122 protein-coding genes, 1 tRNA gene, 1 pseudogene and 2 riboswitches (2 of these 126 only partly in view) are annotated in these 112,877 nt (G+C 43.5%); of the genes and pseudogenes, 47 read left to right on the forward strand and 77 right to left on the reverse strand.

The genetic code is table 11. From position 1 onward, the window contains the following. Window positions 1–121: the 3' portion of an AraC family transcriptional regulator gene (locus ACVS9P_RS02175; RefSeq protein WP_452104660.1), read on the forward strand. Its footprint begins 332 nt before the window's first position; only the last 121 of its 453 coding nucleotides appear in the window; its start codon lies off the left edge, out of view; it ends in the stop codon at window positions 119–121. Here ACVS9P_RS02175 and ACVS9P_RS02180 read toward each other — a convergent pair. The 6 genes from ACVS9P_RS02180 to ACVS9P_RS02205 form a co-directional block, all read right to left on the reverse strand. Beyond that, window positions 118–831 carry an antirestriction protein ArdA gene (locus tag ACVS9P_RS02180; protein ID WP_452104010.1) on the reverse strand — a complete coding sequence of 238 codons (714 nt, stop codon included), beginning with the start codon at window positions 829–831 and terminating at the stop codon, window positions 118–120. The two genes, ACVS9P_RS02175 and ACVS9P_RS02180, sit on opposite strands and share 4 nt — an antisense overlap. Beyond that, window positions 818–1,180, reverse strand: a complete 363-nt coding sequence (locus ACVS9P_RS02185; RefSeq protein WP_452104011.1) for a DUF7768 domain-containing protein — start codon at window positions 1,178–1,180, stop codon at window positions 818–820. Before ACVS9P_RS02185 ends, ACVS9P_RS02180 begins: the two co-directional genes overlap by 14 nt. A 297-nt stretch (window positions 1,181–1,477) precedes the next feature. Continuing rightward, window positions 1,478–2,869, reverse strand: a complete 1,392-nt coding sequence (locus tag ACVS9P_RS02190) for a ParB/RepB/Spo0J family partition protein (protein WP_452104012.1) — start codon at window positions 2,867–2,869, stop codon at window positions 1,478–1,480. Between the two features lie 94 nt (window positions 2,870–2,963). Then, window positions 2,964–4,826 (reverse strand): DUF5057 domain-containing protein, encoded by a 1,863-nt coding sequence (locus ACVS9P_RS02195; RefSeq protein ID WP_452104013.1) that lies wholly within the window; start codon window positions 4,824–4,826, stop codon window positions 2,964–2,966. A 66-nt stretch (window positions 4,827–4,892) separates the two neighbouring features. After that, window positions 4,893–5,426, reverse strand: coding sequence for a hypothetical protein (locus ACVS9P_RS02200; RefSeq protein ID WP_452104014.1), 534 nt, complete (start codon window positions 5,424–5,426; stop codon window positions 4,893–4,895). 46 nt (window positions 5,427–5,472) lie between these two features. After that, window positions 5,473–6,048: a hypothetical protein gene (locus ACVS9P_RS02205; protein ID WP_452104015.1), complete on the reverse strand. Its 576-nt coding sequence runs from the start codon at window positions 6,046–6,048 to the stop codon at window positions 5,473–5,475. Between the two features lie 270 nt (window positions 6,049–6,318). Between ACVS9P_RS02205 and ACVS9P_RS02210 the strand changes: the two genes are divergently transcribed. Beyond that, window positions 6,319–7,203 (forward strand): FRG domain-containing protein, encoded by an 885-nt coding sequence (locus tag ACVS9P_RS02210; RefSeq protein ID WP_452104016.1) that lies wholly within the window; start codon window positions 6,319–6,321, stop codon window positions 7,201–7,203. A 19-nt stretch (window positions 7,204–7,222) separates the two neighbouring features. Then, on the forward strand, window positions 7,223–8,482 hold the full coding sequence (locus ACVS9P_RS02215; RefSeq protein ID WP_452104017.1) for a HEPN/Toprim-associated domain-containing protein: 1,260 nt from the start codon (window positions 7,223–7,225) through the stop codon (window positions 8,480–8,482). 460 nt (window positions 8,483–8,942) lie between these two features. On the opposite strand, the gene ACVS9P_RS02220 is transcribed toward ACVS9P_RS02215, so the two are convergent. Further along, window positions 8,943–9,848 carry a response regulator transcription factor gene (locus tag ACVS9P_RS02220; protein WP_452104018.1) on the reverse strand — a complete coding sequence of 302 codons (906 nt, stop codon included), beginning with the start codon at window positions 9,846–9,848 and terminating at the stop codon, window positions 8,943–8,945. A gap of 205 nt (window positions 9,849–10,053) precedes the next feature. On the opposite strand from ACVS9P_RS02220, the gene ACVS9P_RS02225 reads away from it, so the two are divergent. The 12 genes from ACVS9P_RS02225 to ACVS9P_RS02280 all read left to right on the forward strand — a co-directional run bounded on the left by ACVS9P_RS02225 (window position 10,054) and on the right by ACVS9P_RS02280 (window position 20,209). Then, complete coding sequence (locus ACVS9P_RS02225) at window positions 10,054–10,719, forward strand: flavodoxin family protein (protein WP_452104019.1); 666 nt, start codon at window positions 10,054–10,056, stop codon at window positions 10,717–10,719. After that, window positions 10,704–11,330 (forward strand): CDP-alcohol phosphatidyltransferase family protein, encoded by a 627-nt coding sequence (locus ACVS9P_RS02230; RefSeq protein WP_452104020.1) that lies wholly within the window; start codon window positions 10,704–10,706, stop codon window positions 11,328–11,330. The genes ACVS9P_RS02225 and ACVS9P_RS02230 overlap by 16 nt, the downstream gene beginning before the upstream one ends. Window positions 11,331–11,680: 350 nt before the next feature. Then, window positions 11,681–11,827, forward strand: a complete 147-nt coding sequence (locus tag ACVS9P_RS02235; protein WP_452104021.1) for a helix-turn-helix domain-containing protein — start codon at window positions 11,681–11,683, stop codon at window positions 11,825–11,827. Then, window positions 11,824–12,024, forward strand: coding sequence for a hypothetical protein (locus ACVS9P_RS02240; protein ID WP_452104022.1), 201 nt, complete (start codon window positions 11,824–11,826; stop codon window positions 12,022–12,024). The genes ACVS9P_RS02235 and ACVS9P_RS02240 overlap by 4 nt, the downstream gene beginning before the upstream one ends. Window positions 12,025–12,142: 118 nt before the next feature. Then, window positions 12,143–12,502 (forward strand): GIY-YIG nuclease family protein, encoded by a 360-nt coding sequence (locus tag ACVS9P_RS02245; protein ID WP_452104023.1) that lies wholly within the window; start codon window positions 12,143–12,145, stop codon window positions 12,500–12,502. After that, entirely contained in the window at window positions 12,486–12,788 is a 303-nt protein-coding gene (locus ACVS9P_RS02250) for a DUF2087 domain-containing protein (RefSeq protein ID WP_452104024.1), read from the forward strand. The genes ACVS9P_RS02245 and ACVS9P_RS02250 overlap by 17 nt, the downstream gene beginning before the upstream one ends. Next, window positions 12,778–13,440 carry a CatA-like O-acetyltransferase gene (locus tag ACVS9P_RS02255; RefSeq protein ID WP_452104025.1) on the forward strand — a complete coding sequence of 221 codons (663 nt, stop codon included), beginning with the start codon at window positions 12,778–12,780 and terminating at the stop codon, window positions 13,438–13,440. The genes ACVS9P_RS02250 and ACVS9P_RS02255 overlap by 11 nt, the downstream gene beginning before the upstream one ends. Window positions 13,441–13,711: 271 nt before the next feature. Next, a complete protein-coding gene (locus ACVS9P_RS02260; protein ID WP_452104026.1) occupies window positions 13,712–14,767 on the forward strand; it encodes a hypothetical protein in 1,056 nt (351 codons plus the stop codon). 401 nt (window positions 14,768–15,168) lie between these two features. After that, a complete protein-coding gene (locus ACVS9P_RS02265; RefSeq protein ID WP_452104027.1) occupies window positions 15,169–16,359 on the forward strand; it encodes a mandelate racemase/muconate lactonizing enzyme family protein in 1,191 nt (396 codons plus the stop codon). A 158-nt stretch (window positions 16,360–16,517) separates the two neighbouring features. Next, window positions 16,518–17,945 carry an APC family permease gene (locus ACVS9P_RS02270; protein WP_452104028.1) on the forward strand — a complete coding sequence of 476 codons (1,428 nt, stop codon included), beginning with the start codon at window positions 16,518–16,520 and terminating at the stop codon, window positions 17,943–17,945. A 61-nt stretch (window positions 17,946–18,006) separates the two neighbouring features. Then, window positions 18,007–19,212, forward strand: coding sequence for a mandelate racemase/muconate lactonizing enzyme family protein (locus tag ACVS9P_RS02275; protein ID WP_452104029.1), 1,206 nt, complete (start codon window positions 18,007–18,009; stop codon window positions 19,210–19,212). 217 nt (window positions 19,213–19,429) lie between these two features. Next, a complete protein-coding gene (locus tag ACVS9P_RS02280; RefSeq protein WP_452104030.1) occupies window positions 19,430–20,209 on the forward strand; it encodes a FadR/GntR family transcriptional regulator in 780 nt (259 codons plus the stop codon). 237 nt (window positions 20,210–20,446) lie between these two features. Here ACVS9P_RS02280 and ACVS9P_RS02285 read toward each other — a convergent pair whose 3' ends face one another. The 5 genes from ACVS9P_RS02285 to ACVS9P_RS02305 all read right to left on the reverse strand — a co-directional run bounded on the left by ACVS9P_RS02285 (window position 20,447) and on the right by ACVS9P_RS02305 (window position 26,028). Further along, window positions 20,447–21,271: a hypothetical protein gene (locus ACVS9P_RS02285; protein WP_452104031.1), complete on the reverse strand. Its 825-nt coding sequence runs from the start codon at window positions 21,269–21,271 to the stop codon at window positions 20,447–20,449. Window positions 21,272–21,342: 71 nt separating this feature from the next. Next, complete coding sequence (locus ACVS9P_RS02290) at window positions 21,343–21,765, reverse strand: hypothetical protein (protein WP_452104032.1); 423 nt, start codon at window positions 21,763–21,765, stop codon at window positions 21,343–21,345. A gap of 200 nt (window positions 21,766–21,965) precedes the next feature. Beyond that, window positions 21,966–23,138, reverse strand: a complete 1,173-nt coding sequence (locus ACVS9P_RS02295; protein WP_452104033.1) for a M20 metallopeptidase family protein — start codon at window positions 23,136–23,138, stop codon at window positions 21,966–21,968. 48 nt (window positions 23,139–23,186) lie between these two features. Continuing rightward, complete coding sequence (locus ACVS9P_RS02300; RefSeq protein ID WP_452104034.1) at window positions 23,187–24,602, reverse strand: M20 family metallopeptidase; 1,416 nt, start codon at window positions 24,600–24,602, stop codon at window positions 23,187–23,189. A gap of 28 nt (window positions 24,603–24,630) precedes the next feature. Then, window positions 24,631–26,028: a sodium/glutamate symporter gene (locus ACVS9P_RS02305; RefSeq protein WP_452104035.1), complete on the reverse strand. Its 1,398-nt coding sequence runs from the start codon at window positions 26,026–26,028 to the stop codon at window positions 24,631–24,633. 204 nt (window positions 26,029–26,232) lie between these two features. On the opposite strand from ACVS9P_RS02305, the gene ACVS9P_RS02310 reads away from it, so the two are divergent. After that, window positions 26,233–27,543: a hypothetical protein gene (locus ACVS9P_RS02310; protein ID WP_452104036.1), complete on the forward strand. Its 1,311-nt coding sequence runs from the start codon at window positions 26,233–26,235 to the stop codon at window positions 27,541–27,543. 69 nt (window positions 27,544–27,612) lie between these two features. Here ACVS9P_RS02310 and ACVS9P_RS02315 read toward each other — a convergent pair whose 3' ends face one another. Further along, on the reverse strand, window positions 27,613–28,107 hold the full coding sequence (locus ACVS9P_RS02315; RefSeq protein WP_452104037.1) for a metal-dependent transcriptional regulator: 495 nt from the start codon (window positions 28,105–28,107) through the stop codon (window positions 27,613–27,615). 119 nt (window positions 28,108–28,226) lie between these two features. Between ACVS9P_RS02315 and ACVS9P_RS02320 the strand changes: the two genes are divergently transcribed. Beyond that, window positions 28,227–28,460: a FeoA family protein gene (locus ACVS9P_RS02320; protein WP_180341370.1), complete on the forward strand. Its 234-nt coding sequence runs from the start codon at window positions 28,227–28,229 to the stop codon at window positions 28,458–28,460. A 19-nt stretch (window positions 28,461–28,479) separates the two neighbouring features. Beyond that, window positions 28,480–30,000: a FeoB small GTPase domain-containing protein gene (locus ACVS9P_RS02325; protein WP_452104038.1), complete on the forward strand. Its 1,521-nt coding sequence runs from the start codon at window positions 28,480–28,482 to the stop codon at window positions 29,998–30,000. Here ACVS9P_RS02325 and ACVS9P_RS02330 read toward each other — a convergent pair. The 3 genes from ACVS9P_RS02330 to ACVS9P_RS02340 all read right to left on the reverse strand — a co-directional run bounded on the left by ACVS9P_RS02330 (window position 29,930) and on the right by ACVS9P_RS02340 (window position 31,553). Further along, window positions 29,930–30,310: a hypothetical protein gene (locus ACVS9P_RS02330; protein ID WP_452104039.1), complete on the reverse strand. Its 381-nt coding sequence runs from the start codon at window positions 30,308–30,310 to the stop codon at window positions 29,930–29,932. The genes ACVS9P_RS02325 and ACVS9P_RS02330 overlap by 71 nt on opposite strands. Window positions 30,311–30,504: 194 nt before the next feature. After that, on the reverse strand, window positions 30,505–31,095 hold the full coding sequence (locus ACVS9P_RS02335) for a hypothetical protein (RefSeq protein WP_452104040.1): 591 nt from the start codon (window positions 31,093–31,095) through the stop codon (window positions 30,505–30,507). Between the two features lie 38 nt (window positions 31,096–31,133). Further along, window positions 31,134–31,553, reverse strand: a complete 420-nt coding sequence (locus ACVS9P_RS02340; protein WP_452104041.1) for a GIY-YIG nuclease family protein — start codon at window positions 31,551–31,553, stop codon at window positions 31,134–31,136. Window positions 31,554–32,083: 530 nt separating this feature from the next. On the opposite strand from ACVS9P_RS02340, the gene ACVS9P_RS02345 reads away from it, so the two are divergent. From ACVS9P_RS02345 to ACVS9P_RS02360, 4 genes are all read left to right on the forward strand, one after another. After that, window positions 32,084–33,190 carry an AAA family ATPase gene (locus ACVS9P_RS02345; RefSeq protein ID WP_452104042.1) on the forward strand — a complete coding sequence of 369 codons (1,107 nt, stop codon included), beginning with the start codon at window positions 32,084–32,086 and terminating at the stop codon, window positions 33,188–33,190. A 3-nt stretch (window positions 33,191–33,193) separates the two neighbouring features. Then, entirely contained in the window at window positions 33,194–35,545 is a 2,352-nt protein-coding gene (locus tag ACVS9P_RS02350; protein WP_452104043.1) for a S8 family peptidase, read from the forward strand. 568 nt (window positions 35,546–36,113) lie between these two features. Continuing rightward, complete coding sequence (locus tag ACVS9P_RS02355) at window positions 36,114–38,132, forward strand: DEAD/DEAH box helicase (protein ID WP_452104044.1); 2,019 nt, start codon at window positions 36,114–36,116, stop codon at window positions 38,130–38,132. A gap of 11 nt (window positions 38,133–38,143) precedes the next feature. Continuing rightward, window positions 38,144–38,800, forward strand: coding sequence for a hypothetical protein (locus ACVS9P_RS02360; protein WP_452104045.1), 657 nt, complete (start codon window positions 38,144–38,146; stop codon window positions 38,798–38,800). A gap of 330 nt (window positions 38,801–39,130) precedes the next feature. Here ACVS9P_RS02360 and ACVS9P_RS02365 read toward each other — a convergent pair whose 3' ends face one another. Beyond that, the gene (locus tag ACVS9P_RS02365) at window positions 39,131–39,337 is read right to left on the reverse strand and encodes an IS3 family transposase (protein ID WP_452104046.1); all 207 of its coding nucleotides are present in this window, start codon (window positions 39,335–39,337) and stop codon (window positions 39,131–39,133) included. A gap of 437 nt (window positions 39,338–39,774) precedes the next feature. Continuing rightward, on the reverse strand, window positions 39,775–40,677 hold the full coding sequence (locus ACVS9P_RS02370; RefSeq protein ID WP_452104047.1) for a LysR substrate-binding domain-containing protein: 903 nt from the start codon (window positions 40,675–40,677) through the stop codon (window positions 39,775–39,777). Window positions 40,678–40,829: 152 nt separating this feature from the next. Between ACVS9P_RS02370 and ACVS9P_RS02375 the strand changes: the two genes are divergently transcribed. Beyond that, window positions 40,830–43,259, forward strand: coding sequence for a plasma-membrane proton-efflux P-type ATPase (locus ACVS9P_RS02375; RefSeq protein ID WP_452104048.1), 2,430 nt, complete (start codon window positions 40,830–40,832; stop codon window positions 43,257–43,259). 355 nt (window positions 43,260–43,614) lie between these two features. Here the strand turns inward: ACVS9P_RS02375 and ACVS9P_RS02380 are convergent, their stop codons facing one another. From ACVS9P_RS02380 to ACVS9P_RS02420, 9 genes are all read right to left on the reverse strand, one after another. Continuing rightward, entirely contained in the window at window positions 43,615–45,069 is a 1,455-nt protein-coding gene (locus ACVS9P_RS02380) for a sodium/proline symporter (RefSeq protein ID WP_452104049.1), read from the reverse strand. 5 nt (window positions 45,070–45,074) lie between these two features. Next, window positions 45,075–45,248, reverse strand: coding sequence for a hypothetical protein (locus tag ACVS9P_RS02385; protein ID WP_452104050.1), 174 nt, complete (start codon window positions 45,246–45,248; stop codon window positions 45,075–45,077). A gap of 27 nt (window positions 45,249–45,275) precedes the next feature. Further along, on the reverse strand, window positions 45,276–46,013 hold the full coding sequence (locus ACVS9P_RS02390; protein WP_452104051.1) for an MBL fold metallo-hydrolase: 738 nt from the start codon (window positions 46,011–46,013) through the stop codon (window positions 45,276–45,278). Window positions 46,014–46,391: 378 nt separating this feature from the next. Further along, window positions 46,392–46,856, reverse strand: a complete 465-nt coding sequence (locus tag ACVS9P_RS02395) for a phage holin family protein (RefSeq protein ID WP_452104052.1) — start codon at window positions 46,854–46,856, stop codon at window positions 46,392–46,394. A 15-nt stretch (window positions 46,857–46,871) separates the two neighbouring features. After that, window positions 46,872–47,927, reverse strand: coding sequence for a GH25 family lysozyme (locus ACVS9P_RS02400; protein ID WP_452104053.1), 1,056 nt, complete (start codon window positions 47,925–47,927; stop codon window positions 46,872–46,874). Window positions 47,928–47,932: 5 nt separating this feature from the next. After that, window positions 47,933–48,781: a hypothetical protein gene (locus ACVS9P_RS02405; RefSeq protein ID WP_452104054.1), complete on the reverse strand. Its 849-nt coding sequence runs from the start codon at window positions 48,779–48,781 to the stop codon at window positions 47,933–47,935. 5 nt (window positions 48,782–48,786) lie between these two features. Continuing rightward, a complete protein-coding gene (locus tag ACVS9P_RS02410; RefSeq protein ID WP_452104055.1) occupies window positions 48,787–49,842 on the reverse strand; it encodes a hypothetical protein in 1,056 nt (351 codons plus the stop codon). Beyond that, the gene (locus tag ACVS9P_RS02415; RefSeq protein ID WP_452104056.1) at window positions 49,842–50,645 is read right to left on the reverse strand and encodes a hypothetical protein; all 804 of its coding nucleotides are present in this window, start codon (window positions 50,643–50,645) and stop codon (window positions 49,842–49,844) included. Before ACVS9P_RS02415 ends, ACVS9P_RS02410 begins: the two co-directional genes overlap by 1 nt. Before the next feature lie 2 nt (window positions 50,646–50,647). Then, window positions 50,648–53,257, reverse strand: coding sequence for a phage tail length tape measure family protein (locus ACVS9P_RS02420; protein ID WP_452104057.1), 2,610 nt, complete (start codon window positions 53,255–53,257; stop codon window positions 50,648–50,650). Window positions 53,258–53,324: 67 nt separating this feature from the next. On the opposite strand from ACVS9P_RS02420, the gene ACVS9P_RS02425 reads away from it, so the two are divergent. Continuing rightward, a complete protein-coding gene (locus tag ACVS9P_RS02425; RefSeq protein ID WP_452104058.1) occupies window positions 53,325–53,852 on the forward strand; it encodes an SHOCT domain-containing protein in 528 nt (175 codons plus the stop codon). Window positions 53,853–54,075: 223 nt separating this feature from the next. Here the strand turns inward: ACVS9P_RS02425 and ACVS9P_RS02430 are convergent, their stop codons facing one another. Continuing rightward, window positions 54,076–54,483, reverse strand: a complete 408-nt coding sequence (locus tag ACVS9P_RS02430; RefSeq protein WP_452104059.1) for a hypothetical protein — start codon at window positions 54,481–54,483, stop codon at window positions 54,076–54,078. 145 nt (window positions 54,484–54,628) lie between these two features. On the opposite strand from ACVS9P_RS02430, the gene ACVS9P_RS02435 reads away from it, so the two are divergent. Further along, complete coding sequence (locus ACVS9P_RS02435) at window positions 54,629–55,036, forward strand: DUF2513 domain-containing protein (protein WP_452104060.1); 408 nt, start codon at window positions 54,629–54,631, stop codon at window positions 55,034–55,036. Here ACVS9P_RS02435 and ACVS9P_RS02440 read toward each other — a convergent pair. The 21 genes from ACVS9P_RS02440 to ACVS9P_RS02540 form a co-directional block, all read right to left on the reverse strand. Then, a complete protein-coding gene (locus tag ACVS9P_RS02440; protein WP_452104061.1) occupies window positions 55,033–55,215 on the reverse strand; it encodes a Thoeris anti-defense Tad2 family protein in 183 nt (60 codons plus the stop codon). The genes ACVS9P_RS02435 and ACVS9P_RS02440 overlap by 4 nt on opposite strands. A 20-nt stretch (window positions 55,216–55,235) precedes the next feature. Further along, window positions 55,236–56,147, reverse strand: coding sequence for a major tail protein (locus ACVS9P_RS02445; protein WP_452104062.1), 912 nt, complete (start codon window positions 56,145–56,147; stop codon window positions 55,236–55,238). 3 nt (window positions 56,148–56,150) lie between these two features. Next, on the reverse strand, window positions 56,151–56,531 hold the full coding sequence (locus ACVS9P_RS02450; protein WP_452104063.1) for a hypothetical protein: 381 nt from the start codon (window positions 56,529–56,531) through the stop codon (window positions 56,151–56,153). Then, window positions 56,528–56,959 carry a hypothetical protein gene (locus tag ACVS9P_RS02455; RefSeq protein WP_452104064.1) on the reverse strand — a complete coding sequence of 144 codons (432 nt, stop codon included), beginning with the start codon at window positions 56,957–56,959 and terminating at the stop codon, window positions 56,528–56,530. The genes ACVS9P_RS02450 and ACVS9P_RS02455 overlap by 4 nt, the downstream gene beginning before the upstream one ends. After that, window positions 56,952–57,320: a phage head closure protein gene (locus ACVS9P_RS02460; RefSeq protein WP_452104065.1), complete on the reverse strand. Its 369-nt coding sequence runs from the start codon at window positions 57,318–57,320 to the stop codon at window positions 56,952–56,954. Before ACVS9P_RS02460 ends, ACVS9P_RS02455 begins: the two co-directional genes overlap by 8 nt. Continuing rightward, window positions 57,320–57,829: a hypothetical protein gene (locus tag ACVS9P_RS02465; protein ID WP_452104066.1), complete on the reverse strand. Its 510-nt coding sequence runs from the start codon at window positions 57,827–57,829 to the stop codon at window positions 57,320–57,322. Before ACVS9P_RS02465 ends, ACVS9P_RS02460 begins: the two co-directional genes overlap by 1 nt. 13 nt (window positions 57,830–57,842) lie before the next feature. After that, window positions 57,843–59,102 (reverse strand): phage major capsid protein, encoded by a 1,260-nt coding sequence (locus ACVS9P_RS02470; RefSeq protein WP_452104067.1) that lies wholly within the window; start codon window positions 59,100–59,102, stop codon window positions 57,843–57,845. Between the two features lie 3 nt (window positions 59,103–59,105). Then, window positions 59,106–60,026 carry a hypothetical protein gene (locus ACVS9P_RS02475; protein WP_452104068.1) on the reverse strand — a complete coding sequence of 307 codons (921 nt, stop codon included), beginning with the start codon at window positions 60,024–60,026 and terminating at the stop codon, window positions 59,106–59,108. After that, window positions 59,998–61,275 (reverse strand): phage portal protein, encoded by a 1,278-nt coding sequence (locus tag ACVS9P_RS02480; protein ID WP_452104069.1) that lies wholly within the window; start codon window positions 61,273–61,275, stop codon window positions 59,998–60,000. Before ACVS9P_RS02480 ends, ACVS9P_RS02475 begins: the two co-directional genes overlap by 29 nt. 6 nt (window positions 61,276–61,281) lie before the next feature. After that, complete coding sequence (locus ACVS9P_RS02485) at window positions 61,282–61,494, reverse strand: hypothetical protein (RefSeq protein ID WP_452104070.1); 213 nt, start codon at window positions 61,492–61,494, stop codon at window positions 61,282–61,284. Beyond that, window positions 61,494–61,748, reverse strand: a complete 255-nt coding sequence (locus tag ACVS9P_RS02490; RefSeq protein WP_452104071.1) for a hypothetical protein — start codon at window positions 61,746–61,748, stop codon at window positions 61,494–61,496. Before ACVS9P_RS02490 ends, ACVS9P_RS02485 begins: the two co-directional genes overlap by 1 nt. A gap of 9 nt (window positions 61,749–61,757) precedes the next feature. Next, window positions 61,758–63,581 carry a terminase large subunit gene (locus ACVS9P_RS02495; RefSeq protein ID WP_452104072.1) on the reverse strand — a complete coding sequence of 608 codons (1,824 nt, stop codon included), beginning with the start codon at window positions 63,579–63,581 and terminating at the stop codon, window positions 61,758–61,760. Further along, window positions 63,553–64,134: a hypothetical protein gene (locus ACVS9P_RS02500; protein ID WP_452104073.1), complete on the reverse strand. Its 582-nt coding sequence runs from the start codon at window positions 64,132–64,134 to the stop codon at window positions 63,553–63,555. Before ACVS9P_RS02500 ends, ACVS9P_RS02495 begins: the two co-directional genes overlap by 29 nt. 159 nt (window positions 64,135–64,293) lie before the next feature. Next, entirely contained in the window at window positions 64,294–64,554 is a 261-nt protein-coding gene (locus ACVS9P_RS02505; RefSeq protein ID WP_452104074.1) for a hypothetical protein, read from the reverse strand. A gap of 5 nt (window positions 64,555–64,559) precedes the next feature. Next, window positions 64,560–64,937 carry an HNH endonuclease gene (locus ACVS9P_RS02510; RefSeq protein ID WP_452104075.1) on the reverse strand — a complete coding sequence of 126 codons (378 nt, stop codon included), beginning with the start codon at window positions 64,935–64,937 and terminating at the stop codon, window positions 64,560–64,562. 304 nt (window positions 64,938–65,241) lie between these two features. Continuing rightward, complete coding sequence (locus ACVS9P_RS02515) at window positions 65,242–65,766, reverse strand: YfbU family protein (protein ID WP_452104076.1); 525 nt, start codon at window positions 65,764–65,766, stop codon at window positions 65,242–65,244. 180 nt (window positions 65,767–65,946) lie between these two features. Continuing rightward, window positions 65,947–66,378 (reverse strand): hypothetical protein, encoded by a 432-nt coding sequence (locus ACVS9P_RS02520; protein ID WP_452104077.1) that lies wholly within the window; start codon window positions 66,376–66,378, stop codon window positions 65,947–65,949. Then, entirely contained in the window at window positions 66,369–66,839 is a 471-nt protein-coding gene (locus tag ACVS9P_RS02525) for a type II toxin-antitoxin system HicB family antitoxin (protein ID WP_452104078.1), read from the reverse strand. The genes ACVS9P_RS02520 and ACVS9P_RS02525 overlap by 10 nt, the downstream gene beginning before the upstream one ends. 22 nt (window positions 66,840–66,861) lie before the next feature. Then, on the reverse strand, window positions 66,862–67,125 hold the full coding sequence (locus ACVS9P_RS02530; RefSeq protein WP_452104079.1) for a type II toxin-antitoxin system HicA family toxin: 264 nt from the start codon (window positions 67,123–67,125) through the stop codon (window positions 66,862–66,864). A 397-nt stretch (window positions 67,126–67,522) separates the two neighbouring features. Continuing rightward, window positions 67,523–68,257 carry a DNA-methyltransferase gene (locus tag ACVS9P_RS02535; RefSeq protein WP_452104080.1) on the reverse strand — a complete coding sequence of 245 codons (735 nt, stop codon included), beginning with the start codon at window positions 68,255–68,257 and terminating at the stop codon, window positions 67,523–67,525. A 175-nt stretch (window positions 68,258–68,432) separates the two neighbouring features. Beyond that, complete coding sequence (locus tag ACVS9P_RS02540; RefSeq protein WP_452104081.1) at window positions 68,433–68,948, reverse strand: hypothetical protein; 516 nt, start codon at window positions 68,946–68,948, stop codon at window positions 68,433–68,435. A gap of 113 nt (window positions 68,949–69,061) precedes the next feature. On the opposite strand from ACVS9P_RS02540, the gene ACVS9P_RS02545 reads away from it, so the two are divergent. Continuing rightward, the gene (locus ACVS9P_RS02545; RefSeq protein WP_452104082.1) at window positions 69,062–69,604 is read left to right on the forward strand and encodes an acetylglutamate kinase; all 543 of its coding nucleotides are present in this window, start codon (window positions 69,062–69,064) and stop codon (window positions 69,602–69,604) included. Between the two features lie 217 nt (window positions 69,605–69,821). Here ACVS9P_RS02545 and ACVS9P_RS02550 read toward each other — a convergent pair whose 3' ends face one another. The 8 genes from ACVS9P_RS02550 to ACVS9P_RS02585 are packed head-to-tail and all read right to left on the reverse strand — an operon-like array spanning window position 69,822 to window position 73,832. Further along, on the reverse strand, window positions 69,822–70,262 hold the full coding sequence (locus tag ACVS9P_RS02550) for a DUF1064 domain-containing protein (protein ID WP_452104083.1): 441 nt from the start codon (window positions 70,260–70,262) through the stop codon (window positions 69,822–69,824). Then, window positions 70,259–70,456, reverse strand: coding sequence for a hypothetical protein (locus ACVS9P_RS02555; RefSeq protein WP_266162756.1), 198 nt, complete (start codon window positions 70,454–70,456; stop codon window positions 70,259–70,261). The genes ACVS9P_RS02550 and ACVS9P_RS02555 overlap by 4 nt, the downstream gene beginning before the upstream one ends. After that, a complete protein-coding gene (locus ACVS9P_RS02560) occupies window positions 70,446–70,664 on the reverse strand; it encodes a hypothetical protein (RefSeq protein WP_266163008.1) in 219 nt (72 codons plus the stop codon). Before ACVS9P_RS02560 ends, ACVS9P_RS02555 begins: the two co-directional genes overlap by 11 nt. Next, a complete protein-coding gene (locus ACVS9P_RS02565) occupies window positions 70,651–71,586 on the reverse strand; it encodes a DUF4373 domain-containing protein (RefSeq protein WP_452104084.1) in 936 nt (311 codons plus the stop codon). The genes ACVS9P_RS02560 and ACVS9P_RS02565 overlap by 14 nt, the downstream gene beginning before the upstream one ends. Window positions 71,587–71,622: 36 nt before the next feature. Next, window positions 71,623–72,429 carry a recombinase RecT gene (locus tag ACVS9P_RS02570; RefSeq protein ID WP_452104085.1) on the reverse strand — a complete coding sequence of 269 codons (807 nt, stop codon included), beginning with the start codon at window positions 72,427–72,429 and terminating at the stop codon, window positions 71,623–71,625. Next, window positions 72,426–73,346 (reverse strand): YqaJ viral recombinase family nuclease, encoded by a 921-nt coding sequence (locus tag ACVS9P_RS02575; protein WP_452104086.1) that lies wholly within the window; start codon window positions 73,344–73,346, stop codon window positions 72,426–72,428. The genes ACVS9P_RS02570 and ACVS9P_RS02575 overlap by 4 nt, the downstream gene beginning before the upstream one ends. After that, on the reverse strand, window positions 73,343–73,660 hold the full coding sequence (locus ACVS9P_RS02580) for a hypothetical protein (RefSeq protein WP_452104087.1): 318 nt from the start codon (window positions 73,658–73,660) through the stop codon (window positions 73,343–73,345). Before ACVS9P_RS02580 ends, ACVS9P_RS02575 begins: the two co-directional genes overlap by 4 nt. Further along, window positions 73,653–73,832 carry a hypothetical protein gene (locus ACVS9P_RS02585; protein ID WP_452104088.1) on the reverse strand — a complete coding sequence of 60 codons (180 nt, stop codon included), beginning with the start codon at window positions 73,830–73,832 and terminating at the stop codon, window positions 73,653–73,655. The genes ACVS9P_RS02580 and ACVS9P_RS02585 overlap by 8 nt, the downstream gene beginning before the upstream one ends. A gap of 74 nt (window positions 73,833–73,906) precedes the next feature. Between ACVS9P_RS02585 and ACVS9P_RS02590 the strand changes: the two genes are divergently transcribed. Beyond that, on the forward strand, window positions 73,907–74,431 hold the full coding sequence (locus tag ACVS9P_RS02590; protein ID WP_452104089.1) for a hypothetical protein: 525 nt from the start codon (window positions 73,907–73,909) through the stop codon (window positions 74,429–74,431). Window positions 74,432–74,543: 112 nt separating this feature from the next. On the opposite strand, the gene ACVS9P_RS02595 is transcribed toward ACVS9P_RS02590, so the two are convergent. From ACVS9P_RS02595 to ACVS9P_RS02605, 3 genes are all read right to left on the reverse strand, one after another. Next, window positions 74,544–74,720, reverse strand: a complete 177-nt coding sequence (locus ACVS9P_RS02595; protein ID WP_452104090.1) for a BOW99_gp33 family protein — start codon at window positions 74,718–74,720, stop codon at window positions 74,544–74,546. Window positions 74,721–75,068: 348 nt separating this feature from the next. Next, entirely contained in the window at window positions 75,069–75,215 is a 147-nt protein-coding gene (locus ACVS9P_RS02600) for a hypothetical protein (RefSeq protein ID WP_452104091.1), read from the reverse strand. 72 nt (window positions 75,216–75,287) lie between these two features. Next, on the reverse strand, window positions 75,288–75,428 hold the full coding sequence (locus tag ACVS9P_RS02605; protein ID WP_266162766.1) for a hypothetical protein: 141 nt from the start codon (window positions 75,426–75,428) through the stop codon (window positions 75,288–75,290). 145 nt (window positions 75,429–75,573) lie between these two features. Here ACVS9P_RS02605 and ACVS9P_RS02610 point away from each other — a divergent pair, with 145 nt between their 5' ends. The 6 genes and pseudogenes from ACVS9P_RS02610 to alr all read left to right on the forward strand — a co-directional run bounded on the left by ACVS9P_RS02610 (window position 75,574) and on the right by alr (window position 84,563). Next, window positions 75,574–75,948, forward strand: a complete 375-nt coding sequence (locus ACVS9P_RS02610) for a helix-turn-helix domain-containing protein (RefSeq protein ID WP_452104092.1) — start codon at window positions 75,574–75,576, stop codon at window positions 75,946–75,948. 347 nt (window positions 75,949–76,295) lie between these two features. After that, window positions 76,296–76,859 (forward strand): DUF5067 domain-containing protein, encoded by a 564-nt coding sequence (locus ACVS9P_RS02615; protein ID WP_452104093.1) that lies wholly within the window; start codon window positions 76,296–76,298, stop codon window positions 76,857–76,859. A 179-nt stretch (window positions 76,860–77,038) separates the two neighbouring features. Next, a complete protein-coding gene (locus ACVS9P_RS02620) occupies window positions 77,039–78,400 on the forward strand; it encodes a recombinase family protein (RefSeq protein WP_452104094.1) in 1,362 nt (453 codons plus the stop codon). Window positions 78,401–78,403: 3 nt separating this feature from the next. Then, a pseudogene (locus tag ACVS9P_RS02625) lies at window positions 78,404–79,264 on the forward strand (nucleoside recognition domain-containing protein); the annotation flags it as partial. A gap of 336 nt (window positions 79,265–79,600) precedes the next feature. After that, complete coding sequence (locus ACVS9P_RS02630; RefSeq protein ID WP_452104095.1) at window positions 79,601–83,386, forward strand: phosphoribosylformylglycinamidine synthase; 3,786 nt, start codon at window positions 79,601–79,603, stop codon at window positions 83,384–83,386. Further along, on the forward strand, window positions 83,379–84,563 hold the full coding sequence (alr, locus tag ACVS9P_RS02635; RefSeq protein WP_452104096.1) for an alanine racemase: 1,185 nt from the start codon (window positions 83,379–83,381) through the stop codon (window positions 84,561–84,563). The genes ACVS9P_RS02630 and alr overlap by 8 nt, the downstream gene beginning before the upstream one ends. 68 nt (window positions 84,564–84,631) lie before the next feature. Here the strand turns inward: alr and ACVS9P_RS02640 are convergent, their stop codons facing one another. The 3 genes from ACVS9P_RS02640 to ACVS9P_RS02650 all read right to left on the reverse strand — a co-directional run bounded on the left by ACVS9P_RS02640 (window position 84,632) and on the right by ACVS9P_RS02650 (window position 87,562). Then, complete coding sequence (locus tag ACVS9P_RS02640; protein WP_452104097.1) at window positions 84,632–85,426, reverse strand: ABC transporter ATP-binding protein; 795 nt, start codon at window positions 85,424–85,426, stop codon at window positions 84,632–84,634. Window positions 85,427–85,439: 13 nt separating this feature from the next. Continuing rightward, window positions 85,440–86,444 carry an ABC transporter permease gene (locus ACVS9P_RS02645; RefSeq protein ID WP_452104098.1) on the reverse strand — a complete coding sequence of 335 codons (1,005 nt, stop codon included), beginning with the start codon at window positions 86,442–86,444 and terminating at the stop codon, window positions 85,440–85,442. 89 nt (window positions 86,445–86,533) lie between these two features. Further along, the gene (locus ACVS9P_RS02650; protein ID WP_452104099.1) at window positions 86,534–87,562 is read right to left on the reverse strand and encodes an ABC transporter substrate-binding protein; all 1,029 of its coding nucleotides are present in this window, start codon (window positions 87,560–87,562) and stop codon (window positions 86,534–86,536) included. A gap of 192 nt (window positions 87,563–87,754) precedes the next feature. Here ACVS9P_RS02650 and ACVS9P_RS02655 point away from each other — a divergent pair, with 192 nt between their 5' ends. Beyond that, window positions 87,755–88,171: a helix-turn-helix domain-containing protein gene (locus ACVS9P_RS02655; RefSeq protein WP_452104100.1), complete on the forward strand. Its 417-nt coding sequence runs from the start codon at window positions 87,755–87,757 to the stop codon at window positions 88,169–88,171. 76 nt (window positions 88,172–88,247) lie between these two features. On the opposite strand, the gene ACVS9P_RS02660 is transcribed toward ACVS9P_RS02655, so the two are convergent. From ACVS9P_RS02660 to ACVS9P_RS02670, 3 genes are all read right to left on the reverse strand, one after another. Further along, window positions 88,248–89,000 carry an amino acid ABC transporter ATP-binding protein gene (locus ACVS9P_RS02660; protein ID WP_452104101.1) on the reverse strand — a complete coding sequence of 251 codons (753 nt, stop codon included), beginning with the start codon at window positions 88,998–89,000 and terminating at the stop codon, window positions 88,248–88,250. Between the two features lie 13 nt (window positions 89,001–89,013). Beyond that, window positions 89,014–89,664 (reverse strand): amino acid ABC transporter permease, encoded by a 651-nt coding sequence (locus ACVS9P_RS02665; protein WP_452104102.1) that lies wholly within the window; start codon window positions 89,662–89,664, stop codon window positions 89,014–89,016. Between the two features lie 79 nt (window positions 89,665–89,743). Then, entirely contained in the window at window positions 89,744–90,556 is an 813-nt protein-coding gene (locus ACVS9P_RS02670) for an amino acid ABC transporter substrate-binding protein (protein WP_266162777.1), read from the reverse strand. A 265-nt stretch (window positions 90,557–90,821) separates the two neighbouring features. Between ACVS9P_RS02670 and ACVS9P_RS02675 the strand changes: the two genes are divergently transcribed. Then, on the forward strand, window positions 90,822–91,976 hold the full coding sequence (locus tag ACVS9P_RS02675; RefSeq protein ID WP_452104103.1) for a phosphopentomutase: 1,155 nt from the start codon (window positions 90,822–90,824) through the stop codon (window positions 91,974–91,976). 48 nt (window positions 91,977–92,024) lie between these two features. On the opposite strand, the gene ACVS9P_RS02680 is transcribed toward ACVS9P_RS02675, so the two are convergent. Next, complete coding sequence (locus ACVS9P_RS02680; RefSeq protein WP_452104104.1) at window positions 92,025–92,732, reverse strand: hypothetical protein; 708 nt, start codon at window positions 92,730–92,732, stop codon at window positions 92,025–92,027. Window positions 92,733–92,780: 48 nt separating this feature from the next. Between ACVS9P_RS02680 and ACVS9P_RS02685 the strand changes: the two genes are divergently transcribed. After that, the gene (locus ACVS9P_RS02685; RefSeq protein ID WP_452104105.1) at window positions 92,781–94,175 is read left to right on the forward strand and encodes an MATE family efflux transporter; all 1,395 of its coding nucleotides are present in this window, start codon (window positions 92,781–92,783) and stop codon (window positions 94,173–94,175) included. A gap of 6 nt (window positions 94,176–94,181) precedes the next feature. Here the strand turns inward: ACVS9P_RS02685 and ACVS9P_RS02690 are convergent, their stop codons facing one another. Further along, window positions 94,182–94,865: a class II aldolase/adducin family protein gene (locus ACVS9P_RS02690; protein ID WP_452104106.1), complete on the reverse strand. Its 684-nt coding sequence runs from the start codon at window positions 94,863–94,865 to the stop codon at window positions 94,182–94,184. A 112-nt stretch (window positions 94,866–94,977) separates the two neighbouring features. Here ACVS9P_RS02690 and ACVS9P_RS02695 point away from each other — a divergent pair, with 112 nt between their 5' ends. Genes ACVS9P_RS02695 through ACVS9P_RS02705 form a run of 3 tightly spaced genes read left to right on the forward strand, consistent with a single transcriptional unit; the run spans window position 94,978 to window position 98,223 of the window. After that, window positions 94,978–95,817: a purine-nucleoside phosphorylase gene (locus tag ACVS9P_RS02695; RefSeq protein WP_452104107.1), complete on the forward strand. Its 840-nt coding sequence runs from the start codon at window positions 94,978–94,980 to the stop codon at window positions 95,815–95,817. Between the two features lie 14 nt (window positions 95,818–95,831). Next, complete coding sequence (gene mtnA, locus ACVS9P_RS02700; protein ID WP_452104108.1) at window positions 95,832–96,911, forward strand: S-methyl-5-thioribose-1-phosphate isomerase; 1,080 nt, start codon at window positions 95,832–95,834, stop codon at window positions 96,909–96,911. 13 nt (window positions 96,912–96,924) lie between these two features. Next, complete coding sequence (locus tag ACVS9P_RS02705; RefSeq protein ID WP_452104109.1) at window positions 96,925–98,223, forward strand: amidohydrolase family protein; 1,299 nt, start codon at window positions 96,925–96,927, stop codon at window positions 98,221–98,223. A gap of 52 nt (window positions 98,224–98,275) precedes the next feature. Here the strand turns inward: ACVS9P_RS02705 and ACVS9P_RS02710 are convergent, their stop codons facing one another. Both ACVS9P_RS02710 and ACVS9P_RS02715 read right to left on the reverse strand, forming a co-directional pair. Beyond that, the gene (locus ACVS9P_RS02710; protein ID WP_452104110.1) at window positions 98,276–98,788 is read right to left on the reverse strand and encodes a folate family ECF transporter S component; all 513 of its coding nucleotides are present in this window, start codon (window positions 98,786–98,788) and stop codon (window positions 98,276–98,278) included. A gap of 53 nt (window positions 98,789–98,841) precedes the next feature. After that, window positions 98,842–98,942, reverse strand: a riboswitch (THF riboswitch). Window positions 98,943–99,594: 652 nt separating this feature from the next. Further along, entirely contained in the window at window positions 99,595–100,476 is an 882-nt protein-coding gene (locus ACVS9P_RS02715; protein ID WP_452104111.1) for a type IV pilus twitching motility protein PilT, read from the reverse strand. A gap of 563 nt (window positions 100,477–101,039) precedes the next feature. Here ACVS9P_RS02715 and ACVS9P_RS02720 point away from each other — a divergent pair. Beyond that, complete coding sequence (locus tag ACVS9P_RS02720; RefSeq protein ID WP_452104112.1) at window positions 101,040–102,608, forward strand: sensor domain-containing diguanylate cyclase; 1,569 nt, start codon at window positions 101,040–101,042, stop codon at window positions 102,606–102,608. A gap of 137 nt (window positions 102,609–102,745) precedes the next feature. On the opposite strand, the gene ACVS9P_RS02725 is transcribed toward ACVS9P_RS02720, so the two are convergent. Together ACVS9P_RS02725 and ACVS9P_RS02730 are read right to left on the reverse strand one after the other, a co-directional pair. Next, window positions 102,746–103,213: a VOC family protein gene (locus ACVS9P_RS02725; protein ID WP_452104113.1), complete on the reverse strand. Its 468-nt coding sequence runs from the start codon at window positions 103,211–103,213 to the stop codon at window positions 102,746–102,748. A gap of 112 nt (window positions 103,214–103,325) precedes the next feature. Further along, a tRNA-Arg gene (locus ACVS9P_RS02730) sits at window positions 103,326–103,402 on the reverse strand. A 123-nt stretch (window positions 103,403–103,525) separates the two neighbouring features. Beyond that, a riboswitch (ZMP/ZTP riboswitch) is annotated at window positions 103,526–103,604 on the forward strand. A gap of 55 nt (window positions 103,605–103,659) precedes the next feature. Between ACVS9P_RS02730 and pflA the strand changes: the two genes are divergently transcribed. From pflA to ACVS9P_RS02745, 3 genes are all read left to right on the forward strand, one after another. After that, a complete protein-coding gene (gene pflA / locus ACVS9P_RS02735; RefSeq protein WP_452104114.1) occupies window positions 103,660–104,388 on the forward strand; it encodes a pyruvate formate-lyase-activating protein in 729 nt (242 codons plus the stop codon). Between the two features lies 1 nt (window position 104,389). Continuing rightward, entirely contained in the window at window positions 104,390–106,621 is a 2,232-nt protein-coding gene (pflB, locus tag ACVS9P_RS02740) for a formate C-acetyltransferase (protein WP_452104115.1), read from the forward strand. Between the two features lie 168 nt (window positions 106,622–106,789). Beyond that, window positions 106,790–107,209 carry a YjdF family protein gene (locus tag ACVS9P_RS02745; RefSeq protein ID WP_452104116.1) on the forward strand — a complete coding sequence of 140 codons (420 nt, stop codon included), beginning with the start codon at window positions 106,790–106,792 and terminating at the stop codon, window positions 107,207–107,209. Window positions 107,210–107,254: 45 nt separating this feature from the next. Here the strand turns inward: ACVS9P_RS02745 and ACVS9P_RS02750 are convergent, their stop codons facing one another. From ACVS9P_RS02750 to ACVS9P_RS02770, 5 genes are all read right to left on the reverse strand, one after another. After that, window positions 107,255–107,833 (reverse strand): hypothetical protein, encoded by a 579-nt coding sequence (locus ACVS9P_RS02750; protein WP_452104117.1) that lies wholly within the window; start codon window positions 107,831–107,833, stop codon window positions 107,255–107,257. A gap of 117 nt (window positions 107,834–107,950) precedes the next feature. Further along, on the reverse strand, window positions 107,951–108,472 hold the full coding sequence (locus ACVS9P_RS02755) for a 3H domain-containing protein (RefSeq protein ID WP_452104118.1): 522 nt from the start codon (window positions 108,470–108,472) through the stop codon (window positions 107,951–107,953). 19 nt (window positions 108,473–108,491) lie between these two features. Then, window positions 108,492–108,707 carry a hypothetical protein gene (locus tag ACVS9P_RS02760; protein WP_452104119.1) on the reverse strand — a complete coding sequence of 72 codons (216 nt, stop codon included), beginning with the start codon at window positions 108,705–108,707 and terminating at the stop codon, window positions 108,492–108,494. 35 nt (window positions 108,708–108,742) lie between these two features. After that, window positions 108,743–108,958: a DUF6774 domain-containing protein gene (locus ACVS9P_RS02765; protein ID WP_452104120.1), complete on the reverse strand. Its 216-nt coding sequence runs from the start codon at window positions 108,956–108,958 to the stop codon at window positions 108,743–108,745. A gap of 18 nt (window positions 108,959–108,976) precedes the next feature. Next, complete coding sequence (locus tag ACVS9P_RS02770) at window positions 108,977–110,023, reverse strand: nucleoside recognition domain-containing protein (RefSeq protein WP_452104121.1); 1,047 nt, start codon at window positions 110,021–110,023, stop codon at window positions 108,977–108,979. A 95-nt stretch (window positions 110,024–110,118) separates the two neighbouring features. Here ACVS9P_RS02770 and ACVS9P_RS02775 point away from each other — a divergent pair, with 95 nt between their 5' ends. The 4 genes from ACVS9P_RS02775 to ybeY all read left to right on the forward strand — a co-directional run. Beyond that, the gene (locus ACVS9P_RS02775; protein ID WP_452104122.1) at window positions 110,119–110,385 is read left to right on the forward strand and encodes a YabP/YqfC family sporulation protein; all 267 of its coding nucleotides are present in this window, start codon (window positions 110,119–110,121) and stop codon (window positions 110,383–110,385) included. Between the two features lie 12 nt (window positions 110,386–110,397). Next, window positions 110,398–111,573, forward strand: coding sequence for a sporulation protein YqfD (locus tag ACVS9P_RS02780; protein ID WP_452104123.1), 1,176 nt, complete (start codon window positions 110,398–110,400; stop codon window positions 111,571–111,573). Window positions 111,574–111,665: 92 nt separating this feature from the next. Beyond that, window positions 111,666–112,634 (forward strand): PhoH family protein, encoded by a 969-nt coding sequence (locus tag ACVS9P_RS02785; RefSeq protein ID WP_452104124.1) that lies wholly within the window; start codon window positions 111,666–111,668, stop codon window positions 112,632–112,634. Window positions 112,635–112,636: 2 nt separating this feature from the next. After that, window positions 112,637–112,877, forward strand: the 5' portion of a protein-coding gene (gene ybeY, locus ACVS9P_RS02790) for an rRNA maturation RNase YbeY (RefSeq protein WP_452104125.1). The gene runs 269 nt beyond the window's last position; 241 of the gene's 510 nt are visible here — the first part of the coding sequence; the start codon lies at window positions 112,637–112,639; the stop codon falls past the right edge of the window.

The following is a 112,877-nucleotide window of genomic DNA, read 5'->3' on the forward strand; positions in this document are numbered from 1 at the left end:
CGAAATCTTCGTTCAGCTATCAGCTCAGGGCCAACAACCCGACGTTTCCCATCCTATCCTTGAACGGTATATCTCCACCATGATCGACAAACACCTGTGTGAAATCTGCGTTCCTGTTTAAGTTCGTTCTTCTGCTTTGACGGGCCGGTCTTTTTGGGAAACCGGCGCGGCGTCGATCATTTGTTGATACTGTTTGAGCGTGTCGCGGATGGATTTTTCCGGCGCGGGGTACGCGAAAATCTTGCATTCATCCGGCAGATCGTCCCTGCCGCTGTAAAGCTCCACGAAACGGTCACCGGTGTCCACAATATAGCCGCTTTCGGTGAACGTGCCGCCGTCCTCCAATGACACATCCCGCCCGTATGCCTCGTAGTCGATGTAGTTTTCCAGGTATTCCGGCACTTCCAGCGCGCCCATTTCGTCGATCATATAGCGGCCCAAATCGTCCTCGTCGCAGATTCCGGGGTAATATTCGTAGCAGTCGAGGTTTTGCGCAAGGTTGATCAACTCTTTCAGGCTGCTTGAATGGTCGCCGCAGGAAAGGGTGGCCTCAAACTTTTCCCGGTCGCCCTCGTTAAGATCGTCCAACAGGGCGGCGAGATAATTCAGTTCATCCAGATCGGCGTATTCGGGCAGGCAGTCGTACAGGCCGGAAACATTGGTTTCGTAGTCCGTGATGAAAATTTCCTCGTATTGAACGCCGTCCACATGGATTCGTTGAAAAAGTGCCTGCACTTCCTCGGTTGTGGCGGGGAGCTTCAAAAACTCCCCATCCAAAAGCCCTTCGTTGTAGCGCCCGAGATTGGTGACAAAGGCTTCAATCGCGCTCATTACCGGCCTCCCCGCGGCCCTGCCCCTTGACCGTCAGAATGCCGTCCAGCGTGGTCGCCGTGATGTTCAGCCGTCCAGCCGTGGCAATGTCGTTTTTCATATCCTCGTTCACGCCGTCGCCGCAAACGACCAGCACATGGGAACGACGCAGAAGGTCGCGCCCGATGTCGATGCCGCTTTTATGTTCCTCCGGGATAGCGTCGTTGAGAATGAGGGGCAGGTAAAGCAGGGGGCAGACTGGGGAAAACCCGGCCTCGTATACATTTCTGCAATACCGCGCCGCCTGTTTCGCGTCCGCGTCCTGATCGCCGCTCCACGCGGCTGTGATGTATGCCAATGGCCTTTTCATAGAAATAGAAAGCACCTCCGTTTCCGTTGCGTTGAATATGTCAACCTATCCTCCCGTCCTTTCCACGTTTGGAAAGGAAGCGGTTCAAGGGAATAATCCCCGTCGCATGGCCGCAGGGAAGCACAGCCGGAGCCCGCCGTCAAGAGCAAGGCCGCTTCGCGGTGGCGCTATGCGCCACTCTTGACGGCGAACATCCGGTTGTGCTACAAAAATTGCGGCGACGGGGAATAAATCCTTTGAGCATCGAGGTACGGGGCGGCGCCCCGCATACGGACTTCGAGCCAACTTGACCCGAAGTTATTTCTCCTGCTCGGCCTGCTTTTCCCGCTTCGCAAGCTCCGGCTGCTTTTCCTTCCACTCGTCAAGCAGTTTGATAATCTGGTCTTTCATCTCACGCGGGGTCTTTTCCTTTCCAAAATACTGGCTCAATTCCTGACTTGAAATAATCACTTTGTCTACCTCCTTCTTTTCTTCGAGCATGATTCCGTCGATCACGTCGCCGTTAAGCATTCCTTTCTGGTCAAGCTCCCGCATCCGCTGTGCCTGCGACAGCGAAGGGGCCGACTGCTGGCCCTCAATGGCGACGGCGATATACCGCTGATTTTTTGGTTTGATGAACGACATTTCCACGGCGGGGGTGAATGAAATCTTCCTATCGTCCACCATTTTCATGAGGTCGGGAACAAGGTCGTTGAGCTTGATATACCGCTGAACCTGTTTGACCGTCATTTTGTTGCGTTCGGCCACAACCGCGTTGGAACGCTGCCCGTTTTCCGACTTCGGGCCAAGCTGGCCCGAAGTGGACAGGTCACCCCGTGCGCCCTGCCGCTTAATGGCTTCCAACTGCATTTTCAGAGCCTTGGCCCGTTCGCTCGGCAGGATATTTTCACGCTGATTGATGTTGTCCTCCACCATCTGCGTGATTGCCTCGTCGTCGGAAAGGTTGCGGACGATACAGGGCATGTCCGCGTATCCGGCCAATTCGCTGGCTTTCTGGCGGCGGTGGCCGGATATGATTTCATACCCGCCGTCCTCGCGGGGCCGGACAATGGCGGGGTTGGTCACGCCCTTGTCCCTGACGCTCTCCACCATCGCCCGCATTTCATCATCGTCCCGGACTTGAAACGGATGATTTTGGAAAGCGTGAAGCTCGGACAGGTTGAGGAAAACGATCTGCTCCGTTTCGCCCTTGCGCGGAGGCTCTTTCGGCTCCTGCGGCGGTTCCGGCTCCGGGGCCGGAATTTCCTCTTTCGCCGGGGCCTTTTTCACAGAAGTAAGTTTCTGCTTTTCCGCGCGGGCCTTGCGCTCCTTTTTGGGAGCCGGATTCGATTTTTCCGCTTCCGCTTTTTCGGGAGCCGGGGCCTGTTCGGCCCTGTCGGCCTTTGGGAACCTGCCTCTGCGTCCGGGTTTCTTTTCCGACATAAGCTCGTTGATTTTGTCGGACGGGGCAACCACGTCGCCGGGGGTGGGGATGTGTTCGTCACCGATGTCTGACGGCGCGGGCGGCTCATGTGGTTCTTTGTCCTCATGGGTCAGCGCCGCCTTTTCCTCGGCGGTTTGTTCAGGGACCGGAGCTTCGCCGCCGACTTCCGGCGGCGGGATGGCAGGAGCGGCTTTTTCCTCTGCCGGGGCTTCAATAACCGGCCCGGTTGCCGTTTCCTCCGGCATATTGGGTTTGTCTTTTGCCATACGTTTTTCCTCCTTGCTGATTTTTGCAGTAAAAAAGGGCCGAGAAAAAATCTCTGCCCGTTCTGCCTGTTTGGATATTTTCAAAATGACCGGCTCAGTCCGCAATCGTGAAATCCAGCGTCAGTTCATGGGAAACGGTTTTCGCGTTTGCCCACGCCAGGCCGAATTTAGCGGTAAGCGCCAGATTCCCCGATGATCCGTTTGCGTCGAGCGTTCCCAACGGGACTTCCGACGCGAGATCGCCCGTGTAAACGGGAGATTCACGGTCAACCGCTGTCCAGCCCGAACCGGCTGCTTTGCTGATTCCAACGCCGAGCGCGATTCCGCTTCCGGTCTGCGCCGCCGTCAGACTGTTCCAGTCCGAATAGGATGTGGGGGCGGCGTCACCGATGCCGGATGTCGCTTTCAGCCCCGTGACGGAAACTTGGACGGGAAAAGTGGAATGGTTGGTAATCGAAATGTCCGGTGCGGTGAACGGCGTATTGCTGTTCGGGTCAATCGCGTAACTGATGCTGACCGGATGGGTCACAGAGACAAGTTCGTCCGTATGGTAGTGGGTGACAACCGAAACATTTCCGGCATTGTCCACGGCGGCGATATGGATGAAAAAGCTGCTGCCGGATGGGCGGGAGAAAGTATAACTGCTCGCTGTGGTCGTAATGCTCCCGTCCGGGACGGTATCGGGGTTGTTGTCCACTACGATGGAGTAGCCCTTCATCCCGGTTTTTAGGGATGTCGATATGACAGGAGAATCGTATTTCGCTCCGTCATTTTGCCCTGTGGCCTCCACATAGTATTGATATCCGGTGGCGTTGTCCTGCGAAGCATAATTGACGGTATACTGCGTCCGGCCGGAATTGTGCGTAACGCCGGAAACGGCCGGTTCGTCCGGTGCGTCCAAATCCTGCCCTTTGTGGTCATTCCAGCTTGTGTCGGTCGTGATCTGAGCAAGGTAAAACAGAGTATTGGCCGTAACGCGTTGCTCGTCCGGCGTCGCCTCACCGTTGGAGTGGCCGGTCTGAATCATGGCGCAGTTTGACCAACTGGTGAGATAAAACGTGTTTGTGCCTTGTCCGCCGGAGCCGGTGGCCTCAGCGCTGTTGGGGTAAGTGTAGGGTTGCTGATAGGTCATCCACACATCCCCGAAAGCAAGCTGATTGGAATGGGACATCGGAACATTCAGAACTGTACCCACGTCCCCAATTTTCCACGGGTAATTGGTGAGCAGGCCCTTTTTGGAAACCTTGATTTGTGTTCCGCCGAGCACGGTATAATGCGGGATGGTCTGAATATCGCAGTAGTGGGCCAGCTTGAAAAAATTCGGCATGGAGATTGTATCATTGTCTACCATCGTGTCATGCCCGAACAGAACACCGCGCCCGGTTTTGATAAAGGCGTCGGTTTTACTCTCTGCCGCAGCGGACAAATCCTGACTTGCGAAAGCATCCCACGCACCGAAATACAGAACGTCGTATTTGTAACTGCCGTCCGCGTTTTTCAGGTAAGCGTCCGGGTTGGCGTTGAAATCGGAAATCGACACGGTGTCCACGGAAATGAGGCCCTTGCCGTAACCTTTGGAATCGTATTCGTTCGGCGTTTCCATCCACATTTTAAGGGACGCCGACTTTGGCAGGGTGTAACTCTTGCCGTCCCATGTCGTAAAGGAAACGGTCGGCTCGACGACGGGATAGATGTTAAGAACCTTCGCGCTGTCTTTGGCGGGGATGCTCTGGAAGATCGATTCATGCGCGGATTTGGAATAGAGCATGTAGCTGTACGGCTGCCTTTTGTCGCTGTTCGTCCAGTTCAGTGCCACATAATTTCCGGACGGATTCGGCGTTGCGGCCAGCGTCAGAACCGACGCGGCGGAGGCCGTGGCGCTGGGAGAAAAACCGGACAATAGAATACCGGCGGCAAGCAGAGGTATAAGAAAAAGCCGCCTGAATGATTGCCTCAAATAGAAACCCTCCTTTCGGCGTGGAAGATTGGCCGGGAAAATCCCGGCCAATTCCCGCCTGTACCTTTATGCGAGCTGGAACTGGAAAACAAGCTGATGGTTGGCCGTGTACGCCCCGTCGAACGCGAGGCCGTAATCCGCCGTCAGGAACAACGCGCCGGAAGTGCTCGGGTTCAGCGTCCCGACCTGTAACGGCGAATCGCTCACCGCCCAATGGGTGGATGTGCTGTACCCGCTGTTCCAGCCGGAATTGGCCTTTGCCGCAATGCCAAGCGCGATGTACTTCTTGGAATCCGCGAGGCTGAGAGAACGCCACGCTTTTGCGGACGGATCAACGTCGGTGAAAGTCAGCGAGCCGCCCGAAGCGGCTTTCAGGGATTCCACTGTGGCGATCACCGCGACTTTGGTGTTGTTGGTTACTGCGATGTCGGGCGCGGTAAAGGTTTCGGCGTCCGGGCTGATGGCATAGGCCACGTTGCCCGTGACGCTGCCTGTTCCGGTGTCGGCCTTATCGGCGGCGAACGCCGGAACCGCAGCCGACATGCCGAGCACGGCAAAGGTAACAATGCCCGCGAGAATCTTTCTGAGCCTGTTTTTCATTGGAAAACCTCCTGCATGTTTTTATTTCAACCGCAAAAACGGTTGATTACGAAACGGAAAGATGGATTTTGTAGTCGGCCATCCCAAGGTAAGCCTTTGCATCCTTGCTGTAATACCGGATGGTCGCCGTCACGCTGTAATCGCCGGGTGAAACCTGCCGGGAAAGAGTAATCCCATCGATGTGCTGGCCCGGATAGATCGGCGCGGATTCTGCTATGGTTTCGCCGTCTAGCACGATTTCACACTGCATAACGACGCTGTTGGAGGATGGGTTTTCCACTTCCCATGTTCCGGTGCTGCCTTTTGCCCCTTTGGAGAAAGAAGCCTGTGAGCTTACCTTGTCGGTGACGGTGACTTCCTGCTTTTGAAGCCGGGACAGGATTTCCTGCCGTGACGGGGCGCTGCTGCTTCCCGGCTCCGCACTCCCGGTATCGTCCAAAGAGGGAATGGATGAGGACGGGGCAGAACTGGATGGTGGCGGGTTCGGGGAGGGGTGCTGATTACCGCAGCTTCGCAGTAGAAGCAGCAACAACAGAAGAATTCCAAGGATGTACGGCCACTTGCGCTTCCGCCTTTTGTCCTCCTTTCTGCGCTTGCTTTCGTTGGTTTTTTCAGTTGTCATGCGATTTCCTCCTTCATTTAAGAATGAAAAAAGGGCCTGATTTTTCAATCAGACCCTACGGGGATATGTTATCCCTCCCTTCGACTTCGGGCCAACTTGGCCCGAAGTGACTTTTACCATATATTAAAGCACCACCCATAGTCTCACTTGGGTGACGCTTTTTGTGATCAATATGTTTTCTTTTCCTTGATGTCTTGTGTCCAAACCCAAGAAAAGGTAGAATAATAATGTCTACAGGAAATTTACCTTTGCTAAGATATAGGAGTAAAAATGAAATTTATCATTGATTTATTCGAACACGAAGTTGGGGTTACAAAACCAACAGATTATTACAGGCTTAAATCTGGTGTCCAAATACCGATTTATGAGATTACTTCTTTTCACCTTCTTACTCAATTTGTAGGTTTCGGAAAATATATGAACAGAGAAAATGGGAATGTATACATGAGAGGGCAAGGCGATTTATATAGGAGACCAGGCGAAACATGCGATTTGCTAATTCCTTCGGCTTTAAGGGCCACAGGACCTAGCAGAAAGAGAATAAGTAAATATCAGGAACACTTATATAAATCAGCATCACTTTGCAAAAACTTAAAAGGACTAGAGAAAAATAAGCTGCAACCGTTACTGCAACATTATGGTATAAAAACAGCATGGTTAGATATAGTTGATAATTTATGGGTTGCTCTTTGGTTTGGCTTACATACATTTGATTCAATTATCCTTGATGGGCATGAACATGTCCATATAACTGAAAAGCAAGATAATGAATATGCATATGTTTTTTTAATATTATCGGATGCAACAAACGAATGTAGCCCCGGCGTATTTCTCGGAGATAGCACTCGGGTAACTGATTTGAGAAAAGCATGTCAATCGATCTATTTGCGGCCACACGCACAACATGCATTAATGATAAGAATGAATAAAGAAGTCGCATATGACTATAGCGAACTTATAGTGGGAATAGCAAAAATTCCAGTTAAAAACGGTTTTGATTGGATAGGGAAAAACGGCCTTTTATCTATACAAAGTTTATTTCCACCAACTTATTATGATTATGGGTTTCGCGATCTTCTACATGAATATAAGGCCATAAACGATAGTAAAGACTTCATTCAACAATTTGGATCAATACAATATATATCATATTAGTACGGAAGAAGATGACATTATGGGTTCCATGATAACTCTAGGCATTGGCAGGATGGAAATTGATTGGGGCAAGAACAGTTCTTACAGAGACTATTCCGCACTGTTTCAGATACAGGATATAAAATTAGTTCCTTACTATTACGCTAATGATGAAGCTGACAATCCAGTCGTCGAGATGAAAGAAGGCTTCTCACGCATATTATCATCGGTTAAGGTGCGTTTAGACTTACTTGGTTACGATATTACGTCTATAAGGGGGCTATATGAGGCTAGTTTAAAAGATTGCGAAGAATTCGGATATGAAGTTCAATTTTCATTTGATGATTTTTACAATACGCTAAGATATATAGATATTCCAAAGGTTGACTCTATGAAAATTTCAATTAAATACGATGAAAATGGATATGACCTCGGCGAATATGTAAGCAAATGTATCCTTGAAGACCCTCAAATCAAAAAACACTTACCTGTAAAATATAAAAAGAAGGACAAAAATGGGTGGAACAATGCTATATATGATTTAGGCACATTCTTTGAAAATCTTGATCCATGTATAACGCTTCGTGTTCTAGCCGAGAATCCAAATAATCAAGATTTAGAATTACAATGGAATTTTGCTGATGTTGTTGAAGGTGGATGGGCAAAGAGAGAGGATTTTGTTTCTCCACTTTCCTCTGGCGAAAAAATACTCATTGTTACGGAAGGTTCATCGGACTCATACATAATTAAGCGGACGATTGAATCATTGTATCCTGATATTGCAGATTTCTTTGACTTTATTGATATGGAGGAAAATTATCCTTTCACAGGAGTCGGAAACTTATATAATTTCTGTTTGGGCTTAGTTCGAATAAACGTCGGCAATAAAATTCTCGTGATCTTTGACAACGATACAGCAGGAGTTGAAAAATATCAATTATTGAGCTCTGTAAAAAAGCCGGATACTTTTTTAATCACAAAATTGCCAAATTATGATGCGTTCTCACATTTTCAGGCTCTTGGGCCCCAAGGTGAATCCTACGAGAATATTAATGGGAAGGCTGTTGCAATTGAATGTTTTCTCGATCTAAATAGCGTTAATAAAATTCCGGCTATTCGTTGGACATCGTATAATAAAAAAATGAAGCAATACCAAGGGGAACTTGTTGGTAAGGATGATTATGTTCGTGCATTTAAAAATTGTGACCTGACAAATGGATCTTATGATAGCAAAAAACTCCGATTTCTTATTGACTATATTCTTTCTCAATGGACTCATAGATCGTCATTAAGCCTCTGAATGGTGTAAAATTCACTCTTTTAGTCTAACCCGGGTAGCATCTTGTGTAATATACAGTCGTGATATATCGGCTTTAGAAAAATGATAAGCCGACCTTATCTTGTGTTGAATGATTCGGTTTTCCCCCTCCGCACTTCGGGCCAAATTGGCCCGAAGTGACTTCTATACAAAAACACCGCCTATAGTCTCACTAAGGCGGTGTAAGTGTCAATTTTCTGTTTTTGGCGTAAATACTGCTTGCAAATTGCCTGCAAACCATTGATATTACTGGATTTATCCAAGTCCTATAATTTCACTCGGACCATCAAAAGACCGACGATTTTGAATCGTCGGTCTTTCGTTTTGCCGGTATTTATGCGGGCTCTCAAGGTGCAAATTCTATAAAGGCACTCGCCTGTCATATACGAGTGACAGGATTATTAATTTCCCACAAGTAAAAAATTCAAGTGCACACCTCCAATTACTTTTCTTTTGAGCGGATTAGATTGGAAAGCTGCATCTTGCTTGTCACCTCAAGCTTTCTATAGATATTCTGCACATGGTTGTCCACCGTTTTGGGCGAAATAAAAAGTCTCTCTGCAATCTGTTTATAAGTAAGCCCACCCAAGACCAATTCAATGACTTCAGTTTCCTTGTCGGTAACGCCATATTTTTCGACAAAATATTCGGTTGGTTTGTTTTCCGCTATGTAGGCCGGCGTGTTAAAGTATGCGTATGACCAGTGAAGAATACTGATGTTTATTATAAGAAAATAGGCTGGCAAAGCAAACAACTTAAGTACTTGCAAGTCTTTCAGCGCATTGATTTCTGGACGGATATATTCAAGAGCAAGGAAGGGCAGAAAAGAAAGCGTAATGATGGCAAATATTCTGCCGGCTCGTTTTAGCTCCTTATCCGGTATTTCTCTGTAGTTTACGAGCACCGTAAAGATTTCATACGCAATGACAGCAATCAAGGATACCTGTCCGAGATGTTTCAACGTAACAAGTTTGGTGTTGGCATAGCAAACTGTAATTGCGACCATTTGAAGAGAGGTAACGGTCACAATAAGAATTTGTTTTATCTTTGAAATGTGCTTGCCGAGCAATGCATGAATAAAAAGTAGGCCGAATAGACTGCTGAATGAGGTTCCCAGCACATCCATGCTATCAGACATGACGGATAAGAAAGTCCCCATATTATTCGTACGGACAATATACAGATTTAAGGTGATCATGGCCTGTATCATGAAAAGGGAAACGTCGAGCCCTATAAAATATTTGAGAGCTTTTTTTGTATGGTCAATATTAATAAACACCGCAAGGGTGATGGATGCCACCCCCGCAAATAACGAGATAATGCAAAATAGCAGTTGTAAGTCCTCCAATGCATTTCTCCCTTCCATCTCTATGCTATTCAGTATAATGATTTCTCCAAAGGATTACAAGCAGCGAAGCACGCAAAGATGCTGCATTTCCGGACTGAGGGAAATCCCCTACGCTAGGAAATAGGTTGTATTCCTTATTGTCAATGTTGATTTGCTATGCTGTAATAGAGACGAATTACTCGAATCTGAATGGAGAAATGATAACATGAAACTGATCGACGTGATTATGATTACACTTTGCATTGCTGCTGTAGGAACTATTGCTATCGTCCTGACAATCAAATTCGCTCCGAAACATCTAAAGCGAAAAATTATAAAGGGGATATGCATCGGTTTACTGGGAATTGTTGTGCTCTCTGTCGGCGGTACGGTCGCCGTCATTACCTATATACCCACCCGTCTAAATACGCAATACCAGAGCACGCCCCAGTATTACACGGTAACTAAGCCGGTTGGAAAAGCTCTTGTCATTTATCAGCCCGCGTGGACCGATAGTACAAAAGATGCCGCCGACGCTTTGGCCGAAAGCCTTCAACGGAAATGTTATGACGTAACGGTCAATTATCCCGGAAACTTTCTGCCCCGTAATGTTTCCGGTTATGACGTTCTTGCCTTTGGAACACCAGTTTATAACAGTAAAGGTTCTCCGCTTGTGGCTAATTACTTGAAAAGTCTGAACGGACTTTCTGGGAAAAAAGTGATTCTTTTTACCACAGGTTCAACGACTCCGATGGAAAAAGATCGGGCTTTCGATGGTATTGAGAATGATATCAAGGGCATGTTTAATATGCAGCGCATCAAATTTTCAAACAAAACGGATAAAAATAAGCTTGCAAACGCTACGGTGAACAAATTATGCGAAAACAAATGATCCGGCTGCTTCCAAACGTCTTGTCGGCATTGCGTTTTCCGCTCGGCGGCACATTTGCTTATTTGTTGGCAATTAGGTCTGCTGGAAGAACAATTCCTGTGTGGAGTCTGCTTATCTGCTTTATGGCAATTTCTCTGAGTGACCTGATGGACGGCTGGATTTCACGTAAATTTGATTGCCAGTCAGACATTGGAGCTATTCTGGATGTATCAGCCGACAGCTTCTTCATATTGCTCGCACTAATTGTGTCGAATTACTACGGTTTTGTGCCTATATGGTTTACTATTATCGTTATTCTAAAACTTGTTGATTTTATCTTGTCTTCCCTGATTTTCTCAACAGGTGAAAAAAGGCATTTTATTTTTGACTTTCTTGGAAGATTTACCGCAGTCGGCTTTTATCTATTGCCGATTTTGGTGGGAATTTTCCAGCATACTGGTATCATCAAATCCGTAACACTCTTTCTTGCGATTACTGCTATGTGCTCATCCATGCTACGATGGTTTTCTTTCATCTGGCAAATATATCATAAATCAACAAACGATATTGAAGATAAAAATACCGATGGCACTGTTGCTGTGACTATTCAGTCAAAACATAATACGATATAAAAGGCGTTCCGTATTCACGGAACGCATGGTGTAAGTACCGCTTGCAGACTGCCCGCAAGCCATTAGTATTACTGGATTTCACCAAGTCCTATAATTTCACTCCGACCAACAAAAGACCGACGATTTTGAATCGTCGGTCTTTTGTTTTTCTTGTATGCATGCGGGATTACGGGCTTTAAGTGTGTCGTAAATCCTATAATTACACTCGAAAGCAAAACCGAGTGACGGGATTTGCAAAGCCCTCGTCAAAAACTCTACGGAGCGTTGATTGATTATTTTCCGGTAATCGCTTACACTATGTCTGATGAGGGAATCAAAATTGGATTGCAGCAAAGCAGGTAGCCGATTGTATGAATCTCAGCGATAAAACAATTTCAAAATGGGAGCGCGGTCTGGGTTGTCCCGATGTAAGCCTGATCGGGGAACTTTCCAACCTGTTTGAGGTCAATATTGAAAAAATTCTGAACGGGAATTTGGAATCGAGTGCGAGAATGTGATTACCAATACCGGTGATGCGGAGATTTCCTGCTGTGGGCATAGGCTGTCGCCGTTTGCTGTCAAACCCGCTGACAATGAGCACCGGGTAACGGTAGAAGATACAGACGGAGAATTCTACGTTACGTTTCATCACGAAATGGAAAAAGACCATTATATCTCCTTTGTTGCATATGTCACAAATGAGAAGCTTCTGTAAGGCTGCCCAAAATAGGCCCGCTACTGCAAAATACAGCACAAGGTTTTATTACTGCTGCAGCAGACACGGATTATATGTATTATAAAACATTAAGGAAAGGGAAAAGAGGTGTCACCCTATGGATTCTATGAAACGGAAGGAATTGAAAAACGCCTATAAAGATAAAGTTGCAATCGGCGGTATCTACCGCATCCAGTGCAGGGGGAACGGCCGCGCATGGGTAAAATCCACAACGAATCTGGCGGGCCAGGAAAACAAGTTCACATTTTCCGTTTCGACCAATTCCTGTCCGGAACCGGCCATGCAGACAGAGTGGATGGAATACGGGGCACAATCGTTTTCTTTCGCCATCCTTGAGAAACTGAAGCAGAAGGAAACCCAAACGGAACGTGAATTTTCGGAAGATATTAAGACTCTCCTTGAAATTTGGCTGGAAAAATATTCGCAGGAAGGAATCTCACATGGAACAGATCATTAAAATTAAACAGTTTCTTGACAGTTCCGGAAAAATCACGCAGCTGCCGCAAAAACAGAGAGCAAGGTGTGCCGTGTTGGAATATCTGATCGGAAAATTCGATCCGGGCCGCACGTATTCCGAACGGGAAGTCAATGGCATCTGCAGCCAGTGGCATACCTTTGGGGATTACTTTCTCCTGCGGCGGGAACTCGTCGATCACGGCCTTTTGTGCCGCGAACGGGACGGCTCCCGCTATTGGAGAGCACAGACTGCTCGACAAGAAATGGAGCTTGATCATGAATCGTGAATTTCATCCTATTGATCGGAATGCTTGGAGCAGGACGCCGTATTTTTACTATTTTACAAAGATGCTTCCCACCGGGTACAGCCTTTCGGTTGAGGTGGACATTACAAACGCCTATCATATGGTCAAAAAAGCGGGTAAAAAATTCTTTCCTGCTTATTTGTATCTGGCATCCTTTCTGATTTCCCAGCAGCAGGAATTCCGTATTGCCGAACAGAATGGACAATTGGGATATTATGAAGTGCTACACCCTTCCTATGCCTGCTTTCATGAGGATGACAAGACCATGTCCAGCCTATGGACGGAATACGACTCCGATTTTGAGACCTTTTATGGCAATTATATGGAAGATCAGAGGCAATACGCAGAAAATCACGGAATTGTTGCAAAGACAAATCTCCCCGAAAACAATTACATGGTGGGTATGCTGCCCTGGATGCAGTTTACGAGCTATACTCCCGTGCCCTACGGAAGCGGCAACAACTATTTTCCGGTATTGCAGGCGGGAAGATTCTTTGACAAAGGCAACCGAAAAATGATGCTGCTCTCCATAACCGTGCATCATGCCGTCGCGGACGGCTACCATGTCGGTCTGTTCCTTCAGAGGTTTCAGGATGGCATGCTATATCCAGAAAAATGGACGGGATCAAAGTGAGATGAAAGACAAATATTCCATTTCTACGGGACCCTGATCAGGCAGGTGACGGTAATCGCCAGAACGATATAACCGAGGTGCTCTTTTGATGTAAATACTGCTTGCAGAATGCCTGCAAACCATTGATATTGCTGGATTTCTCCAAATCCTATAATTTCACTCCGACCAAGAGCCTCCTTTTTGGAACTTGATAAATCAAGTTTTGAAAGGGAGATTTTTTATTTATTTCTCCGAAAAACGGAATTGTTTTTCGGAGAAATGTTGTTATGATATGAATCATATAGAGAATTATTTACATTTATCAGGGGGAGAAACAAAAATAATTAATTGGATTGCATCAAATTTGCCATCTATATCTGGTATTGCGGTGGCATTCCTTTCATTTCTTTCGTCTTTTATCAGCTTTTTCAGCGAGCGAAACATAGAATCTAAAAATATAAAAAGAGTTAAAGATTATACCGAAATATATTCTAAATTACCGGATGGAACCCAAGCCCCAAAAAATATTGAGTTGCTATTAACGCAACTAACTCAAAAAATGGTTGAGCAAAATAGCAAAAAGCTTAATCCCTCAAACATAATAATAATGATTATTTTCGCCGTAGGCGGCAGATTATCTTATTTATTGGTATTGTGGGCAATGAGTTTTAAAGGCTTTTTGGCTGTTCTTATGTGGATAGTATTTGGTGTTGTAATATTTTTCCTATTTTGTATGAAAGAAGTGGAGACCATGTTTCAAACTGCTCCCGGAGTGACAATTCCTTTTCCTAATAAAATTTTGGAAAAATATCAGATATTTAAGGGAGAATCCATTTTTGCTAATGTTAGCTATGAGAAACTATCAGCTTTAGTCACCGATTTTTATAGAGCACTTCCTGAACCATTGTTTTTCGTGATGCAATTGCCGCTGTCAATTTATGAAGAAAACAAAATGGGATTTAGGGAAATTGTTCACCAAGAAGTACTGTATCTTGATGGGCAAACGCAAAGTCAAATCGATACAATAATGTCTTCATACGGGCAACTGTTACTAAGTGACGGATTATCTCAATTTGCTATTGCATCTCACAAAAGTCATGAAGAAATTTTTATTCAGAAATACAAAGTGGTTTCTATTTATTCGGAGATGCCAGAAAAACATGTTGGCTTGCTAACAAAATATGGGTTACATGAAACCGACAAGCTAATAACTGCTTGGAATACTTTTTCGCCAGACTATCCCGGTGAATGCCGCAGAATCTGTATGGAAGGTCTTGACGCGTATACTGTGGCAGATATATTAAAAAAGCAAGGAATGTACCGTGCAAAAATAATCGAAAACGATTGATATCATTTACTTTTTCCGGATTCTAGATCACACTTTCATCATGGTCAGAGTCGTCAAACTAGACGGCTCTGTTTTTTTTAATGCTTTTTTGATTGATTCGCGATACTGCTGTAAGTAAATGCTGGAAAAATATTTGAAGCCATAATCGCGATCAGACTGGAGAAAGTACTTTTTAAGAATAAAAACAAAATATTTAGACAAATTAAATTTGGAAAGGATACGAATTAAAGAATGATGGGGGTGGTTTGTTTTTAGCAAAAATATGCACAAAAACAAATCACAAAAATTAAAATTTTATACAAATATCTTATAATGCTATTGACTTTTAATAAACGAATAGATACACTGAATGACATAGCGAACAACTAATTAAATCAATAAGCGAAAGGGGAAAATAATAGATGAAAATTACTAAGGTGGAAGTATTTCGCCTCCCTACTGCGAATAGCAAAATGAATAGTCCGATTGGTTGCCGCATCCATACCGATGCAGGCATCTGTGGTGATGGCGAAGCCGGCATGGCTTACGGTGTAGGTGGCTCCGCAGCTTTTGGAATGGTGTGTGACCTAGCGGAACTTGTTATTGGTATGGACCCGCTGCAGACTGAACTTATCTGGGAAAGTATGTATAAAAAAAGTTTCTGGGGGCAGAATGGTGGTCCGGTGGTATTCTCTGGAATAGCTGCCATCGATGTTGCACTGTGGGATATCAAGGGCAAATATTTTAATGTTCCCGTCTATCAGCTTTTGGGTGGTAAGGTTCGCGATAAACTCCGTACCTATGCCAGCCAATTACAGTTCGGTTGGGGCCAGGTTGGCGTGAGCGAGCACCTCTGGGCCGTCAAACCGGAGGATTATGCTCATAATGTGAAGCTGGCCATTGCGGAAGGGTTCGATGCAGTGAAAATCGACTTTTTCGACCGGGACGAAGAAGGGAAGCCTTTAAACTTTTTGGATACTACCGGATTCCTCACGCCCGCTCAGCTCAAGATGGTGGAAGCTCGAATGAAGGCTTCCCGGGAAGCTGCCGGTGACGGAGTAGATATCATTATGGAAAACCACTCCTATCCAGATGCTTTGGGTGCAGTACAACTGGGCAGACTGGCCGAAAAGTATAACATCTTGGCATTTGAGGAGCCAAATACTCCTACTACTCAGACAGTCGAGTATATTTCCAAATACATCAGTGTGCCGATCGCCAATGGCGAGCGTCTTTTCTCACGCTGGCAGTATGCGGATTACTTTAAGCGCAATCTTCTGCAGTTGGCTCAGCCTGATATTGGGAACTGCGGCGGTATCAGTGAAGTAAAGAAGATTTGTGACATGGCTCATGCTTTCGACGTAGGTGTTCAGGTTCATGTGGCGGGCAGTCCTTTGGCTACTAATGCGGCACTGCATCTGGAGTGTACTATTCCAAATTTCGTTATTCATGAGCACCACACCTGCAACCGGATGGATACCTGCCTAGGCCTCACAAAGTACAATCTTCAGCCTGAGAATGGGTATTTCACGGTTCCCGATCTGCCCGGTATCGGCAATGAGTTCTTGCAGGAGGCAATTGACAAAGCAATTCTTTACAAAGTAGTAGAATGATCTTTTGTCTAGTCGGTCATTCTAATTCGAAGAGGAGGAGATAAATATTGGCCGTTAAATGAGAAACATGCCATTTTCGGCCTGTTAAATTTTGATGATTTTCCCCAGCACCATAAGAATACCGTTTAATTTAGAGAGAAAGCGAGGAGGTCTTTACTATGGCAATTAAAGTAATTAAAGAGCCAGCACCAAAGCCCGGAACTCTCGGAAGAACAGAACTCTATGCATTAGCCGTCGGGCAGGTTATTGGTGCAGGTGTCATCACTCTTATTGTCCCAGCAATCAAAATGACTGGCTATTCTGCTTGGCTTGCCTACTTAGTAGCTATCATCATGGGCTTTATTATGGTTCTCCCCTATATCTTTGTCTCATCGGCTCTCCGACTAGGCGGCGGTAACTATTCTATGCTGTGTGAACTTGCCGGTCCGACCACTTCTGGAATTTTTGCATTTTCTTATTTAACACAGTGTTTGTCATTATCTCTGTTCGGCACCGCTGCGGCTGCATATCTGGGTGACGTTGTCCCTGCCTTGGGGGGCATAACTTCCCGTATCATTGTAGGCGTTGTTTTGCTAACCATTTTCTTTATTGTGAACCTGTTAGGTGTGGATATAATGGCACATGCTCAAAAGTTAATGACATGGCTGCTCATTGCTGCCCTACTTCTTTTTGCGATTGTGGGTATTTTCAAAATGAAGCTGCCAATTTTTAACTTTTCAGACCCCAATTTTTTGATTAACGGCTGGGGGATTACCTTTGACAAGGGGCAGATATCCGGCGGATTTACCGGCGCGATGCTGCTGTTTGTGTACTCCTGCCAGGGATATTATATGACCATTGCTTATGGCCGCGACGCCAAAAATGCCAAACGGGATATTCCCGCAGCTATGCTGATGACTGTCCCCACTTTAATTCTCCTTTATGTGGGCGTGGCCATGGCCGGCGTTGGTGTTATGAATGTGAGTGAATATGGAAATTCAACCACTTTGGTCTTTGCAGCGCAGCGTATTTTCCCCACATGGCTGTTTTATTTCTTCATTATCGGCGGCCCCATTATGGCGTTGCTGTCCACCTTGAATTCCAGCTTTGCTTATAACGCCATCACGATCGGCCAGTCCTGCGACGATGGTTGGCTTCCTGCCTCTTTCGGAAAAAAGAATGCTAAGGGATCTCGCGTTTTCATTCTGACCTTTATGTATATTTTGGGCATTATTCCTATCATTTTTAATCTGTCCATTACTGTCATCACCAATATGGTGCAGATCTTCACCTCTTTTTTCGCCTTCCTGAATTTTGTAGCGATAATCAGACTGCCCAAAAAGTATCCTGAAGCATGGGGCAAATGCCGCCTTCATGTGTCTAATGGTTTTTATTACACCATCTGCGTTTTGTCTTTGGTCGGAGCCATTGTGGTATTTTGGAAATCCTGCCTGTCCATGACCCCTGCCTTAGCAATTGCGAATGTAGCAGCGCTTCTGGTTACAGCAGCCATCGGAATCTGGCGCGCCAAACGCGGCAATATCGAAATTCATACTTCCGTGTGGGACAAAGATCCGGGTGAAGAAGAAGCGCCTATCACAAAATAAGCAGTTCTCTTAAAAAGTTTTTTATAAAACAACCTATAGTAAAAGAAAGGAGCAACTATTCATGAAAATTACAAGTGTAGAATGTTACCTTGGTGACGGCGCCCTTGGCGGTTTTGTTACCATCAAGGTCAACACAGACGAAGGAATCAGTGGATCTGGTGAGGCTGGTTTAGCTTATGGCAACTGCTCTGAGGCGGCCTTTGGTCAGTGTCAGGACTTTGCTAAGTTGGTTATTGGTATGGATCCCTTTAATACCGAAAAGATTTGGGAGCACCTGCATCGCCATACATTTTGGGGCATGGGAGGCGGCGTAGTCGTCACCTCTGCAATAGCGGCTATCGACACTGCCTGCTGGGATATCAAAGGCAAAGCTTTGAATCTGCCTGTCTATAAGCTGCTCGGCGGTAAAACCAACGACAAGCTTCGTGCTTACGCATCCCAGCTTCAGTTTGGCTGGCGGAAACTTATAGAGAAAAACGATTCTCTAACCCTTCTGTATGATCCAAAGGACTACTATGATGTAGTGAAGGACGCTATGGCCGAGGGCTATGATGCTGTCAAGATCGATCCTGTTTTCGCTCCTTGCGAAAAAAAGGACGTTGGCGAAGTATTTGCTACCCAAGGCAATCAAATTCGCGGTTGCTACCGGGAACATGACCTGAAACGCTCCGTAGAACGTATCGCCGCAGCTCGTGAGGCTGGTGGTGACGATCTGGACATCATCATCGAAATTCATTCTCTGCTGGATACCAACACTGCCTCTATTTTAGGCAAGGCTCTTCAACCTTATCGTATTATGTACTTTGAGGAACCCACTATGCCCTGCAATCCCATGCTCTTCAAACATATCGAGGAACGCAGTGGTCTGCCTCTTGCTACCGGCGAACGCAGCTACACCCGCTGGGGATTCCGTCAGTTCTTTGAGGATCGTACTCTCGATGTAATCCAGCCTGATCTGTGCAACACCGGTGGAATCACAGAGACAAAGAAAATCAGCGATATGGCTCAGGTTTACGATATGGGTGTGCAGATTCACGTCTGCGGTGGTCCTATTGCTACTGCGGCTGCTCTGCAGGTGGAGGCTACTATCCCCAACTTCGTCATTCACGAGGAGCATAATGCCAATCTGCTGACCAAGTTTAAGAATGCCGGCAAGTACTACTATGCGCCTAAGAATGGATTCTATGAAATTCCAGAGCTTCCGGGTATTGGTCAGGAAATGAGCGAGGAGTACATGGCCAAGGCCAAGAAGGTTGTTATCAAATAATTGCGTATACCTTTAAATGTAGTCATCCTTTTTTCACAGGTGGCCATCTTCCAGTCGGAAGGTGGCTGCTTTTTTATTGCTAAATTTTTGAAAAATATTCGACATTAAAAAAGTGTGCATTATTTTTAGAAAAGGGTTATAATTAAAATAAAATATTGAATAATTTTAGGTGAATAGTATGGAAAAAGAATCCCTCGGTAGGTTTCCCCAGCGAAAAATGAAAATAAGTCGCATCTCTCTTGTAGATCAGGTTTGCGCGTCTATCAAGCAGGATATTGTGGATGGTATCTGGAAAGCAGGAGACAAACTTCCTTCAGAGTCTGATTTTGCTGATGCCTTCGGCGTCAATCGTCTAAGTGTGCGTATGGCTCTGCAGAAGCTTAGTACTTTAGGCATTATTGAAACCCGTGTTGGCGAGGGGTCATTTGTGCAGGACTTTTCCCTCAAGCCAATGCTTAGTGAAATATCTGTCTTTTATGAAAGCAAGGATCGTTACAATGATGTGCAGCAGCTGCGCAGTCTGTTGGAATATGAGTGTATGCGTTTGGCGATACTTTCTGCTACCAATGCGGAGAAAGAGGAGTTGCATAATGCCCTTATTCATTACAATGACCTTGCTTTAAAATATAATTTAGACGTGGACAATGAAGATGCACTGAAACGCCTAGTAGATGCAGACTTTAACTTCCACTACAAAATAATAAAAATGAGCCACAATAGGCTGTACAAAGATGTTTACTTTATGGTGCAGCAACTGATCCGCAGCCATATTACTCAGTTGGTCAGCGCCCGTGCCCATCGCCGGGCCGAGGCCGGCCTCCCTCCATTGGGAGAAAGCGATACCCACAATAAAATTTATAAATGTATTATCGATTCTGATGTCACTTTGCTTCGGCAGATTACCGACGAATTGCTTGGTATCAAACCAGTTGAGGGAATGGATGTTTTTAACGAGCAAAGCTGCGCTGCAGAGGAAGAACAATCCCAAACAGATTAAGACCACGATCATGATGGCAACACGAAAAAAGCAGTTAAAAAAGTTTTTTACTGATATCTAATAAAATAAAAGGCCGACGATTTTGACTCGTCGGCCTTTTGCTTTATCCTTAACATAGAAAAGGATACCGCCATTGTATTTAACAGATGGCGGTATCCTGAATCAGATCTTGATTATTTTTCTTCCCATTTAACGGGTAGCACTTCATTTTGCAATAAAGCTGATTGCGATACTTTTTCAGCAGCAGTCGCAGTCGCTATCCAGGCAAACATATTCCGGTGTGCCCATAATTTGAATGTCCTGATCGATTCCAAGTTTATCGATGATGTCTTCAGACAGCGAGAAGTTAACCATTGTGGTCCAGATGGTGGTAGTTGCACTGGCCTGAGCCAAATATTGGTCAAGCACATCTACTTTGTAAGTCAGGTTTCTCAGTACGATATAGGACTGAAGTGTCGGGTCATTCAGTTCGCATTTCCTCAGAGGTGCGCTGAAACTGGTCAGAGGAATCGTAACCGTGTATTCAAAGTTAGCGTATGCAGTTGAAGTTGCATTATATTTAATGACAAACTGCTCATAAGGCTGGGTTACGTTCTGATGCTGAATGATAGGTGCGCCGGTGGTCGGATCAAGTACGGTAGGTCCAACGAATGCTTTTGTGGAGGCGGTGTACTTCGTAAAGGCGGCAAGGTCTCTTGGAAGTGTCAGCACATCAAAAGTATTATCCTCGTATTCCACGACTAAAACCAGTTCAAAATTAAGGGTTACCCTTGACTTTTGTGTGCAGAGAATGGTATTTCCCGGATTTTCGTCGAGAATTCGTTTGCAGAGTTTCACACATTTTACAGGAGATCCTGTACTTGGATTAGGGGACTCAGTGCTTGCCACTGCGCCGTGGTTGATTATATAGAGCGTTAATGGAGCCTTTGTTCCCAAAGGTTTAGGGGGAGTATCAGTAGAATAATTTTCTTGGAAGACTTCCTGTGTCTGGAGCAGTTCGGATTTCGCCAGAACTCTTCGGACATAAATATCAAGTGGCTCTTGAGCTACGTCAGTACTCATGAAGTTTTCACTCCTAAATTTAAGATTGAAAATGAAAGGATACATCATTTTCTATGTATATCATATGTGAATTAGAACTTAATGTGCAAGATGTGCTGACTAAATATTAGAAAACGTCCGAACAAACGACGCAATTTGGCAAATAAAACGGAAATAAAATAATGTTGATATGGATTGCTTTTTTGGGAATTCAAAACTTTTTCAGAGGACATAGTTTTCTTTTTCTCCAAAAGAGTAAACAGATGATCCATTGTTTGTTTTTGCTCAGAAAGCATATGATTCAATGTATTAATATCAGCACTCATTTGGGTTAATTTTTTCAAAATATCATTTTCCTCGCATGTCTCATTCTTTTCCGTAGACTTTTCAATACTTTCACATTCTTTTTTTACTTTTTCAACATTAGGAGGGGAATCCACTATGCTGGGATCATCTTCTTTAATCAAAGGACGCCAAGTGCTTTGATAATTTGAGCTTTTACAAAATTCATCCATACCATCACCGTCCCCGCAAATACTTATGTAAAAGTAAGATTTTATATTAATTTCTCATTACACTTTTACATAAAAACATCTGTTATAAGAAATAAAAATTGTGCAGGCGAAGACATAGGGCAGACCTATCATATGCCATATATAAAGAAAAAGGTTCCGAAAAAACGGAACCTTTTTCAATGAAATTTTTATAAAGAAGATCAGCCTTTAAAATTCAGCGCCAAAGACGCGAGCAGTGCTGCACCACGCCATAGAATATCCTCGTTGGCTGTAAAGTGAGAGCTATGCAGCGGCCAGCTTGGATCTCCTTCTTTTGCAGTGCCAATCCAGGCGAAAGCGCCTGGAACATGATTGAGATAAAAAGCAAAATCTTCTGCGCACATGGAAGGATGGGGAACAAGAACGGATTTTTCTGCTCCAAACAGTGAAGCAGCGGTTTTATGGACATAATCGGACATCGCTGCATCGTTATTAACGGCCATATAGCCCCGTTCATAATCAAGTTCTCCGGTGCACTGTGATAAGGTGCAGATCCCTTCCAATACTTCTCCCAGACGCCGCTCTGCCAGATCTTGAACGTCAGGGTCAAAAGTGCGGCAGGTTCCCTCTAAAGCACATTCTTCTGCGATAATGTTGTAGCGTGTGCCGGCTTTAAAGGTTCCGATGGAGATGACCGCCGATTTAAGAGGATCTGTGTTGCGGCTGATAATCGATTGTGCTGCAGTTACAAATTGAGCACCTGCGAGCAGCGAATCGATTCCTGCTTCAGGAGTAGCTGCGTGACCGGACTTTCCGTGAATCTTAACATAGAAATGATCAGAAGCAGCCATTAGAGGACCGGCCTTTACACCAAAGGTACCAAGCGGAAGTCCCGGCCAGACATGCAGGCCAAAAATCGCATCGATTCCTTTTAATGCCCCGGCTTCAATCATGGAACGGGAGCCACCTTTTGGCGAAAGCTCTTCAGCGGGCTGGAAAATGAGCCGGACTGTTCCGGAAATTTGATCTTGAAACTGTGCGAGCAGATGCGCTGCGCCTAACAGCATCGTAATATGATTATCATGGCCGCATGCATGCATCATGCCTGGGTTTTGAGAACAAAATGGCAGCCCAGTTTCTTCTGAAATCTGAAGAGCGTCCATATCAGCGCGAAGAGCAACCGCTTTGCCGGGCTTGTTGCCATGGATTTCTGCAAGGATTCCATGACCGCAGATATTTTCTGTAATCTGATAGCTGCCGATCTTTCGCAGTTCCGCTGCAATCAGAGTGGAGGTTTCTTTTTCCTCAAAAGCTGCCTCCGGATGGCGATGAAATTCTTCCCGCAGTTCGGAAAGATGTGGTTCCATCTTTTGTGCGGATTCAAGAATTGTCATGAATAAAATTGCCCCCTTTTCTATTGGAAAAAGCTACATAAAACGATCTTATTTTTTTGCGTTACTATTTGGCATGATTTCGGGCGGAATCGGACAATGGTACGGTTTTCCGCCTGTTTCGGATAAAAATTCTTCCTTAGCCTTTGAAAGAATCGTAGGATCGTCAATCAGCCTTTTTGCCGTATCAGCGAGAACCCTCGCAGCATAAAGCATTCCTTTGACCGCTGTGCCTGAGATTCCCTGTGCTACGGCCTGCCATGAGTGCGCCGGTGTACCGGGCACAAAACAGGCGCCAATAAACTGAGCGGTGGGAACGACGTGACTGCAGTCACCAACATCTGAAGAACCCGGGATATTAATTTCCATGTGCTTGTGAGGCAGGACAAAATTCATCATCGGCAGCGCTTGACATTTCGCGATTATTTTTTGCTTTTCTGCGGCAGAAGATGCCGTTAGGGAAAGATCACTTGCCATATCCGTTTCTTTAACGGTCTTTTTCATCTCTTTTGCAAAATCCAATTCCTCTTCAGTATAAACGGGGAAAGGAATACTCGTCATACTCTGATAAAGAACCTCTTCCAGTACGGAGTTTGAGAGCACATTCGAACAGGCTTTATCAAATCGAATTTCCACTTCGGTTTCTGTCATCAGGGCAGCACCTTTTGCAATCTTGCAGACGCGGTCGTACAGTTTCTGTACTTTTTCTGAGTCAGTGGAGCGGATCAGATAGATGACCTCTGCATGGTTTGGTATTACGTTTGGAGAAATCCCGCCGGTGTTGGTAATTGCATAATGAATTCGATCGGTCGGCTCAATATGTTCCCGCAGATAGTTAGCGCCAACATCCATCAGTTCTACGGCATCCAAAGCACTGCGCCCCAAATGCGGTGCACCGGCAGCGTGAGCAGAAATTCCTTTAAAGCGAAAATAAGCCTGACAATTTGCCAGCATGGAGCCGGTTGCAACAGCATTGCCTCCACCGGGATGCCATGTGATGGCGGCGTCTAGACGATCGAATGCACCGGCTCTCGCAAGATAAGCTTTTCCGGAGCCGCCTTCTTCTGCAGGGCAGCCATATAGGACCACTGTGCCGGACCTTTTGTTTTCTTTCAGATAATCCCGCACCATCAGTGCGGCACCGACAGAGCCGCTGCCCAAAAGGCTGTGCCCGCAGCCGTGTCCGTTTGGCGTTTCTTCTCTGGGAGAAGGAGACGCAACATTAGCTTTTTGGCTGAGTCCCGAAAGCGCATCATATTCGGCTAAAATGCCAATAATAGGATGACCGCTGCCAAAGGAGGCGGTAAAAGCTGTGTCCATTCCGGCTAGACCGGATTTTACTGAAAAGCCTTCTTTTTTAAGAAGATCAATGATTGCCCCTGAAGAATGATATTCACAAAATTTTAATTCTGAGAAATCCCAGATTTTCGCATTCAATTGAGTAAGCAGTTTTTCATAAGTTTCCATATTACGTTTCTTCCTTTATGTAGGGAAATCAGTTTCCTTTAAATTCTTTGCCAAATGCGATACGGCTGGAAATGATAGCACCAAGCAAAGAGACAATGCCAAGGCCAAGACCAACAAGTGCAGTAAAGCCTGAACCATTGCTGATTGGCAGAACAATAAACATGTTAAGTAATGCAAAGTAAATAATACTGGTAACGGTGTAAGAGAGTGAATAGTTTGCAAGAGCAGGGCTCTTGAGGTCTGGATCACAGATTCTGAGAAGCAGAACGCCTGTCAGGAAAACACCTGTTGCCATGCCGAAGGTGCCGATCATCTGCTCAAACCAGTAGCCTTTCAACAGACGTTTGCAGAAGAAGAACAGAACCGCGGTGGTAACGATGTAGCCGAGGACGACCATGACAAGAATTGGAACGATATAAGTGGCGATTGCTTTTAGTGGCATACTTGCAATTGCTGCGATGACAGCAAATTCAGTGCAGGAACCGGAAATTTTGCTCTTTACATGATCATCGACCAAATAATCGATCTTCAATTTGCACATAATTCCCCAGATGAGGAACATGACGAGCATGCCGTAAGCCCATACAGAAATACTGCTTAATACCGGAATATTAAAAGTTTTGGTTAATTGAAGAATCCAATAGGAAATTCCGCAGGCGAGAAAAATCAGAGCCATATGGAATGCAAATGCATCAATGGAGGAAGACATTGTGGTTTCACGGCCGATAGAAGCTTGCTTTGCAGGATCTTTTTCAAAACCAACACGGAGCGGTTCCGGAACATCTGCTGGCTTCTTTAGCATGGCGGTCTGGCCATGACGGGCAGCCCAGTTGATCATTGCAATGCCGATCAGAATGCCGCCGACAAGGCCAAAGGTTGCTGTGGTGATTGCAACGCCCTGAGAAGTTTGCCAATATGGTAAATTCATTTCGTTGAGCATATTGCCGAGGGTACCTGCAGTGCCATGACCTCCAACAAATCCAATTGCAAGTTCGATGCCGAAAACATCATAGAGATTCTGATTGTTGAAGGCAACATGTGTGCCATAGCCGACTGCAAATTGCAGCATGCTGGCACCAAGTCCGATAAACATTAGTGGAACAATATTTTTGAGGACGCCGGCATCTTCTCCTGCAGAAGCACCTTTCCCTGTTCCTATGCGCAGACCCAGAGGGACAGATGCGACAACAGGAACGATTAAAATGCCTGGTAATAGAGAATAGGTGTTAAACCAATCAGTAGGGACCGGAAGAATGTTAAAGCATTGCGGCCCTAGGAGTAAGAGCAGAAATCCACCGATCACGGAAGCCGGAATAAAGGCTTTCTGAAAGGCTTTCACTTTGGCGCGTAAAAACACGCCGATTAGTAGGAATGCGCCTAAAAGTCCCAAACTTTTAAGCAGGTCGGTAAGGATAGCACTGGTCATTAGGTATTCCCCCTCTAGTTTTATTTAAGGACTTAAAATTTTAAGTCCTTAATTTTGAATTCACAATATCATCAACAGCAAGAAAAGTCAATCCTTTTTTTGACGAAATAAAATCTTTGTGATATATTAAAGAAAATCCATCAAAAAATTTGTGATAAATTAATTTTCGACGTAATAATCTTAAGGAACGGATTGGGAGATTTTATGATTTCTGTTGCGATTGTTAGTCCGAAGCGTTCGCTGGAACCGATCAATAAAGTTATTGAAAGCTATGATTTTGGGTGTGAATTTCACAAGTATATCTATAATGAGCTTTCCGATATTGACTGGATCTATGAGGACTGCAAGAATCGGTGCGACGTTATTTTCTTTTCTGGAGAGCTGGGGTATCATTATATTCATAACCATATCCCTAATGTTGCGATTCCTTGTGCCTTTACTGCCTATGGAACAAAAGACATTCTGGGAATTCTGCTGAATTTTTGTATTGAACACCCGGAGATTCCCTTAAATCGCGTATTTGTAGATTTTTTGACTCCTCTTAATCATTTTATGGACGTGCAGCGGTATATTGATCCAAAGAATATGCCTTATTTTTATGAAGACAAGATTTATGACTATAAACGGATTACCGCCCGTACCCAGGAACTTTGGGATGCTGGAAAAATTGATCTGGTTATCAGCCGAAGCATTAATAATCTTAAGGCATTGGACGAGCTGAAGATTCCATATCTTGCAGTTTTCCCTTCTGCTATTATGATTCGGGAATCAATCGAAGCTGCAGTAAAAGAATTACGGCTTTCTCAGGCGGAGGAAATGGACCACTTAGTCGTTATTTTGCGGCTGCCTATGGAACGAAGCTGCAATGGGGAAGAGCGCGAGTACAGAGAAGCAACGCTGCATAAGCTGCTGGTGGATTTTCGCCGAGATAATGGAATGGACTTTTCGATCACTGCCGGCTTTGGGCGCTTTGAACTCCAGACGCAGGCACCGATTCAGACAATCTCTGTGGAACGGATTCAAAGATTGGTGCGTTATCTGCAGGAACATTTGAATTTTCCATTTCGTATCGGAGCGGGGCTCAATCCTTCCGGAGACCGCAGCCATTATTATGCCGAAGTTGCATTGCTGGAAGCTCTAAAATACGGCGGCAACGACGGCTTTTTGGTAAGTGGAGACAATGCGGAGATGACAGGCCCCCTTTCTGCTACACAAGCAGTCACTTACAGTTATGAAAATCAGAATGCGGTTTCATTTGCAAAAAATTGTGGAATTAACCAGACCAATTTGCTAAAACTTGTCGGGCTGTTTCAGCTCAATGAGTCGGCGCATCTGACAGCAGCTTCTGTCGGAAAATTGCTGAATGTAACTTCCCGCAGCGCAAACCGAATTTTGCAGCAGCTTTTAGAAGCACAGCTGATCCATGAAATTTCGATTTCAGGCCCCAATAAAAAAGGAAGACCAACGAGAACGTATGGGTTTTCAGCGGAAAGTTTTAGAAAAAGGCTTTTATGATAAGAGAATAGTAAAGACAAAAGACGTACTGCGAATTTTCGTGGTACGCCTTTTTTATGTTCCGGAATCCTATGGAGGAGGTCCTTTTTCGATTAGACTTGTTTGCCCTTTTTCAGAAAGTTTGGCAGAAGCCTTTCCTCTTGTAATTTCCAGCTCTTGCGTCAGCTCATCGAGCCTGTGAATCGTAGCAGGAGTTAAGAAATGTTCGATCTTTTCCGCTTCCTCCAATTCGTCCTGAGAATGATTGAGAATACAGAGAAAACGAAATAAAACGTCATGACGGTATAGCAGATATTTTCCGACCTTACTGCCTTTTGGGGTTAAGCAGATCAAACCGTATTTTTCTGAACGAAGATATCCACAGCTGGTCAGTTGCTGTACCATTTTCGTAACGGAAGAAGGCTTTACGTGAAGTCTTTGGGAAAGCTCTCCTACCTTTACGGTTTCACCTTGCTGTAAAATTCGGCAGATCATTTCTAAATAATCTTCCATTGCAGAGGTCATATCTGCGCTGTCGTTTTTCTGATAGCCTTTCAGAGTATAAAATCCGTTTTGCTCTTTCATAAGAATTCACCTTATTTTTAATGATTCAACTTCTGGAACGAATATTTTGAAAGCTGAATAATCTGTTGATAGACCAAAAGTTTCCTTCTCCTAAAATTTATTCGAAAGGTGTCATTTCTATGAATCAGCAGCTTTGCTTAAATGATATTGTACCGGGACAGCACGCAGTTGTCCGTTCATTAAACTCCAAAGGCAGCATGAGACGCCGACTTTTGGATATCGGGCTCATCGAAAATACAGATGTGGAATGTCTCGGAAGAAGCCCGGGAGGGGACCCATCGGCATTCCTGATTCGGGGAGCAGTAATTGCCATCCGTTCAGAAGACTGCCAAAACATCCTGATTAAAGCTTAGTCGGAAAGGGGCTCTCAGAATGGGGTTAACAAATCGTTCGGTTGGAATTAACGCGGTGGATTCCGGGTTAAAGATTCAAAAGCATACACCGCTCGATCGGGTTATTGCGCTGGCGGGAAATCCAAATGTGGGGAAGAGTACCGTCTTTAATGGACTTACAGGGATGAATCAGCATACCGGAAACTGGCCGGGAAAAACGGTAACCAATGCGCAGGGATATTGTGGAACAAAAAGACATTCTTATGTGATGGTGGATATTCCGGGAACCTATTCTTTGATGGCGCATTCTGCAGAAGAAGAAGTTGCGAGAAATTTTATCTGCTTTGGGGATCCGGATGCGGTGGTCGTTGTTTGTGATGCGACTTGCCTGGAACGCAATCTCAATTTGGTTTTGCAGACGATAGAAATTTCTTCAAAAGTAGTCGTATGCGTCAATTTGATGGACGAAGCCAAGAAAAAGAATATTCGCATCGATTTAAAAATGCTCCAAAAGCGTTTGGGAGTTCCGGTAGTCAGTACCATAGCCAGAAAAAAAAGCAGCCTGCAAAAGCTAATGAACACTTTAGACAGTGTGGTTGATGGGAAACTTTCAGCTTTTCCGCTAAAAGTTACTTATTCAGAAGAAATTGAAGAAGCAGTTGCGATGATAGAGCCGCTGCTCCAAAGAAAGTTAAACGGAAAGTTAAATAGTCGGTGGCTCAGCTTAAAACTGTTGGACACGGACGTATCTTTAATGAAAGAAATTGATTCTTATTTAGGAGAAGATTTTCTCAAGGACCCAATCCTTTTTGCAGGTGTTACGCGGGCAAAAAGTTTCCTTAAGGAAAAAGGACTCAGCAAAGATGGGTTAAAAGACCAGATGGTTTCTTCTTTAGTGACTGCTGCCGAAAAGGTATGCCGCGGCGCGGTTACATATGAGAAGGAAAAATATAGTGCATTTGACCGTCGGATGGATCGGATTCTCACAAGTAAAATGACCGGATATCCAATTATGCTTGCACTCTTGGCTTTGATTTTCTGGATTACGATTACAGGGGCGAATTACCCTTCGGAGCTTTTATCCGACGGACTGTTTTGGGTACAGGATCGGCTGACAGATTTCTTTCGCTCGATCAATGCGCCGGAATGGTTCTATGGAGCGCTGGTATTTGGAGTTTATCGGGTGCTCGCCTGGGTTGTTTCGGTGATGCTTCCGCCAATGGCAATCTTTTTTCCGATGTTTACACTTTTGGAAGACGCCGGATATCTGCCTAGAGTGGCTTATAATCTCGATAAGCCGTTTAAACGCTGCTGTGCCTGCGGTAAACAAGCACTTACAATGTGCATAGAGAGTATAAATTTGTATTATAAGAATGTGAATTATATTCACATAGAAAAATCACCACCAACCGTCCTTTTTATTGGACGGTTGGTGGTGATCCTTTTAGTTGGAAGATATTATTATAAACATAATAGGAAGGTTACATTTTCTAGTATAACTTTGGAGGACAACCTTTGTTTTCTACTACTTTTCTCACTAAAATTTCCCATTTATCAATGAGTTGCTGCCATTCACGAGAGCCAAAATATTGTTCAATTGGATTCTTTAAATCAAATTCTGGTAGATATGTACCTGTTACACCTTTTTCTTTTAATATGAGAATCGGAAGACCAAGTTGAAATGCCATGGCAGGCTCAATCTGACAATAAGGGCTAGTAATCCATTTATCTGAAAGATCATAGTTTGATTCGTAAATATTACTGTCAGGCTTTCCTTGACCATGTTGAATATAACCTCGCCTAAATGCTACAGTTAAAAGTCCATTAGATTCTATCATAAGTCTCCTTATAGCAATTAAAGGTTCTTCCATACATAGTCAGTAATACCTAGGGTTCTAGGTTCTAGCCCCCTTGACATTAGGTATTTTGTTATTCTTTCTATAAAATCTTTCTGAGCTTTCATATATGGTTTCTGATAGCTGAGAAAAGCCGAAATATTCGTAAACTTCCTCCAATTAGGTTATTTAATAAACATAATGAAAAGTCGCAATTTGATAATTCAACACTATTTTATCGATTGAATTGCCGTGATAATAAAAGGTAACCCAGCAATTGCTGCATCTGCACCTTTATCTGCTATGAACTTTAATATTTCTTTAGCTTTCACCCAAAGCTTGTTCCTATCTCTTGCAGCCTTAATTCCTTCTAAGGAATAGAGATATTCTTTTAATTTGTCTTTGTCGATATTGGATAGGCTATCTTCCGAAATTTTGTCGATCTGCTTTATTGCTTGTTCAATGGTAACAGTCACATTTGCTGTTGCTGTTGCTGTTTGAGTTGGATTTGCTTCAGCGTGAGCCGATAATTGAGGCTGTTTTAATCGGGCTAATTCAAGATCATATTTCATTTTATTCTGAATATTTTGAAAATTAATCTCATAATTTATAAGCTTTTGCTTTATTAGCTTAATATCTTCGATAAAATCAATTTGGTCTTTTGGACCATAAGATTTTAACTTATTCTTTATGTCAGGAATTTCAGATCCAAATACTCCAATGATTTCGTCCTGAAGTTTACGGGCACCGTCTACATATACACAGTTTATCACATCATCACAACTTCTTATATAGAATTCAATAAATTCCAGCTTGTCCATATTAACCACTAACCCTCTTTCTAAAAAATTTTTGATTATTATCCAACTTTGAAATTGAAAGCCGGTTGGAATTTAGAAATTAAATAACACTCGAAAAACAAAATTTTTCTTTTGTCGTCAACATCAAGTGGAATAACGTATAATTTGGATTGATTGAGTTTGTTTAAGCTTCCTTTTTTATTACGTAATTTATATCGTAGTCCACCAGTATCACTGCTTACAAAATGCTGTTTAACTCTGACATATAAGGACTGAGTTGTTGCTTGCCCAACATATAGGACAGTATTTGTCTCATCCTCTGTAAACAAATATGCACCATATTTCCCTTTGAATTCTTGTAATTCCTTATAATTATTACGAGAAGGGAACTTATATATATCGGGATATTTTATACTATCGCTTTTTTTCGTCAAATAATTAATATAATCAATATCGTACTTATTTTCCAGCCAATCCATTAAATTACCTCTATCCAAACCCATGACAAATTATAAACATTTCTTATTTATTGCGTTAATAATACTCTTAAATACCATAAAATGGAACACTTTGTATTAAAATTCGTGTAAATTAGACAGTTTTACGTATTTGGATTAATTGACAGCAAAATCGTGAATTACATTCACGTCAAAAAATCCCTCAGCCGTCCTTAAAATGAACTGCACCGCAATTGTTGGGCAGTATGATATACTGAAAAATGATTGGGGTGTTTTTTATGCCAAAAGGGATCTGGAAAAAGCATTATAGCGGAGAATTCAAGCAAATGGTGATTGACGATATGCGTAAAAATCATTTGCAATTTAGAGAAGCAGAAACTTGAATTGACTAAAAGGTAAACCAGTGCCCTAATTTTCAGCAACAAAGCTCTTGAATTTAAAAACGATGTGACTTAATTTAACAACAATTATGCCAAGCCCAATAACATTATAGATTGACTTTGCAAACAAAATCACGTATACTAATAACAAATAAGTGAGGTGGGCCATCGTTGTATACAGAAATTGTTAAAATTATTGAAGGCGGCCTAGTCAATGACAAGGAAAAGGTAATTAACTATGCTACCGTCTTAGCAGATAATCTCGAAAGCCAAGGAGAGAGTTCACTGGCAAAAAGGATTAGATCAACTTTAAGCAAAAAAAAGGGAACTCTTACTTCATTGGATAGCTTTGCGACAAAGCCAGTCGATGCAGAAAGCCGGATGGACATTATCGAGATCACATCGCCTCAGATTGAACCTAGTCAAGTGATTTTGAGCAAATACTCCCAGGAAGCAATCTATAATTTCATTGAGAGCTACAATCGCAGGGATGATTTGCTTAAATCCGGAATCGGTGCTGCCAACGCTTTACTGCTTTATGGTCCCCCAGGCTGTGGCAAAACGACGGTAGCGAAATTTATATCTAGTATCACTGGACTTCCCCTTGTTACTGCAAGATTGGATGGTTTGGTATCTTCATTGCTTGGCAGTACAGCCAAAAACATACGCAAAATTTTTGATTATGCTTCAAAAAGAGAGTGCATTTTGTTTTTGGATGAATTTGATGTCATTGCGAAGTTGAGAGACGATAAAAATGAGCTTGGTGAACTAAAGAGAGTTGTAAACAGTTTGATTCAAAACATAGATGCTTTTAGCAATGACAGCATTTTAATTGCTGCAACCAATCACCATGAACTGCTTGATTCGGCAATCTGGAGACGGTTTACTACAATAATAACACTAGAAAAACCGCAGAAGGAAGAAATAAATCAGTTACTTTATGTCCTTTTCGATGGCAAAAAAACAAATTTTTTATCAATTCCCAAAAAGCTGGATCTTATTGAAGATGCTCTGATTGGACTTAGTCATTCAGATATTAAGACGATAGTGTTTAATGCAATGCGTGATGTGATACTTTCAGACAGAAACTGTTTAACAAGTTGTGATGTACTAAAAGAAATTTACTTTCACAAAAATCACGCCATTGAAAATGAAGACGATTTTATAAAGTTCTTGATGAAATATGGTGCTACTCATAAAGAGATCAACGAAAGCCTAGAAATACCGCTTCGCAAAATACAAGGAATTTCAAGAAGCATTGTTAGGAAGGAGCCATAAGCCATGGAAAATGAAAAACTTCCCATTAAATTTTTTGCTCCACGAGAAGTAGATGAGTTAAGAGTTGAAGGATCTAGAAATTCTGAAGATCCTAAATGGGTACTTACTGGGGACGAACTTGTGCAACGTTCTAGCGAGTTATTTTCAGCGTTTAATCAGTTTTCAGAAATTGTTACCGAACGTGCAGAGCGCAAATCTGCAGTTCCTTTTGTGTTTGTGGCCAAAATGTGCGACGACTCGACTTCCAAATCCCGTCGAAAAGATATCTCATCATTATTCCAAACAGATGATAGAAGTAATGTGATTGGACTGGTAGACTCGGATGAGCTAATTGTAAAGCTCGATTCTGTTTCACAAATGGACGAAATATCAAATAGGCTACAAGATTGCAATCGTAACAGCTACGCACTTTCTTGCCTTGAAACCTTTTTGGAGTTTCGTCCTGTCATACAGAAACAGGATAATGAAACAATGTACAAAATTAAACTTATTGATTTTCAGGACTATGAAACCAATATATCCATGCAACGATTATTTGAGCGAGCGTTGACCTCACGGAGAATTCCGTTTAAAAAAACAAGTTATGCAAGTCAGTTCTCTATATACAAAGTAGAACTGAATCCCCAAACTATGCTTGACGAGCTCCGTGGTGATGATGCATATGAAATGTTATTTTCTATTGAGCCGATGCCAAAATATATTGTGTCGTTGGATTCTGCCCAAGAAGAAACTACTATTGAAGTTATGAAACCTGTTGACGGGCATCGTTATGAGACATTAGGGATACTTGACAATGGTATAGCACCGATTCCACAACTCGCTCCATGGATAGCCGGAAAACGATGGACAGTATATCCTGAGTCTGCAATAAATCCTACCCATGGCACATTTGTCGCTGGAATAGCGTTGTACGGAGATGCCTGTGAAAATCAAGAATGGGTTGGGCACAAAGGAATAAAGATATTTGATGCAACTATATTTCCAGATGAAGCAAAAGAGGGTCTTGACGAAGATGACTTAATTGCAAATATTCGCGAGGCAATTGATGCAAACTATGAGAAAGTAAAAATATGGAATCTGTCTATCAGCGTTACTCGCCCGGTTTGCGATACTAAATTTTCAGATTTGGCAATCGCATTGGACGATCTTCAAGATAAATACAATATCCTAATATGTAAATCTGCCGGTAATTGTAGGAACTTTATTTCTGGAAGACCTAAGGGAAGAATTCACGAAGGTGCTGATTCTGTAAGGTCTCTGGTTATAGGTTCTGTAGCACATGCAAAAGGGCCTGATGACTTCGCAGATATTGATAATCCTTCACCTTTTTCAAGAATAGGCCCCGGCCCAGAGTTTATCATTAAACCCGAAGTATCTCACTATGGTGGAAACGCTGGCGTCAACCAAAACGGAAAACTTGTTACAACAGGGGTTAAGTCTTTTTCGAAAAAGGGGGATTTGGCAAGTAGCGTTGGAACAAGTTTTTCGACCCCACGCATAGCCTCGTTAGCTACCGGATTATATCAGGAACTAGACGAGGAATTTGATCCGCTACTACTTAAAGGTTTGATTATCCACTCAGCGTCGTACTCGAAAAATCTCCAAATTCCTGTAACTGAAAGGACAAAACAATTAGGTTTTGGTGTACCAAAAAATATATCTCAAATTCTATATAATGACCCCTATGAAGCTACTCTTATCCTGCGTGGCACGCTTTCAAAGGGAGAAAAGATAGATATTATGGACTTCCCCATGCCAAAATCCTTGATAAGAAACGGGTATTATACAGGCCAGATTATTGCAACGCTGGTTTATGATCCCATCCTTGACCCGACACAAGGAGTAGAATACTGTCAGTCAAATGTTGATATAAAGTTTGGTTCTTATGACGCTAAACAGCCACGGGATACTAGTAAACATAATATTCTCAACCCTGTTGGCCGCGCAGGAGCGCAGAATTTATTTAGAGAAAATTTATATAGTAAAAGATTGATGAGAGACAACAAAAGTGACTTTGCTTTAAGAGAGCGGTTGCTAATACAGTACGCAGATAAGTATTATCCAGTAAAGAAGTATGCTGTTGATTTATCTGAATTATCAGAAATAAACAGGCAACACTTTACAACGCCAGATAAACAATGGTTTCTGTTTTTGCAGGGATTGTTTAGAGATCACACTGAACAGTTGGCAGAATTAGAACATAGAATTCCAAGCCAAGATGTTTGTTTAATAATTACTATCAAAGACCCACAACGTAAAGCTCATGTATACGATGAGGTTACACAGGGATTAGATGCATTTAATTTCTGGCATAGTAATATTAAAATTACTAATGACATCTCTTTGGGCCTATAAATACATAAACATGAAAGTGTCTTAACTACAAGTGCTCTTATAGGACCTGCTTCTTACAAATCCGCATCCATGCATGCAAAGCAAAAGGCCGTTGGCTTTTGTCAAAGGCCTTTTTAATATCCCATTTTATAGAAATCAAGGGCAATTATTAACGCAATAAAGGGATATGTATTATAACAAGGGCTCTGTCTAAGCGTAATATACAAACTTTGCATATATATTATGAAATTGCTCCTCAACGAAATTAATTGGATATAATATTCAATTTTTAACAAAAAAGTCCTGGATCATTGAATAAAATGCTTGGCGTGACATTGTAAAACTGATGTGCTATTATTATAATATTAGGTTGAAAATAGATTGCATTTTGTATGAATGGTTTGTTTCACATCTGCTCGCGAATTTTTATTGCATGAATCCTTCTTAGCTTTAACAATTATGCATATTCAAGATCACAAGCGTTGTATTTCATTTCGCACGCATGGATGCTATAATAAGTGAAAATTACATTAACATAAATTGTTTATTTTTATATATGCGGGTAAAGCATATATTCGGAGGAGTATGTATGGATAACAGCTTGTTTTTTTGTGACGTCCAAAAGAATGATAATAATGCTGCATTAATCAATACGCTTAGACTCTATTCAGAACAGCATTCTGTACAAATTTATATAATTAAATCGCCTTTAGGAACTGAACCATCACGTTATGACTATGATGATGCTGTTGCAGTATTAACCCCAAAGCATAAGATTTGTCTTGTTAATTTCCGGGCGACAGACAATGATGATTTTAAGGATTTTTGCGATGATTTTATTGAAGATTTAGGTTATTTGTCTGATAAATATGATTATCGCGCTCAGCTAGGACGTCCACGAACTTGGAGAAATAGCCTTATAACTCAATTAAATAAGCCAAACATAGAAAGCGCAGATTTTGTATTTAAAAGCACCTTTTTAGAAGATACCATTGAACAGCGCAATGCAGATTTTTTAATATCGTTGCTAATTGGTAGTATTAATGATATTAGTCGTATCGGTGGAGAACATCCTGAAACTTTACTTGATCAGGTAAAAAAGAAAATTATACTGTTCGATGGCGATCAAAGTAGATTCATATACTCACAACCAACAATGCAAAAGCGTATTACGATTCAGGGACTGGCTGGAACCGGAAAAACGGAATTACTGTTGCATAAATTAAAAGATCTATATACCAAGGATAAAAGCTCAAAGATTGTGTTTACCTGTTTTAATAAAATACTTGCACAAAGTATGCGCAAACGGGTCCCAGAATTCTTTAATTTTATGCGCGTTGAAGAACAGATAAAATGGGAAGAACGCTTATGGGTAATGTCTAGTTGGGGGTCTATGGGTAATCCAAACTCAGGAATATATAGCTATATTTGTTCAAAATATAATTTAGAGTTTCATTCATATTCTAACGCATGGCAGTTTGATACAGTTTGTCAAAATGCAATTGGCAACTTGAAACTGATGGGGGATTTTGAACCATGCTTTGATTATATCCTTATTGATGAAAGCCAGGATTTTCCTCAGAGTTTTTTTGAACTTTGTGAATTGGTGACACGTCAGATCGTTTACATTGCTGGAGATATTTTCCAAGATATTTATGATCGAACAATTGATCAATCCGTTAGAAGCGATTACTTATTAAATAAGTGTTATCGCACTGATCCTAGGACATTAATGTTTGCACATGCTGTAGGAATGGGACTTTATGAAACACCTGTAATCCGTTGGTTAGATGACGACGAATGGATTTCATGTGGATACAGGATTAAACGAACTGATTCCACATTTACTCTCTCCCGGGCTCCATTGCGCCGATTTGAAGACTTAGATATGTCCGGCGTTGATAGCATTGAAGTGTTAAGTAGCGAAGATGATGAAATAGAGGAGAGCGTTTTTCACATTATTGATTCCATCAGGGCTAAACATAACACCGTGCAACCAGGAGATATTGCCATTGTTTTTCTAGAAAGTAAATACAAATCAAATTATGACCTAGCAGACAGCCTGGCAATATCTATTCCTAAGAAATACTCATGGAAAGTCACGAAGGGATACGAGACAAAAAACAGTACAAATGATGCTGTATTTATTAGTAATCGCAATAATATAAAAGGATTAGAATTCCCATTTGTAATTTGTCTTGTACGTGGGCTCATCACTAATAATGTTTTCTCGAGAAATACAATTTATATGATGCTTACGCGCTCGTTTATAACGTCATATTTCCTTGTCAACAGTATCAATCATGATTTTATTGAAAAGTACAAATTAGCTGCACGAGTAATAAGTGATAGCGGCGTGATGACTTTGCGAGAACCTCGCGAAAATGAAAAGCGTCAACAAAATCAAAAGGTTAGTATTGCCGTCGCTAAAAAACAACGTCCAGTGAAAGATGTTATTGAAGAAGTATTTGGTGAATATCCTCAACTTTCTCAGAAAAACAAACAATTTATAATACAGGCAATGATGAATATAATTGGCGACGAAGGAATAATGAGCGAATTCGAAATTCAGGACAGAACAAAGAAAATGATTTCTGCCTTTATGTAAATGGTAGTGAAATGAAAAGATTTGAATTCGCGTTAAGTGATTCTTTATATGAGCAATCACTTTTGCCAATCAGAACAAAATATGATATTTTAATCTTACTTGCTCATACAATAAAATTCCTCGTCTCTTCGCCGCTTTCTCAGCAGACCCCTGAGGAAAATAGCAGAAAAATGATTCTATATATTGACAAAATGAGTCGATTGCTATTCTGTGTAAAGAATAAAATATTTACATTCCAATTTCCATTGCAAGTTCAAATACCATCAGATGGTAATGATTGTTTATCTGTGTATTATGGAGATTTTTTGAAAATTGACAGTATAGTTTCCTCGTTGCTATTAGCTGTTTTTGAACAAAAAGATATTTTCAAAGGTTCATTAGAAAATATCGATCAAAAGGTTCTTCAAGAAATCGTAGATAATGAGTGGGATGATATAAACTGGGATGGCTTGTGTGAGTTAATCAAACACCTTGTGCTTTTTGAACCTGGTTATTTGCGATATGATCACGACATAAAACATGCAAATGGCGAGTTACACCCAGAACATCATCTTGATTTTTTTTTCTCACAAAACAATGTGCTAAAGATAGGATTGCGAAGCGGTGTTGAAAGTGAATGGATGCTCGATCTATTGAATATCCTTACAAACTGCAAATATATTACATGAAGTAGATAGCCTAACAATACTTTATGTAATTTTGATGAATATTCCGGTAATGATCATAACCTGTTTGAAGTGAATTTTCATCAATAAATTTCACTTATACAGACACATGCTGCTCTGTAACAGAGAATATTTCACCGTTGCAGAGCCTTTATTTTGATAAAAAAGTCCTTGTCAATTTTTCTCTGGTGTTTTGTGCTTTGATATTTTTATATTGCAGATGATACAATTCAAAGCGATTTTTGACTTCGTACTTAGGATCTTTCCATTAAAAAGGATTATCCCTCAGTTATCCTTTTTGAATTGAACCCCAAAAGTTAGACAAAAGTTGAATTACGCAACCTGAACGGTCTGAATTCTGTATTGTACAGGACTCAGGCCGTTTAAATTTGCCTTAATACGGTAGTTGTTGTAATAATTTAAATATTCAATAAGAGCTTGCTGGAATTCTTTCATCGAAGAAAAGTCTTGCATATAAAGCAGTTCTGCCTTCAATGTAAGTACGCGCAACAGGTACAAGCTCGTGGGATTAACTGGCATAGCAGATATATAAAACTTTCAATTTTCTTAAACCAGATCGTAAATTGACGAACTTTATAGAGACATATTGTATTTCTTCTATTCACATATTTAATGCCTATCATTTTGCAAATTCTCTATTAAGATGAAGCACGAGTTCATAAAGTCCTGACCTTGATTAATGCCTATCTTCAAAATAGACCTTGCGCTTAGAGGACGAAGAGATGTGAAGTTTATCACGGTATTTACAGTTTCTTTGATTATTCCGTTCACCGTTTTCAGCAGTTGCTTGCCCGGTGCGATTATTGACAAGTTTTGGAAAGAAGTTTACTGCTTCTCTTGTATATTGATCTGCAAAGATTAGGGCTTTTGAATTCCCCAAAAATAGTAAACAGGCCTGAATTGCTTTATAGGAAGCGATTCAGGCTGCTGCTGCTTCATGGGATATATAGTGGTACCTAATTCCTCTCTGGCACCTTTTTTTTGCTGTAAGGCCTAAGGTCATTCAGTTCCCAGAAAGCCAGAATTGATTTCGAGAGATGTTTGTCTTTATGATGAATCAGGTAGAAGTACCGCTCAAATGTCAGGTCACGAATATGGATCTGCTTTAAAATCTTTTGGGAAAGGTCGTGCTCTACAAGCTTAAGAGGAAGAACAGAGACCCCGAGGCCGCAGGATACGGCATTGATGATTGCTTCCGTGCTGATGCTCTCCCAGTCTGGTGTAATAGTGATTCCTTTGGTCAGCAGGGTGCTGTCGAAAAGCTCCCTGGTTCCGCTTCCCTTTTCCCGAAGCAGAAACGGAAGCTTGCCGAACTGTTCCACGGATACCTCGTATGGGAAGGTTTTGTCCTTTGCTCCGCAAACCAAGATTAGTTCATCTTTTAAAAAAGGGTAACGGACAATGCTGTCTGAATGAACGTTCCCCTCGATCAGAGCAAAATCGAGCTGATTATCCAGAATCTTTTTTTCGATCTCTGCGGAGTTGTCAATTGTTGCAAGCACTTTGGTTTTGGGGTATTTGGAATGAAAACGTGCAACATAATTCGGCAACAGGCAAGTGCCGATCGTAATGCTGGAACCGATGCGAAGAATTCCGAATGAGTCCCAGTCGCGGATGTCAGATTCCGCTTCATCAAACAGCAGTACAATTTTACAGGCATATTCAAAAAGCCGTTTTCCCTCATCCGTGATATAAAGCCGGTGGGAGATGCGGTCAAAAAGGCTCACACCGTAGTATTGCTCCAACTCCTTAATGGCAAGACTGACGGCGGGCTGTGCAATGCCAAGCTTTTCCGCCGCCGCCGTTGCACTTTTGCAGCGGCAGACCGTAACAAAGATTTTCATATGCCGCAAAGTCATGACAACACCCCACAATATAATAAAATAGATATGCTGTAGATAATATTATATTATTTTACTTATGAATTAGCAAGTATTATACTGGATAGGGCCGTAAAAATTGGAATGATAATTATAGGCTCAGTTTAACAAGACACGGGAGGCCTTCATAAATGGATCTTCAAAAAAAGGCGACAAATGATTACAAGGGCATGTCTTCAGAAGACGTGACATCTGCTTTGAGCAGCGGAAAAGACGGGCTTTCTGAGGCGGAAGCGGCTGACCGAATCAGCCGGTTTGGCCCTAATGAGATTCAGGAGGAAAAAAAGAATCCGGTCAAGCAGTTTTTAAAACGGTACTGGGGTCCGATGCCCTGGCTGCTTGAGTTTGCAATGATGCTTACCATCTTTGTCAAGCACTATACGGAAGGGATCCTCATCTTTGCACTCCTGACGGTCAATGCCGTTATAGGATTTGTGCAGTCGCGGAACTCGCAGAAAGCAGTGGAGCTTCTGAAAAAGCAGCTTCAAATTAAAACAAAAGTGCTCCGGGACGGTCAGTGGGTTTTAAAGGACGCGAAAGACATTGTGTCCGGTGACATTTTAAACCTGAAACTGGGCGACCTAGTCCCTGCGGACGTCTTTGTCCTGGAAGGAGAGGTCAGCGCTGACGCATCCGCATTGACCGGGGAATCTCTTCCGCAGGACATTCATCCGAAAGACGTGATGTACTCCAGCTCCATCATCAAACGCGGCGAAGCACGCTGTCTGGTGGTGAATATGGCGGCCAATACCTATTTTGGCAAAACAGTTTCACTTGTTCAGATTGCAAAGCCAAAGTCAAAACAGCAGAAACTGATGTTCAGCATTGTAAAATATATGATGTATCTTGGCGTCGCGGCATCCGCTGTGGTTACCTGCTATGCGATCGTCCTGCATAAAGACATCATGTCCATCATGTCGCTGATTATTGTTTTCCTGATGGGTGCTATCCCTGTTGCGCTTCCGGCGGTAATGACGATTGTTCAGGCAGTCGGTGCGCTAGGCCTTTCTAAAAAGGGTGTGCTTGTCACAAGGCTGGATTCAATTGAAGACGCTTCTTCCATTGATACATTCTGTTTTGATAAGACCGGAACAATTACCCAGAACCAGCTTTCGGTGACGGACTGCAGATCATTTGGTACTTATGAAAAAGCGGATGTTGCCAAACTTGCATCTCTGGCGTCGAAGGCAGAGGAAATGGACGCCATCGACACTGCCATTCTTTTGTATGCCGACTCACTGAGAATCAGCATGGACGGCTGCTCACAGCTTACTTACCTACCGTTTAATCCAGCAAATAAAAGAACGGAAGCTACTGCCCGTATCGAAAAAGATACACTCCGCATTCTCAAAGGTGCCCCTCAGATCATTCTGCAGCTTTGCGGAAAGACAGACGAACAGACAGTTCAAGAGATCAACTGCGCTGTTGATGAATTTTCCACCAGAGGGTATCGAACCATTGCAGTCGCCGTTTGCGGGAACACAAAGCCACAGGAAAATACGAATTGTAAGTTTGTTGGGCTTCTGGCCCTTTCCGATCCGCCGCGGCCGGATTCCGGCGCGATGATTCAGCGCATTAAGGATCTTGGAATCCGTCCCCTCATGCTGACGGGAGACAATCAGGCCATTGCCCGCGAGATTGCCGGTCAGGTGGGCATCGGAACACGGATACACAGTGCAAAGGAATTGGATGGCCTGAACGATGAAGAACAGTTAAAACTGATTGAAAATAGCGACGGTTTCGCGGAAGTGTATCCGGAAGACAAATTTAAAATTGTCCATCTTCTGCAGGAAGAGGGGCATATGGTTGGGATGACTGGGGACGGCGTTAATGATTCGCCTGCCCTCAAGCAGGCCGAGCTTGGCACGGCCGTTAGTGCGGCGACGGACGTTGCAAAAGCGTCTGCCAGTGTGGTGCTTACGAAACCCGGGCTGAGTGAAATTATTGATACCATTCAGGTCAGCCGCCAGACTTATCAGCGCATGCTGACTTGGGTTATTAATAAGATCACGAAAGTTGTCGAAGTGGTTGTCCTTTTCACGGTCGGTTATTTTTGGCTGCACAACATGCTTATTTCTCTGCTTGGTATGTCACTGCTCGTTTTCGCCAATGATTTCGTTACGATGTCGATTGCAACCGATAATGTAATGTCTACAAAATCACCGAATTCGTGGAATTTAAAGAGTATCATTTCTTCTTCCATGGTGCTTGGTGTTTTCTTCGCGCTGGAAGATCTGCTGGTTGCCTATATCGGCGTTAACTATTTTCATTTGCCATACGCTTCCCTCTGCACACTTGTAATGCTCAGTCTCGTCTTTAATACGCAGTTCCGCATTCTGACGGTTCGCGAGCGCGGGCATTTCTGGGCTTCTTTCCCCAGCAAAAAGCTGTTCTTTATCAGTCTTGCTGCAATCGTCGCATTTGCGCTGATTGGAATTTTCGGGAATATCGTACCTGTGCTTCTGTGGAATCAGGTACTGATTCTGCTGGGAATCGGTGTTGGGTTTATGATGCTGATTGATTTCGTCAAATATGGCCTGTTCCAAAAATTCCACGTCTAATATGGGAAGAAACCCGATCAATCCCAAATTACGTATTGGTGATACAATCCAAGTAATAGCTGCTGTGTAGCAGATATGCTTTATTCCATGCCGGATTCTTACACTGAAAAGTATGGAAATAACCCAAAATAACAAATTCAAAGAGCCACCATATACTGGTGGCTCTTTTTTAATCTCTAGGTGTGAAAAATATTCACATAGAAAAACCACCATCAGCCGTCCAAAAGAAGGCAGTTGGTGGTGATCTTTTAATAAATCCAATTGTTAAAAAATATAGTGGATATTACATTGGACTTTTGTAGGTTTTGTTATAATTATTATATTATTATCTTGATTTTTAAAAGAGTTTATGTAGTTAGTCAAGTTGGGAAGCCCAGTCTTCTTCTTGTTTTTTATTTTGAGTAAGCAGACTGACGATAATTACGGCCAACAGAGGGATTATCACGCTGTAACCTTCATGTAGGCCAGTAGAACTTTTGAGAAAGACATACCAAAGTGCAGTGGTCGGGATCCCGGTAATAATTCCGGCAAGAATTCCCTGACTGGTACACTTTTTCCAATATAATCCAAGGTATAGAGAGGGGCCAATGGAAGTAAACAACCCGGTCCAGGCAAAGATAATCATGGTAAATACTCCACTGCTGGCATTAAGGGAAATTAGGAGACCACCTATACCAATTAAAACAGTTAATCCCCGTATGATGAGCGCATAAGTATGCTCGGAAATATTTTTATTGATCCAGATGCCTTTTTGCAGGAAGTTGCGACTTATCTCACTAGTAGACTGGAGTAGCAGAGACTCCGTAGTAGACATAACAGCTGCAAAAATTCCGGCCATGAGGATTCCCCCAAAAAAATTGGGTAACAAATCTACGATCATGGTAGGAATAGCAGTTTCAGGATCCTTAAGGACGGGATAAATCAAACGGCAGCACATGCCGATAATTACTGGGCCAAGTTGGCGAATGACATTAAAAATAATTGACATTAGGCAACTTACACGAATCTTTTTGTCACTTTTGATGGTAAGGTATTTTTGGAGTGCTTGGGGTTGAGCAAGAAAGCCGAGAGCACTGCCAAGCCAGTAGTTGCATATATAAAATATGGCTTCTCCGGTAGGTCTACCATTATTCCATTGAATAAGTTCCGGTGCAACGTTGGATAAATTAGAGAACAGGCCTCTAAAACCGCCTACTTGCATTAGGGCCATAAAAGTCAAGACAGCAAATGCGATAATCATGATGACCCCTTGAATGGCGTTGGTCCACATGGCTGCATCTACGCCTCCCAGAAAAATGAAGACGATTGTGAGCACGGCCACGGCGATGGCAATAAAGTTAGGATCTAGTCCCATGGCAGTAGCTGCCTTAGAACCAGCGGAATATTGGCCCGCTAGATAGAACACCATAAATAAGCCAATCATTAATCCACCAAAGATCTTGATTAGATTTTTTGGGTCCCCTTTGAGGTGACTCATGGCTTCAATTGGAGTAACGCTGCTTGTATTGATAGAGAGCTGACGCAGTTTACGAGCCAGAAAATACCAACAAGCAAACTCCAATATACAACCAAAAATGCACTGCCAGGTAGCCACTAGCCCCATTGTATAACCCATGCCTACCAAACCGATAAAAGCAAAACCACTGGCCAATGTGGTGCCCATACTAAAAGCTGTGACTACAGGGCCATAGTTGCGGTCGCCGACAATAAATCCCTCAGCGGTTTGCTTTTTCTTTTTTTGTGCAGACCAAACGCTAATGCCAAAAGTTGCAACAATATAAAAAATCAAACCAGCAAATAAACCTGTCATATTGATCACTGACCCTTTCTCTCTCTGTTCAAAGATTTAAAAGAACTGGTGGAAGAGTTTTTGTCATCTTCTTTGTCTTCGTTGCGGTGGTGAATTACCCATAAAACAGAAAGGAGAAGTCCAATAAAAGGCAGTACAAAAATATTGAGAATTTCTCCGAAGCCAATGAACTGAAACATAATAAACTTTCCTCCCTAAAATAAAATTTAATCCATATGCAGTCTGATTTTTGTTTGACCACCGTTAACAGTGACTCCTTGGGCAAAAAGTAATTCTTTGTCGTTACCACCTTCCGGACAAACGTTACCTTTTTGGATAGTCACCCAACCGTCATGGCCAGGCAATACACGGTCAGCTATGTTGATAAGCCTCTTAAGACTTTTGACAGAACTCACTGGATCCAAGGAAATTTGTACTTCATGGGTGCGAAGTTCTCCACGATTTTTGGCTGCGTCCCCCGCGAGTACCCATAATTGGCCGTTCGGTTGATGAAGTAAGTAAGAAATACATCCAGGAGTGTGCCCAGGGGTTAGTAATGCGGTGATCCCTGGGATTACCTCTTCACCATCGTTATGAATTAAGTGCAGCTTTGCGCTGCGCAAAAAAGTCAAAGCACTTTCCTGTATAAAATAGTCGCGGTTAACTAGACTATTAGCGAATTCCCATTCTCGCGCTGACAACACGAAGGTAGCGTTGGGAAGCAGATCTACATTGCAGGCATGATCAAAGTGCAGATGAGTAAGTAGAACATAGTCTATATCTGTGCGGGTAAGCTGGTGTTTAGCAAGAATGGCATCAAAATTTTGTCGTAACCCCACGCCTCCAGTATCAAGTAAAATATTATTTTTCCCGTTTCGTATCAGTGCCCAAGTCCCCCAACCAAAGGCACAATCCGCTAATTTTCCAGAAAATCCAGAGAACAGAATATCAACAGAAAATTGCAAAATAGAGTTCCTCCTTTTCAGATATGTTTTTAGACCACTGACATTGCTTGTCAACTCCGCGGCTGTAAAGTTGTGTTCAATTTAGAGCTATGAACATGGAATCGTAAAATGGATCAATCCAATTGCAATTAAGACAAAATGTATTATTTTTTTGCAAAAATCAATTAATTTCTACAAAATATAAAATATCTCTTTGCCTGTAACATTTCAAGAGAGGCAGGAGGATAGCGCAACATCTGCAATTAAGAGGGCAACAAGGAGAAAAATAACCCTCATAAGCATGTACTTTCTTGTAAAAATACTCACATTTTAAATCAGCGCAAAAAAAATAAGCCTACCGGGGGAAAAATCCTCGATAGGCTTATTACTTATGTTTTATTACTTTTGATCGCTAGTGTCATCCGGTACCTGAGAATCGACCTTACTTTTGAGCATCGAAACGAGGCGTCCTAGGAATCCAGGAAGCGGCACTCCGATATCTCCGATGTTTTCGAGAATGCTGATTAATTCGTTACAAATGAGCCAAACAGCTACAAGTGACGCAATCAGCATGGGGAGATGAATGGTCATTCCGAGTTTGTCGCCTGCATAAGAAAGAAGCCAGTCAAGCACAGCACCGACCGCCACCAGCAGCCACATACAAACCTTTTTTGCAATGCCCTGAATGCCTCGGTAGCTGCTGATCTTTTGGCCGCGCTTTGATGCTGCGGCGAGTCCCGTAACATAGTCAATTAGGTTGCAAATGACCAGCACCATCATCGGTACGGCCAATTCGCCGAGCCACGATGCTAACACTCCCACGACGGCAGTAAATACCGCCTTTGTTTTTGTTAATGTATCCATTTTATTTTTCTCTCCTCACACTCTATAAAGATGATTGATGCTTACAGCGGCCGTGACTGTACCGTCAATGCCAATAACTGCGCGGTCGCCGGAAAGTTCCAGGATGTTGTAGGTGGTCTGGTACACAAAGTCTGCAAGGCTGTTTCCATCATAATCGCAAGCACCGGATTGTACCTTGACGCTGTCACCGATTCCGATAGCAGCTGCAGGGGCAGAATCGTCACTGTACTGCCCGCGGATATCTCCATCGTTTACCCAGCACATTCCGTTGTCCAAAAGGTATGGATTTGCGGCGCCCTCTGCAACGTATGTAATGACGCCATGATTTTTGAGCATGTTTCCTGCTGGAATTGCTTCGCTGTTTGGTGCGGTGCTGGACGTATAGCAGGTAGAAAACACAACGTCCTCGCCGATGCTGTGTGTATTACAGGACGGCTGTTCCGCCGATGCCTCCGACTGCTGCGGAGCAGGGGAGGGAGCGTCTTCCCAAAGAGGACACTTGTCCGATTCGTTACCGTCGAAATTTTTGCCGCAAATGTTAAGGCAATCTGTAAACTGCCAAAGGTGATGAGATGCAGGGCTGGTGCAGCGGTCAGCCCACTGTGCAATCCATTTATCATAGCGATCAAGCCGGCCGCCGGCAAGACAGCCGTCAACCCAAGACTGGCTTGCATAAATACCGGAATAGTTTCCGCCTGCCTCCATAGCACTGCAGAAGATATCGCAGATGGACTGCAGCTGATCATTAGACGGAAATCCGTTGTTGCGTTTATATCCGTCTGCGTCTTCCATGTCGTACCAAACACCCATAGGCGGGATCCTGCCCGACAAAATCCGACGGGCGTGAGCTACCTCACTTCGGGCGTCGTCATCGTTGAGGGCATATCCGTAAAGATAAGCGCCCCAAGGCTTTCCCATCTGTTCGCAAAGTGTAACAGTATTCTCAAATTCGCTGTCGTCCTGCGACTGGATATCAGAACCAAACCCGAGCCTGATTATTACAAAGTCTACATTTTGCAGTACATCACGGGTAATTCTCCCATTGTGCTCGCTTGTGTCAATTCCTCTCATGATTTTTATTCTCCCTGTATTTCGTAAATTATTGGTTGGGCGCGGAAAACGCAATCACTTATAGCAGCTCCATTTGAGTAATGCATGTCAAAAGACATATTTCCGTGCCAAATAATGCCGGATAAAGGTGTATTATCTGCGTTATTATATCCTAAGAATGCTGTATTTGCTTTTGGATAATATTTTTTTGCAATATCTGATGGCAAGAAATTGGAAAGCCCCGATTTGTATGCGCAGGCTATCGTCAAAACTGCAAATTTTTCCGCAAATACAAGTAAGTCAATATCGTAATTGTCATTGTGCACACTGATTAATTGTTTAATACCGAGTTGCGATTGTAATACATGGGCATTAGAATCCAGACTAGCGATCCCATTAGGTTGCCCTAATTGGCTAGGCCCTGCTATAACGCGCTTATCCGTAATAACATTGTCGTTGATTACTGACACGTTATTTCCAACGCTGACTTCTGCAAGTTGTAAGCATCCAGAGGGGATAGCAGGTGCGACCGGAGAGCTAGAGGGGGTCCCTTCGATATCGATTGCAGTCGTTTTACTGTTTACAGTATCGATTTTGATTACAATAGCATCAATCCGGTTATATCCGCTTGTATTTGCATTGATCAACACGGTTTCTGCAGCGTCAAGCGTCACAACGTATCCGTTTCCGCTGATCGATTTTTTCATTCTCCCTGCAGATACTTTTACCGATAAATCAGCCGGGCTATTTGCCACTGCCTGTAGGGCATCTGATTTATATACGCCGTCAGTGCTAAGACAATCGGCAAGTGCCATAAAATCCGGAGCCTGGTAAACAGTTTTTCCGTCGTTAAAAAATAAAGTTCTAAATCCCAAAAAAGTCACCCCTTATATAGCCTCTTTGTCGGTGCTGTAGGCTTGAATATAATGTTACCGACCGTTATTTCCCTTGTTCCTGTTTTGTCCGTGTGTTGCATGCGCAAGATTCGCACGGTCGTCGTATAATCAAAATACGGTATCAAGTGTAATGTGACTCTGTCCCCAACCTCTAGGTCATAAAACGGTGCTGACTCGCTGTCCTTTACCGTCAGCGTTATGTTATCAGCAGGATAGCAGCTCCTTTGTAACTCCCCATTTGCTTGTGTATCTAGGGTTGACTGCAGTGTTACTCCGGAATTCGGGGAAAACGTTCCAACAAATAATCCGTATTTGGAAATACTATCCGCATTGCTAACAAGAGATGTTAGGGGCGTGTCCCCGTCTGTTTGCGCCAAAACCTCATTTTTAAGGCTTTTTATGTCGCGTGCAAGAGTGGGGGAAACAATAATATTATCTTTGCTTCCGCCATACTCAAAAGAGTATTTTGTCTTATCAGAGCCGCGTCTAAGTGCAAAATGAAAAATACGGTTAACGTCTACCCAATAATCATAGTTTGCATCATCTCCAAACTCTTTTATCTTGCTCCATAACGTATCAGTGACCTTTGTTTCACGTTCTGTCTTTAATGCTCCGGCCGCAATGGCTGAATTATTATAGTCAAGTTTTTTCTGTGCTTCGGAGCCCCAATATGTAACGCTATCAATGATCATCTGCTGTATTAAAGCCCCATATTCCATAGAGGAATACTGTTTTCCAATGCAAAGCAAATATTCCAAGATGGAATTATAATCCATACAGGTTATTTTTAAGACGGAATCAGAAAAGCTCTGACTGAAAATGATTCCTCCCCACGTTACAAGGCCGTTATCTATAATTTCGATATGGTTTGCAAACTGCATGTATTCCGTCGTGCATTTTGGGGAACTAAGCGGAATCGATACTTCCATTGTGTCAATATCGTTAAGCGTCCAGCCATATTTTAAATCATTTCCGTAATCATAGATTTCGGTCAAATAATTATGGTTACGGTCATATACCTTGATTACTTTGTCAGCCATTAAATCCACCTCGATCGCAAGCTGATTTCACAATGTTTTATATTTTGCGTAGAGTTTCTAGCAAACGCAAAAACGTTGTTTCCAGGTACGCATTTTAATAGGTTGCCAATCGGGATGCGTTCCAGCGTCGCACCGACAATCAATGCGACGGCATTATCGGGGTCAAATGTTATGTTTAACATAGAGCCTTCGGGAATCGTACCGGAATAACTAAACGTTTGGTATGTGGTTGTATTTGTCAATGTAATTCCAGAGCATGGTCCTGTGATGATTACATCTGGATAAGCGTCTGTATTTCCATAGTTGACAATGGTTCCTGCAGCGCCTGTAGCCGCTCCGAAAACTATTCCGTCTGTACCCCATAGTTTAATGGGGTTGGAGGGAGAAAAAATAATCCCGGAACTGTATGTCGCTCCTAATTGGATTTTTTGCTGATCTATTGAATACCAGTAGGGGGAAGGCATTGTAAGTTGTACGGTTACAATATGGCTATTATCTGCGTTGCTTCCACGGCTGGTTACTTCAACCTGACTCTGATATTTATTGTTAATAATCAGCGTCTTTAATCCGTTTGGCGCTAACACTCGGTTAAGTTCCCATTCTGCGTTTATCCCACCGGATAAAATATATCCTTCAAGGACAAGCGCTTTTGCTTTGTTTTTGCTTCTTTCCCAAGATTCACCATCAAGCGCTAGATCGTTTGTCACAATATCTTTTTCAAAGTCCTGTAGGCCGGAAATGTGAAAATAATAGTTTCCGCTTGCCAGCTCCAAGCCGTTTAGATTAATTGATGTAATAATCATGCCTATACCTCTGCCAAAAACTGTAGCTGTTGTAGTGTAGCGGACTTACTACCTTTATCTTGCACGTTTACAGGACCATTGATATTTATAACTGGTGATTTTGTAACGCTTTTATCAATGGTTTGTGGATAAGGTCTATTAGCAGAGCTAATCGTTACGCTGCTAATTTCCGTCGCTAAATCTCTCGCTAAAGATTTAATCCAAGCAGTATTATTCTCTAAAGGCATAATGGCTTCTTTTCCGGATTCTCCGGCCATTAGCAAAGTTGCACGGTCAACAATACCTCCGTTTGCAAAGTAAGGCACCTCTGGAATACTAAATCCTAGCCTTTGCCCTGGCGCGATCGGAGACCATGACGGAATGTCAACATGAATAGAATCGATTGCATCAATGACAGCATTTAACCCAGAAACAAAGAAATCAATAAACCCTCTAAATCCGGAACTGATTCCATCCCAAATTGAAGAAAAGAACCCTGTTATCCCGCCCCATGCGCTTTGAATTGCATCTGCTGCAGCGCCAAACACTTGTCCAAACCAATCTCCAACCGCACCAAATACCCCGGTTATTCCGTCCCAAATCCCGGAAAAGAATCCTGTTATACCGCTCCATGCGTCTTGAATGATATTAGCTGCGCCATTAAAAACGTCACCAAACCAGCCACCAACCGCACTAAATATCGAGCATATTCCATCCCAAATTCCGCCAAAGAATCCTGTTATACCGCCCCATGCGCCTTGAATGATATTAGCTGCTCCATTAAAAATGCCACCAAACCAGCCACCAACTGCACTAAATACAGCGCAAATTCCATTCCAAATCCCGCCAAAAAACCCTGTTATACCTCCCCAAACGGCTTGAATAACCTGTGCTGCGGCAGAAAAAACAGACTGGAACCAAGCACCAATACCATTAAAAGCGGCTTTAATTCCGTTTGCGACGCCTTGAAAAAACTGTACGACATTTCCCCAGTTTGCAATAATTAATGATGCGATTGTAGCGACTACAGTTATAATTGCTATAATTGCTAAGACTTTAGGTGACATTCCAAATAGGTTTTCGAAAACTTTTGCTCCTTTTGCAACTCCCGACAAACTTTCTATTCCTTCTTTTGCTTTGCTAATCACTTCCGATATTGATATAGCTGCTTTGATCGCTATAAATCCTGTAGATATACCGATTAATGCAGCTTTTACAACATCCCCGTGTTGCGCCATCCAATCCAAAGCAGTTCTGACAGCACCAAGCGCTGTAGAAACACCACCACTGATCATAGAGCTAATTCCGGACAACCCATCTTGCACATTTGGGAAAAGATTTGAAACGATTTGTTCTATGTCAGAAATAATCGGCTCTATAAATGGCTTTGCGGCATTTATTGCATCCCCGACTACTCCGGCAGCTTGTTGCACAAAGTTAATAATGTTTTGTATAACCCCAATAATTTGATCTTTGTGTGCTGTTACAAAATCCGCAACAGACTGCACGCCAGAGATTATTGACGGCATTACCTGATTAATTACCGGCAATAACGCTGTAGCAATCGAAACTCCGGCGCCTTTCAAATTATTCTGCATAATCTGAATCTGTCCGGTAAGGGTTTGTCCAGCAGCTTCTGCGCTTCCTCCAAACTCTTTTTCAAGCTCATTGAGCATGATCATTTGGGCGCCTGCCGTGTCACCGGAAGCTTGCATTGCTTTTATTTGCTTTTTCTGCTCATCTGTAAAAGTAACGCCTTGCTTAGTTAGCTTTGATAACCCGTTTGTAGGATCGTTTAAAGCTTTTCCTAAAGTTTTAGCGGCGTCAGTTGCGCTGGTTCCCATTGCAGTCGCCATGTTTTCAGCGGATTTTATGGCCTGTGGAAATACGTTGCTGCCAACATTTGTAAACGTAAGCATCATGTTTTCCGCTTGCTCTGTTGTGCCTTTGCTGTATGTAGTAACCTTGCTTTGGCTATCGGCTAACTGCAGTAATTGATCTTTTGTGACCCCTGCGGTTCCACCGGTAGACTTCAATACAGCGTCCATTTGCGCCATCGTTTTTTCCGCTGTATCGGTTGCCTCTGCAATATCTTTAATAGATAAAGCGGCAACGGCTCCGGCGACATATCCTTTTATGGAATTTGCTAATCCGCTAAAATGATCTTTAATATTTGATGTTGTTTTTTTAGAGCTATCTGCAAGAGATGTAAATGTGCTTTTAAGCTTTCCGGTAACCTCTGATAATGGGCTAGTATTAGATTTAGCTTCTTTTAATGCAGTGCTGTATTTGGTTATTTGCTTTTCTGTACTGGAAATTTTGCCTTCCATAGTGTACATCTGATTTGCCAAGCTTTGAGCTGATTTACTATCTGCTCCTTGTTCGGAAACCGTTTTTTGATATGCAGAATTTAGCGTTTCAAGAGCCTGTTTTTGCAGTTTCAATTTGTCTTGTAAAGAAGAGACTCTTTCAGAAAGTCCTTGTGTAGAAGAACTCCAATCCTCCATTACGGCAGCAGAGGCACGGAAACTAGTTTCTATTGACTTCATTTGTGCGTTAAGTTCTGTAACGCCTTTTTTAAACGCTGTAGTATCTAGGCCAACAGAACCGCCAAGGCCATTTTCACTGGACACAAGAAGCACTTCCTTTCTATTAAAAAAAGTGATATAATTCAATCAAAAATATATTGGGGGAGTAGAAATGACTGATTTAGTTGAACCTTTACCGCCGAAGTTCGGTGTTCCTCAAGGGGAAAATGTAGAATTATGTCTAAAGGGAACAAACAAGGAATGGCTTGTATGCACCGATAAAAAACTTTACATAGTAAAAAAAGGATTCATGACAGGCCACCTAATTGGCGGTGGAACGTTCCAAATGCCGTATCAGAATATCACCAGCGTTCAAACCGATTACCATATGCTTTCAGGATATTTCGAAGTAAGTACCGGAGGAACGCAGGGGACAAAGAAGAATTATTGGGGAAACGGTCAAGACAGCCCCCAGCAATCTCCAAACTGCGTAACAATTACTGGAAAGCCCTTACTGCTTAAATTTCAAGCGGCCTGCGATTTTATAAACAAAAAAATTTCAGAGGCAAACGGCAAAGCCACTGGTTCAACGCTATCCAGCGCTGCCGACGAAATTAAAAAATTCAAAGAATTGCTCGATTCTGGCGCCATCACGCAAGAGGAATTCGACGCTAAAAAGAAGCAACTCCTCGGTCTCTAAAAAATGTTTCCAATTTCATTGGCTTTTTTCACCGCATAAGGCTTACCATTACGCATGACGACTTTTTCTCCGCTCGATGCTTCTTCCGGTTCTGCCTGCCCGGTCAACCGCAAATATTCATTCCATAAATCTGAAATTATACGCGGACTTGACCTCCAAAATTGATCATTTGTCCAATGAAATATTCCGATTGCAATCGTATAATAAGAAGCCCATGGGAAGGTTAATCTTCCTGTGGGCCTTTTGTGTTTTTTTCGTCTTCCTCTGGCTCCGGAGTTGCAACTATCATTGCTGCGCCTAGTGCGTTCATTACTTCGTTCATGTTATTAAGTGTAATAAGTTTTGCAGCATCATGCTCGGTCAGATCGTCGTTATCATGCTGCAGAGCCGCCCAAAGCATAAATCTAATATCTTTCATTATCTTTTTAGGCTTTACTTTTCCATCTGGACCTTTTTCTGTGGTTCCGATATTAGCCAGTACATCCATTGCACGGTCAAAATCCCCGTAATGATCTTCCAATGCGCACATTGCATTCATGTCGATTGTCAGGTGATATGTATTTCCATCACCTAAAACAATGGGTTTGCCTGTAGATTCTTTTAAATCTTTTCCAGAAATATGAGCTTTCATAATAATCCTCCAAAAATTTTATTTTCCGTTTTCCGGGTTCACGCGCCCGGATTACGCATATAAGGGTCGGAATAAAATTTCGACCCCATTTCGTTGCCTTTTCGCCATTTTAGATGTAGTATTATGGCGAAAAGAGGCGAGAAAAATGGAACTTAATCCTGACTGCATTCGTGATGTCATGCTTGCAATTGAAAGTATGCAAAACATTGACTCTGAACTTGTAATGCACCACACAAATCTGTCAATACTTGCAAAGTCAGAAAAATTAGAAAAATACGCGAAAGAAGACATTGCCTACACTCTATTAAAGTTAAACGAGGGCAAACTAATCAACGCTACTCCATCATACGGCGGAGGAAAGATATTTAACTTCTATGTTTCTGACTTAACATTTGATGGCCACCAGTATCTTGATAAAATTAGAGACGCTGAGCGTTGGAAAACTGTGAAATCCGTGGGAAACAAGATAGGTGATTTCTCATTGTCTGCAATTGAGAAAATTGCAGAAGGTGTCACTAGCGCAGCAATCAGCAAGTTTTTCAATACCCCTTAAGCAGGTTCCCAGTCGTTAGCAATTAAATCCTCTTTTGTCGGTTCCCACCGCGGGCCGGACTCTTCTTTGCTAAAAAATGTGCAACAAAGCTCGCTGTTTGTTGGTTTCACACACCAATCTTTTGGCCATGATGCACGCCTTATTCCTTCGCCTTTTCGAACGGCCTCTGCAATGTTCATCACTCACGCTTCCCATTCTGTTATGCTACTGTGAAGTAGCTGATTGTATCGGTTAAATGCTGACCGTAAACGTCGATAACGTTTGCAATAACAACTGCATGGCGGGCGCCGGAAGTAAGCGCAGAATGCGTCATTGTTAAAACTTTTCCTGCAGAGTCCCAAGACTTAGTAACCGGTACAAGCGTCCCGGTCGGAGAATTTACCAAGAAAATATTGCTTTCTGAAATAGGATTGCTAAACTTTAAAACAATATTGGCTGTCGCAACAACGCTGGTAGTGCTTGCAGCGGGGGAGATTGAAACCATAGAGAATGCACTAGGAGAACCCAGCGTTTCCGGAGTCTGAACCTGCGAGAACCACGCTTCAGAGCCTACAAAAGCGGAATCCGTTGTATCAGCCTGAACGCCTTTTGCGCCTTTTCTTGAACCGTCTGGCATCAAAAATTCGTGAATCGTTACAATTCCCGTAAAAGTAAGTTCGACTGTACTTGCAGTGACTTTGTCTTCTTTTGTTTTTGCTGTCTCTGCGCCGATAGAAAATCTACCTTTTAAAAACTGATAGTATCGGAACCCTCCGTCCCCAAGTTCTGCTCTAGCCGATAATGCGTAATAGGACGCATTTGACACATCTCCAGTATCAATCATGATTCCGCGAGTTGCGTCATATGGCTTCCCGGTCAATTCTGCTGCTTTTTTGGTTGGTACTCCGGAAACCGTCAATGTAACTTCGGTTGATGCTTCCGTTGGAGAAACAAATAACGCTTTCCCATCATAATATCTAGGAGTGGCGTCTACTTTTGCTTCTTTTTTCATTTCTGCCGCTGGGGCGAGATATTCATTTGCCCCGGCCTGATAAATGTCTTCACTGTCGTTTAACACTTTTGCGCAATGCAAATTATCAATATTGACAAGTTCACCATATTCAGATGCCATGATTTACCTTCTTTCGTAATAATAAAATTCCCGGCGCCAGCCATAATGACCAGTGTCGGGCTGATAGGGGATATGGCCAACCGGGCCTCGTGTGAAACCGGCGGCGGTAAATGCCTGCTCGATTTTATCCGGCACGGTCAGCATATCCGACTTTTTGCGTGTAAAAAAACTAATTTGTATACGCGGCTGATGGCTAGTTTCCTCGCCGTCTGCATAGGTTGTTCCTTCATCATCTATCAAAAAATAAATGATATATTGATCGGGGAGTTGTGGAGAAACAGGCTGGTTAGAATCTGTCTGCCATCTCTCAAAATCATAGGGGATTCCGCTTGAAGTTTGGTATGCCGTTAAAATTGATTCAACGGCATCAATCCATTTGCTCAATCAATCGGCACCCCTCTCTTTTTCAGCACGGCGCGCTCTGCTGCAAGGATTTCTTTGCGGTTATCATCAACTGCTGGGCGCACGAAGGGGTCGGGGAAGCAGGGAGAATGACCGTCGCCGTATTCCTGAAAAACACCAGGCAATGCTTCCGGATGCTTTTGCATATCGATTCCGACTACACCATAAATAAAATTCCCCTCTTGTTTTGCAGGGGTGATTTCGATAGCATTTACCACGGCACCTGTTTTGCGGTGACGCTCTGCTCCGGCTTTCATGGATTTCTCCACAATAGGCAAAGCAGCATTTACCGCTTCTTTGCACGCTTCATCAATACTGTTACCAGCGGATTCAATCTTTTCAAGATATTTGTCAAGATTTGGAAGCGTAATAGTTGCAGACAATGCAGATTTTCCGTATTTGTTACCCACCGTTCATCGCTGCCTTTACCTTGAATTTCAGCCAGTGCTTATGCTGATCTGGATCATTCGGCCCGATGATACTGTAAATTACGCCATCGCGGACCACCCGGCACATAGACGTTACCGCCGCGTTATACCGGATAATCACGTTTGCGGCGTCCATAACCTGTTGGGCTTGTGCGGCCCACGTTTCAGCACCGCCAAGCGGATACCAGCAACACCGAGTATAAGCTTTCGGGTCATCCTCGGCCGGCGTTCCGTCCAAGTCGTACCATGCAATAGTTTTGTGAACGCCCGTGCCAGTTACCACCGATTTCTGAATTCGGATTTGAGTGCGGAGGTCGCCCGGGCCAATATAAAAATCAGACATTAATGCACCACCGCTTTCATGGCGGTGTCAAGCGCTGTCTGAACCGCGTCGGTATCAGCGTAGTTGCCAACCGGCCGCGCATCAAGGACCGCCTTTGCAGTGGCCTCCTGCCCGCCAAAGGATAGGCGTTTGAAATCAATCAGGTTTAAACCGAGCGTATCAGATTGCAGATAAACAAGCATATCGTCGGCGTTCACTGCCGAATTGATATTCTGCAAAGCCTGCATTCCTGCCTGAATTGATTCAAGCTGCGTAATAGCTGACAAATATGCTCGCTCCATCGTCGCGGTTTGCTGCGGGTTCATGGCACCAAGGTCATAATCGACAGCGAGGCGGCACATGGCAGCCCGCTTTGCAATGGGATGAATTGGGCTGCCTTGAGTCCAGTCACGCCCGGTCGCTTCCTGAATGGTAGAATCAACCTGTGGCAGGATCATCAGCAGGCGGCTGTCGGTTGGATCTACCGAAACAATATCAGCAGCCTCCGTCGCAGTTAAAATATTTGCCACAGGTTATTCCTCCTTAGTTGAGCGTGACATCAATGGACGCTACTGCACCATCATCGGTTTGCTTGCAGTCAGCTCGCATAATGCCGCGAACGACCGTGTTGTTGTTTTCGAAAGCGCCGCCACCGATGTTCGTCGAAACCATTTCAAGACCGGAGCGAGCGAACAGGGTAATTGCTTCCGCTGCGTCGCCGATAATGATACGGCTGTGGCTCTTTGTGTCGACAGTCGTAGACGGCAGCAGACGATTGGAGAGCAGTGCAACCGGGCGGCCCTTGATTTTGTATGCAGTATCGTTTGTCGGGTCGGGCTGTAAAAGCGGACGGTTCATACCGTCTTTAATCTGATCGAGGAAGTCGAAGCCGTCCTGGTTGACAAAGATTGTTGCGTTGACGGAAATATCCGGGTCAAGCACAACGTTCAGAACATGTTTGACTGTATCGAGCGCGTTCTTCGGAGTAGCCGTGTCGGCCGGAATGGTCGTAAGGGCATTTAGAATTGTGAGAATCAGGCTGTTGTTGGTAAGCACAACCTTTTTGCCAAACCATTTTGCCAGATAGGTCATGATATTTACCGGCGTGTCTTCGAGCAGATCGTTCCCAACAGGAAGCAGACCGCCATAATCGGAAACCTGGTAGGTGATTTTTTCGAAAGCAGGCTGTTCCGAGGCCGGAACTGTACTGTTGTTGGCGAATGTGGTAAACGGAGTAGATGCCGCGGCTTTTTCTACCGCTCTCCAGCCGCTGAATGCCTGCACGTTCTCAACGTTAACATACTGCGACAGATCGAGGAGCTGGCGCTTGCGTTCAATAATCATGTTGTTGAACTCCGTCGGAAGCAGAAAACCACCATCCGCGCCGGCCGGAGTTCCGCCGGTTTCCGTGAGCGCTTTCATCAGGACATCCATCCCTTCGGGCACACCGGATTTTTTGAAATCCTTCGGCGTCATGCTGGACGCAAAAGCCTTGAAGAAAGCAGTGGTATATTCATTCGATTTCAGAATATCACTGCTTTTTGCTTTGTTTGCTTTCTCGCGGTCGTCTGCGGGAACAAATTTCTTTGCTGGGTCTTCGCCCTGCGCGGCATCGCGCATGGAGAGATACATTTCCTCGGCATCCTTCGCCTTTTTGGTAAGAGTGTCGAGGTCCGTTTTCATTGCAAGGCCCTTTTCGGTATCACCGGCATCGAAGAGCTTCTGGATTTCAACCGCTTTTGCGGCCTTCGTGGTGCTCGCCTCCACGGCGGCATCGTAAAACTTTTTCAGATCAATAGCCATTTTTTATTTACCTCCTGTAATCAATTTGATTTCGGCTTTAAAAGCCTTTGTTTCGTCGGAATCTTCCGGCGGGATTTCGTCCCCGCTGTTCGGGTCTTCGGTTTCACCTTCCGGCGCGCCTTCGGGATTATCGTCCGAATCGTCATCATCCGGCCAATCCCCAACAAGCTCATCCTCAATGGTGCGGGCCTGCTGGACACAATCCAGCGCCTTATCACGGAGCTTTCGCGCTGCGGACAACTTTTTCAGTGTTTCGGTGGAGAGTGTACGGCCATCTTTTGTACAAAACTGCTTTGTTACTCCAGCGGCTGGTTGTGCGGGTACGGCCACAAGCGAAAATTCGTATGCGTCGGTCACATCGTCAAGCATAGTGAAGCACGTCTTTGTAACACCATTCTCAGTGTAGGTCCCGCCTTTCCAGTGCGGGCAATCTGAGGAATAATACTCATTTCCGCAGATTGAACAGGTGTTCTTTTCATTGCAAAATGCCACGCTACCTTCTTTGAGAATTCCACCGTCAAGGGCCGCAATAACTGGTTCGTTCTCCGGCCGGTTAAGCATATATGCCATTGCGACAAGCCGCTGATACGGCTGCCCGAGACTGTTTGACTTGCCCTGCACCGGTTCAACCGATGCGTCGTAAATTCTTGCCGTCTGGTTTTTTGCACACCAACTGTGATCGAAAATCACCGTTTTGCCAATAAAAAGCGCCGCGAGCTGTTTCAGCGCGGCGGGCGAGAACTGGTCAAACTGGCGGTCTATTTCATTATCACAAAGCTGAAGTTTCATGGTATAAACCTGATCGGTGGTAAGCGATGTTCTTGTGTACTGATTGATAAGGTCAAGGTCGGCCTGCTGAGCGTCTCCCATGGCTTTCAGCGTTCCGGCTTTGCTTTCACGTTGAGGTTTGATTTTCGTTTTCATTTGTATTTTCACCCCCTTGTGTTTGTGGTGGAGTCTGCGGCTGCGAGAAGAAAGGATTATCCACCGGTGAATAGTTACGCGACATCCAGAATTTTTGCCCCTGATCATATCCGCTTAGGTCTTCATCCTCGCGGGCCTCGTTTGGACTGGTAACGCCCCAACTGATGTTTTTACTGTTGACGTCCGCACGAGCCGAGGCGTCGATCTGGAGCAGGGCCTTCCGATAAAATTTGAAATAATCGGTGTCCTGCTTATCCTCTGGGAGCCACTTCGTCCGTGCACCCTGCTCAATCTGGACAAGATACGGGTCCAGCGTAGAGCCAAGATAGTCCAGATTGTTTTGTTCGTTGCTGGAATAAGCCTGCTTTCCCATATTGACCTTGTTCAGTGGCACGCCAAAGAAATTACAGACTTCAACATCGGTTGCCTGGATGCCCTGCAGAAACTGAATGTCGATCGGTCGCATGGTAATCGGTTCGAACTTTGCAATCTTGTTGTCAAGAATAGCAAGGCGGTATGCATTATTCGAGCCGCCCATCCGGCTTTCAAACTCTTCACGCATTTTGTCACGCGCTTTTGGACTCAGTTCGCCGTTTACGGTCATAATGCCAGCGGGGTTAAGACCTTGCTTATAAATATTACCCTGCGTCTCATAGGCGCCGAGCTGGCGACCGAGACTCTCACGAGCAAATTCAATAACCGACCGACCATAAATTCCGTCGATACTGTTAATCAGCAGTGGCAGGACTTCAACGGCCGGCAGAAATGATATTTCACCGTTGTTAAAAACGGTCCGATACCACAAGTTTCCCTGATCGTCATAATACGGCAGTGTAGAGTCGCCGCGGAGAATGAACATTTCCCGCCGGCTCCCACCCTGCGGCGGGGGACTCCAAATGAATGACATTCCCCATCCGAGCAGCCACTCAATCAGTGATTTTTTGAAAATAAATGGCGACATATACCGGTTTGGGGAAACTTCCAACAACCACGCAATATTTTGAAGTTCGGCGTCTGGCATGATCCGGTTAATTTGGTCTTGCTTCGGGCGGCTGTACGTATAAAGCGGAATTTTCGCCACGTCATCGGAAAGCACATTGATGCAACGGTAGGCCGTGGCGACGTTTTTCGCATTCTCCATCGTCACTGTTTTACCCGACGACGAATTCCATCCACCGAAAACATCCCCCGTTTGGTACATTGGCATTAGGCCGGGCGGTTGACGGGCAAGCATGGATGATAAAATCACACCGGATCACTTCCTTTTCTGAAATTTACTGATGATTTTTACCGCCATCGGACTTTTTAACCACACACCGGCAAAAAAAGCAGCTACCAAAAATGCAGCCCCGAGGATATACGTCCCCAGAACTGCATTGATAAGATACGAAGCCACCACAAAAGCGATAAGTGCGAGACCGACAAGAATGTCGTCCAGGAAACGGAGAAGACTTTTGAGCCTTTGCATTACATTCCCTCCAACTCTTTTTGGAGAGTGTCGCGCTCCGAAATCAATACTGACAGCACTGCATCTTTTTCTGATGTATTAAGTTCAATTTCAGAACCGCCGGAAGCACCATATCCAAGAATATGGAAGCACATCTTTGGCTTTTTTATCGTAAGCTGTCCTTCCCATAGCCTTTGCGCCGTGCGTATGAAGGCATCGAGCCGTCTAATTTTATTCGAGATTTCATTTGCTCTGGAAAGATTCTTTTCTGTCATTTTCATCACCTAAAATCCAAAATCATCTGAAAGAACTGCCTCGCTGATATCCTGCGGAGCTTCATCAAATGCCGCCGTCCTGGCCAAGCAGTCAATGGATGCCGCCAACAAGTCAATCCGCTGTGAATCATCCTTGTTTTTCTTTGAAAGGCGAATGTTCTCATTCGTATCACTGTATTGGTAAGCGTTTGAAACACACCAATCAAGACACTCATTTTTTTCGTGAATCAGTTTGCCCTGTATGGTGAGCTCGCGGAAAAGCTTTGTCGGTTCGGAAAGCGTCATGATATTTTGACGGATTTCCGTGACCTTATAATTCTGCTTTTGTAGATTGTTTTCCATCTGCGTTGCGAGTGCAGCATCAAGATCCCATTCGAGCACATTCCAGTGGTTATCGAATTCCTCTTGATGCGCAGTTTCAATTAGGTAATCATAGTCAACAACTTCGCCGTCCGTGGCGGTGCACCATCCCTGATTGCACCAGTACCGATAGGGAACGCGGTCGGTATGCTCGTGCTTTGTAATTGCCGCGTCCGGTATAAATCCGTGCGCCCGAAGTGCATACCGGCCGTCCGGCAAACGAAATAGGAATGCCTGTCCTGTCAGGTCGATGCGTTTTGATAGGTCGCCACCGACAAGGCATGAGAGACTTTTTGTGAGTTTTTCAAATTCCTCTTTAGACACCTCATTCTCATGCCACTTATCCATGCAGCCATCAAAATATTTATCCGTGCTGCCTTCCTGCCAAAGATCACATCGCTTTACAAGCCATTCACGAATCTTACCCTGATCCCCGGAACTAAAGGCGATGTCATGTGCTTCCATGATCTCGTTTTTAAGGTTCTCGCTATAATCGTCCGGGTCCTGCAACATGGGATTGGCTTTCGGCAGATTCCTAAAATCGTGTGGATTATCATCTTTATCCAATTGCCGGATCATTACGAAATACCGTTCAGCAGTAATTTCACCAGTCAGTATTTTGCAGCAGGTATCATATTCTTTTTTACACGGGTTGTTTTCAGCATTGTTGCCCGCAGTAGATATGACATCCAGCAGATCCTGTGCTCGTTTGCCCTGTGAAGATTCTCCGATATCATAGAAAGCTGATGTGGGATGTTCATGATACTCGTCGATTTCCCACAAACACGGAGCCGCACCGTTTTTGTTATGCGTATCCTTTGAAAACGGTCTCATTTCCCCGCCTCGGGTACGATGCTTTACTGTGTTATTAAGAAATTTCAGTCGCTTTGATATGTCCGGACTGGATTTTCCCATTGTCACGGCATCATCCCAGACGCGCCGAGCCTGTTGCCGATCGACAGCCACACAGTCGACTTCCGGTGTCAGTTCATAAACGCGTTGTTCCGGGTGTCCCGGCGGATAAACACAGTCGGCACACATGAAATAATTTGCTTTACCTGACATCTCCACTGACTTGGCATTGCCGCGGGAACGCATTTCAAACGCTTTCTTGAAACGCCGGCGGCCAGTATTCTTTTCAACCCATCCAAAGATTGAACCCTGGTCAAATTTCTGGAAAGGTTTGAGTATAATTGGCTGACCGGAAAAAACGCCGCGCGGATGCCGACAGCAACGCGCAAACCAGTCAAAAATACGGTCTGCCCGGCTTTCGTCAAACACATACGGAAAATCAGGAGTTCCCTGTCGCTGCAAATCTTTCAAATGTCGCTCACATGCAAGCCATTCCCACTTGCAAACCGGACCGCGAATTCCTGCCACAATTTCCACGGCATAGCGCGTCGTCGGATGCAGAGCGTCCAGGTTCTTCACATAAGCACTTGTATCAATCGAACATTTCCGCATTTGGATCATCACTCGCTTCCTTATCCGGTTTCTGCGGCACCGCACCTGCACGGGAACGTGGATTCATGTAAAGAGAAAGCTCCATCTGATTGAGCATTTTCGTCTTTGCTTCAATTCTTGTTTCAACCTTCAGCACGGTATCGACACTGAACTTTTCCATGCCGATGGAGATAATGCCGAGAATACTCGAAAAATTAGCTTTGCCAATCTCATCTTTGATAGCGCTGTCCTGAACGATTTCACGCAACTTGTCAATACTCCGATCAAGCAGAGCCGTCATGTTCTGTTTCTGTTCGCGCAGATGCAGAAGCCGATTTCGGGCATACGTTTCTTCGCAGTACCGCGCCAGCAGATTTGTGTCGAGCGCATTCAACAGTTCCGTTCCATCATATAGTTTGAGCGTCTGCTTCCAGATGCGATAAAGGTTGACATTATCCCGAATTTGACGAGGAACTTTCAATTTTATGCTAGGAGTGACGCTTGCTTTTGCCTGCTTTTTATCGTCTTTTTCTTTGTTTGTAAGATGTTTTTTTGAGAAATTTGCTTCAATTGGTGCTGGCATTCTCAATCGTCCTCCCTTCTAATCTAGCAGTATTGCTTTATTGTCAGAAATGAAATTTTATTTTAGTAACCTGAAATTTTTCCATTGGGAATTTTTCAAATATACGAATCCATTGCGCTCTCCAAATGACTTGCTAAAAACATTTTTCGGGTGGGGGAGTTACGTTGCACTCCGAAGGAAACCTTTATAAAACGACTTACGCATATTTTCTTTCATCTCTTCAAGGTCTATAGTAACGGTCGTGTTCTCTGTAATCTTGACATTACGGTAATCGTGCTTTACTAAGGCAGGCATAGCGGCGGATTCAGCAGAAGGCATACTGGCTTGTGCCATAACAGCAACAGCTTCCATCCTCTTATGTTGACATGTATTCGCATACCGGCACTTCCGACACTGCTCACTTAATCTGCTTAATCCCATATCGTCTACTCTCCTCTTGCTGTCTTCTGGTTATGATGATGCTCGCAAAGTCCCTGCCAGTTGTACCTATCCCAAAACAAACGCCTGTCTCCACGATGCGGTTTGATATGGTCAACTACCGTTGCTGGGACGTACTTGCCTTGCTTCAGGCATTCCACACACCACGGGTTTTTGGCAAGGTAAGCTTTGCTTTCCCGCCGCCAGTCGCGATCATATAGCCGATGTCGTGTTGCATCTCTTGGAGGTGCGCCGTGTTTAGAGCAATACCCGTTCGGTCCAGCTAGCCGGTTGCATCCGGGATGGCAGCAGAGTTTGCCGGGAAGGTATAACATGTTTAATTTCTCCTTTCCGAAGTATAAAAAAGGACGTCCAACAGCTTTCATTCAGGACCACCACCCGGAGGGTGCTGACCGATCAGCATCAAGTCAGTAGCCCATTGTGCCCTTAAACGTCTGAGATCAGCCTCTTGTTGGATAGAGAGATGGGGAAGGCACTCAAGATTGCGTATTTGCTTATCGAGGTTGATTCGGTGATGTGGATCCAGCGGACAATAGGGGAGGGCACACGCTGGACACCCGGTCTTTATAGTGTTGTTCTGTGGACAATGATCACATGGCAGCATGGTGCCACCTCCTTAAAAATGAGTATAAAAAAGGACGGCCCGAAGGTCGTCCATGATTTTACAATCTATTTTGGATTAACAATAGCTTTTATCTGTTTTAGTGTTAAAAAATTGCCGTGAGTATTCAAAGATTCAAACTTTGAAATCATGTTCTGATATTTTGTTGCGTTTGGCCAATGAGAATTTAGCGTATAAAATCTTTTATCATATAATTGAGGATATTTTTGAAAAACTTCGAGCAAAAATTTTGCGTATGAATAATACTCAATCTCTTCGTTTCCATCAAATCCTTCAAATTTAATATCTTCAGTATCCAATTGCTCCTTTTCTTCCGGTTTTAGTTGGTTGTATGACATTAATAGCATTTGATATATTTGCAATGTCTTTTGAACTAATGATGCTATATCATCAGAAATTGGCTCACTAAATCCGTCGAATATTGTTTGGTATTGCTGTTTATATCCGTTTACTAATATCTCTTGGCAAATATCATAAAGCTCTGTATGAGAATGTATTTTGCAATCCTCCAACTTTTTCAATATTTCATATTGATTATAAAGCATTAACCGTTCAGCTTTGCTAAGTACCATTTTTATCCTCTCCTTTTCTCCATAATAATTACCTTACAGACAAAATTCAAGAATAAATTTGTACGAAAGCGAGTGTCAATTTTTGAGTATAAAAATAGCGCCGACCACTGAAGTGGAGGACGCTAAAAAGTTATTAAGAAAATTTTAATGTGAGTCCATATAATTTGTTGCGCTTAACAATTATTCTTTTTCCCCTTTAGGAGAATTTTCCAAATAAGTCGGTTGTGTAACTATGGGAGGAAATCCGGCAGATTGCATAATATTTGAAATAATTACGGATGCTTCTGCAGGTGCAAATAATACAAATTTGCGTTTATTCTGATTAATTAAATCTTTAATCTCTTGATCTGATGGATTAATTCCTTCTTTAATTATTGAACAGAATTGAAAAGTAACTTCTAGACAAATACTATTAGTATTTGTAGAATAAATTTTTCTTTTATAATTTACAAATGTTTTATTGTGATTTTCATCATCCCTATAAAAATCACTCAATGAGTCTTCTAGTTTAAAATTAATAGTGCCTTCTGGCTTATCATTTAAATAATCGTTTAAAAATGATACTTGTTTAAGCTTCAGCATGCTTTTACTGAATAAATCTTTTAGTTCCATCCTATTTTACCTCCGACTAATACCTTTTGATTGGATCCGGTATATAGACAACCATAAGTATATGGCTGCTTTTGATATTCATTTTTTGTATCGTTGGAATTGCATAATGATTGATAATCAGAAAGAGCTATACTTAATTGATCTTCCGTTGTTACATATCCAGCAACATTTTTTCTAATAGAATCTGCTACATATTCATTTAAAGACATTCCTTCTTGCTCAGCATATACGGAAGCTTGCTTATGAAGTTCTGGACTGATTCTGACATTGAATGTACCTTTGTACATTTTATCAGGTTCTTTGCCAAGTCTTTTACATGATTCTAAATATCCATCAATAGCCTCATGAAAATCACAGATCAGTTCTTTTACTGAGTTTCCCTCAAAAGTAATCAAATCAGCAGTTCCCATAACAGTGCCAAAGAAGACTTCATCTTCAGGACTAAATTCAATTTTTGCCATATATCCCTTATATTGTAGTCGATTATTCATTGATATCACCATTTTCTTTGAGCTTGTTAACAACAGCTTTTACTTGATATAACTTTAGTATTGAGGTTGGATGGGGCTTATGTATATATATCATAACTCCGCTGCTTTTATGTTTAAAAGAAACAGCGGAGCCAGACGTCTTACCTTTAGTATCTTCTTCGAATTCAAGACTTATTAATAGAGCCCTTAATTCATCATAAGTAAAATCGGTAGGAAACGTTAATATGCGTTTTATCAATTTTTCTTTTTTACTCATCCTTTATTTTGTCTGCTTTTGTTTGCAACTGAACCATAGTTGCAAATTTATAATATCAAATTTCTCATCTTTAGTCAATAGCCATTTTTATTGCTAAAATTTATTGTATAACAAAAAGCAGAAATTCTCACCTCTCTCTTTCCAAATAATAGAGTCTTTGTCTGAAAAAGTCAATACAGATTGTCAGAGGAAAAGAAGAAACACTTGTATTGGAGGGGAAAAATAAGCTTTTCAATAATCCCATATATGTTATGCAAAATTAGCCTTTAAAGACTAACTTTAATTAAAGATTTACAAATTTTATTATTTAATACTTTAAATGCATATTTATTAAAAAAATAAAAGCAAAAAAGCACCCAGCTTATTGACCAGGTGCTTTATGGGGGTAGGAAAAAGACTATTTGTCTTGTAATCGGTTTATAGCTGTTTGATAATACTGCCGGTCAATTTCCCAGCACACATAATTTCGCTTGGATTGTTTGCATGCAACCGCAGTCGTTCCGCTGCCGCAGCAGCTGTCGAGGACAAGTTCTCCCGGATTCGTGTAAGTCCTAATCAGGTAGTCAAATAGCGCTACCGGCTTTTGGGTTGGATGTAGGCCGCGCTCGCACTTGATTTCCAATAGCTGACGCGGGTAATGTACAATACAGGTTTCTGTGTCATGGGATAGACTGTTGTCTATACGGTAAACAGAGTCTCCATGGGCAGGAACCTTTTTACCATTTCTTTTGACTGGCTTGTCCAAAATAATTAGTCCCTGTGGATTGTAAGTGGGGAGATGCTTGTAAAATACACATACTTCTTCAATACACCGCAGGGGCATTTTTTTCGCGTTGGCGAATCCGGTCGGTTGATTTTTGTACCAGTACCAGCAGTATCGGAAAAGTTTTGGTTGACTGTTGATAAGTTGCGTCGTAAAAGGCTGGCATCCGGTTAAACAAATTGCACCGTGATCTTTGATGACTCTAAGATATTGTTCCCATAGTTGGTCAAATGGTAAAAGGCTGTCCCAGCGACACCCCGTGATTCCATACGGGAGATCGGTGAGGATCATGTCTACACTGTGATCGGGCAGCCGGTGCATTCCGGCAATGCAGTCTTCATTAAAAATATGATTGATATAGTTTTCCATGTGTAATCTCCTTTTTGTCAGAGACCCGCATGGCCTGCACTAAAAACGGTATAAAAAAAGGAGCTTCTTTTAAAAGCCCCTCTCTGCGAAATTCCGTAATTATATGTTAGCACACATTGATGCCGGAGTATTCCGTATTTTCCAGTAGAAAGCAGTAGAAACCGGGTGTTATTTTTCAATAGGCTGTCCAATTAAAGACTTCTTGCGGAGAAAGGTCTGAAAGTTCTTTTAGTAATCCATACACTTTTTTGCGCGTCCAATCTTCGTCATAATGCATATCGGCTGCAATTTGTTTCCATGCAGGTCTCCGGCCATCCCATTCTTTTCTTAAAGTTGGATTTTTGGGGCCTAAATAAGCGAGCTCTAAGATGCGTCTTTCTGTCAGTCCCAATGTTCCTAATGCCACTCGGCACCAGTCCTGCTGTTCCTGCAGACGGGCAATACGCTTTCGACAGGATTCAATCTGCCGGTCAAAATAGACGGTATTATCTCGCATGGCTGTGTTTGCGGTTTGATCGCTGGTGCTGCCTTTTCCTGTCGGTAGCCCAGAGAGGGTAGGGGAGGAAAGAGAAAACTTTCCTCGTTCTTCCTGGCAGTGCCGGATCGTAGCCAATTCTTCATCAATCATTTGAGGAATGTCGTAATATTTCTGCAAAAGTTTCTTGATCTGATCTGGCGTCATTGGTTCCATTCAAAACATTCCTCCATAAAATAATTTTATATTTACAATATTGTTTATCTCTGCATATTCTATTGTTATCTATGTTTTTAAGGGCAGCAGCCAAATGATAAGGAGTACCTTTTATGAATAACTGTCGCAATCGAATGAATTTAACACTTGTTTTTCGTGATCTATGGACACAACACGTTGTGTGGACGAGAATGATCATCATTAGTACAGTATCCAGCTTAGACGATCTGAAATATGTTACCGATCGTCTTTTGCAAAACCCAAAAGATTTTGCAAAGGCTTTAACGCCGTATTATGGGCAGCAAAAAGCGAAGAAGTTTGAAGACCTTTTAACGGAGCACCTTACAATTGCAGCAAGTCTTGTTAATGCTGCAAAAGACGGTAAAGCAGACGAGGTCGAGGCGCAGCGGAAAAAATGGTATGATAATGCCGACGAAATTGCTACTTTTCTTGCAAGCATCAACTGCTTTTGGTCAAAAAAGGAATGGCAGGCAATGCTGTATAATCACCTGAAAATGACAGAATCAGAAGCTGTTTTGCGGATTGATGGTCAGTATGCAAAAGGTGTTGAAACGTTTGATGAAATCAGCGCTCAAGCCTTGCAAATGGCGGACTATATGGCAATGGGGATTAGAAGACAATTCAACAGGCTGTGAGGGAAGAGGCGGAGTTAATTACTCTGCCTCTTCTTTTTGCTATAGGCTTGAAATCCAAACTTCTACAATTCCAGGTCCGGCATGGCTGATCTTCCGTTCCGGAACCACGTGCTGATTTGGTTTGAATTACCTGGATTACTTTGACGGAATCACATTCACGAGAAAACAGAATATTTTTCATATTAGAATTCTTTCTGTCGCTATTTTAGTGGCATTTTTAATCTACAATAATTTCTCGGAAAGCCCATCCATTTGGACGGCAGTATTTTTCGATGAATAACCTTCGGCGGTATATGTAATCCCTTTGGAGCTTTCGTATGGCCTTTGATTTCGTTTCTATGGCTTCTATGGTTCCATTGCGGTAAGTTATGAGAAAGTCGGGAGTGTAACGCGCTGAGGGCAATCTTAGGCCGCAGTACTCGCTTTTCGGAAGCAACTCAAAACTTTTGTGTAACTCTATGTCGATGATCTGTCCGCTTAGGATTTTCGGAAGAAGATCAGTTATGTAAAAGTTGCGTTCCAGCTGACTGTCAAATTCATCTGATCGTTTCGGTTTGCAGTGCTCTTTTTGCTGGTTTTGCTTTTGACGTTCTTTTATTTGCCGTTCCAGTTCGGCACGGACAGCCGGACCAAGTTGACTTAAGTCGTCAATTCTCATGGAAAAACGTTTCTCCCGTTTTGCATTTCTTTTTTGCGCCGAAGGAGTTCGGCCTGAATGATTTCAATTTCTGAATTTGCAGCGGATACCGATTCCTTTTTCCCAAGTTGTCGATTAAAATTGAGCGCTTCTTTGAGACTATCAATGCGGTGCTGAAGTCTTTCAACAGGGAGTGTGTGGTAATCAAGACTCATTTTTCATAACCTCCAATTTTGGCAGTATGTATTTTTCAAAATCCAGCCGTTCACTGTCAGAGAGGGGACACCAGTCTGCAATCCCCTTCCAGCGTTTGTAACGCTTATATAGCGGCAGAACGGCCGGGTGGTTGATATTAACCCGAAACCCATATGGATTGTGTTCCAACAGCAGCCCAGTTTCTGCCGGATCGTTATGGTAAATCATGGGTCATTTCCTTCATACTGTTTTTAAGATATTCGTCCCAATCATTTGTTATTCCGTTTTGGGGCTGCGGGATTTCCTTTTTACCCTGTGATCTGGAAAGCCATGAATTAATAAACTTTTTGATTCCGCTTTTCACTTTTCTGCGGCTTGGGTTGGTGTCACACCAGCCTTTCATTTTTCGAAATTCCTGTTCGATATCGACTGCTGGATATAACGCTCTCCATTCCTCGATCTGACGTTCAGTAACCTGATAATAGGAATTATCACGAAGAATAAGAGAGATGAATGGAGGAGAGGCGGGTGAAACCGCTTTTGCGGTTGAACCTATCTGTTCTATACTCTTCTCTCCTTTACTCTCCTTTCCTTTACTTTGGGGATTAATTTGCAAATTAACGGCATTATTTTCTAAATTAACATTGGTTTTCTCTGAATTTACAGTTTTAAAGGTGACCTTATTAAGAATGCTGGTTGGAACGTCTTTTTTATCAGATGAGTCCAGTAACCAGTATTCTTTTATGATCTGTATTTCTTCACGGGTAGATACTGCACGTATGTACCTGCGCTGGATACCCGCCGATGTCAAAATGCCGAACATCTGAAAAACCCCATTATTGAAAATGGAACGTCGCAGACACCCTTGCACCACCTGCGTTATGTTCTCGGGGACGATCCCACAACCGACAGCGTCAGCCATGAGGAGGCAGGAATCTTTGTCCCACATTTTGTAATATCCAGTAGTGCGATAAATATCGCACAATAGAGAGATCACAATCAGGATCCCTTTTGATCCGAATTCGGCTTTGATCAGCCGGATTTTATCATCTTGGAGAAAATCAACATCAAGAGGAAAATAATCAATCCCGTCCTTAGCAGGACGAGCCATAAGATCACCTCCCGAATAAGAGCCTGTACCACGATCCACCCACCCGGCTCTGTGTCTTGCTTTCTGCGAAAACGGTCATGGTTCTTTGACCTCTCCGGTTTCTTCGTCGACTTCAACGCTTTCCGCTTCGATGTATTCAGTAGGAACGCTGAACATGTCATCCGAAATCTCAGTCTTGATAGTTTCATCTGCTGACATTCCACGGACAAATTCGGTCTTTAATGGAGCATATTTGAGGGCACGCTTCAAAACAGTTTTCTTTGCCATTTCTTCAAAGTTGGTTGACCAGGGGGAATAGCTGCTGCTGTATGCTTTGCTGTATCGTTTGGCAAAGGCGCGTACGTCATCGACGCTCATTACTTCAAATCCATATCCGCCGTCTTTTGTCTTAAACATGCCATAGAAATAAACAGCATTTCCTTTGTCGGCGTCTTTGCACGGTACATGATGAAGCTTTGGTTCAAGCCCCAATTCATAGTCGAATTCATCATGTTCGTAAACGGTGTGCGCTTGGATAACGCTGATTTGGCCGGATCTGTAGGCAAGGTCAATTAAACCTTTATAGCCGAGTTGAAACTGGCATTCCAGAGTTCCATGATTTTTATATGGAATCAGATAGGCTTGCCCTAAGGGGGTATTCGGTTCGACACCGAGCTGTGCGGCAGTCATCATTGCGCCGAGGAAAGACTGAGGTGTTGTTGCTCCCAACTGCGGATTGGTAGAAAGAGCCGATAAAATAATTCTGGTAAAACGTTCCGGCGTCAAAACGGAGGGAAGGGCTTTCTTGATTTCTCCCTGCATCTTTTGAATGTAGGCTTGAATGGTGTGCTTTTCGGCTTTCGCCGTTGCTGTGCTTTCAGTAGCTTTTTGGATGGAGGTCATTTTGAATTCTCCTTTATATCAAATTTTCTGAATGTTGATTCTTTAAGATAAGAACGGAGGTCTATTTCCGGGTGATCGGAAGCAAATTGTTTGAGATTAAAACTGCTCCTGGTTTGTTGCTTCCAGCTGACGGTATAATTGCTGCATATTCCTGACTCGCGCTCTCCAAGCTCACTTTGCAGCGCCTGTTTATATTGATTGAGTTCTTGCTGATAGGACTTAATGAGATCTTTGGTGCTGCAGTATTGCTGAATGAGGTCATGACAGGTTTGCAGATCCGCCGGCTCTTTTGCCGGATCACTGTTTTGAAAGATGGTTTCGAGTGTTTCACTGGTAGGGGGAAGACCATCTACCGGAGGCGGTATATTTGGGACAACATATGTATTCCAGAAGTTGGATTCCGCTTTCATCAGCGCGTCAATCTCGGCTTGATCACGTTCGATCGTGAACCATTTGAACCCCTGTCCCAAAATCACGCATGCTAAATACCAGCGGTCCCATCCGGTCACGGCCAGATAATGGATGCACTGGACGTAATAGTTTTCCGGGAATTCTCCGTTTTTGAACTTTTTAAGGTTCATAACACTGGTGGTCTTGCATTCGAGTCCGGCACGTTCCCCGACGACTGCACGGTCAATGTTCGCATGAGCGAATGGGAATGACTTGCTGCAGAAAAAATCAGTCCGGCGCCGTACTCTTTTTCCGGTTTCTCCCATGAAACGGCTTGCAACATACTGCTCCAAGTCCCGACCCTGCCGCATGGCTTCATTATCCGGTTTGTCCGGAAGTTTACCGGTCTTATCTGCCCAGAGCATATATGGAGTCACATAATGGTTTAAACCAACAATGGCAGCGGCATCTGAACCACCGATTGATTTGCGGCGCTCAGATAACCATTGTTTATGCGTTAACTTCAAAGCAGATACTCCCTTTCTATTGTGATCGGCAGCCAATTCCCGGAATAAAACCAATCGACTAGCGTTTTCATAAATTCCTGCCGGCAGTCGCCTGTATTTCCAGAGCAATCAAATGCGATTCCGCAGCGAAGCATGGCATAGGGAAGAGCGTCATCTGCGGGCACAGTTTTTCCTCTTTCTGGACCGATCCCTTTATAAGCGACGATATTTCGCTTGACAAATCCTTTATTCTGCGGTACTTTTAAATTATTAGTGGTTTCCTTTCCGCCCTGAGTGTTGGTAGCGCTCTGGGCGGTATTTTTATGTTCATTCATAGCTGCGCCTCATTTCTTCACGATTTTGTGATTTTCTGCGATCAATTTGCCTTTGCTCGTGCGCCCAGTTGCGAATGGCCTTTTTGCGGTAACGTTCAATCGAGATTGCTTTGACGGCACGGATCGCAATTGTGATTACCGCGACGAGGCCGATATACTCAAATAGATTCATGCCGATTCCTTCTTTCTAAACTTGTCCTCTTCTATCACCAGTGGTATTATTTGGGTGGAGAGGAGGTGATAATTATGGTTGAATTTTCAAAAGATAATATAACTTTTATGATTGCAATCATCGGCTTCTTTTTATCACTGTATAACTTTATAAAATCCTGTTGGGAATCTTCGTGCCATTTGCAGGTTTTATATAAAAGTCATACTTGTGGGGAGCGCTATGATAAAAGAGCGATGTTAGTTGCACGACTCATATTTGAAAATAGATCGTCAAGAAAGATTGCTATTTCTCGTATGTTTTTAGAGCACAATAATAAAAGATATGAGTTTGCATTTCCAAAACACGAAGTGTGGAAATTTACAACGCGGTCAGGTGGGAAGATTACAGATGAACAGCAGATCTTTTCTCAGGAAATTCCTTTTGAAATCGAGGGATATGGTACTTTAGGCGGATATTTTATACTTTATCTACCCCTCGAGATGAAAGAGGATTTTTCTAAAGATACGACATTTGATCTCTTGATTTATACTAATAGAAAGAAGTTGCGTGTTTCACTTTCTGCTGATAATTTCGGAACTGATTCCGAGCAGTATGGATAATATGGCTAAAATTAAAGAGATTGTGGTAATATCCATCCTTTTTTGTTGCCTCCTTTTTCAGGTTAATTAGGGCTTGTCCACGTTTGAAAATTTAAACGTCCTGGTTCTTTAATTACTTTTGGTTTTTCTTAGCTTCCTCTTCCATCTTTTCTATACACGCTTGGGCGATGAGATGATAGGCAGGAAGCGTTGTCTCATTAACAGGAACTACATATCCATCCATCGACTCTCTGATGGTTCCGTCTTTCATGCGATTAGTAATATGTACGGTTTTTCCCCCGAGTTGCATATACATAAAATCACCTCCCAAAATGTATATGATTGCTGGATTGTCCGACTTTACGCCGATTTTTCGGTTAAGCCACTTCTTGCTTTACCCGATCACGCACGTTTGCCATGCCTTCCAAATCTTTGGCCTGTTAAGTCTTTCATTCCTTTCTCACTTCCTTCCTTGAAAATTTTTCCTTTCCAATGTAGAATTGTGGGGAAAGGAGGTAATAAAATATGGATAAGGACTTTTCAGAGTTTATGAAACTTATGGACTCAAAGGACTGGTCAAAAGTGGTTGACAGCATTTCAACGCACTGTGAGAAAGTAGATGGGAAAATTGGCAAGTCGATATATGCCAATTTGGAACTCACTTTGACCGTTCTCCGCGAATATCACGACTGGATAAATCAGCCGTGATCTTGTCAATGAATTTTGCGCCTTTAATTGGTTCTACAAATTTCTTGTCGCCCTCGGAACTCGTTCTCTGGGCGACATCTTTTCTTCTGTTTTTCATCTTTTTCACTTCCTTTTAAGCGGATTTCTTTTCGATGGACGCCATTTGTCCGACTTTACGCCGATTTTTCGGTTAAGCCACTTCTTGCTTTACCCGATCACGCACGTTTGCCATGCCCTCGGCAAATGTAGTTAATCGGTCTTTATCATCATCAGAGAGCTTATTATAAATAGCAGCTAAGTTCTTAAGAGCTTTCCTTTCTAAGTCAGTCATTGCATTTTCACCTCACTTTTATCTCTTTTGCAATATTATATTATCACTATAGTAATTAAATTGCAATACTTTATTGAAAAAGTTTAATAAAAATATTGCTTTTGTAATATTTTAAGATATAATAATATCTGAAGGATGTGATATAATGACTATTGGAAGTCGAATTAAAGAAATAAGAGTATCTCTTGCAATGAGTCAAAAAGAATTCGGATCAAGAATTGCGGTTGCTCAAACATACTTGTCTCAAATTGAAAATGGAGAGAGAGAGGCAACTGACAAAATCATCATGTTAATTGCCCAAGTGTTTGGTGCAAATGAAAATTGGATCAGGACTGGAAAAGGAAAAGCCTTTCCAGACCCTGATCCAGCTGAGGAAGTAGCTGATTTTTTAGGTAAAGCATTAAAGGATGAAAATAGTTTTAAAGCACGATTTATTTCAGCTTTATCCCGTCTCAATGAGTCAGACTGGGAAGTCATAAAAAAATTTGCAGAAGACTTACAAAAAAAAGACGATGCATAAGCATCGTCCTTTTTCATATCCAACTCTCTAAAAATTGTATTAATAATTTCAATTGTCTGTTAGTTGCCCCTTCTAACTCCTTTTTAATTTCATTCATTAACAATTGTCTTAATTCCATGCATTTCCATCTCCAAAAATCCGCACGTTTGTTCCGGTAGCGTGCTTTTATTATAGAACGTCCATTCGACTAAATCAACTAAAAAATCGACTAAATTTAGGATAACATTTTTGTATGGGACAAATTTGGGACATGAACTTAATTTTTGGTGCGAAATTGGAAATAAGGGATTGATTGTTGTCACCTATTGGGATATATTGTAATCATCTATATTTAAAGGAGAGATTTTATGAAAAAGGTAATTTGCTTTTTGATGGCAACGGCTATGTGCTTGGCAATGACCGCTTGTGGAGAAGGAACAGCTTCTTCCAGTAAAGCTTCGTCATCGGCCATTGCAAGTAGCAGTTCTGCACCGGTTAGTTCTGCGCCCCAAGCCAAATATTATTTTAAGGATAACGTTTTAGTTAGCGAGGATGTCAAAATTGAAATTGAAAAATATAAAGTAATACAGCCAGGAGAAAAAGGAAACGAGTATGGAAAAAAACCTGTAATTGCTTTTTGGTATAAGACAACAAATCTTTCTGGAAAAGAAAAGATTACTTCGATGTCTGCTTGGATTGCAATGTTTAAAGCAATACAGGATAATGATCCCAATAAAGTTAATACCTTAGAGGTTGGTATGCTTCCAGATAGTCAGTTCTCAGACTCCCAAATGCAAGAGATAAAAAAAGATGGGACTGTGGAAGATGCAGTAGCATATGAGTTATCCGATACCACAACTCCTGTTACCCTTAAGGCCACAAAAGGAATAGGCGGAGAAAAATTAGGGGAACAGAATTACGATTTGAAGTAATAAAAGTAATTAAATAAAAAAATTCGCCTGCTGGTACTTGCAATACCAACAGGCGGAGATCAACGGCCGGAGCCGATGGAAATAAATGGAGTTTTATTATACCAGTCGTTCATCTAAAAGTCAAGAGAGGTGATACTTTGCAGCAATCGTCGTTTTCCCGCGTAGGGTGTTATGTCCGTGTGTCAACGGAAAATCAATTAGAGAATTATTCCATACCTGAGCAAAAAGAGCGGTTAGAAGCCTATTGTAAAGCGAAAGGATGGAGAATATATAAGATCTATCCGGACGCCGGATTTTCGGGTGGAAATACTGATCGCCCAGCATTACAGCAGATGCTAAAAGATATACGCTTACACCGGCTTGATATGGTAGCAGTTTATAAACTTGACCGTTTGTCCCGTTCTCAGAAAGATACACTGACTTTGATAGAGGATGAGTTTATCGCAAACGGTGTGGAATTTGTTAGCATGTCGGAAAATTTTGATACGTCAACCGCGTTTGGGCGTGCCATGATTGGAATCCTGTCTGTCTTTGCACAGTTGGAAAAAGATCAGATTACTGAACGCTTTACAATGGGCCGCATCGGTCGCAGCAAAGCCGGATATTTCCACGGTGGGGGAAATGCTCCGCGGGGATATGATTACATCGACGGAAAATTGATTGTAAACGAGTTTACAGCAAAGCAAGTGCAAGAGGTTTATCAAAGATTTTTGGGCGGCGAATCCGTCAACTCGATTTATAAGTATATGCACAAAAAATACGGTGGTTGGAATTCATCACGAGCTGTGCTTAACACTTTAAAAAACAGTGTATACATTGGAAAAGTGAAATTTAAAGGAAAGTCTTATGATGGAGTACAGGATCACATCGTATCAGACGCCGAGTATCATCAAGTACAAAAACTGCTTAGTTCATCAGCGCGGGAAGAAGCCAAAACCAGCGCCCAGAAAACGCCTTTTCGGGCGGGGTATCTTTTATCCAGTCTCGTTTATTGTGCTCGCTGTGGGGCGAGATACAGCGCTAATCACGGGTATTATAAATGCTATTCCCGCTCTAAGAGCAGTCAGAAATTTATAACTGATCCAAATTGTAAAAATACCAATTACAAAATTGAGGAATTAGATGCGGCGGTAATTGCGCAAATAAATCGTTTGCAGTATGATAAAGATTATTTCAATGAAGTGGTTGGAAAGTCTAGGAGTACGAAAGATGAGACCAAAGCGTTATCAGATAGACTTGCGGAATTGGATCGGCAGATATCCAGGATGCTTGATCTGTACCAGGTAGGAACAATTCCGATAGACCAAATATCTTCTAGGCTGCAGGAGCTGCAAAGTAAACGAGATACCGTAAAAGAGAAACTGATATCTGCACAACAGGGGGCAGACAATGGACGAAAAGAAGACTTTATAAAGGCCTTAAAATCTGCAGATGATATCCTTTCTTCTGACTCGCTAGAGAAAAAAAGATTACTCTTATCGACTATGATAGAGTCTATCTGGATTGATGGAGAGTCCGTAGAAATTAGCTGGAGAATCTAATACAAAATTGTGACATCTATGTGCATGGGATTTGGTTGTAATGCAGCCGGAATCGTCGGGTGCCGGATTATTGACTCCCCAAGAGAGAGACTTCTCGCAATTTTGACAAATAATTTTGTACCATGCAACGGCAGATTTCCGACGTTGATTGCAATCATTGTCATGTTTTTTATCGGCGCATCCGGTAGTACAGCTTCTTCTTTCCTTTCGGCACTGCTTTTGACCGCTGTAATCGTATTGGGAGTCCTTGTCACGCTGGGGGTTACGAAGCTGCTTTCTAAGACACTTTTAAAAGGAATTCCTTCCTCGTTTACATTGGAGATGCCGCCTTATCGAAAGCCGCAGATTGGAAAAGTAATTGTGCGTTCTATTTTTGACCGAACCCTTTTTGTATTGGGAAGAGCGGTTGCAGTAGCGGCACCTGCTGGCCTTATTATTTGGCTGATGGCAAATGTTACGGTTGGAGGGGTCAGCCTTTTAAACCACAGCGCAGCTTTTCTTGACCCATTTGCAAAGCTTATGGGATTGGATGGTGTGATTTTAATCGCATTTATTTTGGGATTCCCTGCAAACGAAATTGTAATTCCAATTATTATCATGGCATATATGGCAAAGGGAAGTATTCTCGAATTGGGGAATCTGCTGGAGATGAAACAGCTTTTTGTTGCAAACGGATGGACTTGGCAGACTGCAATTTGTATGATGCTTTTTTCCTTAATGCATTGGCCTTGCTCAACAACACTTTTGACGATTCATAAAGAGACCGGCAGCGGAAAATGGACGGCACTGGCGGCGTTGATCCCGACGGTCCTCGGAATTCTCAGCTGTATGGCATTTCATTTGATTACGACCCCGTTTTTGTAAAAATTATATTTCAAAAAATGAGATTTAAAACTTGATACACATATAAATTCACCGGCTTAGGAATGTCTTTTCTAAACCGGTGAATTTTATATTGTAGAACAGGAACCAATCAAATTTAGACTGGCAATCTTGTTTATACGGATCATTACAGAAATAACGGTAAAAACATCTATATTTAGCCGGCAATTTACCAGTTGTTTGTTTGTGCTTTTTCGTTTTTCTGCTTTATTCCTGCAGCCTTTTGTGATAAAATAAAAAAATATGGCATACCGTGATTTTTCGCGGGAATCATTGTTACAATGAGTCGATCTGAAGGTCGGCGGAACGGGGGAACGAATGTCAAAGGTCATCAGAGTATTTGTAGAAAAAAAGCCCGGATTTGATGTTGCGGCGCAGCAGATGCGGAAGGATCTTGTGGAAAATCTGGGACTTAAAAACCTCGAAGAACTGCGGCTGATCAACCGTTATGATGTAGAGGGACTTTCCAGGGAGGATTTTGTACGCGCACGGGATCAGATCTTTTCTGAACCCAATGTGGATAACGTTTATGAAGAAACCTATCCTGTGCCGGAGGGCTTTGGAATTTTTGCAATGGAATATCTGCCGGGACAGTATGATCAGCGAGCTGATTCCGCTGCCCAGTGCGTTCAGCTTTTAACCCAAGGAGAGCGGCCGCAGGTCGTAACTGCTCGTGTGGTTGCGGTTAAGGGGAAGCTCTCTCAAGAAGACCTTGATAAAATCAAATCTTATATGGTAAACCCTGTCGAAAGTCGCTTAGCTTCTCTCGAAAAACCGGAAGATCTCAACCTTCGGGCAGAGGTTCCGGCAAATGTTGCTCGGGTAACGGGCTTTATTGTGTGGGACGAGAAAAAGCTACAGGAATACTATGGCTCTATGGGATTTGCCATGAGTTGGGAAGACCTTTGCTTTGTAAGGGATTATTTTAAGAAGGATGAAAAGAGAGATCCTTCCGTTACGGAGCTGCGGGTCATTGATACTTACTGGAGTGATCATTGCCGCCATACGACGTTCAGCACTCGTCTAAAGAAGATTGACGTTCAAAAATCAGCGGTTAGTAAATCGATTGAAGAAGCGGTCAAGCTGTATTTTGATACTCGTAAAGAAGTGTACGGAGACCGTAATAAAACTGTTTCTTTGATGGATATGGCCTGCATCGGAGCAAAGACCTTAAAAAAGCGTGGCTTGATTCCGGATTTGGATGAGAGTGAAGAAATCAATGCCTGCTCGATCGAAGTTCCGGTCACGATTGACGGAAAAACGGAGCAGTGGTTGGTACAGTTTAAGAATGAAACCCATAACCATCCGACGGAAATTGAACCTTTTGGCGGTGCGGCAACTTGCTTAGGCGGTGCAATCCGCGATCCGCTTTCCGGCAGAGCTTATGTTTATCAGGCGATGCGTGTTACCGGCAGCGGAGACCCCCGTACTCCGTTTGAGAAAACACTGCATGGAAAACTTCCTACCAGAAAAATTACGACCGGTGCAGCCCAGGGCTATTCGTCTTATGGCAACCAGATTGGTCTTGCTACCGGACAAGTGCAGGAACTTTATGATCCCGGCTATGTTGCAAAGCGCATGGAAATCGGTGCTGTTATTGGAGCGTCTCCCAAGAAGAATGTCGTGAGAGAAGAGCCGCAAACAGGCGATGTGATTGTCCTTTTGGGCGGCAGCACCGGCCGTGATGGAATCGGCGGCGCAACCGGTTCTTCTAAAGCACATACAGAAGAAAGTGTAGAAGAGTGCGGCGCAGAAGTACAAAAAGGAAATCCTCCGACAGAACGAAAACTGCAGAGAATGTTCCGCAGACCCGAAGTTTCCACGCTGATTAAACGCTGCAATGATTTTGGAGCCGGCGGCGTTTCGGTTGCAATCGGAGAGCTGGCCCCCGGATTAAAAATTGACCTTGATAAAGTACCGAAGAAATATGAGGGCCTTGATGGAACAGAACTGGCGATTTCTGAAAGCCAGGAACGCATGGCCGTCGTTTTAGCGCCGGAAAATGTTGACGCATTTATTAAGGCTGCCGGAGAAGAAAACTTAAATGCGAAGATTGTGGCGGTCGTTACAGAAGAGCCGCGCCTGCAGATGTTCTGGCGCGGAGATGAGATCGTCAATATCACCCGTGCATTTTTGGATACCAACGGCGTTACGCAGGAAACAGATGTAGAGATCTGTGCACCAAAGGGCGGCGACGATCTTTTGAAGGTAAAAGCAAACGCCTATCGGGAAATCGTTCCGCAGGAGCTTTGTGGAAAGCCTCTTTCTGAAGCGTTTACAGAGAATCTTTCCCGCCTCAATGTTTGCAGCCAGAAGGGCCTTTCGGAACGGTTCGATTCTTCGATCGGTGCTGCAACGGTGCTGATGCCTTTTGCCGGAAAATTTCAGTTGACGCCGGAAGAAGCGATGGCAGCTAAACTGCCGGTCGAAGGCGAAACAGATGATGCCACAGCGATGGGTTACGGCTATATTCCGGGAATTTCTGAGTTTTCTCCGTTCCATGGAGCTGCATGGGCAGTTGTGGAAAGCCTTTCGAAACTTTGCGCAATTGGAGCAGACCCGTTAAAAGCACGGCTGACGTTTCAGGAGTATTTTGGACGGATGACAGAAGATGCAAAACGCTGGGGAAAACCGATGGCAGCGCTTTTAGGCGCTCTGACTGCACAGCTGAAACTTGGACTGCCTTCCATCGGCGGAAAAGACAGCATGTCCGGTACTTTTGAAGACTTAGATGTTCCTCCAACTTTAGTAAGCTTTGCAGTTGCGATGACAAAAGCAAGCAAGACGATTTCGGCAGCGCTTTCGGGGGCCAATCACAAGTTGGTGCTGATTTCATTGCCGCAGGATTCCGAGACCGGATTGCTGCCCGATTTTGGCGGCATTCAAAAAGTCTATCAGATGGTTCATCAAATGATGGAAAAAGGAGAAGTTCTTTCTGCTTCCGTTGTCAAAGAAGGCGGCGCAGCAGCTTCTATTGCAAAAGCAGCTTTCGGCAATAAGATCGGTGTTCGCTTTGCAAAAGAAGCCGAAAATGAAACACTTTTGTTCCGTCCGCACAGCGGAGACCTAATCTTGGAACTCAAAGAAAATGTTTCTTTGCCGCAGGGAGCAACCCTTCTTGGAGAGACTACAGAAGAGCCTGTGATCGAACTGCAGGGACAGAAAATGGAAATTGATTCTTTGATTTCCTGCTGGATGGGAACTCTTGAGAAAATTTTCCCGAGTCATGCGAATGAGCAGCCGGTTCAGTTTACAGTGCCGCTCTTTACTCAGCGCAATCAGAAAGTGCCGGCGATTAAGGCGGCTAAGCCCAGAATCTTTATTCCGGTATTTCCAGGGACGAACTGTGAATATGATTCTGCAAAGGCATTTCGCCGTGCCGGCGGTGATCCTCGTGTATTGGTGGTTAAAAACCTTTCTGCTTCCGGGATTGAAGAGACGATCCGTAAAATGGAGCAGATGATCGATGAAAGCCAGATCATTATGCTGCCGGGAGGATTTTCCGGCGGTGATGAACCGGACGGTTCCGGTAAATTTATTGCAACTACTTTCCGCAATCCGAGAATTGCAGAAGCGGTTTCCCGCTTGCTGGAGCAACGGGATGGCTTGATCTTGGGAATCTGCAATGGATTCCAGGCACTGATTAAGCTGGGTCTTGTTCCGTATGGCAAGATTGTGGAACCTAGTGAGAAAGCCCCGACTTTGACCTTTAATACGTTGGGCAGGCACGTTTCCCGGATGGTTTATACGCGTGTTGCCAGTGTAAAGAGCCCATGGCTGTCGGGAGTAGAGGCAGGAGATTTGTTTGCGATTCCTGTTTCTCACGGAGAAGGACGTTTTGTGGCAAGCGATGCTGTGATGAAACAGTTGATCCAAGATGGACAGATTGCTACACAGTATGTAACGCCCTGCGGAATTCCTTCTGGGGATATTGAATGGAATCCCAATGGTTCTGATTGCGCAGTTGAGGGCATCACCAGCCCCGATGGCCGTGTGTTCGGAAAAATGGGCCATTCTGAGCGCAGAGGAGAAAACCTCTATCAGAATGTTCCCGGAGAAAAAGACCAGAAACTGTTTGAATCGGGTGTAAAATATTTTGGATAAGTATTTAAAACGTACTTGGGCAGAAATCGATCTGGATGCGGCAGAGTATAATTATCGTGCAATCCGCGGTGCACTGCATCCGGGGACCAAGATGTGCTGCGTCGTAAAGGCGGATGCTTATGGGCATGGCTCTGAAGTGTTGGCTCGTCTTTATGAGAAACTGGGTGCCGATTGGCTGGCAGTTTCCAATTTGGAAGAGGCCATTCAGCTGCGCAACGAAAAAGTGCATCTGCCGATTTTGATTCTTGGCTATACGCCGCCTAAGATGGCGGGACAGCTTTGTGCTTTAAATATTTCACAGGCATTGCTTTCTGAAGAATATGCCGAAGCATTGAACCAAGAAGCGGTTCGGCAGGGGACAACAGTTCGCTGTCATGTAAAATTAGATACCGGTATGAGCCGAATTGGTTTTGTTTATCAGCAGCCTGAGCGCGATGGAGCTTCGCTCGATGCGATTGAGCGCGTCTGCAATCTGCCGGGTTTGATTCATGAGGGAATCTTTACTCATTTTGCAGTAGCGGATGAAGGAGAAGCAGGCAGAGCATTTACGGAACATCAGTTTGCATGCTTTTCCGGTGCAATTAAAGAACTGGAGAAGCGTGGAGTTACTTTTCAGCTTCATCATTGCGATAATTCGGCCGGTGTTACGGAATATCCGCAGATGCAGCTTGATATGTGCCGCCCGGGTGTGATTCTCTATGGGATGCAGCCTTCTGCCGCTCTGCAGAATCCACTGCAGCTAAAGCCGGTGATGGCGCTCAAAAGCGTAATTTCGCTTGTTAAAACGCTCGAATCTGATACGCCGCTCAGCTATGGTTGTACCTGTAGAACAAAGCAAAAAACAGTGGTGGCAACCGTGCCGATCGGATATGCCGACGGCTATCCTCGGATGCTTTCCAATCAGGGAGAAGTTCTGGTGCATGGCCATCGAGCAAAGATTCTTGGAAGAGTCTGTATGGATCAGCTGATGATTGACGTAACCGGAATCGAAAATGTTCATGCGGATGATGAGGTGACATTGATTGGCAGCGAAGGGGAAGAAAGCATTTCCGCCGCAGAGATTGCGGGCCTTTGCAAGACAATCAATTATGAAATCACCTGCGATATCAATAAGCGGGTATCGAGGGTTTATCTAAGGAATGGAAGCCCTGTTTCCGTAACCAATCTTATTTGCTGAACTTGATGATAAAAAATGCTCTCTGCAGTTTTTCGATGCAGAGAGCATTTTTATTATGCAAATAATTTTTAAGAGAGCAACATGCGGTCATTTGTAAGCGCTGCACCTTGAGCAGTATGAAAGCGTGCTAAAAGATCATCGACAGTAAGAGATTTTTTCTCTTCTTCTTTGATATCAAAGAGAATCGTTCCCTCATTCATCATGATAATCCGGTTGCCGTATTTGAGTGCGTCACTCATATTGTGCGTGACCATCATGGCGGTAAGTTTATCTCGTTTAATAAATTCGTCTGTCAGGTTTAAAACAGTTGCGGCTGTTTTAGGGTCAAGTGCTGCCGTATGTTCGTCTAAAAGCAAAAGCTTAGGTTTTTGCAGGGTCGCCATCAAAAGAGTCAGCGCCTGACGCTGTCCGCCGGAAAGAAGGCCAACCTTGCTGGTCAGACGGTTTTCCAGTCCCAAATCCAATACTTTTAATTTTTCCCGATAGAGTGTGCGCTCTTCTTTTGTAATTCCCCAGCGCAGTGTTCTTTTTTGTCCACGGCGATAAGCCATCGCAAGATTCTCTTCGATGCCCATATCTCCAGCAGTACCGCGCATTGGGTCCTGAAAAACACGACCAAGATATTTTGCCCGCTTAAACTCGGGCAAACGAGAAACTTCTGTGCCGCCCAAGACAATCGAACCGCTGTCGCAGGGAAAAACACCTGCAACTAGATTTAGTAAGGTGCTTTTTCCGGCACCGTTTCCGCCGATAATGGTAATGAAATCTCCAGGTTCCAGATGGAGATCAATACTAATTAGCGCTTTCTTTTCATTGACGGTTCCTTTATTAAATGTTTTACATACATTTTTAAGTGTTAACATCTGGCACCCCTCCTTACTCTTTTTGATTGGTTTCGTCCGGATCTTTATCCGAATCATCAATGCTGTCTTCCACTGCGCGGTCAGGGACAAGCGGCGGCGGAAGTTTTTCCTTGCGGCGTGCAGACCATATTTGGACTTTCTTTTTTAGGATCGGGAAGAAAAGCGCCAGTGCGACGATCATTGAAGAAAGAAGTTTCATGTCCTGTGATTTGAGGCCCATAAAGAGAACCAACGCAATAATGATACGGTAAACAACAGAACCCCCAAGCATGGCAATGAGCCGTGCAATAAAGCTGAGGTGATGCCCGAGCAGCACTTCGCCGATAATGACGGAGGCAAGACCGATTACGACGGTGCCGATTCCCATGCTGACGTCACCAAATCCTTGTACCTGTGCGACAAGGGCACCGGAAAGACCAACAAGGCCGTTGGAGAGAACCAATGCCAGAATGGTCATGGTGTCCGTATTGACCCCCAGAGAACGTACCATGTAGGGATTGTTGCCGGTAGCACGGATAGAGCAGCCGATTTCAGTGCCGAAAAACCAATACATCAAAGCAATGATAATCGCGGCAATAATACCGCCGAGAAGCAGTTCGCAATTGTATTTGGAAACGCCGGGCAGCATTGCTTCTACCTTCATATCAACGGTGTCAACGCCTAAGAGCGGAATGTTTGCCTTTTCTCCCATGATGTGCAGGTTGATGGAATAAAGAGCAGTCATGGTAAGAATGCCGGCTAAAATCCCCGGAATTTTCATTTTGGTATTGAGAAAACCTGTTAAAAATCCGCAGCCCATTCCACCCAGAATTGCCACCAAAAGCGACAAAAATGGATTCATGCCGTTTGCGGTTAAAATAGCAGAAATTGCACCGCCGGTTGCAAAAGAACCATCTACCGTCAGGTCGGCAAAATCCAGTACCCGAAAGGTAATGTAAACGCCTAAAGTCATGATGCCCCATAAAATTCCCTGCGCGGCTGCGCCGTGAACGGCACCCAGTAAGTTTGAAATATCCATATTCTATAACCCCGATATCATTGATTTTCAGCGCAATGGGCGGTGAGTTGCCCCACCGCCCGAAAGTGCAGATCTAGTTTTTCCGTATGTTAAGAAGCACTGGAGACATCCTGCCCTTTTGTAATTTTTTCGGGCAGTGTAATACCGAGCAGTTTAGCAGTAGCGCTGTTGTAGGAAACATCGTAATTTTCCTGATATTCAATAGGCATTTCACCGATCTTTGCTTCGCCGCGCAAAACCTTTGCTGCCATTTTGCCTGTCTGTTTGCCGAGTTCTTCATAATTAATACCAACAGTGCACAGACCTCCATTAGAGACCATGCCGCTTTCGCCGACGATAACGGGCAGTTTATTCTGGTTGGTGATTGCCGCTACGTTTTTCATACCGGAGGCCAGCATATTATCGGTTGGAATGTAGACTGCCTGCACTTTTCCAACCATGGACTGTGCTACTTGCTGAATTTCATTGGAATTGGAAACCGTAAATTCCTGAGACTTGATTCCCAGAGCATCGCAGGCTTCTTTAGCCCAGCCTGCCTGGATCTGGCTGTTTGATTCACTGGAGCAGTACATGATTCCGACCGTTTCAATGTTCGGAACAATTTCTTTAATCAGGTCAATCTGTTCTTTAACCGGTGTTTTATCGCTGGTTCCGGAAACATTTTTTCCAGGTGCTTCATTGGAAGCAACCAATTTGGATTCGGCCGGATCAGTAACCGCTGTAATGAGAACCGGTGTATCTGTAATGACCTTTGCAACAGCCTGTGCCGCAGGAGTGGCGATTGCAAGGACTAGATCCGGCTTTTTGTTGGCAAACGTATTGGCAATTGTTGCGCAGTTCGATTGTTCCCCTTGAGCATTCTGCACATCATAAGTAACGTTTACGCCCTCTTTAAAGCCTTCGTCTTCCAAAGCTTCTTTAAACCCCTTGAGAGAAGCATCCATCGCAGGATGAGTCATCAGCTGTGCAACTCCGATTGTATAAGTTTTACCGCTCGCAGTTGAAGCAGCAGTGCCGGAAGTAGTGGCAGAACTGCTGGAGCTTCCTCCGCATGCCGTCATCGAAACAGCACATACCGCAGCCATCATGCCGGCTAAAATCTTATGGACCTTTTTCATATTGGTTCCCCCTCCATCGCTTTTAGTAGTTAAACCATTTAATGCTTTAAAGTAACGATTAATAGTAGTATTCTACAAGGAAAGCAGGCTGATGTCAATAGAAAATCGAAAATCTATTAAAATAGAAGATTTTTTTTAAAAAAGTGTAAAGAGCCGTGTTATAATAGAAAAAAACAAATCGGAGGAACCGGAATGGAAGCTGTATTATACTGTTATGACGGGGAAAAGCCGACTTTTAAACTGACTGCAGATCCGGATGGAAATGATGATGGGGGAAGACCATATGATCTTCCAGAAGGATATCATGTGGAAGAGACGAAAGACGGACCTCAAATTATGGGAGAACTCCCCTGCACATTGGAAGAACATAATGGAAAGCCAGTTTTAGTAGACAATAAAAGCCGAAAGGCTTATCTTTTGGAGCGCAGCCGTCGGATTACGCAGCGGCGCGAAGAGATGGGGATGACCCGCCAGGAACTGGCAGATGCGCTGGGAGTTACGTTGATGGAAGTGTATCAGTGGGAGACCTATGAAGTAGAAATTGGCACAGCTATTTTGGGACGGATTGCCAAAGTACTGGAATGTGAAACGATGGATTTAATTAATTAAAAGGACTAAAAGTGAATTTTAAACAACAAAAGGGTGTGATTTTCAATCGAGAATCACACCCTTTTGTTAAGAAGAATTATTGTCCTTTGAGAATGCTATTTAAAAATTCTTTTGTGCGGGGCTGCGTTGGGTTGGAAAAGATCTGTTCAGGAGGCCCCTCTTCCAGAATCACACCTTGATCCATAAAAATCACTTTATTTGCGACTTCTCTTGCGAAGCTCATCTCGTGAGTGACCACGATCATGGTCATACTGTCACGGGCAAGCTGCTTCATGGTGTCGAGTACCTCGACGGTCAATTCCGGGTCCAATGCCGAAGTTGGTTCGTCAAACAGCAAGATATCAGGGTGCATCATCAGCGCACGGGCAATCGCGACCCGTTGTTTCTGCCCGCCGGAAAGTTCGCGCGGATAGCTGTCCGCTTTTTCCGAGAGCCCAACTTTGTTAAGATACAGCGTACAATCATCGGCAGTAATTTTAAAATCCTGCTTTTTCACAAGTTTTGGTGCAAGTTCAAGATTCTTTCGAACGGTCAAATGAGGAAAAAGATTAAAATGCTGGAAAACCATCCCGGTTTTTGCCGTTGCCGCCGCAATTTTAGCGGGCTTGCAGTAAATTCCATTTTCCACCAAAGGGTCTCCGTCAATCCAGATAGAGCCACCGTCTATTTTTTCAAGATCGATCAGCGAGCGCAGCAGCGTGGATTTTCCACCGCCGGATGGCCCGATTACGGCAATGACTTCTCCTTTTTCCACTTCAAAAGAAATATCCCGGAGAACGCAAAGATCGCCAAAAGATTTTTTTAGATTTTTTGCTTTTAAAACAGGCATCATTGTTTCCTCCTTAAAAATCAAATTTCTTTTCTAATTTTTTGAAAATGACAGATGGAATCGTTGTCAAGACCAAATAAAAGATAGCAGCAAAAATATAGGGGACAAAGGTTGCCTGAGAGTTGACAATATTGGTAGCGTTCTGCAGCAACTCTTCGATACCGAGCGCAAAAACCAGCGAAGTGTCTTTTACGAGCGTGATCGTTTCGTTTGCGGTGGAAGGCAGTGCAACCCGGAACATTTGCGGAAAAACGACGTGCAGATACATTTGACTTTTGGAAAGGCCAAGCACTTTGGAAGCTTCATACTGCCCGGGGTCGACCGCTAAAAGACCGCCGCGGAAAATCTCAGCAAAATAAGCGGCATAGTTTAAGGTAAATGCCAATGTACAGGCAAATGAACGGCTTGTAATGACCAAATGAGGCCCGATTCCCGGTATGTAATAAAGCCCGTAAAATAAGATCAGCATCTGCAGGAGCAATGGCGTTCCGCGAAGGATATAGATGTAAAATTCAAAAAGCCAACGAACCGGTTTGATTGAACAGCGTACACCAAGCATCACCAAAATGCCAAGAATTAAAGACAAGGGGAGCACAATGATAAAAAGCTGCATGGTTACCAAGGATCCCTTGCACAGTTGTTGAAACATGACGGAAAAGTCCATGGCAGAACCTCCTAAACAATAAGATAGAAAAGGGCCGCGCTATCGCAGCCCTTTAATGCTTTCAAACAGATTTAAAAAATCAGCCTTTGTACATCGTATCAGAGCCGAACCAGTTGGTTGCAATCTTTGCAGCGGTTCCATCGCTGATCGTCTCGTCGAGTGCTTTCTGAATTTCTTCCATGAGAGCTTCATTTCCTTTCTTTACAGCAACTCCATAAAGCTCATTTGCAAGAGAATCATCGAGAATGACGAAAGGATACTGATCGGCTTGCTTGGCAAGATAATAATTGGCAACGACCGAATCCATGATGGCGGCGTCCGCGCGTCCGGTGGAAATTTCATTGAGACAGAGAACATTATCTTTAAGTTCCGTCACGTTTGCGGTAATGCCGGCGTCTTTCCAAGCATCAACTGCCGTGGATTCCTTCTGCATGACAACATTTTTACCGTTGAGGTCCGCTTTGCTTTTAATATCGGAACCTTTCTTGACGACAATTACCTGTTTGTTTTCCATATAAGGCTTTGAGAAGCACATCTTTTCCTTGCGCTCGTCGGTAATGGTCAGACCATTCCAAAGCAAGTCCACTTTTCCGGTATCAAGTTCTGCTTCTTTGGAGCTCCAGTCGATGGGCTGAATCACAAGTTTTTTGCCCATCTTATCTTCAATGACCGCTTTTGCAAGATCAATATCGAAACCGACGACATTGTCTCCATCTTTAAATCCCATCGGTGCAAAATTGACATCGCAGCCTAAAACCAAGGTGTCTTTGCTTGCTGTAGAAGCAGCGGCAGAAGAAGCAGCCGTTGATGCAGAACTATTGGAACTACTGCCGCAAGCGGACAACGCCATTACAGTGGCGGCCGCAAGTACCAGAGAAAGTATCTTTTTCATTTTGTCAATCCTCCTAAATTCCTTAACTGAAAACATTCAGCAATTCACTTTTTCGCTTTATCATGCTATCATGATAGCTGTTCAAAACTTATTATATCGAACTTTTCTTGATTTGGGAAGAGAAAAAGAAAGATTTTTTCGAAAAAATCATTTTTTAGAGGATTTTTGGAAGATTCGTTTGAGAATTTGTGTTTCTCTTGAAAAAATTCATCAACAATGCGATAATTAAAAGAAAAGAAAAAATATTCAGAAGGAGGAACCCAAAATGAGGGCAATCTGGATTGTTCTAGATAGTTTTGGAGCGGGTTCTTTGCCGGACGCTGCAGATTATGGAGATGAAGGGGCTAATACGCTTTTGCATATTGCGCAGAATGCAAACCCTTTTTCTTTGCCCAATCTTGAAAAAATGGGACTTGGAAAGTTTTTCCCTACCCCCCACCTAAGAAATGATCTGCCGGCAGACGGCGCTTTTGGCAGAGCCAAAGAGCAGTCTGCTGGAAAAGACACCACGGCGGGGCATTGGGAAATGGCCGGTGTGATTACAAAACAGAAGTTTCCGACTTTTCCAAACGGTTTTCCAAACGATTTTATCGAAGCGTTTGAGAAAGCCTGCGGACGCGGCATCTTAGGGAATAAGGCGGATTCTGGTACGGCCATCATTGAAGAATTAGGAACTGAGCAGTTAAAAACCGGAAAACTGATCGTCTATACTTCTGCGGATAGCGTTTTGCAGATTGCGGCACACGAAAAAGTGGTTCCGCTTTCGGAATTATATTCTATCTGTAAAATTGCGCGTGAGATGATGCAGGGACCGCTCGGCGTCGGCAGAATCATTGCACGCCCATTTATTGGGGAGCCGGGACATTTTGTGAGAACGCCCAACCGCCGTGATTTTTCTTTGGAGCCAATGGGGATAACGGTGCCCGATCTTGTGAAAAAAGCTGGGCTGCCGAGTATTGCGGTTGGAAAGATTTCCGATATTTTTGCGGGGCGCGGTTTTACAGAGAGTGTTCATACGGTTGATAATGCAGATGGAATCGAAAAGACACTGCAGATGATGGGACGCTATAAAGAAGGGCTGATTTACACCAATCTTGTGGATTATGATATGAAATATGGTCATCGCCGCGATGTGCAGGGATATGCAGATGCTTTGATGGCGTTTGATCATCGTTTGCCGGAAATTTGCGCGGAAATGAATGATCATGACCTTCTGATCATCACTGCAGATCACGGCTGTGATCCAACATGGAAGGGGACCGACCACACGAGAGAATATATCCCGATCCTGGCAGTGGGTGCGTCTGTGCCTGCAAATACAGATCTTGGCATTCGGGAAACTTATGCGGATATCGGCGCGACTGTCACGAAATTCTTGGGATGCGGATCACTGCTGGCAGGAACTTCGTTTCTTAAATAAGAAAGAAAAAGATCCCGCTGATTTTTAAAAGCGGGACTTCCTTATTTTCTAAAGGGAGTAAGACATGATATTTCCACACCAAAATCCACTGTAGCGGCGGTTGTATTGCAAAAATTCTTCCAGACAAAAATAGCCTTCTTTTCCCCACGAAGCGGCATGCAGAAAATGTCCCTTGGGAGAGATGATTTGATCGCCGAGGAATAGCAGATAGTGGGAACAAAGCCGATCAAATGGGATAAAATCTCCATTTTTAAAGGAATAGAAGGGGATGAAATGTCCCGCAAACGGATTGGGGAAATTCTGACCGATTCCGACAATAGCAGGGCGCCCATCTTTAAGGAGCCCTTCGAGAACCTTTAAAAAAGCAGTTTGTGAGGTTTCCCAATGTGTGTGAAGAGAAAGGTTGTAGTTTTCAGCATAGTGATTGATTGCATGAGAAAGCATGTAGCTTTGAATACCGATTTTTGAAAAAACGGGAAGATAAAGCCGATACAGCAGCAGTAAAAAAGAGAGATACTCTTTTTCTTCAATCCAATCATTTTTAATAAAGGGAGCTTTTTCGGTAAGAGGGGTCTCCGGCAAAAGCCCGTTTTTGGTCAGTAACAGGAGGAAATCCCCCATGGAAACAAGCCCACAGCCTGATTTGCTGAGGATATCAGCCCGTCTTTGAGAGATAAGAGGGGAACTTTTGAGCCAGGCTTGGTTTCCAAAAAAAGAAAAAGAACCATCTTTACGATGGATTCGTATCATATTCATGGAGAAAACTCCTTTCAACTGGAGAACGAGATAATGGAGGGTATACAGATGGGGGTACAAGCAGGAACACAGGAAGAAAAGTTTGATCGAATGACAAAGTCGCCGGTAGACCGCTTAATCTGCAAATTAGCGGTACCAACGATTTGCAGTATGCTGGTTACCAGTGTCTATAATATGGCCGATACCTATTTTGTAGGACAGATTGGAACCAGTGCAACAGGCGCGGTCGGAGTTGCATTCTCAATGATGGCGATCATTCAGGCACTGGGATTTTTCTTCGGACAGGGTTCGGGCAGTTATATTTCCAGGAGACTTGGGGCAAAAGATCTCGACGATGCGTCTAAAATGGTGACGACCGGCGTCTTTTCCGCAGCAATCTGCGGAGCAATTGTCGGGGCATTAGGACTCATCTTTTTAAAACCGCTTGCATGGGCGCTTGGCTCTACGGAAACGATTCTTCCGTATGCCTGCGAGTATTTGAAGTATATTTTGATTGGTACACCGTGGATGGTAGCTTCTCTTACCTTAAATAATCAGCTGCGCTTTCAAGGACGCGCGCTTTATTCCATGATCGGGATCATGACCGGCGGAATTCTAAATGTGGGGCTTGATCCGCTTTGTATTTTTGTATTCCATATGGGAATCGGAGGAGCGGGCTTTGCGACGATGCTGAGCCAGGCAGTCAGCTGCGCACTTCTCGTAGCAGGAACTTTTCAGAAGGGAAATCTGCGGATTCATTTCCGTAATTTTACCCCCAATGCCAAGTATCTAAAGGGTATTTTTCAGGGCGGATTTCCATCTCTTTGCCGTCAAAGCCTTGCAAGTGTTGCAACGATCTGCCTTAATTTTGCAGCCGGTGCCTATGGAGATGCTGCAATCGCTGCCATGTCAATCGTTATGCGTATTTCAAACTTTGCCGGTTCGGCCGTTATTGGTTTTGGGCAGGGATTTCAGCCGGTTTGCGGATTCAATTATGGCGCGAAAAAATTTGACAGAGTTTTAAAAGGATTTTGGTTCTGTGTACGAATTGGAACGATTATAATGCTCTGCCTTAGTGTCCTGGCTTTCATTTTCGCGCCGCAGGTTGTTATGTTGTTTCGAAGAGACGATCCGCAGGTTATTGAGATCGGAGCGCTGGCACTTCAGGCACAATGCGTTGCCATGCCGCTGCTTGCATGGATTTCTTTGGGCAATATGATGCAGCAGGTGATCGGGCAGTCTGTGCGTGCAACCATTATGGCACTTGCCCGTCAGGGACTGTTTTTTCTTCCGCTTCTGGCAATTCTGGTGCCGAATTTTGGCCTTTTTGGAATTCAGATTTGTCAACCGGCTTCCGATTTTTGTACGGCATTGCTGGCAATTCCGGTCTGTGGGAAAACGATTAAAGAATTAAAATTGGGAACGATTCTCGAACCGTCAAAAAAAGCGGGAAAAGCTGGCTAAAAATTTTTACTTTTGCTGTCCGTAATGGTAAAGTGCAAAATGGCGCATCGCAGCAATATCCTTTGGGTCAAGCGGATCAGGCGTTTTTCCAATTGCACGGATACGCCAATAAATTTCAGCTGTCATTTCGAGAACTTTGGCTGTTTTGAATGCTTCTTTCTGTGTGCGGCCAATGCAGACGGTACCGTGTGATTTTAGAAGGCAGGCGTTTTCTCCATGGGAGAGTGCGTTTGCGCAGACTTCTGCAAGCTTTTTACTTCCGGGCAGCGCATAAGGGCATACTTTTACAGGGGCGCTGAGCGACTGTGCGGCTTCATCAAGAAAAAGCGGAATTTGTTCTCCAATGCAGGAAAAAATGGTCGAATAGATCGGGTGTGTATGAATGATGGCATTAATTTCTGGGCGGGTACGATAAACTGCAAGATGCAGATCCTTTTCGATGGAAGGTGTTCTAGTTCCAGAAGAGATGCTGCCATCCGGAAAAAGCACAACAATATCTTCTTCTGTACAGTCGTCATAGTCCATTGCGCTTGGAGTTAAATAAATGAGTCCGCTTTCCGGATCACGCAGACTCAAATTTCCCCATGTTTCTACTGTCAGTCCGGAATGAAGAACTTCTTTTCCGGCTTCAATCAACGCTTTTCGATAAGGATGCATGATAAAACTCCCTTTTTCATGATAAACTTTCATGATAAACTCTTTTTATCAGTATAGAAAATCTGCTTGCAAAAAACAAGGACAAGAAAAAATTTTCTTTTTGAGAAGAAGCCGTTTATTTTGCGGGAAAGGATGAATTTTTGTAATGACTGTTTCTGAAAAATTGGAATGCTGTTTTCAAAGTGTAAAGGATAAAATTCCGTTTATTCCGAAAGTAGCTTTGATCCTTGGTTCCGGATTAGGCGATTACGGAGACTATGTAAAAGTGGAGGGAACGATCGACTATCATGAGATCGAGGGGTTCCCGGTTTCTACTGTTCCCGGGCATAAAGGGCGGTTCTTATTTGCCCATATTGGAAAAGTTCCCGTCGTGATGATGCAGGGAAGAGTCCATTATTATGAAGGATATTCCATGCAGGACGTAGTGCTGCCGACGCGCCTGATGAGAAGGCTCGGCGCAGAAATTCTGTTTTTGACGAATGCTGCGGGCAGCGTGAATCCGGACTTTTGTGCGGGTGATTTTATGCTGATTAAAGATCAGATTTCGGATTTTGTGCCGTCTCCGTTGATTGGGAAAAATCCGGACGAGCTAGGACCCCGTTTCCCTGATATGAGCGAGATTTATGACCGGGATTTACAGGAGCTTTTGAGAAAGGAAGCCCAAAATCTTGAAATTTCGCTTCGGGAAGGAACCTACCTTCAGTTTACCGGCCCCAATTTTGAAAGCCCTGCCGAGGTTCGTATGGCACGTGTTTTGGGTGCGGATGCGGTTGGAATGAGTACCGCTTGTGAGGCAGTTGCCGCCAATCATATGGGAATGAGGATCTGCGGAATTTCGTTTATCTCGAATCTTGGGTGCGGAATCGGAGATCATCCACTTTCCCATCAAGAAGTGGGAGAGGCTGCTAAAATTGCGGCGCCCCGGTTCCGAAAATTGGTGACGGCCGGGATTACTGCTATGGGAGAGACTATTTTGCAGAAATAATGGGAGGAGAAAAAATGGAAGTTCAGTATCCGGAGAATGTTGCGCTGAATGAATCAGAAACGGCAGTGGTGATCTTAGATCAGAGCGTTTTGCCCGGTCAGACCCGCTTTTTAACGCTTTCAACACCGGAATCATGCTATGAGGCAATTCAAAAGCTTCGTGTTCGGGGGGCTCCGGCGATCGGAATCTTTGCGGGGTATGCACTCTATGTCCTCTCTAAGACCATTCATACAGATTCATTTTCTGCATTTTATCAAAAGTTTTGTGAAATTGGTTCCTATCTCAATTCTTCGCGGCCAACAGCGGTTAATCTAAGCTGGGCAATCAAGCGAATGGAAAAGACTGCAGAAAAAAATCAAGAAAAATCGATTCTTGAAATCATTTCCATATTAGGGAAAGAAGCACATGCCATTCAGCAGGAAGATATCGATATGTGTCATTCTATCTCCGAATATGGACTTTCGCTTTTTCAAGAGGGAGACGGCCTCCTGACCCATTGTAATGCGGGGCCCCTGGCAACTTCCCTTTATGGAACGGCGTTGGGACCGATGCTCCTTGCAAAAGAGAGGGGCAGAAATTTTCGCGTCTTTTCAGACGAGACAAGACCTCTTTTGCAGGGAGCCAGGCTCACGAGTTACGAACTACAGAAAGCGGGCATTGATGTAACGCTGATCTGTGATAATATGGCTTCTCTGGTGATGAAAAATGGCTGGGTAAATGCCTGCTTTGTCGGCTGTGACCGAGTTGCAGCAAATGGGGATACCGCCAATAAAATTGGAACAAGCGGAGTGGCAATTCTTGCAAAGCATTATGGAATTCCTTTTTATGTGCTCGGGCCTACTTCTACCATTGATCTTTCCTGCAAGAGCGGAGACAATATTCGGATCGAACTGCGTGATCCGGAAGAAATCCGTGAAAAGTGGTATCGAGAACCAATGGCGCCGGAGCATGTAAAATGCTATAACCCGGCGTTTGATGTGACGGACCATACGCTGATTACTGCGATTGTAACGGAAAGCGGAATTTGCCGTCCGCCTTTTACAGAGAGTTTAAAAAAAGCATGTCAAGCTTCTAAATATCAATCTGCAAGATAAGGAGGAAATCTCTATGAAAATTCGGCTACGAAATGTAAAAATAGAAACGATGGAAGAGGGAAAACCTGTATTCCTCGGGGAACTTCGGACAAATGATGATCAAATCACTTATGTCGGCCCGGAAAAAGAGGATGGAGAACCTTTTGACCGTACGATCGACGGCAGAAGAAATTTGATTCTGCCGGGATTCAAAAATGCGCATACCCATTCTCCGATGACATTTTTGCGCTCTTATGCGGATGACCTGCCGCTTTTAGATTGGCTCAATCAGCAGGTGTTTCCGATGGAGGCACAGCTCCGGAAAAAAGATATTGGACCGCTTACAAAACTTGCCATTCTGGAATATCTGACAAGTGGAATCACGGCATGTTTTGACATGTATCTTTTCCCGAAAGAGGCCGCACAGGCTGCTGTTGAGAGCGGATTCCGAATGGTTCTCTGTGGCAGTGTCAATGATTTTACCAGCAGTCCCGAAGAACTTTCAGAAGACCATAAGACGTTTAATCATTTTGACCCGCTGATTACGCATCAGCTCGGATTCCATGCAGAATATACCACAGCTCCGGAACGCATGAAAAAGATTGCAAAATTGGCATATGAATTTGAGGCGCCGGTTTATGTGCATAATTCCGAGAGTGTTTCCGAGGTAGAGCAGTGTAAAAAGAGAACCGGTATGACGCCGACCGCTTTTATGGATAGTCTTCATCTGTTCGATTTTGGCGGCGGCGGATTCCATTGTGTCCATATGACGCCTCAGGACCTCGATATTTGTGTAAAACGCGGAATTTCAGTCATTACCAATCCGGCTTCCAATGCAAAACTTGCCAGCGGAATTGCTCCGCTGTGTGAGATGGAAAAGCGAAAAATCAATCTTGCGATTGGAACGGACGGGCCGGCCAGCAATAACTGTCTTGATATGTTCCGAGAGATGTTCTTGACAACGGCCTTGCAGAAACTTTCGCTGAACGACGCCTCTGCAATGGATGCCAATACGGTTCTTCGCATGGCAACGGTAGGCGGTGCAAAAGCCATGCGGCTTTCAAATTGTGAAACACTTTCTTTGGGACAGCAGGCCGATTTGATCATGATTGATCTTCATCAGCCCAATATGCAGCCGGAGAATAACCTCCTAAAAAATTTGGTTTACAGCGGCAGTAAACAAAATGTAAAGATGACAATGGTCGCTGGAAAAATCCTTTATGAAGATGGAAAATTCTCGATTGGGGAAGATCCGGAGAAAATTTATCGGGAAGCGAATGAAATTATCGCCGAAAAGAAAGAAATGGCAGAACAGGCGGCAAAAAATAAATAAAAAGAGTCCCGCCTGGCATTTTTACAGCCGAGCGGGACTCTTTTTATGCTGATTAATTAGAAAGATGCTTTTGAGCGATTGGAATCAGTCGCGGATATAAAAGCTCAATGCCCATTGTAATCACCGGCACCATAACGGCACTCTTGATAAAGCGAACAGAGAGCAGCGCTGCAAGGGAAGTATCTGTGATCATCGAAAGCCAAAAGCTGTTAACAAGCAGCTGTGTGGTGCAGACACAGAAAGCGGCGGTCAGAGAGCGCAGCCAAGAGATCGGGCGGTTATGAAGGATCAGCCCATAAAGAGCGCCTGCAAGAAAACTCGTCAGTGTAATTCCGGGAAAATAAGCACCGGTCGGGAAAAGAAAAGTTCCAAGAATATCTGCGACAGCACATCCCAGGCCGCCCACCAAAGGGCCAAAAAGAAAGCCCAATAAAGAAGCAGGGATAAAGCCGAACCCGATTCGGGCGATTGGGGTGCTGATGGAACAAAACCGACCGAGAATGATATCCAGCGCTACAAGAAATGCGATTGTAGTCAGCCGGATCAGCGTGGAATGATTTTTCATATTGATTCCTCCTCTGAAATTGGCGATGCCACAAACAGAGAAGACTCTTTTGTGACAGCGGATGCGAAAGCACATCATCCGGCCATATTCCGGCCGCGTCGTCCGACAGCAACTTCCCGTCCATCGGCACTTTATGCGTACTTTCTACTCTGTACAAAGATTTACAATTTCATTTTACACGTTTTTTTATTTTTTGGAATAGCCAAAGCCAAAAATTTTTAAAAAGGGCAATCTTAATAGAATGGGGAAATTTACTTTCAATAAAAACGGAAAAAATCACGAAGAAAAAGGGCCAAACACATAGGGTGAAAAAATTTCACTCCCTGTGTTCGGCCCTTTTTTATTTTTGTTTTATGTAACTGAATGAATCAAAATAAGTTTGTGCTTTTAAAAGTCACAGCTTAATTCACCAAAACGTTTAGAATCTTTGGTACATGGGACTCATCCCTTAATTTTTATTTTTGTTGATACAGAAGTTTCGCCCGTAAGAACTTGGTGCATTGGAATCCACTCCCTGTAAAATTTTGCCGCTTTCGGAATACGGCGTTCCGCTTTTTCTATGCCATTGGATTCACCCCTTTCGTTTTTCTTTGCCTGTATTATAACAGGCCATTTTATAAATTGCAACCCCAGATTTGCAATAATTTATAATAAATATTGCAAAATTAGATTTAAATAATTAATTATATGAATAAAATTTAAATATTATTGCAAAATTATTAAAAAATTATTCAAATTTATTTAAAACAAGTTTTGGATTAATTTGAAATATTTCGAGACTTTAAGGCGAAAATTCCAATAAAAAGTTAAATCGTTTTAAGTTGAGTTTCCATAGAATCTCGATCGAGACAGCGTTCCAGCGCAGTCTTTTTTATAATTTTACCCGCTTTGCAAAGGTTAAAAATGCTGGCATCCATCGAGATTATTCCTTCTTTGGTGCCGGAGAAAATAACAGAATCCAGCTGGTGAACTTTTTCTTCGCGAATCATATTTTGTACAGCAAGATTGCAGATTATGATTTCAAAGGCCGGTACTATCCCACTATCGACCGTAGGAAGGAGCTGCTGTGAAACAACGGCTTTGAGCACCATCGAAAGCTGCAAACGGATTTGATGCTGTTGATTGGTAGGGAAAACGTCGATAATGCGGTCGATTGTACTGACTGCGTTATTGGTACGCAGAGTGGAAAAAATCAGCTGTCCGGTTTCCGCGGCAGTCATGGCCGTTTCGATTGTATCGAGATCCCGCATTTCCCCCAGCAGCAGAACGTTTGGCGCTTGCCGAAGTGCGGCGCGCAGAGCGGCTACATAGTTTTTGGTATCGGAAGCGACCTCTTGCTGAGAGACAATACATTGATTATGGCGGTGAATATATTCAATCGGGTCTTCCATGGTGATGATATGACCGCTGCGGGTTTTGTTAATCCGATCAATTAAACAGGCAAGTGTCGTGGATTTTCCATTCCCGGCAGGGCCTGTAACAAGTACCAGCCCGCTGGTTAGTTCGCTCAGTTTCATTACCTGATCCGGGATGCCCAACTTCGCTGGATCCGGCAGCTGAAAAAAATGATGCGGATCACGGCAGCAAGAGAGCTCGTACGCTTTCTGCACAGCGCTGTTCCCTTGAATCACCTGATTCGTTGCAGAGACTTTTGGAAGATTCTGAATCGGAAAGGAAGTAGCTCCCACTATAGCTGAAGAAGCATTTTTTGCAGTGAAATTCGAGGAATCTCCACAGCTGCAAAAAAAGATGGTACAGAAAAAGAGAAGACAAAAAATTTTAATTAAATGGCTCGGTTTGTTTTGTCCGAAGGGAGTCATATCTTTTGGAGATTTAATGAATAGCCCTCCTTTCCGGAACAGTCAAAAATAGTTGGACTATGGCAAATTCCATAATATATAAAATATGGTGTTTAATCATTGTAAATTCCTTTTTTATGATAGTATATTCAACCATAAAGCAAAGTTTTACTATACACTTAGCGGTGAGCCTTTGAACCTAAATAAAGTCATTTTGTAAGTGTATGGTAGAATTGAGATTTTATAAAAGGCTAATATGCTGTTACCTATATAAATGATAATAGTTATTATTTATTTGATTAAACTAAACAAATTTGAAAATATTTTAGTTGAAATTAAGTATACTTTATGATATTATAATTACAGAAACGAAAAAGCTTTTACGCGTTTTAATTTTAGAATTTTGAATCATAACAACAAAGTTGTTTAATCCTATGGGGGTGATCATGCTTATGAATGGATTACATTTGACGGTATATATTTTTAGTGATTCTTTAGAATTGGAATCTTGTTTGCGGAAGGTGCCATTGGAAAAAGATGTTACCTGCGGATTCCTGACATGCCAAAAAATTTCTAAGATTAATTTTAATGAGGGAATGAGTCTCATTATTATTGATCAAGTATCCTTAATATCGGAAATTTGCGCTTTTAAACAAAAAAATGTTACTTCGATTTTTTACGGACAAGAAAAAGAATTATTACAGCTCAATGAAGAAACGTTGTTTTTAGTAGACGGAGTTTGGGAAAAATCGTCTTCTGAAAAGATGCTCCAGTTTTATTTTGTCAACCGGATCAAAGAGACACGATATAAATATGACGCGTGGCTGTATCAAAATCTCCTGACGGTGACGATTGATAGTATGCCGGAAATGGTTTGGTATAAAAATATTGCCGGTGCCCATATGATTGTGAATTCACAGTTCTGCAAAACCGTACATAAGACGAAAAAACAGGTTAAGGGGAAGGGACACTGCTATATCTGGGATCTTCCACCGGAAGAGTATAAAACCGGGGAATATGCTTGTCAGGAGTCTGATAATGCGGTTATGCAAAAAAGACAGACATGTATTTCTGAAGAGGCTGTAAAAACAAAGGACGGGTTAAAACAACTTCGTACCTTTAAATCTCCTCTGTTTGATATTGACGGCTCTATTATGGGGACTGTTGGGGTCGCACATGATGTGACGGATTTTAGCAATATTGGAGTCAAACTGGAAATCTTAATTGAGAATTTTCCGTTTCCGCTTGCAATCTGTGATAAGCAATGGAATATTGTTCGTACAAACCAAAATTTTAAAGCCATATTTGATGTTTCAGATTCTGTGTTGGATTATAAAGTGTGGAAAGATTCAACATTTCAAGAGGTTTATTTAAAAGAGCGTGATCATGAAAAATCAAAAGTGGAAGAAGTCGTTTTTCAACGTAAAGATCAGCGCTTGATTTTTGAATTGATTGAGCGGGAGATTATCGATGCATTTGGCTATGTATCTGGATATTATTGCCTCTTTACCGATATTACGGTAGAGCGTTCTTACGAAAACAAAATTATGAAGCTGGCTAATACAGATCCCCTGACGCAGGTTTATAATCGCCGTTATTTTTATAATTATATGAAAGATCATTATGGAGAGCCAATGACACTTTTTTATATGGATCTCGATCATTTTAAATTGATTAATGATACTTATGGTCATCAGTATGGCGATTATGTGCTTTCTGTTACTGCAAAACAGATTCAAAAAGTATTTTCGGATGGGCTGGTTGCACGGATGGGCGGAGATGAATTTATAGCTGTTCTGTGCGGCGAATATGACATTTCCGAAATGAATCGGCGGGCACGTAAATTAGCGAAAATTGAAAGAAATGTGTTTTGCAAGAGCATTGTCTCAGACAAAAAGTTCCGACAAAATATTACGATCAGTATTGGGATCGCCCAAACAGATGGGACGAATAAGAGCATTGACGCATTGATTTTGGAAAGTGATACGCAAATGTATCACCAAAAGGGCAGTGAGGAATAAGTTTGCATTGATCGGTTATTTGCAGCGTGTATTGGGGAAAACAAAAAGACATGACCTTTACAAATCAGTAAGGTCATGTCTTTTTTATGACAGTTACTCAATTAAATGTAAGTCGTGACCTTATAAAATGCTTATTTTTATGTGAAACACGATTTTACATAATCAACCGGTACATCCATACGAATGGCTGTTTCTTCAATTGAAAGTCCAGTGTTTATAAATCTTTTAACGACCATATTCATGCTTTCGCCGACTTCAATGATGTGTTTATCCAAATCATAGAAACGGACGACTCGTTGCCCCCACGAATGTTCAAAGAGCGGGTGAACATATAGAATACTTTTCATACTGTTTAGTCTTTTAATGAAGCTGTCCATGTCATCTTCTTCAAAATACAGCTCACAGGCATTGTTCCCAAAGACAATTTCTTCCTCTTGCTTATGAATAAAATTTTTCCAAGTATCAGCAGTTTGCAATGCGATACCGCCTGTCAGAGTGACATTGGCTCCAAAATCAGAAACAACTTCTAACCCTAAAACGTCATGGTAAAATTGTTTTGCTTTTTCCATGCTTTTTACCGCGATTAACGTGCAGGTATATTTCATCCTCATATCCTCCAGTACAGATTTAAATAAATTTAATAGATTACTTAAGAAATATAAGAAACGAGATAAAAAAATCCATGTGCAGGTTTAATCCCTTACACATGGATTTTTGTGGTGCGCCCGACTGGATTCGAACCAGCGGCCTTTCGGGTCGGAGCCGAACGCTCTATCCAACTGAGCTACGGACGCATATCGACAACGCTTGTTATTATATCACAGGGCTCTTCCTCTGGCAAGTTGTTTTCTTGTGAAACATGCAGAAAAATTTTTAGTGGTTGACTTTTTTCGTCAAGATATAGTATACTGAAACCATAAAGATCATATGACTGACGGAAGTGGGAATAACCACATGGAGTATGATCGGAAAATGCCGACCGTCTGGGCGTAAATACCCGGACGATCGGTATTTTTATTTGCGTTTGTCCGGAAAAGGAAGGAGCAGAAAAATGACGCTTGCTCGAATCCATTCGATTGAGAGCATGGGACTAGTAGACGGCCCGGGAATTCGCGTAGTCGTGTTTATGCAGGGGTGCCGACTGCGGTGCAGATTTTGTCATAATCCGGATACATGGGACTTATTAGGCGGTACACAAATGTCACCGCAGGAACTTTTAAAAATGCTTTTGCGCTATCGTCCATATTTTGAACGAAGCGGTGGCGGAGTGACTTTTTCCGGCGGAGAACCTTTGATGCAGCCGCAGTTTCTTGAGGAAATGCTTTTTCTTTGTAAAAAGGCGGGAATCCATACTTGTTTGGATACAGCCGGCTGCGGAATGGGGAATTATGAGGCAATTTTAAAGAATACCGATTTAATTCTTTATGATGTAAAAGAGATTACATCGGAAAAGTATCAGCGTATGACAGGTCAAAGCTGGGATGAAACAAATCGCTTTTTAAAAGCGGTACAAAAAAGCAAAACGCCAGTATGGGTGCGCCATGTGGTGGTGCCGGGGCTGACGGATTCGCCGGAACATTTAAAAGCATTGCGTCAATTTATTTTGGAACGGGTGCCGAATGTGAAACAGGTGGAACTTTTGCCGTACCATTTGCTGGGAGTCAGTAAATACGAGACGATGGGAATTCCTTATTCTTTAAAAGGGGTCCCTGCTATGGACCCCAATGTGTTGGAAGAAGATCAAAAGAAATATTTTCAGAACTTTTCAGGAGGAATTTAAAATGCAGAAAGCTTGGGAAGGTTTCCATGAAGGAAACTGGCAGAATATAATTGATGTCCGTAATTTTATTCAGAAAAATTATACTCTTTATGAGGGAGACGAAAGCTTTTTAAAAGGACCTACCGAGAAGACTCAGAAGGTCTGGGGAAAATGCACAGAACTTTTACAGGAAGAAATGAAAAAAGGCGGCGTCCTTGATGTTGAGACGGAGCGGATTTCCGGCATCAACAATTTTGAACCCGGCTATATTGACCGTGAAAATGAAGTGATTGTCGGACTTCAGACAGATGCTCCGCTTAAGAGAATGGTGAATCTTTACGGCGGAATGCGCATGGCTGAACAGAGCCTTGAGCAGTATGGATATAAGCTCAATCCGGAAATTGAACGTCATTTTTCAGAATATCGTAAAACCCATAACGAGGGTGTCTTTGATGCTTATCCTCAAAGAGTAAGAACGGCGCGCCATGCAGGATTGCTTACTGGACTTCCGGATGCTTATGGACGCGGCAGAATCATTGGAGATTATCGCCGGATGGCGCTTTATGGGATCGATTTTCTGATCAGCGAAAAAGAAAAAGATCTCGACGAACTGGATGGTCCGATGGATGATGAGAGAATTCGTTTGCGGGAAGAAGTCAGCATGCAGATTCGGGCTTTAAAAGCAATTGCAAAAATGGGCGCAAGCTACGGAATCGATTTGACAAAGCCTGCCTCTAACGCCAGAGAAGCCGTACAGGCAGTTTATATGGGATACTTAGCGGGCGTAAAAGAAAATAATGGTGCTGCAACTTCTTTGGGGCGCACCTCTACTTTCCTCGATATTTATATTGAGCGTGATCTGCAAAATGGCCTTCTGGACGAAGAGGGCGCTCAAGAGCTGATCGACCAATTTATCATGAAACTTCGTCTGGTGCGCCATCTGCGTACCCCGGAATATAATGAGCTTTTCGGCGGCGATCCTACTTGGATCACAGAATCTCTTGGCGGCGTTGGCGTAAACGGCAAACCGCTGGTCACCAAGAACTCTTTCCGTTATCTGCATACGCTGAAAAATCTCGGTACTGCGCCGGAACCGAATCTGACGGTTCTTTGGAGCGAACATCTGCCGCAGACATGGAAGAATTACTGTGCAGAGGTTTCTATTGAAACCGATTCAATTCAATATGAAAACGACGATATTATGCGTCCAATCTACGGAGACGACTATGGAATTGCATGCTGTGTTTCCGCTATGCGTATGGGCAAGCAGATGCAGTTTTTCGGTGCGCGCTGCAACCTTGCCAAGTCTTTGCTCTATGCGATTAACGGCGGAATCGATGAGAAAAAGGGAACGCTCGTCGTACCGGGAATTGAGCCGATGACGGACGAAATTCTCGATTATGATAAGGTTTGGAAAAGCTATCAAAAAGTACTGGAATACGATGCTCAGCTTTATACGGATGCCAATAACATCATTCATTTTATGCACGATAAGTACGCTTACGAAGCAAGCCAGATGGCTTTGCATGATACAAAAGTAGAGCGCCTGATGGCTTTTGGCGTAGCAGGTCTTTCGGTCGCTGCGGATAGCCTTTCTGCAATTAAATTTGCAAAAGTAAAGCCAATTCGTGATGAAAACGGAATTGCAGTGGATTTTGTGACCGAAGGGGATTATCCAAAATACGGAAATGATGATGACCGTGTAGATGATCTTGCGGTCAATGTCATGATAACGTTTAGTACAGAACTTAAGAAGCATCCGCTTTACAGGGGCGCGATTCATACGCTTTCTGCGCTGACGATTACCAGCAATGTCATGTATGGCAAAAAAACCGGAACGACGCCGGACGGCAGAAAAGCCGGACAGCCTTTGGCTCCCGGTGCAAATCCGATGCACGGAAGAGATCAATCAGGTGCGCTGGCTTCTTTAAACTCTGTTGCAAAGCTGCCGTATCGCAATGTCTGCCAGGACGGCGTTTCCAATACGTTCTCGATTGTTCCGAACGCTTTGGGAAAAGATGATACTCAGCGCAAAAACAATCTGGTCTTTATTTTAGGCGGATATTTTGCACAGGGCGCACATCATCTCAATGTAAATGTACTCAATAGAGAAACTTTGCTGGATGCGATGGATCATCCCGAAAAATATCCGACTCTGACCATTCGTGTTTCGGGATATGCGGTCAACTTTAACCGCCTTTCCAGAGAGCAGCAGCTGGAAGTGGTCGCCCGTACTTTTCATGAATCCATGTAAGGCTGATTGCTCTTGACAGCCATTCTTTTCGGAATATAATTAGAAATCAGATAAAGATAAAAACACGTTCCGGCCGGTAGTCCGGAAGCAGCAGAGATGCTGTCAGTAACCTGCCTCCTTTGGTTGTCCGTTCTTTATCAGGCAAACGGTCCAAAAGGAGGAATTATCATGGGGATAATCCGTATTTCTGTTACGGTTCTGTTCGAAGATCCGTTTTGGATCGCGCTTTATGAGCGGTGGGAAGATAGACGGTACGAAGTTTGTAAGATCACCTTCGGAGCGGAACCCAAGGACTATCAAGTGTATGCGTTTCTGTGTAAAAATTGGAAAAGACTGCGCTTTAGTCCGGCGGTTCAGACAGAGAAATCTGACGCAGAGAGAATCAATCCCAAGCGGATGCAGCGCCTGATTCATCGGCAGGTTGGAAATACCGGAATCGGGACTAAAGCTCAGCAGGCGCTTAAACTTTTTCAGGAACAGAACAAACTGGTTCGAAAAGAAAACTCCCGCGAACGGCGCGAAGAAGAAAAAGACCGCCGCTACGAACTTCACAGAGAAAAAGCAAAAGAAAAGCACAAAGGCCATTAAAAGCCTTTGTGCTTTTTTGTTTAATTGGGTTGATGAGAAAAAATTTTAGGCGACTTTCTTTTTCATAGAAGCAGCTACCGGGATCGAGATGAAATTCTGAACTGGTTTCCAGACTGCGACCGCGATGGTGAAGTCTACCATGCTGTGAAGGATGGTGCCGCCGCCGACCAGCAGAAGGACCGAGAACAAGAAGCCGTTAGCATACCATTTTCCGGTCATTGCACCGCCAAAATAGAAGGCAGCTACAACCAAAGTTTCGCAGAGGGCATGTACTAAAGCCAGCACAAAACCGAATGCCATAGCGGAAGATGGCTTTTGCAGGACGTCACTTTTCTTTTTCAGGATGAGGCAGCCTACCAGTACAAAGCCAATATGCGAAAGTGCACGCATGGCGATCACCGGAGAAGTCGTGATGAAGAATCCAATTGCAGAAGCAATACAGGTAGCGATTGCAACGGCCGGTGAGATAAAGATTGCCAGAAAAGTTGGAACATGACTCGCTAGCGTAAAGGACATCGGTTCAATTACAATTTTAGGAAACACCATCGGAATCATAATGCTGATTCCGCATAGAAGTCCGGAAAAAACCAGATACAAAAGGCTGTTTGATCGACTCTTATTCATAAAATACCCCCTAGAATAGTTGTCACATGATTATATATGTGTCTTGACAACTATTCTAGGGGGTAAATGAGGACTTGTCAACTATATTTTTTATTTTTAAAAAATTTATTTTAAAAATTAAAGATTTTCCTCAAAAAGAATTCCGGCCTTTTTGAGTTCTTTTAAGACGCGTCCAAAAGAATCTTCATCCGGGCAGGAAAGCGTATGGAGATGAACGCCTCCTGTCAGTGCAGAAAGCGGAACGGAATGGGTTTTATTTAGACGGCTTAAAAATTCATCGGCATCGTGGCGGGAAAAAATATGTAGTTGACCGATAATTTGTCCGTAAAGATCGTGGTCGACGATGACATCAATCAGGCCGCAGCCGTTATCCACTACCAAATAAAGCTCTTTTTGCAGAAGAGAGAGAGATTCGTGCCGGCAGGCGATGGTGTGCTTTTGAGAACCGGAATCCCGGTTGAGCACATAACCGCGGGGTGTTGCAAAAATTTTGATTTCAGACGCACGCAAAAGCGCAACATCACCGACAATGATTTGTCTGCTAACGCCGAAGTGGCGTGCAAGCTTTGCAGCACTCAATGGTGTTTCGGTTTCCTCAAGTGCTTTTAAAATTCCGTTTCGACGCTCGTCCGGTGTCATCGTCCTTTTCCTCTTTTCTTTATAGTTTAAAAGTATTCGGGTCAAATTTCGGCAGTGGTGGCTGAACTATCGGAACTCTCTTGAGGGGATCATACTGAAACTTTTTACAGTCCTTTTCTAAACAAGAGAGACCTTTTCGGCAGCTGAGCGAGCCATCATAAGAAAGGCTGTTTATACAGTATTCACAGCTTGCTTCGATCTCGTTTCCAAAGAATTCCCCTTTTTTTGTTTTCATCAATCAGCCTTCCCCTTATTAAAAAATCAATTTTATTATAACACGGGCTTATTAGAATTTCCAGAGATTTGAGAAGAAGGAAGAGAAGTGCATGATGGGTTGCAAGCTTGGCGCTGGATCAGAAAAGTATTAAAAGAGTCTCCAAGCTGCGTACAAACAGCGGATAAAAGCTGTAGTTCCTCATTAGAAAGGTTTTTTGCGAGAGCAGAAGCAAGAGAAGAAACAAAAACAGTCAATTCACAAGGACTCATATTAATCACCAATTTATTCTATGCTTTTCCCCGCATTTTTGAGAAAGAACAGGTGTCCAATAGAACCGCGATACAAAGGAGCAGCAAAACAGCACTTCCGATCATTGGGCCAGAAAGGCTGGGAACGGTAGCAGAGTTGCTTCCAAAAACCGGAGATGCGCCCGGGAACAGATGGGCAAGTGGAAAAACAAGCACTGCCGATAAGATTCCATGAAGCAGGCGGCAAAGAAAAAACTGCCATAGAGGAACTTTAAATTTTAATCCCTGTAAAACTTGCAGATGAACGCAGAGCCCGCCCCAACCGGTTGCCAGAGCAAAACACCAAAGCGGCATTCCGGAAAGAGACATGGTTTTACAGCCCAGTGTGACTTCGCAAATTGCGGAGAGAACGGAAAGCTGGGGAAGAGAGAGGAGTTTTTGGGCAATCTGAAGGAAAGCTGCAAAAAGAATGACAAATCCGCACATGGAGACCATGGAGGCGGCAGCGCTGCGTGCAGCTTCGAGCAATGCTTTTGCAGGGGAAGGCAACGGCTTTTGAGAAAGTTTTGGAAGGGAAAAATGTCCCCGAAAACGAATTGACAGAAGGACGCCAAGAAGGATTCCGCCTAAAAGATGTGCGCATAAAAGCAGCTGACCGGCGACGGGATTTCTTAAAAAGCCGGCACCGACTGCGGTACAAAGAAATGCCGGCCCTGCGTTTACACAAAATAAAAGTGCATGAGAGGCCTCTTTTTCGGTGAGTTCATTTTCTTCGTAAAGTGCTTCGATTCCGCGGGAACCGGCCGGATAGCCACCGCACATTCCCATCAGAATTGTTCCGGCGGCAGACTGAGGCAAAGCGAAAAGTCTTGCGATCAGCTTTCCGAGAGGAGAATTTCCAAAAGAGGCGGTAGCTCCGCTTTTTACGAGAAAGACCGTCAGAACTAGGAATGGATATAGAGATGGAATTAGAACAGAGAGGCAGGTATCAAGCCCCAGTTTTGCGCCGGTGGCTCCTTCTTGAGGGAATCGGAGCAGCAGGGCGATTAAAAAGAGACCTCCTCCAAAAGTGAAAATCTTTTTCAAGAGGAAACATTCCTTTCCTATTAGATTCTTCTATGTATATGCGAAACAGCCGGGACATATTTTTTAAAGAAAACAACCGGAAAAGAGGGCGTCAAATGAAAAGAAAAAAAAGGGCGAACAAAGAACCTTTCCGGATAAACGTGGTGGAAATGGCAATGCAACCGCGTCTGGAAATTTTCGGAAATCGAGAACTAGTGATTGATGGCTGTGCCGGAGTCCTAGAATATTCTGCAGAAAAAATTCGCGTTCGCTATGGCAGAATGGTTCTGCAGATTAGCGGGCGAAACCTCAAAATCAGCAATTTGGGAGCAAAATCGCTTTCGGTAACCGGATTCTTTACAGGCTTTGAGTTTTTATCATAAGGGGGCTAAAATATGCCGAAACTGACCCGTTGGCTTGTTGGATGGGTACGCTTTACCGTGAAAAACGGCGGAGAGCGTTTTTTGAATAGCTGTGCGCGCAAAGGAGTTCTGCTCTGGGATATTCGACCGGGGCCCCCGATTTCCTGTTGTATCAGGGCTTCCTCTTATCGGGATCTTCGTCCGATTGCAAGGCAGGCAAAAGTGAAAATCCGCTTACAGAAAAAAGCAGGACTAAAAAGAAGAATATGGGCCTTAAAGAAACGTCCGGGACTCGTGATCGGTGCGATTATTTGTCTGTTGAATCTCTGGTATCTTTCTCATTTTTTATGGACGATTAATATACAGATGCAGGGAGCAGAAACGCTGACTCCACAGAAAATTGAGGACACCTTGAAACAGCTCGGGATTACATCTGGGACTCCAAAAGAAGAAATTCCAACAGGAAAGGTGCAGGCTCATCTGATGGATGCTTTTCCAGAAATTAGTTGGGTAACGGTTAATGACCGAGGCTGCAACCTGGAGATCCATGTGACGGAAAAAAGCGATGCGCCGGCGGTAGAAGATAAAACAGGCTGGTGCCATCTGCGGGCAAAATGCAGCGGTGTCATTACCAGAACAGAGGTCTTTGCAGGGAAGGCTTTGGTTAAGGCTGGTGATGGCGTTTACGAAGGGCAGCTTTTGGTTTCTTCGGCGGTTGTAGATCATGAACGGGAATTTTATCAAATGACACATGCCTCCGGAAAAATCTATGCAGATACCAAACATGTTTTAAAAGAGCAGGTACCGCTTTCTACGGAAATTTCGGAAGAAGACGGGAGTACGATCGTCCGCCGGGGGCTGCGCATCTTTGGAATACAGATCCCGTTGAGTTTCTCTTTGCCGCCGCAGGGAGAGGCAAGGCATGAATTCGAAAGTCAAACACTTGCTGCGGGGGATAAGGCACTTCCAGTCAGCTTGGAAGAGGAAAAAATTTATCCGCTCAAAAAGGTTTCCGTTGAGCGTACAGAAGAACAAGCTATGGCAGAAGCAGACCGGCTTTTAAGTGAACAGGAGGAGCAGGCAAATATCGATGGAGAGATCTTAAAAAGAGAAGATCAGTCTAAAATTGAAAACGGTGTGCTCTATGTAGAACGCACTCTAAATTGTGAGGAGAATATTGCAGAAGAGGTAAAAATTTCTGTCGATTAATTCTAAAATTTTTTTATCATTATAGTGACTTTGCACGGAATTTGTGTTATAATTCTTTTTTGTAATGGAGCTTTTATAAACAAGGAGTAAAAATGTTTGAACAGAGACTAAATATTGACCGAATGGAACAGGCGATTGCGCTTTTTGGCAGCTTTGATGAAAACATCAAGCTGATCCAAGAACAATATCATGTTTCCATTGTTGGGCGCGACAGTGAAATTAAGATTTCCGGAGAACCCGAAGATGTTGCACGGGCAGTTCGGGCCATCGAGAGCTTGCTTTCGATGGTGAACCGCGGAGAAGCTCTGAGTGAGCAGAATGTGCGGTATTGCATTTCTTTAGTAAATGAGGGTTCCGAGGAAAAGCTGCAGACTCTTTCGAGAGACTGTATTTGCATTACCTCGAAAGGAAAACCGGTGAAGCCTAAAACGCTGGGACAGAAAAATTATTGTGCTGCAATTAAAAGCAATACGATTACGCTGGGCGTTGGTCCTGCCGGTACGGGCAAAACTTATCTTGCAGTGGCGATGGCCGTTACAGCGTTTCGTGCGCAGGAGGTCAACCGAATTGTTTTAACCAGGCCTGCTGTTGAGGCCGGCGAAAAGTTAGGATTTTTGCCGGGAGATCTGCAGCAGAAAGTAGATCCGTATCTACGCCCGCTTTATGACGCGTTATTCGATATGTTGGGTGCAGAGACCTATCAAAGATATGTAGAGCGCGGTAATATTGAGGTTGCGCCGCTTGCGTATATGCGCGGACGTACATTGGATGATAGTTTTATCATTTTGGATGAAGCGCAGAATACGACCAGAGAACAGATGAAGATGTTTTTGACCCGGTTAGGGTTCGGGAGCAAAATGGTGATTACCGGAGATGTGACACAGATTGATCTGCCGGATGGAAAACACAGCGGCTTAAAACAGGTCGTTCACATTTTAAAGGATGTTCCGGATATTGCGCAGGTGTTTTTTACTGGAAGAGATGTTGTCCGCCACAAACTGGTGCAGGATATTATAAAAGCATACGAGAAAAGTGATAAAAATGAGGAGGCCAGACACTGATTATGGAAAAAATTCGTGTCATTATTGAAAACCGTCAAAAAACTGTAAAGATTCCAACTGGACTGAGAATGCTGATTCGCCGCTGCTGCAATGCGGTGCTGCGGATGGAAAAATTTGAAGGCCCTGCCGAGATTAGTGTGACTTTTGTGGATAATGAGCAGATCCGCAAATTAAATGCGCAGTACCGTAAAAAGGATGTAGAGACCGATGTGTTGAGCTTCCCAATGGGCGAAAACGGTGTAT

This window comes from Caproicibacterium sp. NSD3, assembly GCF_053613275.1.

Coding starts and splice junctions, on each gene's coding strand:
- ACVS9P_RS02185 (WP_452104011.1), bottom strand. CDS start 1,180: ATGAAAAGGCCATTGGCATACATCACAGCCGCGTGGAGCGGCGATCAG.
- ACVS9P_RS02750 (WP_452104117.1), bottom strand. CDS start 107,833: ATGAATAAGAGTCGATCAAACAGCCTTTTGTATCTGGTTTTTTCCGGA.
- ACVS9P_RS02515 (WP_452104076.1), bottom strand. CDS start 65,766: ATGGTACTTAGCAAAGCTGAACGGTTAATGCTTTATAATCAATATGAA.
- ACVS9P_RS02250 (WP_452104024.1), top strand. CDS start 12,486: ATGGAACAGATCATTAAAATTAAACAGTTTCTTGACAGTTCCGGAAAA.
- ACVS9P_RS02385 (WP_452104050.1), bottom strand. CDS start 45,248: ATGTTTCAGTTCATTGGCTTCGGAGAAATTCTCAATATTTTTGTACTG.
- ACVS9P_RS02355 (WP_452104044.1), top strand. CDS start 36,114: ATGGATAACAGCTTGTTTTTTTGTGACGTCCAAAAGAATGATAATAAT.
- ACVS9P_RS02180 (WP_452104010.1), bottom strand. CDS start 831: ATGAGCGCGATTGAAGCCTTTGTCACCAATCTCGGGCGCTACAACGAA.
- ACVS9P_RS02380 (WP_452104049.1), bottom strand. CDS start 45,069: ATGACAGGTTTATTTGCTGGTTTGATTTTTTATATTGTTGCAACTTTT.
- ACVS9P_RS02745 (WP_452104116.1), top strand. CDS start 106,790: ATGGGGATAATCCGTATTTCTGTTACGGTTCTGTTCGAAGATCCGTTT.
- ACVS9P_RS02775 (WP_452104122.1), top strand. CDS start 110,119: ATGAAAAGAAAAAAAAGGGCGAACAAAGAACCTTTCCGGATAAACGTG.
- ACVS9P_RS02675 (WP_452104103.1), top strand. CDS start 90,822: ATGAGGGCAATCTGGATTGTTCTAGATAGTTTTGGAGCGGGTTCTTTG.
- ACVS9P_RS02570 (WP_452104085.1), bottom strand. CDS start 72,429: ATGACCTCCATCCAAAAAGCTACTGAAAGCACAGCAACGGCGAAAGCC.
- ACVS9P_RS02695 (WP_452104107.1), top strand. CDS start 94,978: ATGACTGTTTCTGAAAAATTGGAATGCTGTTTTCAAAGTGTAAAGGAT.
- ACVS9P_RS02340 (WP_452104041.1), bottom strand. CDS start 31,553: ATGGATTGGCTGGAAAATAAGTACGATATTGATTATATTAATTATTTG.
- ACVS9P_RS02595 (WP_452104090.1), bottom strand. CDS start 74,720: ATGCAACTCGGGGGAAAAACCGTACATATTACTAATCGCATGAAAGAC.
- ACVS9P_RS02445 (WP_452104062.1), bottom strand. CDS start 56,147: ATGGCATCTGAATATGGTGAACTTGTCAATATTGATAATTTGCATTGC.
- ACVS9P_RS02205 (WP_452104015.1), bottom strand. CDS start 6,048: ATGACAACTGAAAAAACCAACGAAAGCAAGCGCAGAAAGGAGGACAAA.
- ACVS9P_RS02510 (WP_452104075.1), bottom strand. CDS start 64,937: ATGAAAGCTGTTGGACGTCCTTTTTTATACTTCGGAAAGGAGAAATTA.
- ACVS9P_RS02525 (WP_452104078.1), bottom strand. CDS start 66,839: ATGGCAAAAATTGAATTTAGTCCTGAAGATGAAGTCTTCTTTGGCACT.
- ACVS9P_RS02545 (WP_452104082.1), top strand. CDS start 69,062: ATGAATAACTGTCGCAATCGAATGAATTTAACACTTGTTTTTCGTGAT.
- ACVS9P_RS02330 (WP_452104039.1), bottom strand. CDS start 30,310: ATGGAAGAACCTTTAATTGCTATAAGGAGACTTATGATAGAATCTAAT.
- ACVS9P_RS02535 (WP_452104080.1), bottom strand. CDS start 68,257: ATGGAAAACTATATCAATCATATTTTTAATGAAGACTGCATTGCCGGA.
- ACVS9P_RS02415 (WP_452104056.1), bottom strand. CDS start 50,645: ATGATTATTACATCAATTAATCTAAACGGCTTGGAGCTGGCAAGCGGA.
- ACVS9P_RS02475 (WP_452104068.1), bottom strand. CDS start 60,026: ATGAAAACGAAAATCAAACCTCAACGTGAAAGCAAAGCCGGAACGCTG.
- ACVS9P_RS02725 (WP_452104113.1), bottom strand. CDS start 103,213: ATGAAATATACCTGCACGTTAATCGCGGTAAAAAGCATGGAAAAAGCA.
- ACVS9P_RS02495 (WP_452104072.1), bottom strand. CDS start 63,581: ATGATCCAAATGCGGAAATGTTCGATTGATACAAGTGCTTATGTGAAG.
- ACVS9P_RS02325 (WP_452104038.1), top strand. CDS start 28,480: ATGGGGTTAACAAATCGTTCGGTTGGAATTAACGCGGTGGATTCCGGG.
- ACVS9P_RS02785 (WP_452104124.1), top strand. CDS start 111,666: ATGTTTGAACAGAGACTAAATATTGACCGAATGGAACAGGCGATTGCG.
- ACVS9P_RS02275 (WP_452104029.1), top strand. CDS start 18,007: ATGAAAATTACAAGTGTAGAATGTTACCTTGGTGACGGCGCCCTTGGC.
- ACVS9P_RS02605 (WP_266162766.1), bottom strand. CDS start 75,428: ATGACTGACTTAGAAAGGAAAGCTCTTAAGAACTTAGCTGCTATTTAT.
- ACVS9P_RS02580 (WP_452104087.1), bottom strand. CDS start 73,660: ATGAATGAACATAAAAATACCGCCCAGAGCGCTACCAACACTCAGGGC.
- ACVS9P_RS02705 (WP_452104109.1), top strand. CDS start 96,925: ATGAAAATTCGGCTACGAAATGTAAAAATAGAAACGATGGAAGAGGGA.
- ACVS9P_RS02460 (WP_452104065.1), bottom strand. CDS start 57,320: ATGTCTGATTTTTATATTGGCCCGGGCGACCTCCGCACTCAAATCCGA.
- ACVS9P_RS02210 (WP_452104016.1), top strand. CDS start 6,319: ATGAAATTTATCATTGATTTATTCGAACACGAAGTTGGGGTTACAAAA.
- ACVS9P_RS02490 (WP_452104071.1), bottom strand. CDS start 61,748: ATGACAGAAAAGAATCTTTCCAGAGCAAATGAAATCTCGAATAAAATT.
- ACVS9P_RS02400 (WP_452104053.1), bottom strand. CDS start 47,927: ATGAGAGGAATTGACACAAGCGAGCACAATGGGAGAATTACCCGTGAT.
- ACVS9P_RS02630 (WP_452104095.1), top strand. CDS start 79,601: ATGTCAAAGGTCATCAGAGTATTTGTAGAAAAAAAGCCCGGATTTGAT.
- ACVS9P_RS02650 (WP_452104099.1), bottom strand. CDS start 87,562: ATGAAAAAGGTCCATAAGATTTTAGCCGGCATGATGGCTGCGGTATGT.
- ACVS9P_RS02685 (WP_452104105.1), top strand. CDS start 92,781: ATGGGGGTACAAGCAGGAACACAGGAAGAAAAGTTTGATCGAATGACA.
- ACVS9P_RS02285 (WP_452104031.1), bottom strand. CDS start 21,271: ATGAGTACTGACGTAGCTCAAGAGCCACTTGATATTTATGTCCGAAGA.
- ACVS9P_RS02215 (WP_452104017.1), top strand. CDS start 7,223: ATGGGTTCCATGATAACTCTAGGCATTGGCAGGATGGAAATTGATTGG.
- ACVS9P_RS02315 (WP_452104037.1), bottom strand. CDS start 28,107: ATGAAAGAGCAAAACGGATTTTATACTCTGAAAGGCTATCAGAAAAAC.
- ACVS9P_RS02660 (WP_452104101.1), bottom strand. CDS start 89,000: ATGCCTGTTTTAAAAGCAAAAAATCTAAAAAAATCTTTTGGCGATCTT.
- ACVS9P_RS02670 (WP_266162777.1), bottom strand. CDS start 90,556: ATGAAAAAGATACTTTCTCTGGTACTTGCGGCCGCCACTGTAATGGCG.
- ACVS9P_RS02680 (WP_452104104.1), bottom strand. CDS start 92,732: ATGAATATGATACGAATCCATCGTAAAGATGGTTCTTTTTCTTTTTTT.
- ACVS9P_RS02720 (WP_452104112.1), top strand. CDS start 101,040: ATGAATGGATTACATTTGACGGTATATATTTTTAGTGATTCTTTAGAA.
- ACVS9P_RS02265 (WP_452104027.1), top strand. CDS start 15,169: ATGAAAATTACTAAGGTGGAAGTATTTCGCCTCCCTACTGCGAATAGC.
- ACVS9P_RS02335 (WP_452104040.1), bottom strand. CDS start 31,095: ATGGACAAGCTGGAATTTATTGAATTCTATATAAGAAGTTGTGATGAT.
- ACVS9P_RS02560 (WP_266163008.1), bottom strand. CDS start 70,664: ATGATTTACCATAACGATCCGGCAGAAACTGGGCTGCTGTTGGAACAC.
- ACVS9P_RS02350 (WP_452104043.1), top strand. CDS start 33,194: ATGGAAAATGAAAAACTTCCCATTAAATTTTTTGCTCCACGAGAAGTA.
- ACVS9P_RS02375 (WP_452104048.1), top strand. CDS start 40,830: ATGGATCTTCAAAAAAAGGCGACAAATGATTACAAGGGCATGTCTTCA.
- ACVS9P_RS02760 (WP_452104119.1), bottom strand. CDS start 108,707: ATGAAAACAAAAAAAGGGGAATTCTTTGGAAACGAGATCGAAGCAAGC.
- ACVS9P_RS02765 (WP_452104120.1), bottom strand. CDS start 108,958: ATGAGTCCTTGTGAATTGACTGTTTTTGTTTCTTCTCTTGCTTCTGCT.
- ACVS9P_RS02600 (WP_452104091.1), bottom strand. CDS start 75,215: ATGAAAAACAGAAGAAAAGATGTCGCCCAGAGAACGAGTTCCGAGGGC.
- ACVS9P_RS02255 (WP_452104025.1), top strand. CDS start 12,778: ATGAATCGTGAATTTCATCCTATTGATCGGAATGCTTGGAGCAGGACG.
- pflB (WP_452104115.1), top strand. CDS start 104,390: ATGCAGAAAGCTTGGGAAGGTTTCCATGAAGGAAACTGGCAGAATATA.
- ACVS9P_RS02425 (WP_452104058.1), top strand. CDS start 53,325: ATGACTGATTTAGTTGAACCTTTACCGCCGAAGTTCGGTGTTCCTCAA.
- ACVS9P_RS02365 (WP_452104046.1), bottom strand. CDS start 39,337: ATGCCAGTTAATCCCACGAGCTTGTACCTGTTGCGCGTACTTACATTG.
- ACVS9P_RS02585 (WP_452104088.1), bottom strand. CDS start 73,832: ATGAATCTATTTGAGTATATCGGCCTCGTCGCGGTAATCACAATTGCG.
- ACVS9P_RS02295 (WP_452104033.1), bottom strand. CDS start 23,138: ATGACAATTCTTGAATCCGCACAAAAGATGGAACCACATCTTTCCGAA.
- ACVS9P_RS02270 (WP_452104028.1), top strand. CDS start 16,518: ATGGCAATTAAAGTAATTAAAGAGCCAGCACCAAAGCCCGGAACTCTC.
- ACVS9P_RS02245 (WP_452104023.1), top strand. CDS start 12,143: ATGGATTCTATGAAACGGAAGGAATTGAAAAACGCCTATAAAGATAAA.
- ACVS9P_RS02305 (WP_452104035.1), bottom strand. CDS start 26,028: ATGACCAGTGCTATCCTTACCGACCTGCTTAAAAGTTTGGGACTTTTA.
- ACVS9P_RS02300 (WP_452104034.1), bottom strand. CDS start 24,602: ATGGAAACTTATGAAAAACTGCTTACTCAATTGAATGCGAAAATCTGG.
- ACVS9P_RS02320 (WP_180341370.1), top strand. CDS start 28,227: ATGAATCAGCAGCTTTGCTTAAATGATATTGTACCGGGACAGCACGCA.
- ACVS9P_RS02440 (WP_452104061.1), bottom strand. CDS start 55,215: ATGAACATTGCAGAGGCCGTTCGAAAAGGCGAAGGAATAAGGCGTGCA.
- ACVS9P_RS02200 (WP_452104014.1), bottom strand. CDS start 5,426: ATGAAAAACAGGCTCAGAAAGATTCTCGCGGGCATTGTTACCTTTGCC.
- ACVS9P_RS02505 (WP_452104074.1), bottom strand. CDS start 64,554: ATGGGATTAAGCAGATTAAGTGAGCAGTGTCGGAAGTGCCGGTATGCG.
- ACVS9P_RS02500 (WP_452104073.1), bottom strand. CDS start 64,134: ATGCCAGCACCAATTGAAGCAAATTTCTCAAAAAAACATCTTACAAAC.
- pflA (WP_452104114.1), top strand. CDS start 103,660: ATGACGCTTGCTCGAATCCATTCGATTGAGAGCATGGGACTAGTAGAC.
- ACVS9P_RS02470 (WP_452104067.1), bottom strand. CDS start 59,102: ATGGCTATTGATCTGAAAAAGTTTTACGATGCCGCCGTGGAGGCGAGC.
- ACVS9P_RS02555 (WP_266162756.1), bottom strand. CDS start 70,456: ATGAGTCTTGATTACCACACACTCCCTGTTGAAAGACTTCAGCACCGC.
- ACVS9P_RS02230 (WP_452104020.1), top strand. CDS start 10,704: ATGCGAAAACAAATGATCCGGCTGCTTCCAAACGTCTTGTCGGCATTG.
- ACVS9P_RS02755 (WP_452104118.1), bottom strand. CDS start 108,472: ATGACACCGGACGAGCGTCGAAACGGAATTTTAAAAGCACTTGAGGAA.
- ACVS9P_RS02610 (WP_452104092.1), top strand. CDS start 75,574: ATGACTATTGGAAGTCGAATTAAAGAAATAAGAGTATCTCTTGCAATG.
- ACVS9P_RS02540 (WP_452104081.1), bottom strand. CDS start 68,948: ATGGAACCAATGACGCCAGATCAGATCAAGAAACTTTTGCAGAAATAT.
- ACVS9P_RS02410 (WP_452104055.1), bottom strand. CDS start 49,842: ATGGCTGACAAAGTAATCAAGGTATATGACCGTAACCATAATTATTTG.
- mtnA (WP_452104108.1), top strand. CDS start 95,832: ATGGAAGTTCAGTATCCGGAGAATGTTGCGCTGAATGAATCAGAAACG.
- ACVS9P_RS02235 (WP_452104021.1), top strand. CDS start 11,681: ATGAATCTCAGCGATAAAACAATTTCAAAATGGGAGCGCGGTCTGGGT.
- ACVS9P_RS02665 (WP_452104102.1), bottom strand. CDS start 89,664: ATGGACTTTTCCGTCATGTTTCAACAACTGTGCAAGGGATCCTTGGTA.
- ACVS9P_RS02430 (WP_452104059.1), bottom strand. CDS start 54,483: ATGAAAGCTCATATTTCTGGAAAAGATTTAAAAGAATCTACAGGCAAA.
- ACVS9P_RS02370 (WP_452104047.1), bottom strand. CDS start 40,677: ATGACTTTGCGGCATATGAAAATCTTTGTTACGGTCTGCCGCTGCAAA.
- ACVS9P_RS02190 (WP_452104012.1), bottom strand. CDS start 2,869: ATGGCAAAAGACAAACCCAATATGCCGGAGGAAACGGCAACCGGGCCG.
- ACVS9P_RS02360 (WP_452104045.1), top strand. CDS start 38,144: ATGAAAAGATTTGAATTCGCGTTAAGTGATTCTTTATATGAGCAATCA.
- ACVS9P_RS02690 (WP_452104106.1), bottom strand. CDS start 94,865: ATGAAAGTTTATCATGAAAAAGGGAGTTTTATCATGCATCCTTATCGA.
- ACVS9P_RS02550 (WP_452104083.1), bottom strand. CDS start 70,262: ATGAGAATTGACGACTTAAGTCAACTTGGTCCGGCTGTCCGTGCCGAA.
- ACVS9P_RS02310 (WP_452104036.1), top strand. CDS start 26,233: ATGATTTCTGTTGCGATTGTTAGTCCGAAGCGTTCGCTGGAACCGATC.
- ACVS9P_RS02395 (WP_452104052.1), bottom strand. CDS start 46,856: ATGGATACATTAACAAAAACAAAGGCGGTATTTACTGCCGTCGTGGGA.
- ACVS9P_RS02615 (WP_452104093.1), top strand. CDS start 76,296: ATGAAAAAGGTAATTTGCTTTTTGATGGCAACGGCTATGTGCTTGGCA.
- ACVS9P_RS02590 (WP_452104089.1), top strand. CDS start 73,907: ATGGTTGAATTTTCAAAAGATAATATAACTTTTATGATTGCAATCATC.
- ACVS9P_RS02520 (WP_452104077.1), bottom strand. CDS start 66,378: ATGGAACTAAAAGATTTATTCAGTAAAAGCATGCTGAAGCTTAAACAA.
- ACVS9P_RS02655 (WP_452104100.1), top strand. CDS start 87,755: ATGGAAGCTGTATTATACTGTTATGACGGGGAAAAGCCGACTTTTAAA.
- ACVS9P_RS02485 (WP_452104070.1), bottom strand. CDS start 61,494: ATGCAAAGGCTCAAAAGTCTTCTCCGTTTCCTGGACGACATTCTTGTC.
- ACVS9P_RS02780 (WP_452104123.1), top strand. CDS start 110,398: ATGCCGAAACTGACCCGTTGGCTTGTTGGATGGGTACGCTTTACCGTG.
- ACVS9P_RS02280 (WP_452104030.1), top strand. CDS start 19,430: ATGAAAATAAGTCGCATCTCTCTTGTAGATCAGGTTTGCGCGTCTATC.
- ACVS9P_RS02645 (WP_452104098.1), bottom strand. CDS start 86,444: ATGGATATTTCAAACTTACTGGGTGCCGTTCACGGCGCAGCCGCGCAG.
- ACVS9P_RS02640 (WP_452104097.1), bottom strand. CDS start 85,426: ATGTTAACACTTAAAAATGTATGTAAAACATTTAATAAAGGAACCGTC.
- ACVS9P_RS02435 (WP_452104060.1), top strand. CDS start 54,629: ATGGAACTTAATCCTGACTGCATTCGTGATGTCATGCTTGCAATTGAA.
- ACVS9P_RS02530 (WP_452104079.1), bottom strand. CDS start 67,125: ATGAGTAAAAAAGAAAAATTGATAAAACGCATATTAACGTTTCCTACC.
- ACVS9P_RS02225 (WP_452104019.1), top strand. CDS start 10,054: ATGAAACTGATCGACGTGATTATGATTACACTTTGCATTGCTGCTGTA.
- ACVS9P_RS02290 (WP_452104032.1), bottom strand. CDS start 21,765: ATGGATGAATTTTGTAAAAGCTCAAATTATCAAAGCACTTGGCGTCCT.
- ACVS9P_RS02260 (WP_452104026.1), top strand. CDS start 13,712: ATGAATCATATAGAGAATTATTTACATTTATCAGGGGGAGAAACAAAA.
- ACVS9P_RS02710 (WP_452104110.1), bottom strand. CDS start 98,788: ATGAAAAATCATTCCACGCTGATCCGGCTGACTACAATCGCATTTCTT.